This window comes from Rhodopseudomonas sp. P1 (assembly GCF_039642825.1).
Taxonomy (GTDB): domain Bacteria; phylum Pseudomonadota; class Alphaproteobacteria; order Rhizobiales; family Xanthobacteraceae; genus Rhodopseudomonas; species Rhodopseudomonas palustris_H.
In genome coordinates this window covers 2,274,778-2,386,823 of record NZ_CP088006.1, presented here as the reverse complement: position 1 = coordinate 2,386,823, position 112,046 = coordinate 2,274,778, and the positions used below count along the sequence as shown (strand labels likewise).

The window sequence follows — 112,046 nt, the reverse complement described above, 5'->3', positions numbered from 1 at the left end:
CGCGACCTCCTCGCCCGTTTCATCGACCAGTTTAACCTCGCAATCGATCGACGGCCGGCCGCAGGAGGCGAGCCGCTGCTCGGCTTTTGGCCCGACATGATCCTGCTGGGTCAGATGGGTGATGAAGATTGGTGCTTCGGACTGGCCGTAATACTGCGCGAACCGCGGGCCCCACAGCTTGAGTGCCCGCTGCATCACCGGCCGCGGCATCGGCGAGGCGCCGTAGATGATGCGTTTGACGCTCGAAAAGTCGGCCTGCTCGATGCCCGGATGATCGAGCAGCATGCCAATCATTGTCGGTACCAGATTGAGCGCAGTCGGCTTCCAGCGCTCGACCGCGTCGAGATAGCTTGCGGGCGTGAAGCCCGGCAGCACCGCGGCGACGCCGCCGCGCAGCCAATACGGCACGATGAAACAGCCCGAGGCGTGGATCATCGAGGCGGCGTGCAGCATCACGTCGCCCTCGCCGACCTCCATATTGATCAGCACATTGGTGGCCATCGCCGCCCAGCTCGCCTGGGTGTGCTCCACCGCCTTGAGCTTGCCGGTGGTGCCGGAGGTGAAGATGGTGATGACGATGTCGTCCGGCTCGCTGCGCCGCGCCGGCGGCGCTTCGGACTGCGCCTTGGCGAGCTGCAGCAGATCGTCCGCATCCGCGCTGCCGATGCTGATCAGCTTCAGGCCCTGCATCGCCTGCGCCAGCTCGCGGGCGCGATCTGTCAGGTCGGTGCCGTGAATCAGGATATCGACGCCGGCGCCTTCCAGCATCTGTTGCTGTTCGACCAGTGACAGGCGGGAATTCAGCGGCACCCGCGACAGCCGCGATTTGACGAAGCCGAAATCGATCGGCAGCGTGTAGATCGAATTGTTCAGCAGCATCCCGACCCGGCTGCCGACATCGAGCTTGAAGGTGTCGATGAAGACATTGGCGATACGATTCGACAGCAGATCGACCTCGGTGAAGGTCATGCGCTGATCGCCGAACATCACCGCCGTCTTCGGCCCGTGATACACCGCGCCGCGCCGGATCATCTCGGATGCGAGCATCGTGGTCCCTCCCTGTCTGTGCCCGCCGCTTGCTGCGGCGTGGCTGTTAGGTCTTCGTCCTCTCAACGAGTCATTCCGGGGCGCTCACGAAGTGAGCGAGCCCGGAATCTCGCCGCCACAACCTCGGGATTCCGGGTTCGCGCTCCGCGCGCCCCGGAATGACCGCCTGCGGCGGTCACTTCCCCGGCCACACCGGCTTGCGCTTCTCGGCGAAGGCTTTCAGGCCTTCCTTGGCGTCTTCGGTCATCGCCAGCAGCGCGATCTGGCTTTCGGTGTAGGCGATGCTCTCGTCGAACGACATCGAGGCGATCGCGCGCATCGCGTATTTGCCGCGGCGGATTGCGGTCGGCGATTTGTCGGTCAGCCGCTTCGCCAGCCACTCGACCTTGGCGTCGAGCTCGGCGGCCGGCACGGCGTAGTTGAGGAGGCCAGCCGCCAGGGCGGCTTGCGCATCGAACGGCTCGCCGGTCAGCGACCATTCGGCGATTAGGCGCCGCGGCGCGATGTCCTGCAACAGGCTCATGACCTGCATCGGGAACACGCCGACCTTGACCTCGGGAAGTCCGAACACGACGTTGTCGGCCGCCACCGCCATATCGGTCATGCACAACAGCCCCATGCCGCCGGCCATGCAGGTGCCGTTGACGCGGGCGATCGACGGCTTGGTCGCGTTCTGCGCCAATCGCAACAGATCGGCGTAGTCGACATTCGGCTTGGAAAAATCGAACGAGAACGCCGCCCCGGTCGATTGCAGATCTGCGCCGGCGCAGAACGCCTTGTCACCGGCGCCGGTGAGCACGATCACCCGCACCTCGGCGTCGTCATGCGCCTGCTTCCAGCCGCTTGTGATGCCCTCGACCACGCCGGCGTTGATGGCGTTGCGCTTGTCGGGACGGTTGATGGTGATCCACAGCGCGCTTTCGCGCTTCTCGATGATCACGGCGTCGTTGCTCATGTCAAATGCCCTTCGTCTTCGTCATTGCGAGGAGCGGAGCGACGAAACAATCCAGCTCCGTGCACTGCGCTCTGGATTGCTTCGCTTCGCTCGCAATGACGGGGATAGTTAGTGCTCCAGAACTCTACGTCGCCGCTTCGATCTCGGCGACGATGCGGCCGGCGGTGACCTGCTCGCCTTCAGCGACATCGATGGTGATGATGCCAGAGCCAGGCGCCGTGTGCACGTGCTCCATCTTCATCGCTTCCAGCGTCAGCACCGGTTGGCCGGCCTCGACACGGTCGCCGGCTTTGACCAGCACCGCGACGACGCGGCCGTTGAGCGCCGCGCGCAACTTGCCGTCGCCGCCGCCACGCGCGGCACTTTGCGGCGCCGCGCGGGTCAGGTCGACGATGCTGTTCTGAACGCCGAGTCGCTGCACGAACAGCCGGTCGCCATCGCGGTGGAACACCGCAGACTCGCCGAGGCCCTTGGCCTGGAAGCGGATGCCGCCAACAGACAGCTCCTCGATCACAAAGCTGATCGATTGCCCCTCCTGGCTCACGACGTAGCTGCCGTCGCGCTCGCGCACTACCTCGCAGGCCTGCTCCGCGCCGTCGAGTTCGAACTTGAGCCGGGTCGGAAACACCGCCGCGAGCGAACGGCCCGGCCGATGCGGCGGCGCGTGGCGGTCGGTGACGTAGAGCAGCAGCGCCGCGACCGCGGGTGCCGGCACCGCATCGTCCGGCAGCGACCGCACTAACTCGTCGCGATGCTGCGCGATGAAGGCTGTGGTCGCCTCGCCGGCCGCGAACACCTGGTGGCCCAGACAGGCAGCGAGGAAGCCGCGATTGGTGGTGACGCCGAAGGCAATGGTGCCGTCGAGGCCATGGATCAGCTTGCGCCGCGCCTCATCCCGGCTGGCACCGACCGCGATCACCTTGGCGATCATGGAGTCGTAATACGGCGGGATCTCCGCACCCGATTGCAGCGCGTGCTCGACCCGCAGCTCGCCCGGCATCCGCCACAGCGCCATCCGGCCCGATTGCGGCATGAAGTCGTGGTCGGCATCCTCCGAGCACAGCCGCACTTCAATGGCGTGGCCCTTGAAGGTCACGTCATCCTGGCGCAGCGGCAGCGGTTCGCCGGCGGCGATCCGCAGCTGCAGCTCGACCAGATCGAGCCCGGTGATCGCTTCGGTCACCGGATGCTCGACCTGCAGCCGGGTGTTCATCTCCATGAAGTAGAAGTTGCCTTCGGTGTCGAGCAGGAACTCCAGCGTGCCGGCGCCTTCGTAGCCGATCGCCTTGACGGCATTCACGGCAACCGTGCCCATCTGCTCGCGCAAAGCTTCCGACACCGCCGGAGACGGTGCCTCCTCGATCAGCTTCTGGTGCCGGCGCTGCACCGAGCAGTCGCGCTCACCGAGATGGATCGCGCCGCCATAGCGATCACCGAACACCTGGATCTCGATGTGGCGCGGCTGCAGGATCGCGCGCTCCAGGATCACGGTCGGATCGCCGAACGCGCTTTGCGCTTCCGAGCGCGCACTGCGCAGCGCGTCGGGCAGCGCCGGGGCGTCCGTCACCAGCCGCATGCCGCGGCCACCGCCGCCCGCCACCGCCTTGATCATGATCGGAAAGCCGATCCGCTCGGCTTCGCGGATCATCGCAGCGTCGCTTTGATCTTCGCCCTGATAGCCCGGCACGCATGGCACACCGGCCTTCAGCATGATCTCCTTGGCACCGGCCTTGTTGCCCATCGCGGCAATCGACTCTGCCGATGGTCCGATAAAGACCAGCCCCGCATCGCGGCAGGCAGCGGCGAAGTCTTCGTTCTCGGCGAGGAATCCGTAGCCGGGATGCACCGCGTCGGCGCCGGCGGTCTTCGCTGCCTGGATGATCGCCGGGATGTTGAGATACGACTGCGACGGCTGCGCACCGCCGATCGCCACCGCCTCATCGGCGGCGCGAACGTGGGCGGCGTCGCGATCCGCGTCGGAATACACGGCGACCACACCATAACCGAGCCGGCGCGCGCTGCGCATCACCCGCAGCGCGATCTCGCCGCGGTTGGCGATCAGGATCTTGGAAAACGGCGTCAGCTTCAACATACGGGTCACACTCATGGCCGGGACACCGCGAACTGCATGCGCTGCGGCTCGCGCGCTTCGCTCTCGCGACAGATCGCCAGCACTTCGGCGAGCACCGCGCGAGTGTCGCGGGGGTCGATCACACCGTCGTCGAGCATCCGCGCCGAGGTCGCGAACACGTCCATCTGGCCGTTGAACACCGCGGTGATGCCTGCCTTCATCTGATCGAGCTTGTCGCGATCGACCGGCACGCCCTTCCGCGCCGCGCCGGCTTCGGCGACGATCGCCATGGTCTCGGCGGCCTGCTCGCCGCCCATCACGGCGGTCTTGGCGTTGGGCCATGAGAAGCAGAACCGCGGATGGAAGCCGCGGCCACACATGCCGTAATTGCCGGCGCCGAACGAAGCGCCGCAATAGATCGTGATCTGCGGCACGGTGGCCGAGGTCACCGCCTGGATCATCTTGGAGCCGTGCTTGATCATGCCGGCTTCTTCGTAGGCGCGGCCGACGATGTAGCCGGTGGTGTTGTTGAGATACAGGATCGGGGTGCGCGACTGGCAGCAGGCCTGGATGAAGTGCGTCGCCTTGTTGGCGCCGGCCGGATCGAGCGGGCCGTTATTGGTGATGATGCCGATCGCCATGCCGGCGATCCGCGCCTGGCCGACCACCGTGGCGGGGCCGTAGTTCGGCGACATCTCGGTGAAGTCGGAGTCGTCGACGATCCGGGCGATCACCTGGCGCATGTCGACCGGACGCTTGTGATCCATCGGCATGATCCCGAGCAGTTCCTCGGGATCATACAGCGGCGGGTGATAGGTCGCAGGATCCGGCCCAGGACCAGAGCGATCCCACGGCAACCCGGCCATGATGTCGCGCGCGATCCGCAGCGCGTCGCGGTCGTCTTCGGCGAGGTAATCGCCGAGACCGGAAATCGAGGTGTGCATCTCGGCGCCGCCGAGTTCTTCCTCGGTGGCGATCTCACCTGTCGCAGCCTTGAGCAACGGCGGCCCTGCGAGAAACGCCCGGGTCCGGCCGCGCACCATCACGATGTAGTCGGACAGGCCGGTCTGATACGCGCCGCCCGCGGTGGATGAGCCATGCGTCACCGTCACCACCGGCAGTCCGGCGGCGGACATTCGCGCCAAATTGCGGAAGATGTTGCCGCCGCGGACGAAGTCCTCGACGCGGTAGCGCAGCAGATTGGCGCCGGCGCTCTCTACCAGTTGCACGAACGGCAGCCTGTTCTCCAGCGCCAGTTCCTGAATCCGCAGCGTCTTGTCGAGGCCGAACGGCTGCAGCGCACCGGCGTCGATGCCGGAATCGTTGGCGCTGATCATGCAGCGGATGCCGGCCACATAGCCGATGCCGCCGATCACACCGCCGCCCGGCACGCTCTTGTCGGCGTTGGCGGTGTCGAACATGTAACCGGCCAGCGTCGACAGTTCGAGGAACGGTGTGCCGGGATCGAGCACCAGCGCGACGCGCTCGCGCGGCAACAGCTGCCCGCGCTTGTGGAAGCGCTCGGCGGAGCCTGCCGACAGCGTCCGCGCCCTCGCCTCCAGCATCCGCATCCGCTCGATCAGCGCCAGCATGCCGTCGCGATTGGCCCTGAAGCCCTCACTCCCCGGCGCTACGGTGGATTCGATGATTGCCATTCAGCTTGTCCTTGTGCTCCCGGAAGCGCCTCGACACGTCGGCTGGTCCGGAATCTCTCCGCTCTCTTTCGTCATTCCGGGGCGCGCGAAGCGCGAGCCCGGAATCCATAACCACTGCAGGGAGTATGGATTCCGGGCCTGCGCCGCTGACGCGGCGCATCCCGGAATGACGAACTCCAATGTTATGATCACCCCGTCTGCCCGAGCATGAAGTGATCGGTGAAGGCGTTGCGCAGTTCGACCTTGCGCAGTTTGCCGGTCGCGGTCATCGGCATGTCGTCGACGATGCGCAGCAGCTTCGGCACCTGGAAGCCGCCGAGATGCTTCTTGCAGTGCTCGATAATCTCGGCCTCGGTTGCGGCCGCGCCGGGCTTGAGCTTGACGAAGCCGGACACCGCCTCGCCCCATTGCGGATGCGGCAGGCCGACAACCGCGGCATTCATCACCGCCGGATGCGCCAGCAGCGTCTCCTCGATCTTGACCGAGGCGACGTTCTCACCGCCGGACTTGATCATGTCCTTCTTGCGGTCGAGGAACAGCACCTCGCCGTGCTCGTCGATCAGCGCCAGGTCACCGGTGTGGTGCCAGCCGAATTTTCGCGCGGCCTCCGTGGCTTCGGGATCCTTGTAATAACCGAGCATCACGTTGGGGCCGCGATGCACGATCTCGCCCACCTGACCGACGCCGAGAAGGTTGCCGGCGTCGTCCATGATCGCGGTCTCGTTGACCAGCGTCGACTCGCCCCAGTAATTGCCGAAGCGAGCGAGCTGGCGGTCCGGCTGCGACATCGTCGTCGCCGGATACATCTCGGTCTGCCCCGACGGCTGGACAAAGGTCGGGCACAGCTCGGCGATCGCGCGCTCGAGCAGCGGCCGCGGCATCGGCGCCATGGTGTAGATGCAGCAGCGCAGGGTCGAGAGATCGAACTCCTTGCGCCGCGGATGGTCGAGGATCACCTGATACATCAGCGGCAGGCCGATGAAGACGGTGAGCTTGTCGCGCTGGATCGCCTCCATGCAGGCGACCGGATCGAAGCCGCGCATCAGCGCCATCTTGCCGCCGACGATCAGATAGCTCAGCAGCACGACGTGAGCGGCACAGTGGAACAGCGGAAATTGTCCGGTGATGCCGTCGGTGCGCGACAGCTGCATCTCGATCGCATTGCTCATCGCCGCCATCGTCACCGCAAGGTGGCCGTGCATCGCCCCCTTCGGCCGCGAGGTGGTGCCCGAGGTGTAGATGATCATCGCCAGATCGCGATCGTCGAACGTCACTTCAGGTTCGATCTCGGACTGGCCGTCGAGCAATTGATCGAAGGTCGGCAGTCCGGTTTCGGCGGCCTTGCCGGCCAGATTGACAGCGATCAGATCGATGCCGCGCGCTTCCAGCGCGGCGCGGCGTTCCGGCTGGCCGAACAGATTGTCGTCGATCACCGCGACCTTCACGCCGGCGTGGTCGAGGATGTAGCTCATGTCGTCCGGACCGAGCATGGTGTTGATCGGCACCCAGACGAGGCCAGCACGATGAATGCCGAACAGCGCTTTGACGAACTCGACCGAGTTGTTGCAGATCGTCGAGATCTTGGCGCCCGGCTGCAGCCCGCGCGCGACCAGAGCATTGGCGAAGCGGTTGGCGTCGCGTTCGAGTTCGCCATAGCTGACCTGACGGGCGCCGTCGGTCAGTGCGATGCGGTTCGGAAACCGCTTCGCCGATTTACGCAAGATGTCGCCGATCGCCACGCGGCCGATCCGCCCCGGTCCCGGCACGCCGCCGGTCGCTTCAAGACTGGTCATGGTTCACTCCCTCGAGGTGAGGCAGCTCTTCCGGCTGCTTGATGATAGAGCCTGTCCACCTGGTCATTCCGGGGCGCGCGCAGCGGCGAACCCGGAATCTCGACACGCGCAGAACATCTCGGGATTCCGGGTTCGCCGCTGCGCGGCGCCCCGGAATGACACTCACTAATTCAGCACGCCGAAAATCTTGCGCGCCTCTTCGGGCGAAGCGATCTCACGCCCGGCCCGCCGCGCGCAGCCGGCGATCTCTTCGATCAGCTGGCCGTTCGACGTCACCTTCTCGCCATTGGCCAGATAGAACGTGTCCTCGAGTCCGGTGCGCAAATGGCCGCCGAGATCGGCGCAGGCCTGGTGCAGCGGCCAGATTTCGGCACGGCCGATCGCTGTGACCTGCCAATGCGCCTCGGGCCGCTTCAGCTTGAGCAGGATCGGCAGCAGTTCGGGATCGGCCGGCATGCCCGAGGCGACGCCCATCACGAAGTTGTATTCGAGCGGGCCGGAATACATCCCCGTCTGCACGTACATGCCGACGCAGCGCACGATGCCGACGTCGAAGCACTCGAATTCCGGGATGGTGCCGGCGTCCTTCATCGCATCGAGAAAGTCCTGTACCTTCTCGACCGCGTTATCGAACATCATCGGCGGCCAAGCCCAGCTGTTGTCGGCCTTGACCTTGAGATAGTTCAGCGAACCGGCGTTGCAGGCAGCGATCTCCGGCTTGGTCTCGCGGATACAGACGAGCGGCCCCTGGTAGTTCGGGCCCGAGGTGCCGGAGGTGTGGTTGATGATGATGCCCGGGCAGGCTTCGCGGATCGCCTGTTGGATCTCGCGCGAGACGTTGACGTCCCAGCTCGGCAGATGCCCCTTATCGGGACGCTGATCGCGCAGATGGATGTGAACGATTGCGGCGCCGGCGTCGTAAGCCGCCTTGGCCTCGCGGGCCATCTGTTCCGGCGTCACCGGCACATGGTGCTGCTTCGGATCTGTCAGCACGCCGTTCAGCGAGCAGGTGATCACCGCCTTGTCGCTCATTCGTTTCCAGCCCTTTCAGGTTGCTGTAGCGCCGCCTGCGATTGCGACGCGAACCATGTTGGGCAGAATGATGCTGAGCGCGCGTCGGCGTATCTTGCGCCGACGCGCTGAGTGCGGTGATCAGGTGCGGCCGTGCCGCAGTTCGGCGACGCGCATGCTCTGCGGATCGCTGCGCCAGATCGCCAGATCGCGCGAGCCGGAGAAGATCGCGCGCGGCTGCAAACCGTAGAACCGCCGGATCGAATGGCTGAAGTGCGTCGAGTCCGGATAGCCGATATCTTGCGCCAGATGCGCCAGGTTGATGTCGGAGTTGACGAAGTGCAGCAGATGCCGCGCCCGCTTCCAGGCGCGGAAGGCGCGGAACGACACCCCGGTCTCGTCCTTGAACAGATGCAGGAAGCGCGACTGCGACAGGTTGGCGGCGCTGGCGCAATCCTCGGCCGTGACGGTGTCGGTGCCGACGTCGTTGAGGCGGGCGATCGCACGAGCAACGCGGCGATCGATCGCACGGGCAGCCAGCGGCTCGCCGAAGAACAGATTATCGAATTCGGTGGTGGTGAAGCCGTCGCGGCGGCCGACCGCAACCAGCGCCCCATAGGCCTGTCGGATCCGGCTCGCCAGTGCCATCGCGCCCGCTCCGCCGATCCGCACGCCGAGCGCCGCCATCGGCCCCGGCAGCACCGTCTCGGGCTCGATGATCAGGCTGATGATGCAGCGCGAATCCGATTCGACATTATGCGGCAGATAAGGCGGCACGAACGCCACCGCGCCGACCTGTTCGGGGCGGCCTTCGATCGTCACCCGCAAACTGCCCTGCATCGAAACATAGATCGCGTAACCGCCACTGGTGCGGCGTCGCGGACGGCCCAACAGGCCGGCATAAAACACCCGTTCCGGGCTGATCAGCATCAGATGCCCGGATTCCGGACAGGCGTCGTTCGTCATCGTTCCTCCCGGGGCGGGTTGTCGCCCGTTGCCGCATGGTTCTGCGGGTGCCCTCTTTGCGGAGCACCCAGACAATACAGCAACCCGGGACGTTGTCACCGGGCGAGATGACGCGGAGTTCCCGCTCCGGCGAGCAAACTGCGCCGGAGCTTAAGTGAATGATTTCAGGCCCGTTTCGGCACCTGCTGGGCCTCGCCGGCGCGGGTTTCGGCCTCCAGCGCCCGCTGATAGCCGTCACGCTGCTGCAACCGGGCCCAATAGGCGGTGACGTTCGGGCCGAAATCCTTGGCCAGGCCGAGATTGCTGGCGAGCCGCAGGGCATAGCCGTTGACCACGTCGGCGGCGGTAAACCTGCCGGCACAGAGGTAGTCGCCCTGCCCCGCCGCGGCCTCGACCGCGCGCAGTCGGCCCAGGAACCATTTGGCGTAATCCTCGACCACCTGCGGCTGACGCCGCTCGTTCGGCTCCAGCGTGCCGTAGCGCAGCACCAGCGTCTGCGGGAAGGTCAGCGTCGCGTCGGAGAAGAACATCCAGTTGAGGTACGCGCCGTAGGCCGGATCATCGACACCGACCACCAGCGGCGTCGGGCCGTGGCGCGTGCCGAGATACTGACAGATCCCGGACGACTCCGTCATCTTGGTGTCGCCGTCGATCATGAACGGGATGGTGCCGAGCGGATTGATCGCCAGATACTCCTTGGCGAACACCCGCGGCGGAAACGGCAGCATCTTCAGCTCGTATGCGAGCCCCATCTCCTCCAGCATCCACAACGGCCGAAACGACCGCGCGCCATGGCAGTGATACAGCGTGATCATGGGTATGCGTTCTCCCTGTCATTGTTTGTTAGCATCGCCACAGCCAATCGCACAGCGCGCTCCCTCGCCCCGCCCTTGCGGGGAGAGGGCTGGGGTGAGGGGCGACACAAGCACCGACTCTCGGCCTCGCGGATACGCCCCCTCACCCGGATTGCTGCGCAATCCGACCTCTCCCCGCGCGCGGGGAGAGGTGAACCGCGGCTGCGGTCACGTGCTTACGCCTTCCCAGGCAGCGTGCCGTTCATCTTGCACAGAATGCCGAGCATCACCTCGTCGGCGCCTCCGCCGATCGCGGTCAGGCGGCTGTCGCGATATGAGCGGCTTACCAGGGTTTCGTTCATGAAGCCCATGCCGCCCCAGAACTGCAGGCAGGCGTCGGGGACTTCGCGGCCCAAACGGCCAGCCTTCAACTTCGCCATCGTGGCGAGCTGGGTGACGTCTTCGCCGGCGACCAGCGCTTCGGCGGCGCGATACACCAGCGAGCGCAGTAGTTCGACCTCGGTCTGCAGCTCGGCGAGACGGAAGTGGATCACCTGGTTGTCCAGCAGCGGCTTGCCGAATGCCTTGCGGCCGCGGGTGTATTCGATGGTGTTCTGGATCGTCTTCTCGTGCGCCTTGAGGCACGCCGCCGCGCCCCACAGCCGCTCCTCCTGGAACTGCACCATCTGATAGGTGAAGCCCTTGCCCTCTTCGCCGATCCGGTTGCGTTTCGGCACCCGCACCTCGTCGAAGTAAATCTGCGCGGTGTCGGACGACCGCATGCCGAGCTTGTCGAGCTTGCGCGCGATCGTGACGCCCTTGGTCTTCATCGGCACGCAGATCAGCGATTTGTTGCGATGCACCGGGCCCTCGCCGGTGTTGCACAGCAAGCAAATCCAGTCGGCCTGGGTGCCGTTGGTGATCCACATCTTGCCGCCGGAAATCACGTAGTCGTCGCCGTCGGATTTCGCCGTGGTCTTGATCGAGGCGACGTCCGAGCCCGCACCAGGCTCCGACACGCCGATGCAGGCGACGTAGTCACCGGCGATCGACGGGGCCAGAAACTCCTTGCGCAGCTCGTCAGAGCCGAACCGCGCCAGCGCCGGCGTCGCCATGTCGGTCTGCACGCCGATCGCCATCGGCACGCCGCCGCAATTGATTGCGCCGAGCTCCTCCGCCATCATCAGCGCGTAAGAGTAATCGAGCCCCTGCCCGCCATATTCGACCGGCTTGTTGAGCCCGAGGAAGCCGAGATCGCCGAGCCTCTTGAACAGTTCGTGCGCCGGGAAGATGCCGGCGTTCTCCCACTCGTCGACGTGGGGATTGATATCGCTCTGAATAAACTTCTGCAGAATGCGGCGCGGTTCGTCGTGGTCGGCAGTGAACAGCATCTGGTTTCTTCCCTGGTCATTCCGGGGCGCACGCCGCAGGCGGGCGAACCCGGAATCTCGCTCGTTATTTTCGTTTATCGTTGTCACCTCGGGACTCCGGGGTCGCGCTCCGCGCGCCCCGGAACGACGATGTGAGGCTAAAGCCCCATCTGGCGGCTGGCGAGGTCCTTCATGATTTCCTCGGTGCCGCCGCCGATGGCGTTGACTTTGACGTCGCGATAGATCCGCTCGACCTTGACGCCGCGCATGTAGCCGGCGCCGCCGAAGATCTGCACCGCTTCCGAGGCGCAGAACGCCATCGTCTGCGTCGCCTGGTTCTTCAGCATGCAGATTTCGGCGATCGGGCTCTCGCCCTGATCGACGCGCCAGGCGAGCAGTTCGAGCATCGCCTGCGAGGCGGCGATCTTCTGGGCCATATCGACCAGCTTGTGGCGGATCACCTGATGCTTCACCAGCGGCTTGCCGAAGGTGACGCGCTGCTTGGCGTATTCTGTCGCCTCGTCGAGACACACCCGCGAGGCGGCGATGCAGCCCGCCGCCATCGTCAGCCGCTCGCTGTTGAAGTTCATCATGATGATCATGAAGCCGGCGCCCTCGGTGCCGAGCAGATTGGCGGCCGGCACGCGGCAATTGTCGAAGTGCAGCGTCGCGGTGTCGGACGCCCACCACCCCATCTTCTTCAGCGGCGTCCGCGTCAGCCCGGGCGTATCGCCGGGGATCAGCAGCAGACTGACTCCGCCCGGCCCGTCGCCGCCGGTGCGCACCGCGGTGGTGATGTAGTCGGCACGCATGCCGGAGGTGATGAAGGTCTTCTCACCGTTGACGACGTAATGGTCGCCGTCGCGCACCGCACGGGTGCGCAAATTCGCGACGTCGGAGCCCCCCGAGGGTTCGGTGATCGCCAGCGCCGAGATCTTCTTGCCGGAGAGAATTTCGGGCAGCACCCGCGCCTTCAATTCAGGAGAACCTGCGCGTGCGATCGGCGGCGCGCCGATCGAATGGCTGTTGAGGCTGGCGCTGACACCACCGGCCGCCGCCCGCGCCAGTTCCTGGGTGGCAACGATCCACATGAACTGGTCGCACGGGGTGCCGCCGTATTCTTCCGGAAAGCCGAGGCCGAGCAGCCCAATCGCCGCGGCCTTCTCGTACAGTTCGCGGGGGAAACCGCCGGCCTCGTCCCACTCGGTGGCGAACGGTTCGATTTCATTCTGGACGAAACGCCGGATCACGTCGCGAAACGCGATGTGGTCGGCATTGTAGAATGGTGAGTTGGTCAATCCTCGCACCCGCGGTCAGCCCATGCTGACGGCGAGGATGCCGGGAAAGCCCGGAACCGCCTTGCGTCGAGACGCTGACCGCTGCGCGCGGCGAACGGCGGATCAGTGGTGGTGCTTTTGCTGCGCGATATAGGCCGCCAGATCCTTGGTCTCGTCGCGGCTCAGCGCCATGTTGGACATCTTCGGATGCGGTTCGAGCAGGAAGAACGCCAGCTTCTCTTCGTTGAAGTTGGCCTGCGAGGCGATCGCCGCAAACGACGGCGCCATGTCGGTGCCCTTGCGCTGCTGGTCGGAAACGACGTGGCAGCTGGTGCACCAGCGCTTGGCCAGTGTCTCACCATTTTCGGCATCGGCCGCAAGCGCGCGTCCGGCGCCGGCGATCAGCAGCAACGACAGGCCCAGAGTGACAGCGCGCATCGGCAATCCCTTGTGTTCTGCCAGGCGGCGCCGCCGCCGAGGCAAATCAGAAAGTTCCGCTGTTTACTTCAAGCGGCGGTGGGGCGATAGATGGCCGATCGGCGGGTATCCTGAGAGTTCCCGCATCGCCCGTCATTGCGGCAGTTTCCCTTGGTTCCGAAAGGTGCATAATCCAGCGCTCATGGCCCTGCTTCGGACCTCCTCTGCCCATGCTGACCGCACAACGTGATTCGCTGCGGTTGCTCCGCGCGATCCTGGTCGCATCCGTTGTGCTGCCGATCGCGCTGTTCAGCTACGCCTCCTGGCTGTCGTATCGCACCAACGAAGCCAATGCCGATCGCCAGATCGACAAGACGCGCGACATCATCACCGAACATGCGCTGAAGATCTTCGAGTCGGTGCAGCGTTCGATCGCCGAGACGTCGGAGATCGTGCGCGGCATGTCGGACGATGAGATCCGTGCGAACGAAGCCAATCTGCACGCCCGCTTGAATCGTCTGATCGGCGGCTCCGAGCAGATCAAGTCGATGTGGATCTTCGACAAGACCGGACGGCCGCTGATCAACACCATGCAGTTCCCGTCGCCGAGGTCGGACCTGTCCGACCGCGATTATTTCCGGGTGCATGTCGACAAAGACATCGGCCTTTATGTCGGACGCGTGCTGCAGCCGCGGCCTCCTTTCGACGGCGCACCGTTCTTCAGCGTCAGCCGGCGCCGCAACGCGCCGGATGGCAGCTTCGCCGGCGTAATTCAGACCTCGGTGCTGCCGGATTATTTCGAAGGCTTTTATGCCAAGGTCGGCCGCGACGAAGGCAGCTTCGCGTCGCTGGTGCGCGACGATGGCGCGATCCTCGCCCGGATGCCCGAAATCGACGGCACCGACACCGCCGTGAAACCGGACGGCATCGTCGGCCAGGCGATCCGCGAAGGCCACAGCGAGGGCCGGATGACCACGGTGTCGTCGCTCGACGGCGTCGAGCGACGCGTCGCATTCCGCAAGCTGCCCAATCTGCCGGTCTATGTGTTCGCCGGCCTGGAGACGAGCGCGATCCGCGCGGCGTGGCAGGCACAGATGGGCGCCTATCTGCTGGTCGGCCTGCCGGCCACCGCAGCCCTGATCGCGATCGTGCTGCTGGCAATGCGGCGGACGCAGAAGCTGTACGAAGAAGCCGACCGTCGCCATATCGCCGAGAATGCACTGAAGCAGTCGCAGCGGCTGGAGTCGCTCGGCCGCCTCACCGGCGGCGTCGCGCACGACTTCAACAACCTGCTGATGGTGGTCGGCGGCTCGGTGCAGAAGCTGCGGCGGCGGCACAGCGATCTGCAGGACATCCGCAGCTTCGACATGATCGACTCTGCCGTCGCCAAGGGGACCGCCCTGACCCGGCAATTGCTGTCGTTCTCGCGGCGCCACAACGTCGCCGCCAAAGCGGTCGACCTCGGCGACGCGGTGACCAAGTTCGCCGATGTGCTGCGGCAATCGGTGCGCAGCGACATCGGCATCGTGATCGATCCTCCGCACGAGCCGGTGGTGGTGATGATCGACCCCAACGAGTTCGAGATCGCGCTGCTCAACCTCGCCCTGAACGCGCGCGACGCGATGCCCGACGGCGGCCGGATTACCATCTCAATCCGTACCGAGACGCTAAAGAACTTCGGTCCACGCCGGCTCAGCGGAAACTACGCCATTCTTTCGTTTGCCGACACCGGCGTCGGCATCCCGGACGACATCCGCGAGCGGATCTTCGAGCCATTCTTCACTACCAAGCCGGTCGACCGCGGCACCGGGCTCGGCCTCAGCCAGATCTACGGCTTCGTGCAGCAATCGAGCGGCGCGATCACGGTCGACAGCGAACTCGGTCGCGGCACGCGGTTCGATCTATTCCTGCCGCTCTCGACAGAGGCCGTCGGCAGCGACGAGCCGCTGCCGACCCTGGCCGTGCCGCGATCTGGCAAGCCTAAGACTTTATTGCTGGTGGAAGATCACCCCGACGTAGCGTCGGTGGCGGCTGACTACGCCGCGCAATGCGGCTTTACGGTGGTGCCGGCGAACTGTGCCGAGGCCGCGATCGAGGTGCTCAATCGCCGACGCGACATCGATCTGGTGTTCAGCGATATCGTGATGCCCGGCATGAGCGGGCTCGAGCTGGCGCGGCTGATCCGGGAGCATCACCCCGAGACGCCGGTCGTGCTTGCGTCAGGCTACAGCGACCGTTCGGCATCGGCTCTGAGCGAAGGTTTCGCCCTGCTGCAAAAGCCTTACACGCTAAAGGACATGCGAGCGGCGCTGGCCCAGGCGCTGCAAGGCATCCCGGGCACGGCACCTGTGTGAACCCGCCGCTGCGCGGAGCCAATCACCCCGCGCAGCTCAAAACGCACGCTCACCAATGACGGTGGTGATGCCAGTGGCGATGGCCGCCCCAGCCGGGACCGAAACCGGCGCGGATCACGGGCCCGCCGTAGGCGCCATAGGCGCGATATGGCCGGTAGTAAGAGCGGTAGCCGTAATACACCGGACGCGGCCGGTAATAGTAGCGTGGGCCGCCCCAACCCCAGCCGCCGCCGTAATAGGCCGGACCGCCGTAGTAGCCGACGTAACGCGGGCCGTAGCCATAGCCGCCGTAGTACGGACCGCCGCCATAATAGCCGTAGCCCGGACCATAGGCGTAGGCATTGGTCGCCACGCCTGCGATCAGCGCGCCGGCGGCGAGACCGCCGATGAACGGACCGATGCCGCCACGCGCTTCAGCCGGAGCCGGCGCCGCGACGGTCGCGGCGGCAAGGGTGGCGACGGTACCTAGAACCAACGCAGTCTTTGTCATGGAGCACATCCTCTGAGCCGTTGATGTGGCGGATAACCGCAGCGTTTTGCAAAAGTTGCGGGAACCCTGCCCTCCGAAGCCCCAGCACACGCAGAATCTATGTACGCCAGGAAGCGGAGACCGGAACCCGACGAAAAGTCGCAGTGGCTAAGGTCCGAGGCTATGACTTGGCCGGCGCTGCGGCGACCGTGACGATGCCGTATTTGGTTAGCTCGTCCGGCTTGAACACGAACAACCGATCCTTCGGCGTTTCCATCGCACGGGTCCAGACTTCGAGGTCGATGCCCATGTCGCGCAGATAGCGCAGGCAGCGCGCCGAGATGCGCTGGGCATCACTCATCTGGTCGCGCGGCGCAGCAACCTCGGTGCTTTTCACCGCGAACACCTGATGAACGCCGACCGCCGCCTTGGCGCCGACGCGGCGCTCGATGCCGCCGAACAACACCAGCGGACAGGAGGACGCACACGTCTTACCGGCTTCGACCTCAGTGGCGAGCTTGCGGTCGCGGATCAGACGGCCCATCGCCAGCGCATCGGACACCGAGCCGCCGGGCGAATTCAGCACCACGGTCTTGATGTACTCGCCGTAGCGGGCGATCTCCCTGCCGAACGCCTCGGCGCTGCCCGGCGTGATCGTGCCGCTGGCCTGGAGGCGGCCACCACTGCCGAGTTCGAACGTCATCGGCCGGCTGAGCACGCCGCCAGGTTGCGGCAACGGCGTCAGCCGGTCGCCGTCGGGCAGCCATGGCGACAGCACCGCAGGCAGTGACGGCAGGCTGAACGGCGCGGTCTCCTGGCTTGTGTCGCCGTCTCGGCCGGCTTGCGTGCCGGCGAGATCGTAGACGAGCGCCGCAATGGTGGTAACGATCAGTAGCCGAAAGATCAGGCGCAGCACCGCATCTTCCGGATTGCCGGACAGCCAGAGGTGAACGCGCTGCGACAGCGTGGCCATGCGGCTACTTGACGTGACGCGCCGAGGCCAGCGCGGTGACATTCTCGTCGGTCGCAGCCGCAGGTTCGACGACTGGCGCAGGCTGATCCGTCACGATCAGCGTTGCCGGATCAGCAGCCGCACGGCTCGCCTGCTCCACTTCGCGCACCATCCTCAGTGCCGCCATCAGTTCGGCCGCTGTCATGGTGGATGCGTGCGAGGCGGGCAGCCCGTCCCGGCGGATTGCGCTGTGCACGACGCAGAGGATCAACACCAGCACGGCCGGCATCAGGTCGATCGAGATCGCGCCGGCCCAGCTCGGGATGAAGTCACCGGCATAGCGCAACACCGCCTCGGCCGGAGACATCGCCTGGAATCGTGCCGGCTCGATCTTCGGTCGGTCGAGAATCGCATCGGCCGCCGCGGCGAGTGACGTGGCCTGCGCCGCCACGGCGCCTTCCACCTTGCCGACCACCGCCGTCTGCCGGTCGGCAAGATCGAGGCTACGGCCGCTCGCGGCCGGGGCGATGAACGATGACGACAGCGAGGTCGCGGCACGCTTCACCGCCGGCGCCACCGAGGTCTGCTGAAGATTGGCGATCACGCCCATCAAAGCCAGGGACTCGGTCGCGAAGCCATCGCTGCGCTCGCCGATCGGGCCGCGGTCGGACACCAGCTCTCGCATCTTGGCGAGGTGCTTGCCGCCCTCTTCGAACAGCGTCGAGACGCGCTTGCCGGAGGCTTCAACCTCCTTGCCGAGACTGTCGAGCTGGCTCGACATCTGGGTCATTAACTGCACCACAGTGCCGGAACCAGAGGTCCCGGTGAGCGATCCGGTGCGCTCGGCTTCCGCCAGCTTGGCAAAGCGCGACGCGGCGATCTGGATATCGGGCAGCAGCCCTTGCGCAGCGATGGCGTTGGTGTTGGCGGCATCGAGATCGCGGGTGTAGTCCTGCACGGTGATCGCCAGATGCTGCCGGATCGCCGCAGCGCCGGCCAGCGCCGACGCATTCAGCCAAGACGACATCGCCACGATCATCAGCGAGCCGAGCAGCATGCAGCCGAACATCAGCCAGCGACCGGCGCGATCGACCACGTGCGGCATGAACTGCATCAGGAACACCCAGAAGGCGTAGATGCCGACCGACACTGCAACCGAATAGATCAGCGCGGCGAAGAACACCGTGGTGGCACTGCCGTTCAACAGGTCGCGCACCCCGAGATAGGTGTAGACGCCGGCGGCCAGAGCCAGGATCGCAGTGGTCAGCTTCAGCATCACTTCGAGCCGGACCACGCCCCGCGACAGCAGCAGCGATGCGGGGACGAGAGATGATGCAGGTGAAGAGGACGAGAGCGAGGGGGAACTTGCGGCCGGAGGAGCGGCTTCGGGCATCTGGACATCCACAATGTGCGCATGCTGCGCACGGCCAACGCCCCCGCGTTTCACTAGCGACTGTTAGTTATGGAGTTGGACCAGATTATGGTGACCCGCTGCCTGCGCCTGTGCCACAAGCAAGCTAAGTGTTCAGAAGTGCGCGTTCAGCCGCAGCATCGCCTGGTGACGTTCGAAGTGATCGAGGTTCAAAGGCCGCGCGTCGCCGAGCGATTGGCCTGAGACCTGCACCTGCCAGGTTCCAGAGACACCTAGCGTCGGCGTGATCGCATAGGAAAAGGTCGGGCCGAGGAAGACAGCGTCGCCGGCGAAGCGATCGAGCCCGCCGCCATCATAGGCGCGCAGATAACGCAGCCCGACACCGGCGACGAAGCCAGGAGCGAAGGCATAAGACAGCGCGCCGTGAAGCTGCAGTTCGGAATCATGGCCCCACACGCCGGTCGAAAGCTGACGTGTGGCGCCAGTGCCGTACCAGACGTTGAAAGCGGCAAACAGCCGGTCCTTGATCAGTTCGCGGTCGAACAGCGCGGCAAATTCCGCGCCGTATTGCTCGATCCGCATGCCGCTCGCTTCATCGACGCGGCTCCAGCCGGGCTGCGCGTGCAGCGTCAAGCCGAACGGCGCGACCTCACGGTCGATCAGCTTATAGCGGACTTCGAAACCGGCGCCGTTGAACGACAGATGGCGGCGATCGTCATAGCCGGGAACCGCATCGATGCGCTGGGCACCGAGCGCCAAGCCGGGCGCGATGCGGAGACGATCGTTCACTGTGTATTTGACCTGGGTGAGCGTCGCCAAGGTGGCGTAGCTGCCGCCGCGCTTGCCGAAGCCAGCGACATTCTCGAGCTCGACCTCGATTTCGCCGGGCTGGCCGATATCCGAGCCCATGGTGAAACCGAAGATGTGTTCGGTGTCGACACCCTCGGCATGATGACTGCCCGGCACGGTTTCCGGCTTGTCGGTGACTGCGTGAGAGAGCGATGGCAACCACGAGGGTGCGTGGCCCCGCCAGCCTTGCGCCTCCTCGGCGGCGGCCGGCATGGTCCCGGCTAGCAGTGCTGCGAATGAGCGCGCGGCATGTCTGCGGCCTCGGCGTGACGCAAAGCTGTCAGCCTTCCGCCCGCGGCTCACCGCTGCCCGCCCGCTCGCCATCGCCGTTTCTCCCTGGTGCCCGAATCCATTCGCCCAGTGATCCCGCCCCGCAGCCTGCGTCATTGATGTGTCTCGGCGAAAGCGGGTCGAGGCTGCGGCAAGGCCCAATGCCTGATGAAACTTCCCCAGCATGAGCAGGTTGACTTATTTGCAATTGCAAATCAATTGCAAATAATGGGCGAGCAGCTCCAGGCGGGGTGGTTTTGCACAGACAGGTCGGCCCCGGGGCTGGCGGGGGAGCCCCGGGGCCAGTCATCGCCAACCGGGGAGGTCTCGGCGGTGACGGCAGGATCCGCGGGCCGATGGCTGGCCGACGTGGTGGGTCCTGTCTGACAAATCCCTTGCATGCCCAGGTCGGCGAGCGAAAGCGCCATCGCTTCAAGTGGTTCCAAGCTTACTAACCGATCGTGCGCGATCGCACCGAGCAAATTAGGCCGAAATCAACACCCAGGTATAAATACCGACGCTCCCTGCCCCGCCATCTTTGGATGGCCATCATGTACTTCGACGTACAGACGAAACCGGGATCGCGCGTTGCCGCTGCACAGGCGCACCGCGTAGAACTGAGACCACGCGATTCACCGGCGTAGGAGGCGTAGAACTGACGAGTTTTGAGGGGATCGCGATCGATCCGAACTACGCACTTGCGGGTGCGGTGACCGGTTTCGTTGTCGGCCTCACCGGGGTTGGGGGCGGCGCGCTGATGACGCCGCTGTTGCTGCTGATCTTCGGAATCGCCCCGCATGTCGCAATCGCCACCGATCTGTGGTTCGCGGCGATCACCAAGCTGATCGGTGCGGCCGTACATAATCGCCGGGGCCACATCGACTGGGGCATCGTCACCCGGCTATGGGCCGGCAGCCTGCCTGCGGCCGGCCTCGTCGTTGCGATCGTCGCGCTGTCCGATCCAGTCGGACGCACGCAGTGGCTCACCAAGACCATCGGCGTGGTCGTGATCCTCACTGCACTCGGCATCGTATTCGCACCTCGGCTGATCGCAGCTTTGAATCCGGCGGTGCCCAACGACGAGCAGCCGGGCCCGGATCGGACGTCGCTCACGATCTTGGCCGGCGCAGTGCTCGGCGCGCTGGTAGCGCTGACCTCGATCGGTGCCGGCGCGCTTGGCACCGTGCTGCTGCTGTATCTCTACCCGCGACGGCTGCTGCCGCATCGGCTGGTGGCGACCGACCTCGCCCACGCCATCCCGCTCGCGATGGTCGCAGGCGCGGGTTACTTGGTCGCCGGCATGGTGGATTGGCACATTCTCGTCAGCCTGCTGGCCGGTTCCATTCCCGCGGTGATCGCCGGCGGATTGTCCGCCGGCAAGCTGTCGGGACGAAAACTGCAGATCGCGTTGGCGGCCGTTCTGTTCGCTGCGGGACTGAAAAGCCTGCTGTTCTGAGCCCAATGCGTTGAAGCGCCGCATCGCCGCGCAAATTGCGGAACATTTGGGCAGGCATCGCGTTGCGAAGCGTCACGATTGAACAGCCACGCGTTCGATCGCGCCGCATTCCACCGCCGCGCGATCGAGACTACAGGAAGGCACCGGAAACTCCGGTGATATGCAATGTCCGACGCCTGCGTCATCGAAGTCCGCGCCCGCACCGCCGGGATCCTGGTCCGCGAAGGAGACAGCTACTGCTTCTTCGCAGCACACCGCGACTTCCACGCGCTGGAGCGTCAATCGTTCGATTCGCTGATCGCCGCGCAGACCGCCGCGAGCCGCTGCGCCAATGGCGCTTCAGAGATTCGCGTCGATCCAACACGGACCGCGTCGCAGCGGGGTTAGTTCGCGCGGCGTTCAGCCACGACGGCGTGCACGCTCCGAACCCATGCCGAGGCGGCCGCTTTCCGCCAGTTCACGCAGGCGATGTCGGGCCCACACCCGCATTGCCACGCCTGACGGTTCGGACTGTGCGCCTGCCGCTTCGGACGTTTCCATCTGTTTGGATTCGTGCTCCGGATCGAAATTCATCATCATCAGCTCCGCATGACTTCGTAACATGTTCGGCAGCCCGACTCCGCCGAGCCCCGTGCGCGCAACTACATGCATAGTTCGCGCAATCCGCGGCGGTAGTTTTGTCATCAAGGCAGCCTGAATAGTTCCAATCTGCAAGCACCCGGCGCAAACTCCGACAACCGTCATCCGCCGCGTGTAGCAGCGTGACCATTGATTAGAATTGCTCTGTTATTGATCGAAATCAGCACGGCGACTTCCTCGCTTACAGCAGAAACGCCTCATAATGACGAGGCGCGAAGAACCGTCCCGGACCATGTGCTGCAGGAAGCAGAGGCTTCTCATCCTTCGAGACGCCCCCGGCTCTTATCGGGCTCCTCTAGATGAGGGGCAGTACCTTTGCAAAAGGAGGCGCCATTCACTCAACCTGTGAAGGGCCATCGAGCGGTGAACGCTCCCGCAACAAACTACCTGACGGAGAAATTCACGGGCACGCTGAAATTCAGCGAAGCCTGGGTGATCTCCGGAGGGAATGGCGGCAGCGGCTGGGCACGGCTGACCATCGCCAGCGTTTCGGCATCGAGCGCAGGGTGGCCGGAGGAACGCGCGAGCCTTGCACTCAGCACCTGCCCGCCGCGGCCGACCGTAAAGCTCAAAGTCGCGGTGCCCTGCACGCCGCTGGCGCGGGCCTCGGTCGGATAGCGCTTGAAGCGCTGCAGATGCGCCGCGAGGCGCTGACGATAGCTCGGCAGCATCGCGGCTGCCGCCTGGGCGCCGGCGAGCGCCGCCATCGCGTCGGCGGCGCGGCGTTCGGCACGTTGCGGCGCGCTGGTTCGCGGCGCCGGCGGACGGTCGGACGGATTCTGTTTGGCGACGCGCTCACGCTTGATCGGCTTCGGTCGCTCCGGTTTCGGCCTCGCCTGCTCGGGCTTTTCGAGCTTCACCGCTTCGGGCTTGGCCGGGGGCGACGGCTCAGCGTCCGGCGGCAGCGGCACCTCGGCCTTCTGTTGGATCGGCGTTGACGCGATCTCGGGCACTGCGGCGGTGTGCTGCACCGGTTCGGGTTCCGACTGCGGCGCCTCGGCCTCCTGCATCTCCGGGCCCGGCGGCAGATCGAGTGGGCTCGGCTGCGGCGATGCCGTCATCGGCGCAAGATCAATCATAATCGCAGCCAGCGGTTCACCCGGCGGCGGGACCTGCGTGTAGTAAGCCAGCGCGGCTGCCACCGCCACGGCGTGCACGCCGACGATCACCGCCGCCGACAGCAGCCACCGCGACGCGCCCTGCGCCGCCGCGCTGTCGTGCAGCGCGCGGGCGTTCACGGCTGAACGGCGCGGCCGTCGAGTCCGACCAGCGCCACCTTCAGATAGCCCGCATCGCGCAGCAAATTCATCGCCGCCATCAGATCGCCGTAGCTCACCGCCTTGTCGGCGCGCAGGAAGATCCGTTCGTCCTTGTTACCGCCGGTCGCTGTGTCGAGCGCCGAGGTCAGTCCCTCACGCGGCACCATCTCCTCACCCAGCGCCAGCGACAGATCGGGCCTCAGCGACACGAAGACCGGTTTCTCCGGCCGCGGCTGCGGCGCGGCGGTGCTGGCCGGCAGATCGACGCCGACATCGACAGTCGCCAGCGGCGCCGCCACCATGAACACGATCAGCAGCACCAGCATCACGTCGATGAACGGCGTAACGTTGATCTCGTGCGCCTCGACCATGTCGTCTTCGCCGCCGCGGCGGCTCGCAAGCTTGACGACCATCGGGTTCACCTCACCACGCGAGCGCGCTGCGGCGGACGCGCCGCCTCGCGGCTGATCATCAGCAGCAATTGGGTCGACGCGTCGCCGAGCAGCGCGCGATATGCCGTCACCCGCCGCGTCAGATGATTGTAGATCACCACGGCCGGGATCGCGGCGACGAGCCCGAGCGCGGTGGCAAGCAGCGCCTCGGCGATGCCCGGCGCCACCACTGCAAGATTGGTGGTGTTGGCCTTCGAAATGCCGATGAACGCGTTCATGATCCCCCACACCGTGCCGAACAGCCCGACGAACGGCGCCACCGCGCCGATGCTGGCGAGCAGGCCCGTGCCGATCGCGGAGCGGCGCGCCTCCGCAGCCTCGACCCGCTCGAGCCGCAGCGCCACGCGCTCGCGAAAACCTTCGTCATGGGTACCGCCCGACAGGCTGGCCTCGCGATCGACGGTCTGGATCATCTGCGCTACTGCGTCATGCTGGTCGGCGGTCTCCACCGCGGCCTGCTGCAGCGTGATCTCGCTCTCGAGCCGGTCGAGACCACGCTGCGCCACCGCAACGCTGCGGCGCAGTTCGATCGACTTGGCGAGCCACACCGTCCAGGCAGCCAGCGACGCCAGCGCCAACCCGACCATCACGGTCTTCACCACCGCGTCGGCGCCGAGGAACATCCCCCACGGCGACAGGTCGCGCGGCAACGTCGCCAGATCGGCCGCCGCCCACGCATCCCCCGGCAGCGCCGCGGCAATGACGGCAAGTGCCGCGATCGCAGCGCCACCGTGCCCTGCCGCGACGCCTTGGAGTTTACGCACTTTGCTCCTCGCTGAACTGCTTGGCGAGCGCATGGAACCGGGCGAGCTGATCGGCGCGCAGCTCGCGATTGGCGTCACGGCCGACGAACACCTTGAACATGATGCCGCCGTCTTGGTTGAGGAACGCCACGAAGGCACTTGCTTTGCCCATGAACGGGCGCTCGACGAACGCCAGCGCGCCGCAACGATCATGACGCAAGTGGCCGTGAAGGCCCTTCGGCTGCATCAGGTTGAAATAGCCGCGGCTGATCTCGCCGCGCGGCACCTCGCCGGTGAATTCGAAGATCGCGTCCTCGGTGTGCACGATCAGCGTCACCTCGCCCCAGGTCGCGATGTCGTTCATCGCGGCAACGAAGCCGTCACCGGGACCGAGCCGCGCCATGCCGTCCGGCAGTGCCGCGATCACCGCATGCGGCGACACGTTCCACTGCTTGGCGACCTCCTCGATCACGGCAGCCGGGTTGGCCGCCATGTAGGCACGAAGATCGCCGGTCTCGGAGGACACCACCGATGCCGCTGCAGTCGCCATCACTTCTCTCCTTGTCTCAGGCCGCAGCGGCGTTGCGCTCGCTGCGGATCACTTCAAACCCTTCGAACCGCGGATGCCCGAGATACAGGCTCTGCCCGGTGTCGTTACCGGCCCGCGCATGCGAACGGCGGAACTGCTCGGACGTGGTCCATGCCTCGAACGCCGCCTTGTTGGCCCACATGGTGTGGGTCGCATACAGCGTGTGGTCGTCGGCGACCGGCCCCTTGAGCAGATGAAACTCGACGAAACCGTCCATCTCGCTGAGATAGGATTCCCGCGTCGCCCAGATCTCCTCGAAGGTCTGCTCGGCGCCGCGTTTCACTTGAAACCGATTCATCGCGATGAACATCTTCTCTCCTTGCTGGCTTGTTGTTCGCTGGCTTGTTGTTCTGGCGCGGTTCAGGCTCCGATCGGAGCCCGCCCGTCACGCTCCTCCGAAGTGCACCTTGATCCCGCCCTTGTAGACGATGCCCGGGCCAGGGCTGCTGAACAGAATGTCGTTCTGCGACGAGCCGTCGGCCGACGAGCCTGGGATCGCATACGGACGATAGTAGTTGTTGAGCAGGTTATCGATCGAGAAGTTCAGCGTCACGTCCGCGGTCGGCCGATAGGCGATGTTGAGATTGACGAGATCGTATGAGGTTCCCGGCAGATAGCCGGTCGGCAGATTGGTGTTGGCGGCGTAGGATGCCCATTGCGCCGCGATCGTCAGCTGCCGGTCGAGCAGCCGCAGACCGCCGGTGGTGACCACCTTGCGGGCCGGTACCGAGACCAGGCCGAGGCCGGTGTCCGGATTGGTACCGCGGATCACCGCAGCATTGACGCCGACGAACCACATGCCGGCATCGTAATTGGTCTCGACCTCGACGCCCTCGATCCGGGCGCGCGGGATGTTCTGGTACTGATAGTATTTGCTGTACAGCCCGTACGCCGGGCCGAGCTGAGACACTTGTGGGGTCGAGCCGACCAGCTCGATATAGTTGTCGACGTCGTTGCGGAAAGCGTTGACCTTGCCGCGGAAGCTGTCGCTGGCGCTGAAGATGCCATCGTACTTCAAGTTGAGGCCGACTTCCTTGTTCTTGCCGACCTCCGGCCGCAGCGCGGTATTGGGGATCAGGCAGAACAGGCCGGTAGTGCCGTCGCCGCAGGTGAACAGCGCCGGACCGCCGCCGGTGACGTGGGCGCCGGCAATTAGGGTTTCGGTGATCGACGGCGCGCGATAGCCTTCAGCATAGGCGACATAGGGTGTGAAGCCGGCGATCGGCGTCAGGCCAAGGGTCACCTTCGGCGACAGTCGGCTGCCACTGGCGGTCGACGAGTTCGAATTCAGCTCATAATGGTCGTAGCGCGCCGCGCCGATGACCTCGAGCCAGTGCGCGTAATTGTTCTTCACCTGAATGAAGCCACCCGACACCGTGCGCTCGCCACCCGGGGTGGTGATGTTGGAATTGCCGCGCGAATCCCAGGTCGTCACCTTGTCGTTGAAGGCGTCAACGCCGTAGGTCACCGCGGTTCGCCAGTTGCCGTATTCGAACCGCGAAGTGTTGTTGGCATCGATGCCGATGGTGTCGAGGTTATAGCCGCGCTTGTCGCCGATGCAGCCGGAGATGTTGTTGCCGTAATTGCCGGCGCCGCAATAGCCCGAACCGCTCGTCGAATAGTGATAGGTCTTGGTCTGGTCGCTGTTGGTGCGATTGCCGTACAGGTTCACGCTCCAATCGAACCAGGTGTCGTCCGGCTGCGAATATTTCCAGCTCAGGGTTCCGGTGTAGTTCTGCAGGCTCGTGCCGTACACCGACGAGCCCTGATACAGCGCGCGCTGCGCTGCGGTCAGCACAGGGCCGCGGTTGAACTGGCCGACGTCGTAACTGAAGTCCTGGAAGATGCCGCCGATCTTGACTTCGTGGCCATCGGCAGGGCGCACCGTGAACTTCATCAAACCGGCGGCGAGATCGTTGCCGGTGTTGCCGATTTCGGTGCCGGCGCCGTCCTTGTAATTGCCCTGAGTGCGGTACACCGCGCCGCCGAACACGTCGACGCTGGGATCGACACGCACGCCGCCGAACACCGAACCGAGCCCGCGCGCGTTGTTGCTGCCGTAAGAGCCACTGAGGTCGACGCCCCAACGCTCGCCGGCGCGCACCACGTCGTCGATATCCTTGGTACGGAACGACACCACGCCGCCGATCGCGCCGGAGCCGTAGATATTGGCGCTCGGCCCGCGCACCACGTCGATGCCACCGATCAGTTCCGGATCGAGGAAGAACGAGCCCTGCGCGCCGTGGCCGGAACGCTGATAATTCTGCCGCGCGCCGTCGACCACCACGGCGACGCGGCCGAAGTCCTGCAGACCGCGAATGTTGATTGAGGTCGACGGCTCGTCGCCGCGATCCTGGAACGACACGCCGGGTGTGGCGACGAACACATCCTGCAGCCGGCTCGGCGGAAACTGCTGAATCTGCTGCAGCGTGATCGCGCTGGCCGGCGCCAGCGCGTCGATCGCCTTCTCCTCGTTCTTGGTCGCCACCACGGTGATGGCGTCGAGCGATTGGGTCGAGGCAGCCGCCTGTGCGTTGGCGTTGCGCAGATCGGCAGCGGGCGCCGCCGGCTGCGCCGTACGTGCCGCACGGTCGCGCTTCACCTGAGTCTGGGCCGAGGATGATGAGCTACTGGTCGCGGTTTGCGCCGAAGCCGGCGCGTTCGTCAGCGCGACGACGGATACGGAAAGCAGTAGCGCGTAGGCGCGCGAGTTTAGCCCCACCATGACAGCCCCAAGTGTTGTGAGTTGACGCAGGCTGGCGGGCTCGCACGAGGCGGCTGGCTGGCAATCCGCCGTCAGCACAACTGCTAACGGCTTGCAATTTTGGTAACCGAGCCAAAGTTCCGGGTCAACCGGACTTGGCCATTGATTAAAGCAATTATAACTTGACCGTGCGCGCAGCTAATTCAAACGTCATTTGCGTGTAGTAATGCTGCGCGCGCTCACACCGCCGCGGCGAGCTCGAATTCGGCGATATCGGCCGGCTCAGCCGGCAGCGTGGTACGATCGACTGCCGATAGCACGCGGCCGATACTGGCAGGCGTCGCCAGCGCGTCGAGCAGAAGCGTGGCAAGGTCCGCCCGCGCGATCCGGCCGTGGACCCGTGGATCGTCGTACAGCGCCCCCTGCCCGGTTGGCTCGCCGTCGGTCAGTCCGCCCGGCCGCACGATCGTCCAGTCGAGCGCGGCGTTGCGCAGATGGTCTTCCGCACGAGTCTTGGCGTCGAGCACCGGCCCGATCGCGGCGATGATTCGCTCCGACGCATAGGCGCGGCTGTCGCCGCAGGCGAGCGATGAGACCTGCAACACGCGCCGCACGCTGCAAGCCACCGCAGCATCGGTGATGGCGTTGTTGCCGACTTCGTCGATCAGCAGTGCGTCAGGTCCGGCGCCGCCAATTGCCGAGACGATCGCCTGCGGCCTCAATCCGTTCAGCGCACCCGCAACCGACGTGGTGTCCGCCACGTCGACGCTCGCGACGCCGGCGATACCGGCCAGTCCGTTCAGTCGCGCAGGATTGCGGCCGGCGACGAACACCGTCCAGCCGCGCGCGACGCCTTGCGTCACCAAATGGCGCCCGGTACGGCCGGTAGCGCCGAAAATCAGAACCCGCATCCTGCCTCTCCCGCTGTCGCTGCGGCCGTCAGTCCCGCCGTCAGACCGCTGGTCAGATTGCTGATCCAGAACGATCCAGCAAGGCTCGGCGAAAATCCGTCGCCGCGCAGTTCTCCCAATCCCGCAGCAGTCCAGTTGGCGAGCAGCGGCGTGACCGCAACGCGAAAGCCCGGCCGCAGCGCTTCGACCGCGGCCAGATCGAGCCGCCCGGTCTCAAGCCCCGACGCGATCATCGCATGCGCGGCGTGATCGGATGGCACCAGCGCCAGCCCTTCGATCGGCGCCAGATCCTGCGCTACCATCTCGCGGCGGCGCGCGATGTCGATGACGTTGCGCCAGCGGTGGCCATGCGCCTGCCCCCCAGCCCCGGCGCCAAACGGCAGGCAGGCCACGCCGCGCTTGATCGACGCATTGTAGCGGTTGCGTTCACGCAGCGACCGGACCAGATGCGACTGCGACACCTGCAGCCAGCCGTTCTCCGTCAGCCGCTCCACCCCTTCGGCATAGAGGCGCGCCTGCGCGGCCGGAGTCGCTGGCTGCGGCAATTTGCCGTTCTCTACCGCGCGGGCCATCGGCCCGCCGGGAAACATGTTGAGTGCATACAGCGTGACGCCATCGAGACCGATGCGCCCGACCGTGTCGATATCACGCCGCCAATCGGCGTCGCTCTGCCCCGGCAGCCCATAAATAAGGTCGCACACCACCGAGGTACGGCCCTGCGCCATCAGTTCGGAGAGAAATTCCGCAACCTCTTCACCGGTGCGCTTGCGACCGAGCCGCCGCCGCACTTCGGTGGAAAAGCTCTGCACGCCGATCGACAGCCGATTGACTCCGGCATCGGCCAGCCTCTTGGCCTTGGCGATATCGAAGCCGTAGGACCGCCCCTCCAGGGTGATCTCACAGTCGGCGCTGAGCGGGAGATAGCGGTGCAGCGCCGCGATCAGCCGCGCCAGATCTTCCGCATCGAGCGCCGACGGCGTGCCGCCGCCAATATAGATTGCGTCGATCGGCGCACTCGCGATCAGCGGCGTATGCGACTTGGCGGCGAGTTCCGCGATCAGGTCGTCGACATAGGCCGGGCCGGCTTCCGGCCGCCATACGTTCTCAAAGAAGCCGCAAAACAGGCAATGGTTTTGGCAATACGGCACATGCAAGTAAGCCACCGCCGTCTCGCTGCGCGGCGTGGCGAACACCCGCTCCATTACTGCCTGAGCATTGTCTTCATCCACCGGCCGGCTGCCGCGCCACGGCGGCGAAAACGCGCGCTTGCCGAACGCCTCGGTGAGCGGATCGCAGCCGACGCGCACCAGGTAATCGCCGGTCGATGCCGGCTTGACCGACATCGGATGACCGGCGCCATGCCCCCGATGACCACCGTGCCCGTGAATAGTCCCGTGCCCGGCATGCACTGGTGCGGCGCCCCGATCGCCCTGCTTCACCTCAGCCATTCTCACCGCCCGCGCTCCATCATCAAACGGGCAGCAATGCCAACCGCGCGCGACGCACGGTCAGCCGACACATGCGCGTGCGAATAGCTGGCCAGCCCGACCATCCGATCACACTCGTTATTTGCAAACAGGGGCTGGCGGGCGCTGCAAAACGCAGGGAGCTGGCTGGCACAGCGCAAGGCACAATTCGACCTCGCGTATCGTGAAGTTACGACGCACCGCGGCGCAAGCTCAAGCGCCGATCGCGCCGTTTATAGTAATTATAAGACACATTTTCGGATCACCGCTTATAACCAAGCGCTCACGTCGATGTCAGCAACAACACCAGAAGCGGAATGATGACAGCATCCGATCGATTGGGCGCAGATCCTACGCAAGCCGGGGCGAGCCCGAGTGGCGTGCGCGCCGTCAGCATCGTCGGCAATCAGATCGACAGCCGCGAATTGTTCACGATGGATCGGGAAATCGTGATCGCGCATGGCGACGATCGCTATCGCCTCCGCCTCACCTCGCAGAACAAGCTGATCCTGACCAAATGATCGCGAACGCTCACATCAAACGCCATCGCGCCGCTGTGTTCGCCGCGACGTTGCTCGCAGGCTCCTTGTCTCTGCAGGCGACCGCAGCCGAGATCAAGGTGCGCGATGCGCACGGCCGTGACGTCACTGTTGCTGATTCCTCGCGCACGCTGTCGATCGGCGGCGCGATCACCGAGGTATTGGCCGATCTCGGCCTGGCGCAGCGGATTGCCGGCGTCGATTCCACCAGCGTGTATCCGCCCGAAGCGGTCGCCGGAAAACCTAACGTCGGCTACTTGCGCCAATTGTCCTCGGAAGGTGTGATCGGACTGAACCCGACCCTGATCCTGGCGATGGATTCGGCCGGTCCGAAGCAGACGATCGATGCGATCACTTCGGCCGGCATTCCGCTGGTTTCGGTGCCGGAGGCGTATTCCGAACAGGGCTTGCTCGACAAGATCGCGCTGATCGGCCACGCCATGGGCGCCGACAAGGCCGCGACCTGCCTTGCCTCCGCGGTCGGCGACGACTTCACTACGCTGCGCAAACTGCGCGCCGCGATCACCAAGCCGGTTCGCGTGATGTTCGTGATGTCGCTGGTCAACGGCCAAGCGATGGCGGCCGGACGGAACACCGCGGCGGATTCGATCATCGCACTCGCCGGCGGCGTCAACGCGATCGACGGTTACGACGGTTACAAGGCGATCAACGATGAGGCGATCGTCGCGGCGCGTCCCGATGTCGTGTTGACGATCAAGCGCAGCCGTGATTCCTTCGAGGCCGACGCCTTCTATGCCCATCCGGCGTTTGCGCTGACGCCGGCCGGCCAGCACCGCGCTTTCCTGGCGATGGACGGACTGTATCTGCTCGGCTTCGGGCCGCGCACGCCGGCGGCGGCAGTCGAGGTCGCATCGAAGCTGTATCCGCAGCTCGCAGCCGAGGCCGCCGGCTTCAAACCGAAGGCCACCACGGTCGATTGCCGCTCATGAGCGTGTTGGCGCTTCCCCATCGCAGCCGCACCGGCGCGCCGCGCCCCGGCGCCGCGATCACGCTCGCCGTGCTCGGCGGGTTGCTGATCGCCGCAATGGCACTGGCGATGACGGTGGGCGCCGCCGGCATCCCGCTCTCCCGCCTGCCCGCAGCGCTCGGACTGACCGGCACCGCGGGCGATTCAGCGACGACGCGTGATCAGCTGGTGCTGTGGTCGATCCGGATGCCGCGGATTCTCACCGCGGCGATCGTCGGCAGCCTGCTCGCGGCAGCGGGCGCGCTGATGCAGGGCCTGTTCCGCAATCCGCTCGCCGACCCGGCGCTGGTCGGCGTCGCGAGCGGTGGCGCCTTTGGTGCGGCGGCCTCGATCGTCCTGGTCGAGCATCTGCTCGGCCCGCATCTGCGCGGCCTGCAGGAGTATCTGCTGGCGTTCGCCGCCTTCGGCGGCTCGCTGATCACCACCATCGTGCTGTACCGGATTGCGAGCCGATCGGGCCGCACCTCGATCGCGCTGTTTTTGCTCGCCGGTCTCGCGATCGCAGCAATCGCCAACGCCGGCCTCGGCGTTCTGGTGTTCGTGGCCGACGATCGCCAGCTCCGCGATATCACTTTCTGGATGCTCGGCTCGCTCAGCGGCGCCAACTGGGCCAAGGCCGCCTCCACCGGTTCTGTCCTGCTGATCGCGCTGTTGGTGCTGCTGCGGATCGCGGGGCGCCTGGATCTCCTGGTCCTCGGCGAGACCGAAGCGTTTCACAGCGGTGTGGACGTCGAGCGGCTGAAGCGGATCTCGATCCTGCTGGTGTCGGCAATGGCCGGGGTTGCTGTCGCGGTCACCGGCGTGGTCGGCTTCGTCGGGATCGTCGTGCCGCATCTGTTGCGGCTGGTGATCGGCCCGTCGCATCGGCTGCTGCTGCCCGCCTCCGCCGTTCTCGGCGCGGTGATGCTGGTCGTCGCCGACACCGTGGCGCGGACCGTCGTCGCGCCGGCCGAGATGCCGATCGGCATTCTCACCGCAGCGATCGGCGCGCCGTTCTTCCTGGCCATCCTGCTACGGCAGCGCAAGTTGGTGGGGCCATGACCGGCGTGCTGAAAGCCGAAGCGGCATCGTTCGCGCTCCCCGGCGCGACGCTGGTCGATCGCGTCGATCTCACCATCAGCCAGGGTGAACTGGTGGCAATCGTCGGCCCCAACGGCGCTGGCAAGTCCACCCTGCTGCGGATGCTGTCCGGCGATCTACGGCCGACCTCCGGCACCGTCTCGCTCGACGGCCGCGCGCTCTCCGACTATCCGCCCCGCGCGCTCGCCGCCCGGCGCGCGATGCTGGCGCAGCACACTACGGTGTCGTTCCCGTTCTCGGTCGAGGAGATCGTGGCGATGGGCGCGGACATCGATCCCCGCAAGGCTGCGCCGCTGTTCGACGCCGCACTTCGTGACGTCGGCCTCGACCATTTCCGCCACCGCGATATCACCACGCTGTCGGGCGGCGAGCAGCAGCGCGCCCATTTCGCCCGGATCCTGGTGCAATTGTGGAGCGGCGAAGCGGACGCCGGCCCCGGGCTGCTGCTGCTCGATGAACCGACCTCCAGCCTCGACATCCGCCACCAGCTCGATCTCGCCGAGACCGCGCGGCGCTGCGCCCGGCGTGGCACCACCGTGATCGCGATCCTGCACGATCTCAACCTCGCCGCCCGGTTCGCCGACCGTATCATCGTGCTGAGCGGCGGCCGGATCGCCGCCGACGGAGCGCCTGCCGCCGTCTTGCGGCACGAGCTGATCGCCGACGTGTTCGATGTCGCACTCACCGTCAACACCGACCTCGCCGGCCAGCCATTCGTGCTACCGGAGTTGGCCGACGATCGCCGCGCCGCCGCCCACGCTTGAGCGCGCGCCGCCTCTGCGTACCACATCACAGACATTCTAAGTAATAGCCGCCTCGACGCGGACGGTTTTGGACCGGTTCAATTTGTTGGTCGGCAACCGAGCGCTTAGTCTCGCCCGGTGATGCGAACGCATCTGCGTCGCACGGCCGACACCTAACAATTATCAGTTTCATCGTTTGCAGCGAAAGACCCATCGCCAATGAGCGTCAATGTGATTTTCGGCTCCGATGCCGGCGCGACCCGCGCCGTTGCTTCGCGGATCGCCAAGCGGCTGCAGGGCCGCGCCGTCGATATCAAGTCCGCGTCAGCCGCAGATTTCGAGGGCTGCAGCCTGCTGATTCTCGGCGCGCCGACTTACGGCTTCGGCGATCTGCAAACCGACTGGGAAGCCAACATCGACAAGCTCACCTCCGCCAATCTGGCAGGCAAGAAGGTGGCGCTGTTCGGCACCGGAGACCAGACCAACTATCCTGACAGCTTCGTCGACGCGATGGGGCTGCTGTACGACCACGTCGTCGAGCGCGGCGCCAATGTGGTCGGCTTCACCGAAACTGCAGGCTACGACTACACCGCCTCCAAAGCCGAACGCGACGGCCGCTTCGTCGGGCTCGCGCTCGACGAGGACGGCCAATCATCCAAGACCGAAAAGAGGATCACCGAATGGATCAGTCGTCTCACATGAGCGCAGCGACCTTGCAGATCTTCCAGCACCACCTCTACGAGCTGTCGAAGGGGCTCCGCCCGCTCGCGATGATGACGCTTCCGTCGGTCGAGGCCACCTCGATCGTGGCGCGGCTGCGCACCGCCGGTATCGCCCACCACGTCCACGAAGCGTGCCAGCATCGCATCAACGTGGTGTTCGGCGTCGCCTCCGCGGTCCGCACGGTGCAAGGCTTCATGACCGGCCCGCTGTGCAACCTGTCAGCCGAGCACGACTTCATGCTCGGCATCCTGCTCGGCTACGACCGCGAAATGCAGTGCCATCGTTTTCTGTCGCGTGCCGGCGGCAACACGGTCGAGGCGGTCGCCGAACCGACCCACACCGTGGCGCCGAGCGAACCGGTGCTGATCCACTGACGTCGGCGGCGCAGGATCGCCGCTCGACCATTCCTGCACGGACATGGTCCGCAAGCGCTATCCGTGAGGGGAAGGGTCACCCCACCCTTCACGTCATCGCCCGCGAAGGCGGGCGATCCAGTATCCCAGAGCGCTGGTTGATCCGTCCTGCGCTCACGAACAACTCTCTGCAATACTGGGTCCCCCGCCTGCGCGGGGGACGACGATGATGTTCGGGGCCATTCATTTTCCGGCAGCGACGTCGCTGCCGATTGCGCAGCGGCCGCGCTTCACTCCTCCTTGAAGCCGTATTCGGCGTTGTTGCCGGTGGCGCCGTAGTATTTGTAGGGCAGGAATTTGCCCGACATCGTGATCTTGACGCGGTCGCCCTTCGGGTTCGGCAGCCGTTCCATCACCATGTCGAAGTCGATCGCCGACATGATGCCGTCGCCGAATTCTTCTTCGATCAGCGCCTTCCAGGCCGGGCCGTTGATCATCACCAGCTCGTAGAACCGGTAGATCAACGGGTCACGCGGGGGCATGGTGATGCCCTCGCCGCGCATCGGCACCTCGTTGAGCATCGCGGTCTCGACCGCCGACAGCCCGAACAGCTCGGCCGCCTTCGCCGCCAGCGGCTTGGTCAGCTTCATCTGGCCGAGGATCGCACCGACCACCAGCACCTCGGAATGGCCGCCGATGGTTTCGCAGATGTACTTCCAGGTCCAGCCCTTCTCGCGTTTGATATCGAGCAGCTTCTCGGTCAGTTCGGCTCGCTTCATGGTCGGTCTCCTTGAGTGAGGTGGGGAATCGGTGGGTGATCGGGATCAGCGGGCGTTCGCCTGCAGCGGCACGTGCGCAGCGTCCTCGACGCCCGGCCGTACGACTGGCACGTGCAGCGGATCGTGGTGAGGATTGGTGCTGGTGAAGGTCTTGCTGCGCGTCACCAGGAAGTCGACGATGTGGTTGCGCAGCCCGTAGTAATAAGGATGCCGGTGCAGATCGATCCGGGCGCGATCCTTCGGCAACGGGTTCTCGACGATCTCGGCGATCACTGCGCCGGGGCCATTGGTCATGAGATAGATCTTGTCGGCGAGATACATCGCCTCGTCGACATCGTGGGTGATCATGAAGGTGGTCTGCCCGGTCTCCAGGCAGATGCGGCGTACCTCGTCCTGCAGCGAGCCGCGGGTCAGCGCATCGAGCGCCGAGAACGGCTCGTCCATCAGCATGATCTTCGGTGTGATCGACAGCGCCCGGGCAATGCCGACGCGCTGCTTCATGCCGCCGGACAGTTCGGACGGACGCTTGTGCTCGGAACCGGTGAGACCTACGAGATCGATGAAGCGCTGCGCATGGGCACGGACCTTGGCCTTGTCCCAGTCCCGCCACTTCGACGACACCGCATAGGCGACGTTGCCCATCACGGTGCGCCACGGCAGCAGCGCGTGGCTCTGGAAGATCACCGCGCGGTCGAGGCTGGTGCCTTCGATCGCCTGGCCGTCGACGATCACCGCGCCTTCGGTCGGCTGGTCGAGGCCGGCGAGGATGTTGAGCACGGTGGTCTTGCCGCAGCCGGAGTGCCCAATTACGCAGCCGAATTCGCCGCGCGGCAGCGACAGCCAAAGGTTCTCGAAGATCGTGGTCTGTCCCCCGCCCGCGGCCGGATAGCGTTTGGCAATCGCTTCGACGGAAATGAACTTGTCGGTCATGGGGCTCACTCCGGAAACGTGACCATGCGGGTGAACCGCGCCAGCACCTGGTCGAGTAGCATCCCGACCACGCCGATCAGCAGGATCGCAATGATGACGTTGACGATCGACAGGTTATTCCATTCGTTCCAGACGAAGTAACCGATGCCGGTGCCGCCGACGAGCATCTCGGCGGCGACGATCACCAGCCAGGCGATGCCGATCGAAATCCGCATGCCGGTGAGAATGGTCGGCGCCGCGGCCGGTAGGATCACCGTGAAAGCCCGGCGAACGGTGCCGACTTCGAGGGTGCGGGCGACGTTGATCCACTCCTTGCGGACTGAGGCGACACCGAACGCCGTGTTCAGCAGCATCGGCCACACCGAGCAGATGAAGATCACGAAAATCGCCGACAGGCTGGAGTCCTTAATGGTGTAGAGCGCCAGCGGCATCCAGGCGAGCGGCGAAATCGGCTTCAGCACCTGGATGAACGGATCGAGCGCCTTGTTCATCAGCGGTGACATGCCGATCAGAAAGCCGAGCGGGATTGCGACAGCCACGGCCAGCAGATAGCCGGTCATCACCCGCGCGATCGAATAGCCGAGCTGAATGCCGAGCCCCTTGTCGTTCGGGCCGTTGTCGTAGAACGGACGCTTGATGTGCTCCCACAGCTTGGCGCCGACCTCGAACGGCCCTGGCATCGCCGATTTGCCCTGCGTCGCGGTGGCGCCCATCAGCGCCGCATATTCCGGGCTCATCTTGGCAACTTCACCGCTGCCGCGCGTCGCCAGATGCCAGGCGGCGATGAAGCCGCCAAACAGCAGCAGCGAAACCACCGCGGCGCGGAGGCGTAGTGATTTGGTCATGACGTCACCCGTCGTGTCAGTGCGGGACCGAGAGGCCGGTGGCTGCGGCTTGGGGAGCCACCGGCGGCGCTGTTGCGACGCTCGTCGTTTGGGAGCCGCAGGCCGGCAGCGGTGGTGATCCAAACACGCCGCCGCCAGCTCGCGTCCCTTACGAGGCCTTCTTGATCTTGAAGCTGGCGAGATACTGATCCGGGTTGGAGCCGTCGAACGGCTTGCCCATCACCGAGAACGACCGCGAGGTGGCGTCGGGCGCCGCGAGACCGGCCTCCTTCATCAGCTTCGCCGTGTCGGTCGCGAGATAGACCTGCTCGGCGATCGTCTTGTAGTCGACGTCGCCCTTGATCTGCCCCCAGCGCTTCATCTGGGTCATGATCCAGATCGCAAACGACTGCCACGGGAACGGATCGAAATCGATCCGGTTCGGCTGCTTGACGACGTTGCCGAGGCCATCCGCATAAGTGCCGGTGAGGATCTGCTCAAGCACGATCGCCGGCTGGTTCAGATAGTTGGCCGGCGAGATCGCCTGCGCGATTTCCTTGCGGTTCTCCGGCTTGTGGGCGTAGGCGGTCGCCTCGATGATCGACTTGAGGAGCGCGCCGTAGGTATTCGGCATCGTGGTGACGAATTCCTTCGATGCGGCGAAGGCGCAGCACGGGTGGCCATCCCAAATTTCCTTGGTCAGGATTTGGATGAAGCCGACGCCGTCATAGACCGCGCGCTGGTTCATCGGATCGGGGGCGAGATAGCCGTCGATATTGTCGGCGCGCAGGTTGGCGACCATCTCCGGCGGCGGCACGGCGCGGATCTGGACGTCGACGTCGGGATCGAGACCATGTTCGGCCAGATAGTAGCGCAGCAGGTAGTTGTGCATCGAATAGTCGAACGGAACGGCGAATTTGAAGCCCTTCCAATCCTTCGGATTGCGGCGATCCTTGTGCTTCATCGCCAGGGTGATCGCCTGGCCGTTGATGTTCTCGACCGCCGGCATGGTGTACGGGATTGGATTGGAGCCGACGCCCATCGTGATCGCCAGCGGCATCGGCGACAGCATGTGCGCCGCGTCGTATTCTTTGTTCAGAGTCTTGTCGCGGATCACCGCCCAGCCGGCGGTCTTGATGACTTCGACGTTGAGGCCGTACTTCGCATAGAAACCCATCGGATGCGCCATGATGATCGGCGTGGCGCAGGTGATCGGGATGAATCCGACCTTGAGGTCGGTCTTTTCCAAGGGACCGCCCGAGGCGAACACGTCGGTTGCGGTCTGCAGCGGGAAGAACTGAGACACCGCGGCGAGCGCGGTAGCGGCACCGACCGACTTCAGAAAGGCTCGCCGCGAGGCATCCTGCGGAAACATTGCGCGCATCACCGCGGACGCGACAACGCCTTCGAACCGTTTCTCCTCGCCCTGCGTCACGGCGCTCTGCAGCGCAGCGGCCTGCTCGGCAGCATGCTCGGCTTCGGTAGCATGACGACCACAACTACAACCCGTGGTGTGCAGCCGGCGATTGGGATCGAACGGATTGTCGAACGTAGACATGGGACCTCCTGCGTGACGTCGAGGTCCTGATCGCAAGGAGCATGCCAAACACCGGAAGGCAGGCAGATGCGACGATTTGGGCGGTTTCGGCGGATTGCTGCATACGAAATCTCGTAATATACGGGATTTCGTAGTCGAATTACGAAAATTCGGAGTGTCCAATGGACCTCTCGTCGCCCTCTTCGCTCGCCGCCACGATCGATGCGCCGCTGCGCGCCGCCGTGTTCGACAGCGCCGTCGAAGCCGTGCTGCTGGTCGACCCGACGCTCGACCAGATCGTCGATGCCAACAGCGCCGCCAGCGTCCTGCTCGGCCACGGCCGTGACGCTCTGCTGCAGACCCGGTTCAGCGCGCTGCACGGCGCGCAGCTTCCTGCGCTCGTGGTGTTTACCCAGGCGGTGTTCGCCAAAGGCACCTATTGGACTCACGCGCTGACGCCGGTGCATGCTGACGGCACGCAGCTTCGATTGGAATACGCCGGCAAGCTGTTGCCGCATCGCGGCCGCTCGCTGCTACTCTTGACGATGAGCGATCTGGAGCAGCGCCGGCGGCGCTATGTCGACGCCGTCGCCGACGACTACATGCGCGACGGACTGCCGGCGTGGCAGCGCGTCGAGCGGGTGTTTCAGGACATCGAGCGCGAGAACCAACTCATTCTGCGGGCGGCCGGCGAAGGCATCTACGGCGTCAACGCCGAGGGAAAGACCACCTTCGTCAATCCGGCCGCGGAGCGGATGCTCGGCTGGTCGGCCGAAGAGCTGGTCGGCAAAGAGATGCACGCCATGGTGCATCACAGCCATCATGACGGAAGGCACTATCCCGGCCAGCAATGCCCGATCTACGCGGCATTTCGCGATGGCGCGGTGCATACCGTCGACGGCGAAGTGTTCTGGCACAAGGACGGAACGCCGGTCTGGGTGGAGTACACTTCGACGCCGATCCACGACCGCAGCGGCGGCGTGGTCGGCGCGGTGGTGGTGTTTCGCGACGTCAGCCAGCGCCACGAGGCCGACGAAAAGCTGCACGCCGCGCTGGCCGAAGTCGACCGCCTGCGCGAGCGGCTGCAGCTCGAAAATGATTATCTGCAAGAAGAAATCCGGATCGAGACCAATCCGCGCGGCATCATCGGACAAAGCGAGGCGATTCAGACCACGCTGCGCCAGGTCAAGCTGGTCGCACCCACTGCCGCCACCGTGCTGATCACCGGCGAATCCGGCACCGGCAAAGAACTGATCGCGCGCGCGATCCACGAAGCCAGCACGCGCCGTGACCGGCCGCTGATCAGGGTCAACTGCGCCGCAATCCCGCGTGAACTCTTCGAGAGCGAGTTCTTCGGGCACGCCCGCGGCGCCTTCACCGGCGCTGTGCGCGATCGCATCGGCCGGTTTGAGCTCGCCGACGGCGGCACCCTGTTCCTCGACGAGGTCGGCGAGATCCCGCTGGAGCTGCAGAGCAAACTGCTGCGCGTGCTGCAGGAAGGCAATTTCGAGCGCGTCGGCGAGGAGCGTACCCGCAATGTCGACGTCCGCCTGATCGCCGCGACTAATCGCGACCTGAAGCGGGAGGTGCAGCGCGGCCACTTCCGCGAGGACCTGTATTTCCGGCTCAGCGTGTTTCCGATCGAGTCGGTGCCGCTGCGCGATCGCCGCGAGGACATTCCATTGCTGGCGCAGCACTTCCTCGCAAATGAGGCCCGCGAACTGAAAACCGAGCTGCGGCTGTCGCAGGGCGACGTCCGCCGCCTGATGCGCTACGACTGGCCCGGCAACGTCCGCGAACTGCAAAACGTGATCGAACGAGCTACCATTCTGGCGCAGAACGGCAGGCTGCGGCTCGACCTGCCGGAAACGGCCGGCGGCCACGCTTCGGCTGCCAGCGGCCGTCAGAAGCTGGACGCCCGCCCCGCGGTGATGACCGCGGCCGATCTCCGCAGTTTGGAGCGCGACAACATCATCGCGGCGTTGCGCGCCTGCAACGGCAAGGTATTCGGCGACGACGGCGCGGCGGCGATGCTCGACATGAAGCCAACCACGCTGGCGTCGCGGATCAAAGCGCTGGGCATCGCCTCGCCGCGCGCCCAGGCGTGACAGCATCGACTGTGCGAGCTTACAGCGACGCCACCCGAGGCTCGTTGTCGCGCCGCCCGGCGGAGCTGGGCCGGTCGTGCCATTCGCGGCGCCAAGCGTTCGGCGTATTCCCGGTGTAGCGGCGGAAGATGCGCGAAAGATGCGCCTGATCGCTCAATCCGCAGGCAAGCGCGATCTCGGAAAGCGGCAGATCCGTCGACCGCATCAGTTGCTTGGCGCGGGCGACCCGGCGCTCGAGCACGAAACCGCGCGGCGCCACACCGGTGCTGCGGCGAAACGCGCGGGCAAAATGGCCGGGGCTGAGACCGATCAGTTGCGCCAGATCGCGGATCAGCAGACTCTCTCCAAGATGCTGATCGACATGCAGCAGCACCCGATTGAGCTGCCAACGCGCCAGCCCCAGTGCCTGCGCCTGATCAGGACGATCGGCGGACGCCTCGGGCGCATGACGGGCCTGGACCTCGCGCACCAACATCGTCGCTCGGGCCAGGCATGCCCGAGCGGCGAACGGATCGTCCTCGACAGCGTCGGATGCCTCCTGCAGCATCTCCGCCAGACGCGCAAAGGCCTCGCTTGGGCTGGCTAACCGGGACATGGCTTCGGCTCTGGGTGCGGTGCTCGCTGTCATTGCCGCTGATTGAAGGACAATTCGGCGACACGCTGAAGTCGGACCAAGGTGCGCTGCGGTGCTGCATTGGTTTCGCCAAGAATAAACCAAGGTTTACATTGCGCTTTCGGCACGAAACCGAGTAGCCGGCCGCCTTCCGCCGCCGTCCAAGCCGTCGTCGACGCTGAAAACTGGATTGTCCGCCGAAGCTTGATTAGATTTCGGCGGTGCGGAATCGCAGAGGACGCAGACCCCTTTCATGGCTTCCCTCCCCAGTCCCCTGATCGTGGTCGTCGATGACGACGCCGGCATCAGAGAAGCGCTGGAAGGCCTGTTCAGGTCTGTGGGGCATCGGGTGGCGCTGTTCGGATCGGCGCAGGATCTGCTGACGACCGGTGTTCCGCCCGATGCCAACTGCCTGATCCTCGATGTCCGCCTGCCCGGCACCAGCGGGCTGGACCTGCAGGACATGCTGTCCCGTCTGGAAGTCCGGATCCCAATCATCTTCATGACCGGCTACGGCGATGTGCCGATGACGGTGCGCGGGATGAAGGCCGGGGCCGTTGACTTCCTAACCAAGCCGTTCCGCGATCAGGAGATGTTGGACGCAGTATCCGCCGCTATCGAGCTCGATCGGCGTCGCCGCGAATCCGAACGCAAGCGCAACGAGATCGCCCAACGCTTCGACGCTCTTACCCCCCGCGAGAAACAGATCTTCGAAATGGTTTCCGCAGGATCGATGAACAAAAACGTCGCCGCCGATCTCGGACTGAGCGAAATCACCGTGAAGATTCATCGCGGCCGCGTGATGAAGAAAATGGGCGCCCGATCCCTCGCCGATCTGGTGCGAATGGCCGAAGTTCTCGCGCCGCGCGCCGGGGAAGCAACGTAAAACCATCGTATGACTTATATTGCAGGAACGGGTGCCCCAGAGTCCCCCGACGTCGGCTCGTGCTGCATCACTCTTGAGGATGGCAGAAATGACCATCGGCAAGATCGTTACGGTGATAGACGACGACGAAAACGTCCGGATCGCCATCGAAGGATTGATCCGCTCGCTCGGACACACGGCGCGCGGTTTTGCATCGGCACAGCAATTCCTGGCCTCGGACGCCCGCTCAACGACCTCTTGCCTGATCACCGACGTACAGATGGCCGAAGTCAGCGGCGTTGACCTCCATGCCCGTCTGACCGCGGAAGGTGGCGCGCCGCCGGTGATCTACATCACCGCGTTCCCGGACGAGCGGATCGAGGCCAGAGCCCGCGCCCTCGGCGCGATCGGATTCCTGAGCAAGCCTTTCGACGCGGAAACTCTGGTACACTGCATTCAGCGCGCGCTGGCATTCGGCCCTGATGGCCGGGCCTGATTGGCAGGCCGAGCGCCACAACTGGATCGGTGCCGTGAAACAGATCGACGCCCCGATGGAGTTGATGCGGCGCGAGTGCGGCTTGAGCGTCTTTCGGCGCCAAGCCGACAGCATGGCTCCACCAAGCCTGGTGGTGATGGCCGATCTCGACGATCCGCCAGCGGCGCAGCAGCTCGCCCGTGAATTCGCCCTCACCCGCGACCTCGATCCTGACTACGTCCTCCGCCCGCGCGAACTGGTGACGATCGACGGCCGCGCCGCGCTGATCATCGATGACCACGATGCCGAGCCTCTGTCCGAGAAGCTTGGGCAGCCGCGGCCGGTGGCGCGGTTGTTACGTTGGGGCATCGGCATCGCGCAGGCGCTCGGACACATTCACGGCCAAGGCCTGATCCACCGCAATCTGAGCCCGGCCGCGGTCTGGATCGACCCGTCCGATCGGGTTTGGTTGACATGTCTCGCCCGCGCCTCGCGGCTCAACCGCGAACGTCCCGATATCCCTGGGAGTGAGATCGGATCGCCGACCTACATGTCGCCGGAACAGACCGGGCGGCTCAATCGCTCGATCGATGCGCGGAGCGATCTCTATGTCCTCGGCATTCTGCTCTACCAGATGCTGGCCTCGGGCAGCCTGCCGTTCTTCGCCTCCAGCCCGGGCCAGTGGATCCACTATCACATCGCCCGCAGACCAAACCCGCTGCCGAACGCTTCCCCGGCCGCCATCGCGATCGAACGGATTGCATTTCGGCTGCTCGAAAAGTCAGCCGATGACCGCTATCAGACCGCGCTCGCCGTCGAGCGCGATCTGCGGGCCTGCCTCGCGGCGTGGGAGACCTACGGCACAACGGCCGGCGTCCGTCTGACCGAGCACGACGCCGCCGGCATCGTCCGGATGCCGGAGAAGCTGTACGGCCGCGAGGCCGAGATCAACGCGATCCTGTCCGCTTATCATCGCGCCGCCTCGACCGGCACCACCGAATGGGTCCTGATCTCGGGATATTCGGGCGCCGGCAAATCATCGGTGGTCAACGAACTGCGCAAGAGCCTTGCGCCGACCAATGGCTGGTTCATCGCCGGCAAATTTGATCAGTACAAGCGCGACATCCCGTTCGCCACCCTGGCCCAAGCCTTTCGCTCCCTGGTGCGCCAGATCCTCGGCCTCGACTGCGCGACGCTCGACCATTGGCGCATCACACTGCAAGACGCAGTCGGCGAGCACGGCGAGCTGATGGTCAATCTGGTCCCGGACCTCGCCTTGGTGATCGGCGATCAGCCGCCGCTGCCGGAGCTGCCGCCGCAGGAGAGCAAGAGCCTGTTCGAAGCTGTGCTGGCCCGCTTCCTCGCCGCGATCGCACGTGCCGAGCATCCGCTGGTGCTGTTCCTCGACGACCTGCAATGGCTGGACAAGGCGACCTCCGAATTTCTGGTGAGGCTCGCGCAAAACATCGACACCCGTCATCTTCTGGTCGTCGGTGCCTACCGCGATAATGAAGTGGACGACAGCCATGCACTCTCATGCGCGCTGGCGGAGATCCGGCGCAGCGTGTCGCATATCGAGGAGATCCGCCTCGCGTCGCTCAGCGCAGACGACATCTGCGCGCTGGTCGCCGACGTGCTGCGCGCCGAGCCTGACCATGTCGTCCCGCTGGCGGAACTGATCCATCGCAAGACGGGCGGCAATCCATTCTTCGCAATTCAGTTCTTTTCGTCCCTGGTCGACGAGCAGCTCGTGAGTTTCCATCTGCTGCATCACGAGTGGATCTGGAACATCGATCTGATCGACCAGAAGGGCTTCACCGACAACGTCGTCGATCTGATGAGCCGCAAGCTCCACCGGCTCCCGCCCCGCACCCGAGAGGTGCTGCAGACGCTCTCCGCCCTCGGTATGAACGCTGAAGCCTGCCTGCTCGCGCAGCTCCGCGACATCACCGTGGAGGAAGTCCACGGCGCGCTGCAGGACCTCGTCGCCAACGAACTGCTGCTGCGCACCGAAAACGATTACCGGTTCGTGCATGACCGCGTGCGCGAAGCCGCCTATCGGCTGATCGATCCTTCGGATTTGCCGGCCGAGCATCTGGCGATCGCCAGACACCTTACCAATTCCGTTCCGAGCTCGTCCGACGCCTTGTTCAGCATCGCCAATCACTACAATCTCGGGGCGTCGCTGCTGTCGTCCCGCTCGGAGATGGTGCTGGCCGCCGGCTACAATCTGAAAGCAGGCCGCGCCGCCAAGAAGGCGATCGCATACAGTTCGGCGCGGGTATATCTCGCGGCAGCGCTCACCCTGCTCGGCGAGAATCGATGGGCCGAGCAACCCGATCTGGCCTACGACGTCGAATATCAGCTCGCCGAATGCGAGTTTCTGACCGGCGCCCTGACCGAAGCAGAACAGCGGCTACGCGATCTCGTCACCAAGGCACGTGGCGAAATCACAATTGCTGCCGTGGTCGCGCTGCAGATCACGCTCTACACCGCGATGGATCGCAGCGACCTCGCAATCGAGGCGTGTCTCGCTTATTTGCGCGACGTCGGCATCGTCTGGTCGCGGCATCCGGACCGCCAGGAGGCGAGCGCCGAATATCAACTGCTGACCCAGCGCCTCGGCGGCCGCAGTATCGACTCCCTGCTCGATCTTCCGATTTCGAGCGACCGTCCTAGCTCGGCAGCGCTGTCGGTCATGACGGCGGCGTTGGCGCCCGCGTTCTTCACCGATCTCAATCTGGTATGCCTGCTGCTGTGCCGGATGGCCAATCTCAGCATTCAGCACGGCAACACGGATGCCTCCGCCCTCGCCTATGCTTATCTCGGCATGGTCGTCGGCCCCTGCTTCGGCGACTACGCCGCCGCTCTCCAATTTGGCGACCTCGGGCTACGCCTGGTCGAAACCCGCGGCTTCGGCCAATACAAGGCGCGCGTCCACCTGACCTACGGCGCCCATGTGTTGCCTTGGGCTCGCCCGCTGCACGAGGCGCAGCCCTATCTGCGGCGCGCTTTCGAGGAGGCCAACGAGACCGGCGATCTGACCTATGCGGGTTTTTCGTCGTGCACCCTGATCACCAACCGGCTGTCGGCCGGCGATCCGCTCGACGAAGTCGAAGTCGAGGCCTCCGCCCGGCTTGCGCTGATGAAGCGGGCGAAGTTCGGCCTGATCGTCCACATCATCACGACGCAGCTGCAGTTCCTGCGATCGCTGCGCGGCGAGACCGTAGTCTTGGGCTCGCTCAGCAGCGAGGGCTTCGACGAAGAGCAATTCGCCCGCGAGCTGGCGGCGAACCGTAGCCTGGACATCGCGTTGTGCTGGTTCTGGATCCGCAAGATGCAGGCGCTGTATTTCGCCGGTGATTACGTTGCGGCATTCGCAGCGCTCCGCAAGGCTCAACCGCTGCTGTGGAGCACCGTCGGCCACCATGAATATTCGATCTACTATTTCTATGTCGGCGTGATCAGCGCCGCCAACATGGACTCGCCTACGCCGCCGGCGCCGTATGCCGAACTCGCCGAACTGCTGGCGGACGCACATCGGCAAATGGCCACCTGGGAAATCCATAATCCCGAGAACTACAAAGGAGCGCGGGCGCTGCTGGAAGCCGAAATCGCGCGGCTGCAGCACCGCCCGTTCGAAGCGCTGCGGCTATATCAGCAGGCGATCTCGTCGTCGCACCGCGGCCGGGTCTCGCAGGTCGAAGCCATCGCCCACGAACTGGCCGCATGCTTCTGCCGGCAGCAGGGCCTCGACACCGCCTACCACGCCCATCTCGCCAAGGCGCGCGACGGCTATCAGCAATGGGGGGCGTTCGCCAAGGCCGCCCAGATCGATCGCCTGTATCCGGACATCGTGGCCGCGCTTTCCGCATCGGCTCAGGTCCCTTCAAGCATCGCCGAGAGCTTCGATCTCGCCGCCGTGCTGCGCACCTCCGAGGCGGTCTCCAACGAATCCGGCGTACCGAGGCTGATGGAAACCCTGATGACCTTGGTGCTCGAACACGCGGGCGCGCAGCGAGGCCTGCTGATCCTGCCACAGGACGACGATCTGTCGATCCGGGCCGAAGCCAGGACCGCAGAGGCCGGAATCGAGGTCGTCCTGCGCGACGACATCGCATCGACAGACGAACTGCCTCGATCGATCGTCAACTTCGTCGCCCGCACCGGCGAGGCGATCACGATCGACGACGCTCTTGTCAGCCGGTTTGCTGATGACCCTTATGTGGCCCGGCTGAAGGCGCGATCAGTCCTGTGCCTCCCGCTGATGAAGCGCAGCAAGCTGATTGGAATCATCTTTCTGGAGAACAATCTCGCCGCCGGCGTATTCACGCCCGGCAAATTGTCGGTGCTCAAGCTGCTGTCCTCACAGGCGGCAATGTCGCTGAAGAATGCTTTCCTGGAAGAGAAGGATGCGCTGGTCGACGCACTGCAAAAATCGCAGTCCGAATTGATGCGGATGTCGCGCCTGACTGCCATCGGCGAACTGGTGATCTCGATCGCTCATGAGATCAACCAGCCCCTCACCGCGATCATCACAAATGCCGACGTCTGCCTGCGCTGGCTCAACAACGAACAGCCGTCGATCGCCGAGGCCAAGAACGCGGCGAGCCGTGTGATCGAAAACGGCCGTCGTGCCGCCAACGTGGTTCAGACCATCCGCGGACTGGCGGTGAAAGCGTCGCCGCAGATGGCTCCGCTCGACATCAACGACGTGGCCCGGGAGATTCTGTCGATCATCCAGAGCGAGCTGCGCCATCACAGCATTCATCTCGAGTTCCGGCTCGGTGGTGGAGACGCGGTCGTGCTCGGCAACAGGGTTCAGCTCCAGCAGGTGCTGCTCAACCTCGCGATGAATGCAATCGAGTCGATGGCGACGATCGAAGGCCGCCGAGTGCTGACGGTCGCCAGCGACACCAGCGATCCGGGCAGCGTCACCGTCAGCGTCACGGATAACGGTCTCGGCTTCGATGAAGACCGGATTGATCAGCTGTTCGACGCGCTAGTGACGACCAAGCCGCAAGGCATGGGCATGGGCCTTTCGATCAGCAAATCGATCGTCGAAGCCCATGGCGGGCGGCTGCTCGCTACTTCACTGAAGCCGCACGGTGCGCGTTTTCAGTTCACGCTCCCCCGATCAGCTTAAGTCCGGTTGGCACGGCTTGCTCTCGCCGCAGCAAATGGCTGCCGGACGACGCCGCGCGTCTATCATCCGAACATCCAAGTTCTCGTGCGAACCGACAAGAGCCGCCGGCACATAGGCCTTAGATCAAGGTCGCCGAGATACGGTCTCAATGAGGAGTCACGCAATGCCCGATTCGTCCTCTCCCACAGTGGTGCTGGTGCATGGCGCCTGGGCCGATGGTTCGAGCTGGCGGCTCGTGATCCCTTATCTCCTCAGCCAGGGCATCCCGGTGGTCGCGGTGCAAAATCCGACCACATCCCTCGCCGCGGACGTCGAAGCCACCAGGATCGTGCTCGACAGCATTCAGGGCGACGTCGTGCTGGTGGGCCATAGCTGGGGCGGCGCTGTGATTACCCAGGCCGGCAACGACCCGAAGGTCAAAGCCCTCGTCTTCGTTGCGGCGCTGCCGCCGAAGGTCGGCGAGTCGGTCGGTGATCTGGTCGGCTCGCACCCGCCTCCGCCGGGCCTGAGCCAGATCGTCGATGACGGCCAAGGCCATCTCAAGCTCAGCGAAGCGGGCTGGGTCGACGACGTTGCGCAGGACCTTCCGGAGGATGAGGCGCGCGTGCTGGCGGTGCTGCAGCCGCCGCTGCCGACCACCACCTTCGCCGACAAGATCAGCAAGGCGGCGTGGGAGACCCGGCCGAACTGGTACATCGTCTCGACCGACGACCGCATCGTCAGCGTCGAGCTCGAACGCGAACTCGCCGTCCGCCTGAAGGCCAAGACCACTGAGCTGAAGGCGAGCCATCTGTCCATTTTGTCGCAGCCGCAGGCCGTCGCTGACGTGATCCTCGACGCCGTCCGCACAGTGGCGGGCTAAGTCCATACGCTGCCACGCCCCTCAACCTGGAGACCTCCGATGAGCACTCCTGATCACGACAATGTGCCGGGATCGTCACGAGCGCTGCACCCCCGCGCTCTCCACATCACCCGGCGTGACGCAATCGTGGGTGCCGCCTGCGTCGCTCTTCTTCCCAGCACCGTCATCGCACAGCCGGCCCACCCTCAGCGACCTTCACAAGGAGACCACGGAATGAGCAGCGGATTCGTCAAGACCAAGGACGGCGTCGATATCTTCTACAAGGATTGGGGCCCGAAGCAGGCCCAGCCAATCGTGTTTCATCACGGCTGGCCGCTGTCGTCCGACGATTGGGACGCACAGATGCTGTTCTTCCTGGCCAACGGTTATCGCGCCGTCGCTCATGATCGCCGCGGTCATGGCCGCTCGTCTCAAGTCGACAGCGGCCACGACATGGACCACTACGCGGCGGATGCCTCCGCCGTCGCCGAGCATCTCGATCTGAAGAAGGCGGTGCACATCGGTCACTCGACCGGCGGCGGTGAAGTCGCGCGTTACGTCGCCAAGTTCGGTGAGCCGCAGGGCCGCGTCGCCAAGGCCGTGCTGGTCTCTGCCGTGCCGCCGCTGATGCTGAAAACAGAGAAAAACCCCGGCGGCCTGCCGATCGAAGTGTTCGACGGCTTCCGCAAGGCGCTCGCCGGCAACCGCGCGCAATTCTTCCTCGACGTCCCGGCCGGGCCGTTCTACGGCTTCAACCGACCTGATGCGAAGACGATGCCGGGCGTGGTCAACAACTGGTGGCGCCAGGGCATGATGGGTAGCGCCAAGGCCCACTATGACGGCATCAAGGCGTTCTCCGAGACCGACCAGACCGACGATCTGAAGGCCATCACCGTCCCGACACTGGTGCTGCACGGCGAGGACGATCAGATCGTGCCGATCGAGGATTCCGCCAAGCTCTCGGTCAAGCTGCTGAAGAACGGCAAGCTGAAGACCTATCCGGGCTATCCGCACGGCATGCTCACCACCCATGCCGACGTGCTCAACGCCGACCTGCTGGCGTTCGTGAAGGAATAAGGCCCCGCGGCAACCAAGCAGCGGTCCGGCCCGACCCATCGTCGCGCCGGGCCGTTGCGTTTTACCTGGCTCCTACCAACCGTATTGCAACTGCGCGCCGAGATAATCGCAGCTGCGGCCACCGGCGGTGCGGATGGTGTCGCCGACCTCGAAATGCACTGCTTCGATCGCGCCGATGAGATGCGCGTTGAAGGCGTAGTCGAGGCGGAGCTGGCCGTAGGCGCCGGTCCAGGCGCTGCCAACGCCGGCGGTGCCGGCCACCGGCACACTCGGCTGCACGTAGATCGCGTCCGCCGTCGTGGCGCGCCATTGCAGGCCGACCGCCGCCATCAGCTTCAGCCGGCTCGCCGGCGAGACGGTGATCGACGGCTTGAGGTGAACAAGGTTCGAATATCCGGTGAAGCCAGCCAGCGTGAAGTAATAGCCGTTCGGGAACAAGGGATTGAAGGTGCCGAGCACGCCGTCTTTCGGGTGATCGTCGCCAGACGCCGCATCGAACTGCAGCCCGAGCCGCGGCTGCCAGGCGGCAGGCAGCGTGTAGCCGGCGCGGGCACCCACCGCCCAGGCCCGTGCAGCGGCGGCCCCCACCTGCCCGGTCTGCCCCATCGCCTCGAGGTCCCAATCGAGCGGCCCCTGCTTGCCGGCGAAGCGAAGGTCGAAGATATGCCGACGCTCATTACCGAAGGCATCGAGATAGCGCGCGCCGGCGCGCTCATACAACGAATAGTACGCCGACAGCTCGTTATTGCCGAGCACCTTGCGTTCGATGCGGAGGGTGCTGAAGCGGAACTGATCGGACGAGCGGTCGTCGAACGGGGTCTCGTCGAAATACTGCACCGGCCGGCTAACGAAGCCGATGAACCGCCAAGTGCCGGTCTCCCAATCGGCCCACACAGCGTCGAACGATTGCCGCACGTTGGGGCCGTCGCGCGACGACACGAAACGCTGCAGGTCGAAGGCGAAGTCCTGCCGGCCGACCCGGGCTTTGAGCAGCCCGCCGGAGAACTGCTTGGTGTATTCGAGAAACGCCAGCCGCAGGTCGACCCGATCCTGATCGACCGAGGCCACGTTCAGCTTGTCGAACGCCCGATCGTCCTCGAGCTGGACGAACGCCCGCCAATTGGCATCGAAATGCACATCGGCGTGGAGCTGCAGCCGCTGGATGACGTAACTGTCGCGGGCATTGCCGCCTGTGCCGAACGCCGGGGCGTTGTTGAACTCGAACCGCTCGCGCAGATTGGCACCGAACGACACATAGCTATTCGGATCGGACACCCACAGCGGCACGTATTTGAGGGAATCGAACGGCTCGGTCCGCAGTTTCGGATCGGCCAGCACCGACCAATCCTCTGCCCACCGATTGGACTGGATCGACGGCCGCGCCGGGGCATCATCAGCCGCGCGGGCAACACGGCCGACGGCGATGAGCGCGACGGAGGCCAGCAGCACGAAGCGCAAGCGCGCCGCGCGCCGAACTTCCCCGCGCCCTCCGCCGGCCGCCTTCACTCGGCCGCCGCCGCGTGCCGCTGCGCCGCGGCGTGGATCTCCGCCACGTAGCCACCGGGGAATTGCAGCATCGCGGCTTTGCGGTCCTCGAACGAATAAGGCGGCACCAGAACTGTCACGCCCGCTTCCTTCGCCTTGGCCATCGTCGCCTCCAGATCGGCGACTTCATAGCCGGTGGTCTCGTGGCCGTAAGGATACGGCAAATGTCCGTCGGTGACGAACACGGTCATCTTGCCGAATGTAGATTCGATCCGGATTCGCTTGATCTTGGCGTCGGGCTTGCCCACCTCGGCGCCGGATGCGACGCTGCTGTCCGACACGACCCGGCCGTGCGAGAACTTGACGAAGCTGCGCACGAACGCCTCGGCCCGATCGGCCGCGACATACACCCGGTTCTCCGGGACCGAAGTGAACGCGGCATAGTCCGGCTTGGTCGTGTGCCAGTACAGCTGCATGTTGACTCCGCCGGGCCACTGCACAACCGCGTCGCGTCCGATCGGATCCGGGAAGGTCGACACGATCACGGACGCGCCCGCGGCGCGCGCCTGCCTGATCGCCACATCGATATCGCTGACCAGATAGCCGTTGCGCTCAGCGCCGAACGGGTACGGGATCGGTGTCTTGAACCCGAACAACGACACCGTGCCCACCGGGGTCTGCAGCAACTGCGAGGTGGTGCTGCTCGGCGTCGGCGTCACGGTCGCGACCACCTGCTTGGTGCTCTTGCCGCCGAAGGTGGCGAGAAAGCTCGCCACGAATTTCTCAACGTCCTCGGGCGCCACATAGACATGCGTGGTGTCGTATTGCGGCGCGACCGCAACCGATGGGTTGGCGTGGCGCGCTTCCTTCGCTGCCACCGGCGAACTCAGCGCGGCGGCGATCGCCAGCAACAGAAGGGGTTTCGAGATCTGTTTCACGGAAGTCTCCTCGCCAATATCAGGACGTCGATCGCCGTTGGTCGGACAGCATCGCCACCAGCACGAAGCCGGCGATCAGTCCGAGATGTTCAAAGAAGGCGTTTGCCTGCATCCCACGATCCGCTGCAGGCGCGGACCAGAACGCATTCGCCGTCAGCATCGCCACGAAGGTCAGGGCGCCAAGCGCGCCGGCACCAAACCAGACCAGCCGATCGACGAGCACCAGGAGCGAGCCACCCAGTTCAACGATGATGGCGAGCGATGCCCACAGCCAGCCGGGATGCAGGCCGAACCTCTCCTGCTCGGCCACAGCCCCGGCAAAGTCGAAAAGCTTCACCACGCCGCCGAGCAGATAGGCGGACACCAGCGCGAAGCGCGCGGCGTGCCACAGCAGCGGCGACGACAGGATCGTCGCCGCCCACCTCGGCTCGTCAGCCGGCCTCACCTCACACCGCCCAGCAAGCGCAGCCCAGCGCGCCCCAGAAACTCTTCAGATCGGAGACCGGCAGCTTGCTCGACCACGCGGTGGCGTGATCGTGACCATGCAGCGTGCAGCTGTTGGCGCAGCCGCACAACGTCATCGCCTGTACCGCGACCTTGCCGGCCGCACTTTCATCGTCCGCCCAGGCGGCGTAGCCGCCGAACCGGCGCACCGGCGACCAGTCCGGCATCGCCGGCGGCGGCGCGCTGTCGTCGAGACCGGCGAACTCGGCGGCGCCATACACCACCTTGCCGCCGACCATCGTCAGCAGTGCGGTCGTATCGGCAATTTCGGCTTCGCTGCAGGAGAAATAGTCGCGGTCGGGCACCACCACGTCGGCGAGCTGGCCGACGGCGATGCGCCCCTTGTTGCCTTCCTCGTTGGAGAACCAGGTGACATTCTCGGTCCACATCCGCAGCGCGGTCTCGCGGTCGAGGCAGTTTCGCTGCGGCGTGATCCGAAGGCCGCCGACGGTGCGGCCGGTCACCAGCCAGGACAGCGACACCCACGGATTGTATGACGCGACCCGGGTCGCATCGGTGCCGGCGGAGACCTTGACGCCGCTGTCGAGAATGCGCTTCACCGGCGGGGTCGCCTCCGCGGCGCCGAAGCCGTAGCGCTCGACGAAGTACTCGCCCTGATACGCCATCCTGTGCTGCACGGCGATGCCGCCGCCGAGCGCCGCGATCCGGTCGATCGAGCGGTCCGAAATCGTTTCGGCATGATCGAAGAACCAGTGTAGACCGTCGAGCGGCGTGTCCTGATTCACCTTCTCGAACACGTCGAGCGCGCGGGAGATCGTCTCGTCGTAGGTCGCGTGCAGACGCCACGGCCATTTGTTCTGCACCAGGATGCGCACCACCTCCTCGAGCTCGCCTTCCATCTCCGGCGGCATGTCGGGGCGTGGTACGCGGAAATCCTCGAAGTCGGCGGCCGAGAACACCAGCATCTCGCCGGCGCCGTTGTGCCGAAAGTAGTCGTTGCCCTGCTTGTATTTGGAGGTCTTGGTCCAGTTGAGGAAGTCGTCCTTCTCGCCCTTCGGCTTCTGCGTGAACAGATTGTAGGCGAGCCGGATCGTCAGCAACCCCTCCTCGTCGAGCTTCTGGATCACCGCGTAATCGTCGGGATAATTCTGGAAACCGCCGCCGGCGTCGATCGCACCGGTGACGCCAAGCCGATTCAATTCCCGCATGAAGTGGCGGGTGGAGTTGACCTGATAGTCGAACGGCAGCTTCGGGCCCTTTGCCAGTGTCGCGTAAAGGATGTTGGCGTTCGGCTTGGCGAGCAGCAGGCCGGTGGGATTGCCGTTGGCATCGCGGGTGATCTCGCCGCCGGGCGGTTCCGGCGTGTCCCTGGTGTAGCCGACCGCGCGCAGCGCCGCGCCGTTGAGGATGGCGCGGTCATACAGATGCAACAGAAACACCGGCGTATCCGGCGCCACGGCGTTGAGTTCGTCGATGGTCGGCAGCCGCTTCTCGGCGAACTGGTGCTCGGTAAAGCCGCCGACCAGGCGCACCCATTGCGGCGGCGGCGTGATCGCGACCTGGCGCTTCAGCATGTTCATCGCATCGGCGAGCGAACGGACACCGTCCCAGCGCAGCTCCATGTTGAAGTTCAGGCCGCCGCGGATGATGTGCAGATGGTTGTCGATCAGACCAGGCAGCACCCGCCGGCCCTTCAGATCGATCACGCGGGTCGAGGGACCAGCGAGCGGCAAGACATCGCGGTCGTGCCCGACCGCCGTGAACCGCCCGTCCGAGATCGCCACCGCACTGGCGGTCGGGTTGCTCCGATCCAGCGTCGTGAACAGGCCGCGATGCAGGATGACGTCGGGCGCGGTGCTCATGAGTGCTTCTCCATCTGCTGCGGTTCAGAAGTCGTGGACGCGTCGGCGGCGCGGCGCCCCGGCAGCATGCCGAAGATGTGCGGCGTGCACCTGGCGTCGCGCCACGCGGCCGCAAGGCTGTGGCCGGAGATGATCTGGCGCGCCACCGGCACGATCTGCTCGCCGGCCAGAATGCCGAGTAGTCCGATCAGCGCCACCAGCGGCGGCGCGGGGGAGCGCACGTTGAGCAAGCTGTAGATGATGCCGACCAACAGGCCGGCACCGAGCGACAGCAGATATACTTTCATCGTGCTCTCCCCGCGCCGATCGCGTCAGGCGGCCTTGGTGCCGCCCTCGGAGGCGTGTTCGCCGAGCGCCCACTTGGAGAAACGGATCTGGATGCCATAGGGCGAGTGCGCCCGCAGGATGTCCATCATGCCCTCATAGGTCTCCGAGCGCGCCCAGTCCTGCTGCAGTTCGAATGCGTACTGGCAGGAAGTGATCGGCACCGCGCCGGCTTGGATCGCGCGCTCCATCGAGCGGTTGTGCGCTTCCATCGACAGATCACCGCAGGCATCGGCCGGAATGTAGATCTCGTAGCCTTCCTTCAGCATGTCGAGCGTCGGGAACATGACGCAGGCTTCGGTCCACAGCCCGGCGATCACGAACTTCTTGCGGCCGGTGGCGGCGACGGCTTTGCGGAAGTTCGGATCGAGCCACGAGTTCATCGAGGTGCGGTCGATGATGTCGAGGTTCGGAAACAGCTCGGTGACTTCCGGCATGAACGGGCCGGAGAACGAATCCTTGGCCACCGTGGTCAGCACCGTCGGAATCTTGAACAGCTTGGCCGCCTTGGCGAGGATCTGGATGTTGTTGAACACCACAAGGCGGTCGTGCGACTGCACCCCCTGATACATCGCCGGCTGATAATCGATCAGCGCGATCGCGCAGTTCTCGGGCGTAAGCATATCCAGTTTCGACATCGGAACTCTCCAAAGTTCGGGGCTGAGCTGAAGCAACTGGACGCGATCATGCCCTGCCCGGCGTCCGGATCGCTTGGACGAACCCGTCACCGCTTGCACGAACGCGCGGCGCCCTGCTCACGCCGATGACGACATCTCACCGCAGGTGCACTCATGTGGGCAGGGCGGCTCGCGCTGCTTCGGATCTGATGACGAGCGATCCTCTCGCGCCCGACGCGGCGCTCAAACATTCAAACCGCAGCAAGGTCCTGCAATCTCGCTTGGCGCCGCCGCGATAGATTTCCGCTTTGGCAACCAGCGCCGGACGGATCACGAGCGCCTTCAACCCAGCGAGGACCGATGAGCAGTGTTGAAGGCGGCCAGCAGACAGCGGCTCCGCCACGCCCTTCATCCTGGGCAGCCTTTCACCACATCGCCTTCACGGTGGTATGGACGGCAACGGTGGTGTCCAACGTCGGCACCTGGATGTTCAATGCCGCCTCCGGCTGGCTGATGACCAGCCTGGAGGCAGACCCGCTGCAGGTCGCGCTCGTGCAAGTCGCGTCCAACCTGCCGATCTTCCTGCTTGCCATTCCGGCGGGTGCGCTCGCCGATATCGTCGACAAGCGCAAGTTTCTGATCGTGGTGCAGATCGTCCTGACCTTGTTTGCCGGTGCCAGCGCGGCGCTGGTGTGGCTTGGCCTGATGACGCCGCCGCAGCTGTTGCTGTTCACGTTCCTGCTCGGCGCCGGCGCGGCCTTTGCCGCACCGGCGTTTCAATCGATCGTGCCGGATCTGGTGCCGAAGCAGGACCTCGCTTCCGCGGTCGCCAGCAACGGCGTCGGGATCAATATCAGCCGGGCGATCGGCCCGGCGCTGGGCGGCATCGCAATCGGCAGCCTCGGCATCGCCGCGCCGTTCTGGATCAATGCGGTCAGCAACCTTGCGGTGATCGCCGCGCTGATCTGGTGGCGCCCCGCTCATCCGCGCAGCGGCACGCTGCCCCCGGAACGACTGATCGAAGCACTGATCACCGGCATCCGTCACGCTCGCCACAACACCGAGCTGCGCGCGACGCTGGTGCGCGCGGTGGCGTTCTTTTTCTTTGCCAGCGCGTATTGGGCGCTGCTGCCGCTGGTGGCCCGGTCGCGGATCGCCGGCGGGCCGGAGCTGTACGGCATCCTGCTCGGTGCCGTCGGCGCTGGCGCGATCGGCGGCGCGCTCATCCTGCCGAAGCTGAAGGCCGCGCTCGGCCCCGACCGGTTGGTCGCCGCCGGCACGCTCGGCACCGCGCTGTGCCTGGTGATGCTCGGCCTTGCCCGGCAGGTCGAACTCGCTGTCGCCGCGTGCCTGCTCGCCGGCGTCTCGTGGATCGCCGTGCTGGCCAGCCTCAACGTCTCGGTGCAGGTCGTGCTGCCGGATTGGGTCCGCGGACGCGGCCTGGCGATGTTCGTCACCGTGTTCTTCGGCGCAATGACCGCAGGCAGTGCACTGTGGGGCCAGATCGCCTCATCGTTCGGCCTGCCGATCGCGCATTTCGCGGCGGCGGCGGGCGCGGTGCTCGGCATTGTGGTGACCTGGCGATGGAAACTGAAGGCCGGCGCGGACGTCGATCTGTCGCCGTCGATGCACTGGCCGACGCCGATCGTCAGCATCGACGCCGAACCGGATCAGGGCCCGGTGCTGATCACGGTCGAGTACCGAATTGCGCCGAGCCATCGCGAGGCGTTTCTCAGCGCGGTGCGGCATCTCAGCCGGCAGCGGCGGCGCGACGGCGCCTATCAATGGGGCGTGTTCGAGGATGCGGCCGATCCCGGCCGCTTTGTCGAAACCTTCAAGGTCGCTTCATGGCTGGAGCATCTCCGCCAGCACGAGCGCGTCACCAATGCCGATCGGGTGCTGCAGGAGCAGATCCGCTTGTTTGATGCCGAACCAAAAGTGACGCATCTGATCGCCGCGCCGCATGGGCACATCAAACGGCAGCCAGGGCATCCGCCGCAAACGCCTTGATGACTTAGCGCGCCGCAGCGCGCGCCACGATCTGCAGGAAGTTGTCGTTGAGCCGGCGCGCCGCCTGCGCAAAACCGGGCAAGAGCCCGGTGGTCTCGTCGGCGAGCTTCGCGGCGCGCTCGCGCCCGAGCGCCGTCTCGAGCGAAGCCGCGTACGCGGGAATCTGCTGCCATTCGGGCACGGTGCGGTCGGTGATCTCGACGTGATACTGTAGCCCGTAAGCCGCAGGGCCAAACCGGAACGCCTGTACCGCGCAAGCATCATTGCGCGCCAGCACTTCTCCCCCGGCGGGCAGCGTCGCGACTTCGGCCCCGTGCCATTGGAAGGTCTGCAACGGGCTGGAAAGACCGGCGAACAACGGATCGGTTGCGCCGGCCGCCGTCAGCTCGACTTCGCCCGGACCAACCTCAGGAGTCTGGCCGAGACGGACTTCGCCGCCGAGTGCAGCCGCAAGCAACTGATGCCCGAGGCAGATGCCAAGATACGGCCGGCCAAGCTCCTGCACGAAACGCCGGATCGCGGCCTTCTCCGGCACCAGCCAGGGATGCTCGTCTTCCTGCCAAACGTCTTGCGGGCCGCCCATCACGATCAGAGCGTCGTACGGCTCGAGCGCTGGGATCGGTTCACCTGCATCGAGTTCGACTGCATCCCACACGATCCCCGCTTCGCGCCAGAACTCGCGGAAGATGCCGGGATGCTCGACATCGACGTGTTGAAACACCAGGAAGCGCAGTCCGCTTCTGTTCGGGCTGGTCGCGATACTGTTCATGTCGGCCCCGCTCAGATCGGCGCGTGATGCGCGCCACCGATGGCGCGGTTTTGGCCGATACGCTGGCATCGAGCAAGCGCGATAAATGAGCAGCGCCCGTCGAAGCGCGACGGTACCAATCTACGATTCCCCTGCTTTACGGAGCAGATAGATGTCCATCACCCAGCCCTTGGCGGCACGCACCTGGCGGCGAACGCGCTGAATCTCGGGCGCAATCTCCGGGAGCTTGCCGGCTACCAGGACTTCGTCATCCATGCCGAGGTTCGCACCCCAGAAGATTTCGGCCCCCTCGGCGTCGATCTTGGCGAAAGTCTCCTCGCCGTCGAGCATCACTACCGTTGTCTCGCCCGACCATCGCCCCGCGGCGGCGAGCTTGCGCCCTGTCGTCACCGTGACGGGTTCGCCGATGCCGTTGAGCGCGATGCCATGACGCGCCGTCAGCGCCTGCACTGCGGTGATGCCGGGAATGATCTCGTAGTCGATCGCCATCCCGCGCCCGCGCAGCCGGTCGAGAATGCGGATCGTGCTGTCGTAAAGCGACGGATCGCCCCACACCAGAAATGCGCCGCAACCATCCTCCGGCAGTTGCTCGGTCATCGCGTGCTGAAACCGGTCGGCGATCTGGGCGTGCCAATCGTCCACCGTGGCTCGATAATCCTGCGGCTGCGGCTCACGCTTGGGGATGTCGATGGTGACGAAGCGGTAACCCGGCGTCTTGATGAAGCGCTCGCAGATCTGCTCCCGCGCCAGGCGCAGCTCGGCCTTTTCTTCTCCCTTGTCGGGAATGAAGAACACGGTGGCGCGGTTCAGCGCCTCGACAGCCTGAAGGGTCAGATAGTTCGGACCGCCCGGCCCGATTCCGATCAACAAGATCTTCCGCATCGTCGTCCTATTCCGCCCGCGAACGCCGCTTCACCGCGCCAGCGCCAGCAAGGCATCGAGATCGAGATTGCTTTCGCAATGATCGGCGAGCGCGTCCAGCGTCTCCTCGACCCGCCGCTCGAAATCGAGCCCGGAGGACGCGGCACCGATCTGTGCCAGCCAGGCAGAGCGGAACGCATCGCCGCCGAAGATGCCGTGCAGATAGCCGCCGCTGACGCGGCCGTCCGCCGAGACTGCGCCTTCGGCGCGCTCGGTGCCGCCCTCCTCAAGCTTCAGCCAGGGCCGCGCCAAACCTGGGCCGGTGGTCCGCCCCATATGCATCTCGTAGCCGACGACACGGCACCCGCTGACCCGATCGACCGCATCGATCTCGATCAGGCGCTTGTCGCCAGAAATCTCGGTCTCAATGTCGAGCAAACCAAGCCCTGCGGTCTCGCCCGCAGGTCCTTCAATGCCTTGCGGATCGCGCACCACGCGGCCGAGCATCTGGAAGCCGGCGCACAGCCCGACGACGCGGCCGCCGCGGCGGACGTGGGCGTGAATGTCGATATCCCAGCCCTCGCGCCGGATCAGATCGAGCTCGGTGCGGGTCGCTTTCGAGCCCGGCAGCACCACGACATCGACATCCGCCGGAATCGGCGAGCCCGGCTGAATCCACTGCAGGTCGATGTCGGGCTCGGCCACCAACGGATCGAGGTCATCGAAGTTGGCAACGCGCTGCAGCCGCGGCACCGCGATCTTGAGCTTGCCCCGGCTCGCCGCTGCGGCGCGCTCCAGCGCCAGCGAGTCCTCTGCCGGCAGTCGGTCGGCGCCGGGAAACCAGCGCAGCACGCCGAGGAACGGCCAGCCGGTCTCCGCCGTGATGGTCCGGCAGCCGGGTTCGAACAGCGAGAAGTCGCCGCGGAACTTGTTGATCAGATAGCCGACGACGCGGGCCCGATCGCCCTCGCTCAGCAGCACGTAGCTGCCGACCAATGCCGCCATGGTGCCGCCGCGATCGATGTCCGACAGAAACACGACCGGCAGATCGGCCGCCTCGGCGAACCGCATGTTGGTGATGTCGGAGGCGCGCAAGTAGACCTCGGCGCCGCTGCCGGCGCCTTCGACCAGTACCAGATCGGCCTCGGCAGCGAGCCGCTCGAAGCTGTCGACCACCGCCGGGATCAGCCGCTGCCGCATGTGGTGATAGATTCGCGCCGGGCAGTTGCCGAGCACGCGTCCGCGCAGCACCACCTGGGCGCCGATCTCCGACTGCGGTTTCAGCAGCACCGGGTTCATGTGAATCGACGGCGCCACGCCACACGCGCGCGCCTGCAGCGCCTGAGCGCGGCCGATCTCGCCTCGAACTTGTTCGCCGTTCGGACCGAGCGGCAGATCCGAGTCGGACGCGACCGCGGCGTTGTTGCTCATGTTCTGCGCCTTGAATGGACGCACCACCAGCCCACGCCGGGCGAAGGCACGGCACAGCCCGGCGACCACCATGCTCTTTCCGACGTCCGAACTGGTGCCCTGGATCATCAGCGAGCGGGCGCGCCGCGGACCGGTGGTCGCGCGCGGCGTGAATTGGATCCGGGAGATGAGCTCCTCGACATGGGCGTCGGTCATGAAACCACTCGATAGCATGGAGTTAAGGGGAAGCAGCGCAGCCGCCCGCGCCTGCGGTCGAACGTGATCGGCAGCCACGGCATCACTCAGCCATGGCCGGCCATCGCCACGACGCCGAGCAACAGGCCGATCTGGATCATCTGTTCGGTGGCGCCGAGCACATCGCCGCGATAGCCGCCGATCAGCCGGAGCGCGATCCACGGCGCCGCCAGACCGAACACGCCCGCGACCAGAAGCCCCACGATCGCCGCCGGCGGATTGAGCATGACCAGCCACAGCGCGCCGAGCACGCTGAACGCAGCCAGACCGACCCAGCCCGCGCTGCTGATCGCGCGCGTCGGATAGCTCAGCTTGCCGGTGGCTGCGTCACCGGCATAAGGCAGCGCCGACATCGCCGCGACGATACCGGTCCGCCCAAGACTATAGCCGGCCACCAGAGTCGCGACGCCGAGCCACGGCGGCAGGCTCGCCAGCGCTGCGACGCGGATCGCAAAACTGAGTACCAGCGCCACCGCGCCATAGAGGCCGAGGCGGCTGTCCTTGATCAGCGCCAGGCGCTGCTCGCGGCTGCGGCCACCAAACAGGCCGTCCGCTGTATCGGCGATGCCGTCTTCGTGCAGCGCGCCGGTGAGCGCCGCGCCAGCGGCGACGGCCATCATTGCCGGCACCACGCCGGACCAGATCAGCGAGCCTGCGAGCAGCACGCCACCGCACACAAGACCGATCCCGGCGCCGACCAGCGGAAAGTACTTCGATGCGCTCAGCAGCCAGTCGTCGTCGAACTGCGCGGTGCGCGGCGTCGGCACCAGCGTCATGAACTGCACGGCGTTGAGCAGCGATTGAATCTGCCGGCTCACGCGCGCGATCCGAACCGGCCCGCCAGCACGTCCGACAGTGCGGCGAGATCGTTGAGGATGCCGGCCGCGGCGCGCAGCAGCGGAACGGTCATCAGCGCACCGGTGCCCTCACCGAGCCGCAATCCGAGATCGAGATACGGCGTCGCCTGCATCGCTTCGAGCAGCACGCGATGGCCGCGCTCGGCCGAGCGATGCGAGAACACGCAGTAATCGCGCGCGGCGGGCTGCAGCCGCACCGCGAGCAGCGCAGCCGCGCTGGCGATGAAGCCGTCGATCACCACCGGCCGCCGCGAGGTCGCAGCGCCGAGCACTGCGCCGGCCATCATCGCGATGTCGAAGCCGCCGAACTCGGCAAGCACGTCGAGCGGTGCCGTCGGCTGTGCCCGCGCCGCGGCCTGTTCGACGATGGCGCGCTTGTGCGCGACACCGGCATCATCCATCCCGGCGCCGCGGCCGACGCAATCAAAGATCGGCTCGCCCGTGAGCGCGTGGGTGATCAACGCGGCAGACGTCGTGTTGCCGATTCCCATCTCGCCGATCGCGACGATGTCGAGCCCGCCCGCGATATCCTCGCGCACCAGATCGGCCGCCGCGGTGATCGCACGCGCGGCCTCCTGGTGAGTCATTGCCGGTTCGTGGCGCGCGTTGCGGGTGCCGCGGCGGATCTTGCGACCGATCAGCTTGGGATGTGGCGGCATATCGGCATCGATGCCGCCGTCGACGATCCGCACCTCGGTCGCGACCGCTTTCGCCAGAACGTTCACGCCGGCGCAGTCTGCCAGATATGCCTCGACCATCGATCGGGTCACGCTCGCTGGATACGGCGACACCCGATCGGCGGCGAGGCCATGATCGCCGGCAAAGATGAACACCGTCGCGCGCTCCGCCCGCGGCGGCGCCGGATGCCAGATCAGCCCGAGCTGCACGGCGAGTTCTTCGAGCCGGCCGAGCGAACCCGGCGGCTTCGCCTTGCCGTCGAGCCGAGCCCGCAGCTCGGATTCATGGGCGGGATCGATCGGCGGAACGGACAGAATACGTGGGTCGAGCAAGGGCGCGTGCATTCGGAAGCTCGGCAATAAGAAGGCTGCCGCCGCGACGGCGGGGAGTGAAGACAGTCGAACGCCCATCGTGGCGGCGACAGCAAAGCTGTGCGCGCTGGTTCGTTCGGGCGACGACGGGATTTATCCGCGGAAAGCGGAGGCGCGCGTCAGGTCGGTGGCCGGTGCAGCATGTCTGTGTCCTTCTTCGACCCACCGTCGAATGGCATGGTTTTCGGACTTCGGCCGGTCTCCTGGCTCGCGGACATTGTCCCGGTCGCCTTCCCGAGCGGCTGTTGCGCCGTGCTCAGTGGCGGTGTGACCGGAAGCGGTCCGCTTACAGTTGCGGGGGCAGCCGCGGACTTGGCGATTGCTCGCCGCACCGCATTCCCGTTTCACCCTTCGAACGAAGGGCACCGAAGCGGGCGGCACCACAGCACGACGACGCCACGGGCGCAAGATTGACAACAACCCGGAGCCGCCCTCTAAGACGAAGGTCCACCAAGCCGCGCTTTTCCTGGCCGCTCTCGAGCGGCCCTGGCGCATCATCTCGACCGGATTGACCGCATCTTGCTGTGGGATGTGACGGTGATAGGCGGCGGAATCGCCGGTCTTTGCGCGGCGATTGCCGCGCGCCGCAGCGGCGCTTCGGTCCGCCTGCTCGAAGCGGCGCCGCGGCCGTTACGCGGCGGCAACGCGCGCCACGGCCGCAATTTCCGGCTGACGCACGAGACGCCCCTCGACTACGTGCCCGACACCTACACGGCCGCCGAATTGCGCGCCGAGCTGCGCAGCATCACGGGCGACACCGATCGGGCGTTGACGGAGCTGCTGATCGAACGCGCAGACAGCATCGCCGGCTGGCTAATCGATCACGGCGTGCATCTGCAGCCACCGGGCACTGGAGTGATGCCGTATTCGCGCCGCACCGCGTTTCCGCTCGGCGGCGGCAAAGCGATGATCAATGCGCTGTACGTTGCCGCTGAGCGGCTCGGCATTGTCATCAGTTACGACAGCGAAGTCAGATCGCTGTGCCACGACGACGATGGCTGGACGATCAGTGTGCGAAGCGCTACGTCCGATCCCGCAATCAGCACGCGCAGCATCGTCGTCTGCGCTGGTGGCCCGGGTGCCGATCTGGCGTGGCTGCGCGAAAATTTCGGCAGCGCCGCCGACGGCTGGATGGTCCGCGGCACGCCATATTCGGACGGCCGAATGCTCGATCTGCTGATCGCGGCGGGGGGCCGCGCGATCGGCGATCCGACCATGTGCCACGTCGTTCCGGTCGATGCGCGCGGGCCGCAATTCGACGGCGGCATCGTCACCCGGATCACGTCGATTCCACTCGGCCTCGTCGTCGATCGATCCGGTGCTCCCATCGACGTCGCAGGGGCCGGCGCGCAACCCTCTCACTACGCCAAATGGGGACCAAGGATCGCCGCCTGCCCCGGCCAACTCGCTTATCTGGTGCTCGATACCCAAGGGCTCGCGCGTGCCGCGCCATCCGCACTGGCGCCGGTCACTGCGCCGAACCTCGGCGAACTAGCTGCCGCGCTGCAGATCGATCCCACCGCTCTGTTGCCAAGCATTGAGGGCTTCAATGCCGCCCCGGCCAACGCCGCGCGTAGCATCGCGGAGCCACCATTTGCCGCCTATCCGATGCGGCCGGGGCTGACGTTCGTGCACTACGGCATCAAGGTGGATGCAACGATGCGGGTGGTCCAGGCCGACGGTCGCCGCCACGACGATCTGTTCGCGGCCGGCATGATCATGGCTGCGAATGTGCTGCGCCGCGGCTATCTCGCCGGGCTCGGCATCACCCTATCGGCAGTATTCGGCCAGATCGCCGGCGAGGAGGCGGCACGCCATGTCCGCGGCTGATCCGATGCTCGAAGCCGAGCGCGTGCTGCGGATCTGCAGCGCCTGCATGTATTGCGATGGGCTCTGCCCGGTGTTTCCAGCGATCGACGGCAAGCACAGCTTCAGCCTGAGCGACGTCAGCTACCTGTCGAACCTGTGCCACAACTGCCAGGGCTGCTGGCACGATTGCCAGTACGCACCACCGCATCCGTTCGCCGTCAATCTGCCGGCGACGTTCGCCGAACTGCGGCAGCGCTCCTATGCAGACCATTTGTGGCCGCCCGCGCTAGGACGCATCTTTCGCGCCTCATCGCTCGCATTACCCGCCACCGTCGCGCTCGCGCTGCTGATCACCTTCGGCCTCGTACTGGGCGCGGACTCCCCCGCAACATTGCTGGCGGCCCACGCGGGCGAAGGCGCGTTCTATCGCGTGCTGCCGTGGCCGGCGATGGCCGGGCTCGCGGGCGCCACCTTCGCGTGGGCAGTTATCGTGGTCACGCTGGCGACGCTGCGATACTGGCGCGCGATCGCGCCAAAGACGACGATCAGCGAGATCGTGCGCGCGCTGCCGGTTGCCCTCTCCGACATCATCACGCTGCGTCACCTCGGCGGCGGCGGACCCGGCTGCCATGACCAGGATGAGCGTACCTCGCAGCGGCGACGGATCTTGCACCATCTGACCGCCGGCGGCTTCGTGCTCAGCGGCCTGTCGACGATCGCGGCGTCCGCTTATCATCATCTGCTCGGCGTCGCGGCGCCCTACCCGGTCGCCAGCCTGCCGGTGATGCTCGGGCTCGGCGGCGGCGTGACGATGACCATCGGCGCTGTCGGGCTGCTGGGACTGGAAGCGTGGGCCGATCCCGCGCCGAGTGATCGCGGCGAAACCAGACTGAACGTTGCGTTTCTGATTCTGCTCGCCCTGGTCGGCGCCAGTGGGCTTGCGGTGCTCGGCTTCCGCAGCACGCCGGCGATGGGCCTGCTGCTCACCATCCATCTCGCGCTGGTGTTCGGCCTGTTCGCCGCCCTGCCGTTCAGCAAGGCGCTGCACGCTCCGTTCCGGGCGGCGGCGCTGCTGCGTGCGGCGATCGACAGCCGCCGCAGCACATTGGCGCGAACCCCGGAGGCCTCCGGCGATACGCCTTGATCCCGATCAAGCTGGCGCGAATTTGATGAGGGCTCTCGGCGGCCAGTTGCCAATGATGGTCGATTGACAGTTCGCCGTTTCCGTCCCAAACATCCCGCGCCGACGGTGTCCTGTCCTCGGACAGGACGAAGAGGGAATATCGGAAGAACGCTGCCTTGCAGCGGTCGAGCCGAAGCTGCCCCCGCAACTGTAAACGGTGAGCCGACGCAACACGCCACTGGAGATATTCCGGGAAGGCTGCATCGGCGACGACCCGTGAGCCAGGAGACCTGCCGTCGCCTGCTATGATGACGTCGTTTCGGGCGGGGTGCCCCGGGATGTCTTTCGGCGGTCCGGAGTGCAGGTCCGTTCGCCGGTTTTGAGCCATCGCCCGCGATGGCCAACCGACGAGATTCGGCGCGATGCCGCCCACTGCGCTCCATCCCGGTGTCTCCGCCGGTTCTCAGCAGTCGCTTCGGCCAGATGCCGCCGAGATCGCGGTACTGTCGCCCTGCGCCGAGACGCTGGCCGCCTTCGCTCAGGCATGGCCCGGCAATGCCAACCGATTGCGTGTGAGCGATCTCGGAAGCTTCGCTGCGCAGGCATGTGATCGCTCACTCGACGCGTCGCCGCTACGTGCGCTTCTGATCGCGCTGCCGGATCAGGCGCATCCTTGCCGTGAAGCCATCGAAGCAATCGCCGCATTCGCCGGCAGCCGACGCATTGCCTTCGCGGTCCTCTCTACCCGCGGGCAGCCCGACGTTCCGAGCGAACTGATCACCAACCTGCCCCCCACGACGCTCCGTCGCCTGAACAGGCTGTACATTCAACGAGCTGGCGATGCCGCACGCGCCATCCTGATGCAACTCGCCCTGGCCGCGGGCCTCAGCATCTCTGCCATGGACGCGCCGAGCGAGAGCGCGACCGCCGAAGCCAACCAGCATCCATCCATTCTCCCCGAGCTGATCGAGGACGCCGTCCGATGACCTACGCTTACGAACGAGACGGCGACGCGATCTATCGTCAGTCGTTTTCGATCATCCGCGCCGAAGCCGCGCTCGATCGGTTCACCGCCGACGAGGAGAAGATCGCGGTGCGTATCATCCACGCCAGCGGCATGGTCGAAGTCGCCGGCGACATCGCGTTCACGCCCGGCTTTGTATCGGTCGGACGCGCCGCGCTGCAGGCCGGCGCGCCGATCCTGTGCGACGCCCAGATGGTCGCCAATGGCGTCACCCGCAAGCGGCTGCCGGCCGACAACGAGGTGATCTGCACGCTGAACCATCCCGATGTCCCGACCCTCGCCGCAAAGCTCAGTACTACCCGTTCGGCCGCCGCGATCGATCTGTGGCGCGACCGTATGCAGGGCGCGGTGGTGGCGATCGGCAATGCGCCGACCGCGTTGTTCCGCCTGCTCGAAATTCTGGCCGAGCCCGGCGCACCGCGCCCCGCGGCGATTATCGGCATCCCGGTCGGCTTCGTCGGCGCCGCCGAATCCAAGGAAGCGCTGCTGGCGGACTCGCCGTCGCCTTGCGTGATCGTGCGTGGCCGCCGCGGTGGCAGCGCGATGACCGCAGCCGCAATCAACGCCCTGGCGAGCGAACGCGAATGAGCGCACCGACCGTTTATGGCGTCGGTGTCGGCCCCGGCGCACCCGACCTGATGAGCGTCCGCGCCGCGCGGCTGGTCGGTGCCGCCAAGGTGGTGGCGTATTTCCGCAAAGCCGGACGTCCCGGCCACGCGCGCCGCATCGCCGACGGTCTGTTGGCGGACGGCGTGATCGAAGAGCCGATGGACTATCCGGTGACGACCGAGATCGCCCTCGACGATCCGGCCTATGCGGCGACGCTGCGCAGCTTCTACGAACAATGCGTCGCGCGGCTTTCCGAGCACATCGCTCAAGGCCGCGACGTCGTCGTGCTGTGTGAAGGCGACCCGTTCCTGTACGGCTCGTTCATGCATCTGCACAGCCGGCTGGCGCCGCGCGTCCGTGTCGAAGTCGTACCCGGCATCTCCGGCATGGCGGCGTGCTGGACCGCGAGCGGCACGCCGATCACTTATGGTGATGATGTGCTCTGCGTGGTACCAGCGACCCTCGGGCCGGACCGGCTGAAGGCGGCGTTCGCCACCGGCGATGCGATCGTGATCATGAAGCTCGGCCGCAATCTGCCGAAGGTGCGCCGCGCGCTCGACGACGCCGGCCTGCTCGACCGCGCGATCTATGTCGAGCGCGGCGCGATGGCCGATCAGGTGGTGATGCCGCTCGCCGACAAGACCACCGACGACGCGCCCTACTTCTCGATCGTGCTGGTCCACGGACAGGGGCGACGGCCATGACCGGATCTGTCGTTGTCGCGGGCCTCGGGCCCGGCGCGCAGGACCTGATCACACCGGAAGTCAGCGCCGCGCTGGCGCATGCCACCGATATCGTCGGCTACGCGCCTTATGTGGCGCGCGTCGCCGAACGCGACGGCCTGCTGCGGCACGCTTCCGATAATCGCGAAGAGCTTGATCGCGCCGGCTTCGCGCTACGGCTGGCGACCGAGGGTCGGCATGTCGTGATCGTCTCCTCCGGCGATCCGGGCGTGTTCGCGATGGCGGCGGCGCTGTTCGAGGCGATCGAGGCCGGCGATCCGTCGTGGCGCGAGCTCGACATTCGCGTGCTCCCCGGCATCAGCGCGATGTTCGCCGCCGCGGCGCGGATCGGCGCGCCGCTCGGCCATGATTTCTGCGCGATCAACCTCTCGGACAATCTCAAGCCGTGGGAGACCGTCGAGAAGCGACTGCGCGCCGCAGCGGAGGCCGATTTCGTGATCGCGCTGTACAACCCGATCTCGAAGGCCAGGCCGTGGCAGCTCGGCCGCGCCTTCGAGCTGCTGCGCAGCATCCACCCCGCGTCCGTGCCGGTGATCTTTGCGACCGCTATCAGCGATCCACGCGAACGCATCGACGTGGCGCCGCTCGGCGAGGCGGTGCCGCAACGCGCCGACATGCGCACGCTGGTGATGATCGGCTCGTCTCAGACCCGGATCATTCCGCGTCGCAGCGGCGCCGCTTTCGTCTACACCCCGCGGTTCTCTGGAGCGGTGTCGTGACCAAGCCAGGCCATCACCTCGGAGACCGTCGCGACGCAGTGCCGATCCGGCACCGCGGGCCGCTTCACCATGATCACCGGCAGCCCGAGTTCGCGCGCCGCGGTGATCTTGGCAACGGCCGCGTCGCCGCCGGCGTTCTTGGCGACGACGATCTCAGTGCGGTGCGCCTGCAGCATCGCACGGTCGCCAGCGAGATCGAACGGTCCGCGCGCCACCACGATATCGACGTTCGGCAACGGCAGCGGCCCACGCGGCGGATCGACCAGCCGCACCAGATAAGCGTGCTGCGGCTGCGCCGCGAACAGCTCGAGGTTCTGCCGGCCGATGCCGAGAAACACCCGTCGCGGCGCTGCGCCGAGCGCGCTCACCGCCTGATCGAGATCTTCGACGTCGACCCAGCGATCACCGGCGACCGCCTGCCACGCCGGCCGCTCCAGCGCCAGCAGCGGCACACCGGCTTCGGCGCAGGCGATCACCGCATGGCGGCTCATCTGCGCCGCGAATGGATGCGTCGCGTCGACGACGCGCTCGATCCGCTCCGCACGCAAGTAATCGGCCAGACCGCCGACGCCGCCGAAACCACCAACCCGAAACGGGATCGGCGGCGGCTTCGGGTGATCGGTACGGCCGGCGAACGACAGCACCGCGTCAATGTTGAGCTCTGCGGCGATCGTCCTGGCGAGCGCCGAGGCGTCGGCCGTGCCGCCGAGGATCAATACGCGCGAGCGGTGCGATGAAGGGAGCGTCATGATCACCAGCGATGACACGACGCAGCCCTGGCTGTCCATCGTCGGAATCGGTGAGGACGGCCTCGACGGGTTGTCGGCGCACGCACGGGCGCTGCTCGAAGCGGCCGAACTGATCGTCGGCGGTGATCGCCACCTCTCCCTCGTCGCCGCATTGAACAAGCCAACAATGCCGTGGCGCGTGCCGTTCGCGGCCTCGCTCCCCGACGTGCTGGCGCAGCGCGGCCGCCGCGTCGCCGTGCTGTGCTCCGGCGATCCGTTCTGGCACGGCGCGGGATCAGTGCTGGCCGATCATCTCACGGCAAAGGAATGGACCGCCGTCCCGGCGCCATCGACCTTTGCCTGGGCTGCGGCGCGGCTCGGCTGGCGCCTGGAAGACACCGTGACGCTCGGCCTGCACGCGCGGCCGGTCGCGACGCTGCGTCCGCATCTCCGCCCGCAGGCGCGGCTGATCGTATTGGTGCGCGACGGCGCCGCGGTCGGCGAGATCGCCGCGTATCTCGCGGCGAACGGTTTCGGCGCGTCCGAACTGACCGTGCTCGAAGCACTCGGCGGCCCGCGCGAGCGCGTGCGGCGAACCACCGCCTCGATCTTCGCTTTCCCCGACGTCACCGCTCCGGTCGCACTCGGCATCGCCGTCGTTGCCGAGCCGAATGCCGTGATCATTCCGTGCGCCAGCGGCCTGCCGGACGAGCTGTTTCAACACGACGGCCAGCTCACCAAGCGCGAGATCCGCGCCGTGACGCTGTCGACGCTGGCGCCACGCGGCCATGAGCTGCTGTGGGACATCGGCGCCGGTGCCGGCTCGATCGGGATCGAATGGCTTCTGGCAGCACGCAGCAATCGCGCGATCGGGATCGAAACGCGCGCCGATCGGCTCGCCACCGCGCGCGCCAATGCCGAGGCGCTCGGCGTGCCGCAGTTCGATCTGCGGCTCGGCGCAGCACCCGAGGCGCTCGCCGGACTCCCCACGCCCGGCGCGGTGTTCATCGGCGGCGGCGCCAGCCGTCCGGGCGTGATGGACACGGTGTGGCACGCGCTGCCTGCCGGCGGCCGGCTGGTGGTCAATGCGGTGACGTTGGAGACCGAGGCGCTGCTGATCGACTGGCATCATCGCCTCGGCGGCGAGTTGCTGCGGCTCGGCGTCGAGCGCGCCTCCCCGGTCGGCGGCCTCACCGGATGGCGCGCGGCAATGCCGGTGGTGCAATGGAGCGTCCGCAAATGACCGCGGTCGTGATCGGCATCGGCTTTCGTTCCGCCGCATCCGCGTCGTCGATCATCGACGTGATCGAGACCGCGCGCCGCACCGCCGCACCGCACCTGCCATCCGCGCTGGCGACCGCCGCGGACAAAGCCGATCACAGCAGCCTGCGCAAGGCCGCAACCACCACCGCTCTCCCCATCTTGCCGATCGAGACGGCGGCGCTCGAACAAGCTGCAGAACGTATCACGACGTCGTCTGCCGTGGTCGCGCATCACCGCGGCGTCGGCAGCGTTTGCGAGGCCGCGGCGCTGGCTGCCGCCGGACCGACCGCGCGGCTGATCGTGTCCCGTTTGATCTCACACGATCGCCTCGCGACGGCCGCGGTGGCGATCGAGGAGCCGCTGCCATGACCGTCCACTTCATCGGCGCCGGCCCGGGTGCGCCCGACCTGATCACCGTGCGCGGCCGCGACCTGGTGATGCGCTGCCCGGTGTGTCTCTATGCCGGCTCATTAGTCCCGCGCGAGATCGTCGCGCTGTGCCCGAAGGACGCGCGCGTCGTCGACACCGCCCCGCTCGACCTCGACGCCATCACCGCGGAGTTCGTCGCCGCTGCCGAAGCTGGCCACGACGTCGCCCGGCTGCATTCCGGCGACCTGTCGGTGTGGAGCGCGATGGGCGAACAAATCCGCCGCCTGGAGCAGCACGGCATCCCCTACACCGTCACGCCCGGGGTGCCGTCGTTCGCGGCGGCCGCCGCCGTGCTCGGCCGCGAACTCACCTTGCCGGAAGTCGCCCAGACCGTGGTGCTGACGCGTACCTCCGGCCGCGCCTCGGCAATGCCGCCGCGCGAGACTCTGGAAGCCTTCGCCGCCACCGGCGCGACGCTGGCGATCCATCTGTCGATCCACGTCCTTCCTGACGTCGTCGAGCGGCTGCGCCCGCATTATGGCGACGACGGCCCGGTCGCGGTCGTGGTGCGCGCGAGCTGGCCGGAGCAGCAGGTGATCCGCGGCACGCTCAGTTCGATCGCCGCGCAGGTCGCCGCCGAAGGCATCGACCGCACCGCATTGATCCTGATCGGGCCATCGCTCGCAGCCACCGATTTCCGCGAGAGCTCGCTGTACGCCCCCGACTACGATCGCCGCTATCGCCGCTCGGCGGAGGACGGCCGTGACCGCGACTGATGACGTCGTAACAACCGCGACGAACGGCCGTCCGCCAGGGCTGATCATCGCGGCGCCGTCGACCAATAGCGGCAAGACCACGGTGACGCTGGCGCTGCATGCAGCACTGCGCCGCCGCGGCCTCACCGTGCAGCCCTATAAATGCGGGCCCGATTACATCGATCCGGCGTTCCACGAGATCGCCGCCGGTCGGCCCTGCTACAATCTGGACTCGTGGTCGTTCGGACGAGACCGCATCACGTCCCTCCTTGATGCTGCGGCGGGCGCCGATCTCTGCCTCGCCGAAGGCGTGATGGGGCTGTTCGACGGCGGCAGCGCGGTCGGCGCGTGGGGCAACGGCGCAACCGCCGATATCGCTGCGTTCACCGGCTGGCCGGTGGTGCTGGTGATCGACGTCGCCGGTCAGGCGCAGTCGGCCGCCGCGCTGGCGCTCGGGTTTGCCCGCTATCGCAGCGATGTGCGCATCGCCGGCGTTATCCTCAACAACGTCGCCAGCCCGCGTCATGAAGCACTTGTCCGCGATGGCTTCGACGCGCACGACATTCCAGTACTCGGGAGTTTCGAGCGGCAACGCGATCTCACGCTGAAGAACCGTCATCTCGGCCTGGTGCAGGCGCGCGAGACCGCGAAGCTTGACACCCGCTTGCAGCAACTCGCCGACAGCGCCATGCGCGGTATCGACCTCGACGCGCTGATCCGCGCTGCGCAGCCGGCGCGTCCGATCGCATCGACGATCCGGCCGCTGACGCCGCCGGGTCAGCGCATCGCGCTGGCGCACGACGACGCGTTCTCCTTCATCTACCCGCACCTCACCGCAGGCTGGCGCGCGGCCGGCGCCGAGATCGTGCCGTTCTCGCCGTTGAGCGACGAAGGCCCAGATCCGTCCTGCGACGCCGGGTGGCTGCCGGGCGGCTATCCCGAGCTACACGCAGGACGCCTCGCGGCAGCGACGCGATTCAAGACAGCGCTCCGCGCGTTCGCGGAGACTCGCCCGGTCCATGGCGAGTGCGGCGGCTACATGACGCTCGGTACAGGCCTGATCGATGCCGACGGCACGCGCCACGCGATGGCCGGACTGCTCGGCCTCGAAACCGACTTCGCCAATCGCAAGCTGCATCTCGGCTACCGGCTCGCGACCTTGCAGGCCGCAGCCGCCGGCCACGCCGCAGGCAGCGTGCTGCGCGGCCACGAATATCACTACGCGCGCGTCGTCACCGTGGCGGACGAGCCGCTCGCCGAGATCCGCGATCCCGCCGGACAGCTCACCGATGAGACCGGCAGCCGCCGCGGACACGTCACTGGCACCTTCTTCCATCTGATCGATGTCGCCGAGGAGGCGATCGCCTGATGTCCAAGTCAATCGAAAGCGCCGCCGCCAACGGCCGCATCACGCTGGTCGGCGCCGGCCCGGGCGATGCCGACCTGCTGACGCTGCGGGCGATCAAGCGGCTGCAGGCCGCCGACGTCGTGCTGTATGACGACCTCGCCGGCGAAGACTTCATGGCCTATCTCGATCCCAATGCCGAGATGGTCGCGGTCGGCAAGCGCGCCGGCCATCCCTCGCCGCGCCAGGACGAAGTCAGCCGCCTCGCAATCAACTACGCGCTCCGCGGCAAGCACGTGGTGCGGCTGAAGGCCGGCGATCCGACGCTGTTTGCCCGCGCCGACGAAGAGCTGCGCGCCGCGCGCGAGGCCGGCATCGCGGTCGAGATCGTACCCGGCATCACCACGGCGACCGCCGCAGCAGCTGCGATCGGTGCATCGCTGACCAAGCGCGGCGTCGCGCGCCGGGTCCAGTTCGTCACCGGCCATGATGTCGACGGGCGCCTGCCGCGCGATCTCGACCTCGCAGCGCTGGCGGATGCGACCGCAACGACCTGCGTCTATATGGGCAAGGCCACCTTCCCGGCCCTCGCGGCCCAACTGATCGCCCGCGGCCTGAGCGCTACGACGCCGGCCGTGATGGTCGAAAGCCTCGGCTCCGATGCGACCAACGTGCAGCGGGGCAGCGTCAGCGAGATCGCCGCCCGCCTCACCGCCGATCGGCCGTCCGGCCCCTGCATGATTTTGTACGGCGCAGCGCTGGAGGAGAGCTGATCGCCAGCACGCGACCGGCGACGACGACGCGTTCTCTACCGCGGCGCGGCAGCCGCAACGCCTCGTCTCTGGCTGATCTGCACGATCGCGTCGGATAGTCGATCGAGCGCAACCGGCAGCATCGCGCCGCCGCAGACCGTGAGCTGATCGGGAACAACGATCCGTCGGCTCGCCGGATAGGCCTGCTGGATCGCGGGATGCAGCAGCAGAGCCTTGCCCTGATCTTCAGCCACCGGCTGCTCTTCGGATACGAGTAAAAGGTCCGGCCGCGATGCGACGATCGCTTCAAGCGAGGCGAAGCCGCCATAGGCGAAACCAAGGTCGGACGCCGCATTCGACAGGCCAGCGGTCTGCAGCAGCGAGCTGAGCAGACTATCGCCGCCGGTCACCCAGCCGCGCCGCGATAGCGCCAGCACCCGGCCCTGCCACCGCGAGGCGGTGCGCCGTGCCCGCTCCGCGGCCTGATCGACCGACGCGATCATCGCGTCCGAGCGTTCAGGATGGCCGACCAGCGCGCCAACCCGCCGGATCTGCAGTTTCACCTCGTCGATCGTCCGCGGCACGTCGAACTCTTCGACCGGAATGTTCTGCGCGCGCAGCAGCTCGCGCGTGGCACGCTTGCCGTAGCGGCCGGCCAGCACCACGTCGGGTGCGAGCATCAACAGATCCTCAGCTTCACCGGACAGCCTCGGAAATCGCTCAGCCTCCTTGGCGAGCCACGACAGCCTCGGATCACGCGCATACGGTCCGAGGCCAGCGATCTGGTCGGCATCAGCCAGGGCGATCAGCAACTGATCGGTGCACATGTTGATCGAGGCGATCCGCTTGGAGGCGGCGAACGCCGGCGAGGCCAGCAAACCAACCGCGGCGACCATCAGCAACAAGCGGGAACGCCAGCGAGGCGCACGCCGGTCACGCAACGCGACGGGCGGCCGGACGCCGCAATGCGGCGCAATTGTTCTGTTCAAGACGACATCCTCCGCCGGCCCATCGCCGAACGAGTTGCACACCATGCACCGGCCGGTCTCCTGGCTCGCGGATATCCGTCGCGTCCGCCTTCCCGGCCGGTTCGGCCAGTGGCATTCAAGGACGCTCCGATCCGCCCACAGTTGCGAGGGCAGCTGCGGCATTGGGGCATCGCCCCGCACCGCATTCCCGTTTCACCTCTCTCAGCGAGAGGCACCGGTACACGTCTGGGTTAAGCACGTCGCCCAGCCCCCGGCAAGACGACCATCTTCCGCAGTCTTGCTGGCAAGCAAAAAGCCGGGAGGTGCAGTCAGGCACCACCCGGCTTGAACTTCACGGCTTCTCGCCGCCGGTTCGCTTACTTTCGCATCGGCGTGGTTGCGCCCGACTGGCCGTCCGAGCTCGGCGTCGTCGAATTGGTCGCGCCGTGGGCGCTGCCCGAGCCCTGACCACCACGATCGGAGTTCGACGGGCCGCCACCGCCCGCGCCGCCGCCAGCCGCGCCACCGGCACCCGCGCCTGCTCCACCGGCTCCTGCGCCGGCACCGCCGGCCCCGGCACCACCACCCGCGCCGCCGCCGGCCCCACCGCCGCCACCACCGCCTTGCGCCATCACTTGGCTTGCGCCAAGCGCCAGCACTGCGAGCACGGCCATCACTGTCGTCGTCTTCCGCACCATCATCGTCGCTCCTGTCATTGTTCTGATTGCTGAGTTGCGCAGAGGCCAACGGAGCTTCGGAGACGCCGTTCCTAACTAACCAGTCACGTCTTCAGGTCGCGGCGTTCCAGCCGAGCAACAGGAACAACCGACCCTGTTCGGCTTTTCCCCTCGCCATCAAACGACGAGGACCTGCAGATGAAAGCTCTGACCTGGCACGGCAAGAACGACATCCGCTGCGAGAGCGTGCCGGATCCGAAAATCGAACACGGCCGCGATGCGATCATCAAAGTGACGGCCTGCGCGATCTGCGGTTCGGACCTGCACCTGATGGACGGAATCATGCCGTCGATGCAAAGCGGTGACGTGCTCGGCCACGAGACCATGGGTGAAGTCGTCGAGGTCGGTTCCGAGAATACCAAGCTCAAGGTCGGCGATCGGGTGGTGGTCCCATTCACCATCTCCTGCGGCGAATGCTTCTTCTGCCAGCGCGGCTTCTATTCAGGCTGCGAGCGATCGAATCCCAACGCCAAGGCGGCTGAGAAGATGTGGGGCCATTCGCCCGCTGGCCTGTTCGGCTACTCGCATATGCTCGGCGGCTATGCCGGTGGTCAGGCCGAGTATCTGCGGGTGCCGTATGCCGACGTCGGTCCGATCAAAGTGCCCGATGGACTGACCGACGAGCAGGTCCTGTTCCTGTCCGATATCTTCCCGACCGGTTTCATGGCAGCGGACTTCTGCGATCTCAAAGGCGGCGAAACCGTCGCGGTGTGGGGCTGCGGCCCGGTCGGCCAGATGGCAATCAAGAGCGCCTTCCTGCTCGGCGCCGAACGCGTGATCGCGATCGACACGGTACCGGAGCGCATGGAGATGGCGCGGCAATCCGGCGCGATCGTGATCAATTTCATGGACGACGACGTCTACGACAAGATCCAGGATCTCACCAACGGCCGCGGTGCCGATGCGTGCATCGACGCTGTCGGCACCGAAGCCGCCGCAATGGCGAGCTTCGACTCGATGGTCGACCGCGTGAAGATGGCCACCTTCATGGGCACCGACCGGCCGCACGTGTTGCGTCAAGCGATCCATTGCTGCCGAAACTTCGGCACAGTGTCGATCGTCGGCGTCTATGGTGGGCTACTCGACAAGATCCCGATGGGCTCGGCGATCAACCGCGGCCTGACGATGCGGATGGCGCAGACTCCGGTGCAGCATTATCTGCCGCAACTGCTCGGCCGAATCCAAAAAGGCGAGATTGATCCTTCGTTCGTGATCACCCACCGCGCCACGCTGGAAGACGGCCCGGAACTCTACAAGACCTTCCGCGACAAGAAGGACGGCTGCATCAAGGTGGTGATGAAACCAAGCTGAGCGCGCTCAGCTCATAGAGCGACATGCAACGACTTCATCATGGCCGGGATCGCCCGGCCATCGTCGTTCTAGGAGGGACCGAGTCCGGCGGTTCAAGGCATCAACGCAAATGGCCGGGCTGAGCCCGGCCACAATCTTCCGATCCATCAGGATTACAAACTCAGGCCGCCTAGGCCTGAACGTAGGATCGTGTGACACTGTCGATGTTCTGGTCGATCCACGCCGCCATAGCTTCTTCTTCCTTCAGCGACGCCTGCAGCAGCGGCTTAGCCGAACCGAAGCCGGCGATGTCGGCGAGCGCCAATAGCGACTTGTAGGCGGCGATTTCGAAGTGCTCGAAAGCGTTGTTGGCGAAGGTGTTCTTCAGGATCTCATCGGGCATCACGGTGTGAGCCAGCGCGGCCATATTGCCCATGAACGACTGCGTGGTGTCCTTCAGCATCGAGGCGCTTTCGCCGCAGGCGGACAAGCACTCGTCGAGCCGCTTGAGCTGACCTTCGGTTTCCCGCAAATGCTGCTGCACCCGGGCCTTGACTTCCGGATAGTCGTCGAGCCGTTCGGACTGCCGCTCCATCATCTCCCGCGCCTGGGTCTCCATGGCGTGAGCGTTGCGCAGCCCGGTAACAAAGATCTCACGTGCGTCCTGAGCCATTCTTCAGTCTCCAGTTGAAATGATCGCGCGTTCAACGTGGCCGGATGTACACCGTTCCTATCGGAACCCGGCCTTCGTCTGCGTCATAGCTTCCAGAGATCGAACAGCATCTCCCGACTGACGAGATCGATCTGCTGACCGTATCGGGTGCGGTACATCGTCATCAGTGCGTCATGACCAGGGTCGGACGAGCTACACAGCGCATCCTCGACAAGCACGACGCGAAAGCCGAGATCGACGGCATCAAGCACCGTCGCGAGTACGCAGACGTCGGTTTCGGCCCCCGTGATCACAACGGTGCCGATGCCACGTTCGACCAGAAGCGATGCCAGAGGCGAATGCTTGAAGGCGGAGTACACCGGCTTGTCGATCACCTGCGCAGGCGGCACCAAGCGTTGCAACTCCGGTACCAGATAGAGCTGTTCCGGCTCCAGATTGGGCCGCAACGCAGCCTCCCAGCGCTGGTAGTAACGCTGCCACCGCCCCGGCCGCTGCTCCGGATGCTCGGGCGTGATGAACCGGGTGAAGATCGTTGATCTCGCATAATGGTCCGAGACATCCGCGACCACCGGCAGGACGCGCTCCATCCACGGCGTCTCCCACACACCGCCACGGGCGAAAATCCGCTGCATATCGACGCAAAGGTGGACAGCAGCCTCGATCGGCTCGGCCGGTGGCGGCTTGATCATGACGCAATCGGGCGCGCTGTGCGCGGACGCAGCTCGGTGATGGCCGCCAGGATCAGCGCGGCGATGCCGATCACGGCGCTGATCACCCCGACGAGGGATAGCCAGAGGAGGATGCCAAGGGCGAGCATTGCAACGCCAAACACCACGTCGAGCGCCAGATGCCACGGCATCGGCAGTAGCCGCACGACGCCCCACTCGTAATCGGTGATCAGGCTGTAGAGGATTCCCGCGCAGCCCACCGCCGCGAACACCCAGCGCAGGCCGCCCTGCTCACCGGCCATGAACGGCAACGCCAGCACCAGCACCGACACCAGATAATCGATCGCGCCGTGAAGGCGGGTCGGGATCACACGCAAGTCGCTCTCCATCGTGGATACGCAAAGAACCGTCGGCCTCCGACCACGTTCCAATCCGGCGCTTAGGCTGAGTTGGAACGCTGCACCATCGGCATCGTTGGCGGGTGAGCCCGATGGAGACCACACCGATGACTTCTGCCTCCTTGCAAATGACGCCAAGCGAATCCCGCCGGCTCGCCCGGTTCCTCGGATGGGTGTCGCTCGGCCTCGGCACCGCAGAGGTGCTGGCGCCGCATCGTCTCGCCCGCGCGCTCGGCATGGAAGGCAACGAGCATCTGCTGCAGCTCTATGGCGCACGAGAGATCGCCTCGGGCGTCGCCATCCTCACCACCGAGTCGCCCGCATCGGTTTGGAGCCGGGTCGGCGGCGACGCGCTCGATGTCGGCACGCTGGCGCTGCAGCTCCGCCGCGACAATGCCAAACGCGGCAACGTTGCGCTTGCCCTCGCGGCGGTTGGGGGCATCACCATGCTGGACTGGGCCTGCGCGCAGGCGCTGACCGACGATGCCCGGCGCCGCAACGGCCACGCCTCGGAGGCCGCTTAGCTTGGACGCGCGCCCCGACCACAACAACGGCACCGTCACCGCTCTGGTGTTCGCCGGCGGCCTCAGCCTCGCGGCCTATCACGGCGGCGCATTCGAGGCTTTCGCACAGCGAGCTCAGCCGTTGCACTGGCTCGCAGGCTCCTCAGCCGGCGCAATCACCGCCGCGCTGATCGCGGGCAATCCGCCGTCTCGTCGCGTCGCTGCCTTGCGCGAGTTCTGGGGCCTGGCCCGCGCTGAACCTACTTGGTCGCCACTCCCGCATCTGGAAGGCTGGATCAGCGCTGTCACGGCACATCTGATCGGCGACCCGAACCACTTCCATCCGAGGTTGCCGGCACTATTTGGCTTCCGCAGTCTTTACGATCTCGGACCGATGCGGCGCCGGCTCGCGCGGCTAATCGATTTTGAGCGCATCAATGGAGGCGAGCTGCGGCTCTCGATCGCCGCCACCGACGTCTGCAGCGGAGACCCGGTGATTTTCGACTCCCACCGCGAGCCGATCGCGCTTGACCACCTGCTGGCCAGTTGCGGCTTTCTGCCGGAGTTCGCGCCGGTGACGATCGGCGCTCGGACGCTGGTCGACGGCGGGCTGTCGCTGAATGCACCGTTCGATCCGATCCTGACCGAGTCCGAGGCGCCTCTGCGGCTATTTGTGCTGGATCTGTATGCACGCGACGACCAGCCGCCTGCCTCGCTGGAAGCGGCACTCGAACGTAAGAACGACCTGCTGTTCGGCAACCAGACCTACCTGCGTTTGAAGGACAAGATCCGGATCAGGGCGCTCGAGCGCAGCGCCGCGGGAGCAGCGGCGTTCCAGGACGAGATTACCCTGTTGAGCTATCGCGCCGGCCCGAACGAACCGGGTCCGGAGAAGAGCTTCAACTTCTCCCGGCGCGCTTTGGCGCAGCGGTGGCAGACCGGGTTCGACGACATGATGGCGGCCCTTGCGCCCAGCGCCCCAGCGATCGACGGACTCCGCGTGATCCGGCGTTTCACCGCACCTCCTCAGGCAGCGGCACTGCAGCGGGCCGCGCAATTCCGTTGAAGTTGTCTGCTATTCCGCCACCCCGAGCAACAGCTCAATCTCGCCTTGCTGCTCATGCCGGAAGCGTGCGCCGTCACGGTCAGGCGGTTATCTCCGCCCGCACCTTGTTGATCGCCGCCACAGCCGCCCGGACATCCGCGGGATGCCCGTTTCAATCGCTGCGTCACGTACGCCTCAGCGCTTGGCGCTGCCGGGCTCCGCCATCTTGCGATGCTGGCTCGCCAGCACGCCGGACGGGATCACGTTGGCCGCCGCGGTCTGCAGCTTGTTCTTCCATCCGCTGACGACATCGCCCTCACCACTCATCATCGCGTCGAACCCGATCCGGGCGACCTCGCCGGCATTGTCCTTGTCGGCAGTACCAACCGCCGTATCCAGCATGTCGGCACGGCGGAAGAACTCGGTGTCGGTGGCACCGGGCATCAGGCAGGTGACGGTCACCTTGGTGTCTTTCAGCTCGTCACGTAGCGCGAAGGAGAACGAGTTCAGGAACGACTTGGTGGCGTTGTAGATCGCCTGAAAGCTGCCCGGCGTGAAACCGGCGATTGAGCCGGTGATCAGGATCCGCCCGGCGTTCCGTCGGCGCATCTCATTGCCGATACGGTGGACCAGCAGCACCGTGCCGGTGACGTTGGTGTCGATCACCTTGCGGGCTTGCTCGATGTCCTGATCGAGATAGGCGTGTCCGAGCCCGCGGCCGGCATTGGCGATCAATGCATCGACCGGCCGTCCTTTGGTCGCCTCCGCCAGCCGGTCGACGCCCTGCTGGGTCGACAGATCCACCTGTACCGGCTCGACCGAGACGCCGCCAGCGCGCAGCTCGGCGGCAGCCTTTTCGATCTCTGGCTCATCCGCAGCGATCAGCAGATCGAAGCCTGCTTGGGCGCAGCATTTGGCGAGCTCGAAGCCGATGCCGGTGGAAGCTCCGGTGACGACGGCGAAGGGACGTTGTTCGGTCATGACATGCTCCGATGGTTTCGCGGTCAACCGGCGCCACCATCGGCCGTTCCTCGCCGCCAGCTCGGAACCAGCACAGCGGACGCCGCTTGTCGCGACGGCAACCTGGAGCACATCGTCTTGGCGCGGATCTTGATCGGCACATCGGGATGGCACTATCAGTCGTGGCGCGGGCCGTTCTTCCCCGACGGCTTTCCGATCAAGCACCAGTTGCAGTTCTACGCCAGCCAGCTCGCCACTACCGAGCTCAACGGAGTATTCTATCGCACCCCGACGCCGGCCGCCGTGCGATCATGGCACGACCAGACCGGCAAGAACTTCGTGTTCGCCTGGAAGGCCTCGAAGTTCATCACGCATTGGAAACGGCTGTCGGAGAAATCCGCCAACAGCCTCGCGCTGATGGAAGACCGGCTGGCGCTGCTAGGCGATAAAGTCGGTCCGATCCTGTTTCAATTGCCACCGCAGTTCGAAGTCGACACTGGCCGCCTACGCGACTTCCTGCCGATGCTGTCCGCGCGCCGACGTTACTCCTTCGAATTCCGCCATCCGAGCTGGTACACAGCGGAGGTGTTCAGACTGCTGCGCGGTGCCAACATCGCGCTGTGTCTTTCGGATCACCACGACGCGCCGGCGCCGTGGCAGCGCACCGCAGATTTCGTCTACATCCGTGGACATGGTCCGGGCGGCCGTTACAAGGGCCGCTATTCTGTCGCGACCCTGGAACACTGGACCAAGCGCGCCACAGGCTGGAAGCGCGCGGGCCACGACGTGTATGTCTATTTCGACAATGACCAGAAAAGCGCAGCGCCGGGCGACGCGCTGCGGCTTCAGGCGATGGTGAAGGCACATCGGCGCTGAGTTTTCAGCCGAATACGCCCAGCAGCCAAGCCACGATGGCGATCACCGGAACCACGGCAACCGCGATCATCAGCAGCGGCGCAGGTTCATTACCGGTGCGTTTGGCGTCGAGCTTGTCGTCTTCCATGGTGTCCCTAAGTGCCGAAACGGGCAGTTGTTCCTGTGGCGAAGCGAGTTCAGCAACCTCCAGGAACGCCCCCGATCGCCTCGCGTTCACGGCACAGGAGGATCAACCATGACCAAGCGACCACCAATTCCGCCGGACAATCGCAGCCCTAAGGGCCCGGGCACCGATCCCATTTCGGCGCCACACGATGATCGCGGCGTCCGCGACGTCGATGCCGAGCGCGGCCAGCGCGACAACATCGAACAGAACACCCACAACCAAGGCTATCGGCAAGATCGCTGATCGGCCTCACACATTGAGGAAGCCCACATGGCGAACCGTGCTCGCCTGACGCATCCGACCGACACGCCGATCAACGGCCGCGAACCGTCGTTCAGTGAGGACGATATCGCTCGCGAAGAACTCGGCTCGACCACCGACGGCAGTCAGCAGGAGCGCGATCGCATGACGCCACAGCGTGCGAAGAAGACGCCGCGGAACGACGACCCCGGCCATACGGCTTGAGTCGTTTTGTCTCTTCGCACGGCCCGCCTCGCGTCGGCCAGGTCAATATCGCTCTATATCCTATGATAAAGACTACGGGGTCACGGCTCGCTACTCTGCGCTGCCGTGATCGTCAGTGAGAGTGAACCGCCGATGCGAACTGGCTTCGCATTCACCAATTTGGCCAATCGTCTCACCAGTCTTGCGGAGCTGTCCGACCAGGACCTCGAACTGCTTGCTGGCATGCCTGCCACCATTCGGCATCTCAAGCCGCACGAACGCCTCCGCCAAGGTGAACGCTCCGACGACTGTTGCGTCGTGCTGCAAGGCTATCTGTGCTGGCGCGAAGGCGACCGCGGAGATGCGTTGATCACGTCGATCCACGTTCCCGGCGACGTGCCGGATTTACACACGATCCTGGCACCGAGCCGGCAGGCGACGCTGAACGCACTCGGCCCCGCCGTGGTGGCGCTGGTGCCGCACGCCTTCTTCCGGTCGATCGCGGCGCAGAGCCGCCAGATGGCGCATGCGCTGGCGATGCTGGCGCTGGCGGACGTCTCAGCGTTGCGGAACTGGGTGGTCAATCTCGGCGCCCGCGACTCGCTCACCCGCGTGACACATCTGCTGTGCGAAATCGCCACGCGGCTGCAGGCGGTCGGCCAGGCGCGCGACTACTGCTTCCCCTCGCCGTTCACACAATCGGATCTCGCCGCGGCTTGCGGCATTTCGGCGGTTCACGCCAACCGCATCATCCAGGATCTGCGCCACAGCGCGTGGCTGCACTGGCGATCGAAGACGATCACCATCACCAATTGGGATGCGCTGGTGCAAGTCTCCGGGTTCACCCCGGACTATCTGCATCTGCGCCGCGTCCCGCACATCGAACGGTCCTGCGAAACGATCCCTCATCGCATCGCCGATCGCGGCAATCAGATCGCGACTCTTTAGCCCGCTCCATCGATGGGGGGCGCATTTTCTTCGGGCCGGTTTGCGGCCCAAGCTCTGATACGTGACGCCCAATCAAGCCAGCGCCCTACCCGTCTCTCCTGTGTCCTACGACTGCGGCGATGGCTCGGTGCGCGGATGGCGGTCGTGCAGCAGCTTGGCGAGCTCATTCCGCTGCTCCGGCGCATTTCGCATCGCGATTTCGAAAATCGCTTCCTGCAGATCGCGCGGCAAATCGCCCCAGACTTCCAGCACCGCGCCGCCGAGCTGATCGCGGAATTGCGCCTCGCCGTTCTGTTGCTCCCGCTGATCATGCTGCGCGAGCTGCCGGTCGATCGTCTCGCGCGATCCTTCGGCCGGCTGTTTGTCGAACGGGCTCTTGATGGTGTCTTCCACCGCAATCCTCCCTGGTGATGATCACCACCAATCAATGGCTGCATCCAACGTTCCAGATCAGCGGACGATCAGCAGGTGTTCAATTAGGAACGATGGTCCGGACGATCGGTTGGCCGACCAGCTGACGACGAGCCTCGATGCGGCTCGCGCCGGACTTCCCAGAGCTCGAAAGGACAACTCGATGTACTACCATGACAAGCGGCTGCAATATCCTGTCCGTGTCGAGAAGCCAGATCCTCTTTTCGCCCGACAGCTTCAGCAGGCGATTGGCGGCATCGAAGGCGAGATCCGGGTCTGCTTGCAGTACTTCTTCCAAGCCTGGGGCGCACGCGCGCCGAACAACAAGTATCGCGACCTGCTGCTCAATACCGCGACCGAGGAGATGGGGCACGTCGAGATGCTGGCGACTGCGGTCGCGCTGAACCTCGAAGATGCGCCGCTGAGCGCACAGGAAGAAGGTGCCGCCGACAAGGTGGTCGGCGCGGTGATGGGCGGCGAGAGCACGCGGCAAGTGCTCGAAGGCATGATGCAGCGCCATCTGCTCTCGACCGGCCTTGCAGCCTTCCCGGCAAATTCCGACGGCGTGCCGTTCGACTGCTCGCACATCTATGCCAGCGGCAATATCGCCGCCGATATGTATTGCAACGTCGCTGCCGAGGCCACCGGGCGGACGCTGGCGGTTCGGCTGTTTAACTCTACGTCCGACCCCGGCATGCGGGATATGCTGCACTTCATGATCGCGCGCGACACCATGCATCAGCAACAATGGCTTGCGGTGATCGAGGAGCTCGGCGGCACCGCGGCGCTGCCGATCCCGAACAGCTTCGATCAACGCCAGGAGCATCAGCGGTTCAGCTACTTCATGATGGGCACCTCGCGCGACGGCACGCCGCCGCCGGAGGGACGGTTCTCCACCGGCCCGTCGATGGACGGCCGCGGCGAGTTCTACGCCGGTCATTTCGAACCGCTGGGAGAAGAACCAGTGCTCGGCCCTGCCCGTCCCCTCTCCGGCGCTCAGAGCGAACAGATCGACTCCAAGGCGATTGCCGCCGAATGACACCGATGCCGGTGAGCGTGGTGCCCCGCGCTCACCGGGGCGTCCTCGTGAGCTCTATTGGATAGATCACATGAACGATCGAAGGAAGCGATCCGGCAACCGCGACCTCGGTGGCAACCAGCGCATGATGCTGGTCGCAGTCGTCGTCGCTGCAGTGCTGTTTCTCGGTGTGCTCGGCTGGTCGTTTCTCGATAATCCGCTCGGCCGCGCGCCCGGCAGTGCGGGCGGCTCGGCGGGCGGTGACGTCACCACGCTTCCCAGTAAGCAAGCGCAGCGCTCAGGCGAAAGCACGGTCGGCAAAAACGACCCCGGCGGCCAGCCTGGCCCGGCTGGCGAGCGCCAGCACGCGATCAAAGGTTCAGCCCAGCCGCTGTCGCTGTCGGACGATCAACGCCGCCAAGTCAGCGGCATCATCGCCGGCCAATCGGATCTGCAGCGCGCCGACCAGGCAAGGTTTGAATTGATGATCGGCGTCCTCGTCCCAGACCAGATCGCGCTGAGCGCTCTGCCGCCGGAAGTCACAGAGATCATGAACGGCTATTGGGGCGACCAGTGCCTCGTAGTAGCTGATCGGCTGGTGATCGTCGACCGGCACACCCGCCGCATCGTAGCGCTGGTGCCGCTGGCTGCTTGATGGCCGGCAGCGCTTTACCAAACCGCTGCATGTTCCGTCAGTCGGCGCCGGGGGCCTCTTCGGGCGGCCGCCGCAACACACGACGCCCTGCCGTTTCAAAGTCGCCGAGGGTGCGGCGGCCCTCGCGTGCGCAGGTCAGGATCGCCTCCGCCACCCGCGCCCGGACGGCGTGATCCTCGCCATCGGGTAACGTCCCGCAAATCCGCTCGAGAGCGACCGTCATGTTGGCCACGGTGCGGCTATCGAAGTCGTCCTCGATCATCACTGTCTCGGCCAGGTGCCACTCGCGGCTGGTGGATCGGATGCGGAGGAAGTCCACAGGATTGATCCGAAGGATAGTATCGCTCCCCGACCACCGTCTCTAACCTAGGTAAAACTGGCCGATCGCCAGACCGGCGAAATGGCACGATCGTGGAGAGCCAAACCCGCGAGGGAACCAATTCAGCAACGACGTGTTGCGTTGCAGTCGCCCCGTGGTGTGAGCCTACCGATAAAATCGGTACGATACCGCGCAATTACACATTTCACGGGCGAAATGCACCTGTGTCCGCTTTTCGCGAGTGTAGAATTGATTGATCCGGATATCAGGGCGTAATCAAGGTTGCCCGACGGAGCCATTCGTAAAGGCCTGCCGATGGTTCACCCGTTTCTTCGGAAGCTCCGACATGGAGCGCGACTGACCAAAGAGCACGAGGAGACGCTTCTCCGCCTCACTCAGTCGACCCGGACCATCGGCGCCCGCGAGGACGTCGTGCCGCTCGGCGGACAGCCGCGCTACCTGCCGCTGGTGGTCGACGGCTGGGCCTGCCGCTACACCACATTGGAGAACGGCCGCCGCCAGATCATCTCGCTGTTCCTCCCCGGCGACCTTTGTGAGCCGTTCGGCGTGCTTCCCCGTTTCATGGACCACGCCATCGGCGCACTGACGCCTTGCGTGATCGCACAGGTCCGCACGGATGCGATCCGCAGCGTGGCGCAGCTCAGCCCCCGGATCGAAGAAGCGCTATGGTGGGACCTGCTGGTCGCCTCCGCGATCGAGCGCGAACACTTGGTCAGCCTCGGGCGCCGCAGCGCGACCGAGCGGCTCGGTCACCTGTTCTGCGAGCTGCATCTACGGCTGGGGATGATCGGCCTCGTAGATGGCGACGAGCTCTCCTATGACATGCCGATCACCCAGGCGGACCTCGGCGACCTGCTCGGCTTGTCGATGGTGCATATCAACCGCTCGCTGCAGGAGCTGAGAAAGACCGGCATGATTTCACTGCGGGGTCGCCGTTTGACGATTCACAACCTCGAAGGCCTGCGCGAATTGGCGTTCTTCGACGATGGTTATTTGCACCGGTTCGGCCCGCTCTCGCTGCTGAACGCCGACGGCTCAGACGTCAACCAGACTTCGCTGTGAGCGTGCGCATGCCGATGGACGACACCAACAACCGGATCGCCGAACTCGAAGCGGACAACCGCCGTCTGCGCCGGCTACTCGACCAACGTGATGCTCCGGGCGAGCTGCGGCACCGCCTCCGCAGCACCATGGCCATGCTGCGCACGATCATCCGAAAATCGGCGGGCGCCCGGCGCGATCTCGATTCCTACGTCGGTCATCTCGAGGACCGCCTCGACGCCTTGATGCGCGCCCAGGCAGCAGCGGACGAACAGGGAGCGATCGACTTCCACAAGCTGCTGGCCGACGAATTGCTGCACTATCAGGTCCGCGACGGCGAGCGCGCCACCCTCGCCGGACCCGACCTGCATCTGCAGGCCCGCGCCGGCCAGGTGCTCGCACTCGCCGTGCACGAACTGGCGGTGAATGCCGTCGAGCACGGCGCCCTCGGCGGTAACGGCAGCATCGCGATCTCCTGGAGCATCGATGGCGACGGCCCAGCTCCCTTGCTGACCTTCGTCTGGAAAGAAACTGATACCACGGCTGTTGCCGAGCCATCCCACAACGGCTTCGGCACAGAGGTGCTGACCCGCACACTCGAATATGAACTCAAGGCTAATACCGCCCTCGCATTCGAGCCTGACGGGTTTCGCTGCACCATCCAGTTTCCCTTGTTGGAACGGGTCGGTCGAGGCGGCGCTGGCTGAGAATTGTCAAGTAGTCTTGACAATTCCCGCCCGGTTGGCGCCGTTGTGCGCCCTCTTTTGCCGTTCAATTAGCATAGGTGAATGCATCCAGGATGCTCCGCTCCTAGCCTGATCCCAACGACGAAAGGGATCTGCGTGAAGAAGCGTCGCAACCGAACCAAGCAGCATCTGTCGCTCGAGCAACGGCTGTCGGTGTTTTCCGACCGCTGGAAGCAGGAAGCCGAAGAGAGCGGCGATCGCGAAGCTCACGAGAACTGGGAACGCCGGGCACGGTCGATGGAAGCCGCGCTTGGAATCATCGCTTGGCTTGAATCCCGCGAAGCGCGCCGCTGACCGCACGGTGAATCGGCACAGGAACGCCTTCTCCCTCCCGGGGTTGAAGGCGCCGATTCTCACCGGAGTCCGGCGATGGACGATCACCAACAATGGCGAAAGCGGCAGCAGCTCCTGGCCGACTTCGGTGAGTTTGCGCTTCGCAATGAAAATCTCACCGACATTCTGACCGAGGCTTGCCGCCTCGTCGGCGACGCCCTCGGCACTCATCGGGCGAAAGTTCTGGAAATCGAAAAACGTACCCAGAGCCTGTTCGTGCGCGCCGGCGTCGGCTGGGACGCTGGCATCGTTGGCAACCTTCGCCTGCCGATGTGCGAACTCACGTCCGAGACGTTCTCGATCGAGGCCGGCATGCCCGTCACAAGCCGCGATGTCCGGATCGAGGCGAGGTTCGAACTGCCGGCCTTCCTGAAGGCCGCGGGCGTCGTCGCGCTCGCCAATGTGCCGATCTTTCTGCCGGGCGGCCGCCCTTACGGCCTGCTCCAGGTCGACAGCAGCAACCCGCGCGACTTTTCACAGGATGACGTGGAGTTCCTTCGCACTTACTCCACCATCCTCGGCCCGGTGATCGATCGTCTCAACAAGATGCGCGCGCTGCGTGAAGCCGAAGAACGGTTCCGGGTGATCGTCGAAGCCGCCCACGATTATGCGATCTTCACCACCGATGCGGTCGATCGGATCATCGACTGGCTACCTGGTGCAGAGGCGGTGTTCGGATGGACGGCCGAAGAAGCCAAGGGCCGATCAGCCAACATGTTGTTCACGCCGGAGGACCGGGCCCGCGGCGAGGATGTCAAGGAGATCGAGACAGCCCGGCGTGAAGGCGCGGCGCCGAACGTCCGCTGGCACCTCCACAAGGACGGCTCACGTGTGTTCATCGAGGGCAGCGTCACAAGCGTTCAGGGGCCGGACGGACAAGTTCACGGCTTCCTCAAGATCGGCCAGGACGTCACCGAACGACGCCGCAATGAAGAACGGATTCGCGAGAGCGAGACACGGCTGCGCGCCGTGATCGAAGGCATTCCGCAACTGGTCTGGCAGGCAGCGCTGGATGGCAGCTGGATCTGGTCGAGTCCGCAATGGAGCGACTTCACCGGCCTGCCAACCGAGCAGAGTTTGGGCTTCGGCTGGCAGGAGGCCGTGCATCCGGACGATCGTCCCCTGGCGCTGAAGGCGTGGTCGGAGGCCCACGACGCCGGCGCGTTCAAGACCGAGTACCGGATTCGGCATGGCCACACCGACAACTATCGCTGGTTCGCGATCAGGGCTGCGCCGGTGCGAGACAGCGCCGGCGAAATCCTGAGCTGGCTCGGAACGTCCACCGACATCGACACCCTGCGCCGGATGCAGCAGCGGCAGGAAGTGATGGTGACCGAGCTTCAGCACCGCACCCGAAATCTGATCGCCGTGGTGCAGTCGATCGCCGGGCAGACAATGTCGACCAGCCGGACGATGGAACAGTTTCGATCGCAGTTCAACGACCGGCTGGCGGCGCTCGCCCGCGTCCAGGGGCTGCTGTCACGCTCTGCCCAGGAACCAATTACCATCGCTACACTTGTGCGGGTGGCGCTGGATGCCTTGGGTGCGATTGACCGAACCCGCGTCACGATCAGCGGGCCCAATGTGCCGCTGCGGAATTCGAGCGTTCAGACCCTGGCACTGGCGCTGCACGAACTGGCGACTAATGCCCGCAAATACGGGGCTCTGGCGATCCTGACCGGACGACTGGACGTCAACTGGCAGGTTCGCATGCTACAATCTGACCGCCAGCTCGAACTCGTCTGGATCGAACACGGCCGCAGCCCGGAACAACCCGATACCCAGGGCGAGCAGACCGGCGGTTATGGACGCAGACTGATCGAACGCGCACTGCCCTACGCGCTGAGCGCGACCACAACATTCGAGTTGAGGGACACCGGCGTGCGATGCACGATCAGCCTTCCTCTCGATACGACCGAAGCGGAGCAGGCGCCATGAGCAGTCCATCCTCAGCCCTGTCCGGCCGGCGTATTCTCCTGGTCGAGGATGAGTACTTCATTGCCGACGACATGGTGCGCAAGTTCGAGGAAAGCGGCGCCGAGGTGGTGGGCCCGTTTTCGCGGGTCGAGGACGCGATGGCTGCTCTGTCGTCGAACCCGCATCTCGATGGCGCGGTGCTCGACATCAATCTGCAAGGCAGGATGGTCTTCCCGCTCGCCGATGAACTCACCGCGCGCGGCGTGCGGTTCGTGTTCGCGACCGGCTATGACCACCACACCATTCCGCCGCGGTTCGATCACATCGTCCGATGCGAGAAGCCGGCCGATCCTGAAACGGTGATCAGCGCGCTGTTCGATACCTGAGCGACCAGCTCCGCCAAGGAACAGCCACGCTCCCCCGCGGTTAGCGCTGCAACATGAGGAGCAGCCGATGACGCAGACTTATCCGGAGCCGCCCTACCCGAGCCAGCGCCAATCAATGCCGGGCTCGACCGACAAGATGACGCCGCGTCCCGATCATGGCGAACACAGTTACAAGGGCTCCGGCAAGCTGACCGGAAAGGTCGCGATCATCACCGGCGGCGACAGCGGCATCGGACGTGCGGTCGCGATCGCCTACGCTCGCGAGGGTGCCGACCTGCTGATCGCCTATCTGAACGAGGACGACGACGCGCAGCAGGTCAAGACGCTGGTCGAGGCCGAGGGTCGCAAGGCCGTGCTCGTGGCCGGCGATATCAGCCAGCCGGATCATTGCCGCAAACTGGTCGACCGCGCCGTCAAGGAACTCGGCGGCATCGACATCCTGGTCAACAATGCCGCGCATCAGGCAACCTTCAACGATATCGGCGACATCAGCGACGAGGAGTGGCAGACCACATTTGCGGTCAACATCCACGCGATGTTCTATCTGACCAAGGCCGCGGTGCCGCACATGAAGCCGGGCAGCGCGATCATCAACACCGCGTCGGTCAATTCCGATATGCCGAACCCGATCCTGCTCGCCTACGCCACGACCAAGGGCGCGATCCAGAGCTTCACCGGCGGCCTGGCGCAGATGCTCGCCAACAAAGGCATCCGCGCCAATGCGGTTGCCCCCGGCCCGATCTGGACGCCGCTCATTCCATCGACGATGCCCGAGGACTCGGTGAAGAACTTCGGCAAGCAGGTCCCGCTCGGCCGCGCCGGCCAGCCCGCCGAACTCGCCACCGCCTATGTGATGCTGGCCGATCCGCTGTCCAGCTACACATCCGGAACGACAGTAGCGGTGACCGGCGGCAAGCCCTTCATCTAGACGGCACCCCTGCGGTTCGGCGTCATCGCCCTCCGCGCCAACCTAAGGCATCCCAAGGGCTTTCGTCATTGCATACTAAGCGATGTCGACCCCCGCCTCGACAGAGCCCGACGTTCCTAATAAGGCATGCACAGCGCGGCGCTTCGCTTTAGGAACGCGCCTCTCTCCGCACTGTTGGATCACCAACATCAACGGAGAAAACCATGCGCATCATCAACGCCCTGACGCTTCTGCTGATCATCATCGGCGGCTTGAACTGGGGCCTCGTCGGCCTGTTCGATTTCGATCTCGTCACCGCCATTCTCGGTAACGGCGCGAACGAGACAGCGACCTCCTCAGCCGCCGCGCGGATCCTATACATCCTGGTGGCGCTGTCGGCGCTGTACCAGATCGTGGCGCTGTCCCGCCTGCTGTCGTCGCGCGGCGCGAGCTACGGCACCAGCACCTACTGACGGACGACTGCCATGGCGCGCGCAGATCTGTTTCGCCGTATCGTCGGCACCGACCCGAACGGGGCGATCTACTTCTTGCCATGGCGGACCAGCTTCAAGACTGCGCTCGACTTCGGTCTGGTCGGACTGCGGCAATGGCGGCTCTGCTACGAGCTGCCTGCCGCAGTGGTCGCCGCCGACCCGGACGTCTGCGCGCGCGCCAATCGCGCAGTGATCGAGGATGCCGCCGACCAGATCGAGCGTCGGCGCCCGCCGGTGCTGGTCGGCCTCAGCATGGGATCGGTGCCGGCGACGCTGCTCGCCGGCCGCTACCGCACGCCACTATGGAGCTTCGCTTCGGCCGATCGCGGCGACCTGATGATCTGGCAAAGTCCCGCGGCGCGACCGGTGCGCCGCGAGGCCGAAGCGGCCGGCGTCACGCTCGGTGATTTTACCCGCGCACTACGCGGCCTCCACCCGATCGAATGGCTCGATCGGATCGATCCGGCCAGCCGGTTCTCGGTCGGCAGCTTCGATCGCTACGTTCCCAGGGCCCGCAGGCGGGCGCTGGTGAAGCGCGCCGCGGCGACGGTGCCGATCGACAACGTAGTGTTCGAGCCGCTCGGGCATTTCGGCGTCATGGCACTCAGCCGGTGGCGGCAGAACCAATGGCTCCGTCAGGCGTAGGTTTGTTGCGGGCGGGGAACGCCCAGCAACAGCGGAGACGATGATCATGGATCCGACACCCTCTGCCGAACCGCGCCGCCCCCCGCGCCGAAAGACCTCGATCGGCGTATGGGCAACGGTGGCGGCGCTACTCGTGCTGCTCGGCCTCGCGGTGTTCTTCGCCTATGAGGGGCTCCTGGTCGGCGACGTCGAGGTGCCGGCGCATGGCTACATCGCCATGACGATCGGCATCGCGTTCTCGCTGGTGATCGGCATCGGTCTGATGGTGCTGGTGTTCTACAGCAGCCGCCGAGGCTACGACGAGCAGGTGACGATCCTCGGCCGGCGCCCGAACGACGACGATCTTCCGCCGTCCTCAGACAGCCGGCCGCAATAGAGCGTCGCGTCACTACGCCGCGCCCTGCTCGGCCATCGCCAGTTCCTCGCGGAGCAGCGGCAAGGTGAAGCTGAACACCATGCCGCCTGTGGGATTGGTATCCGCCCAGATCTTGCCGCCATGAGCTTCGACGATCTCGCGGCACACCGACAAGCCGATCCCCATGCCGCCCGGCTTAGTCGTCGAAAACGGACTGAACAGCCGCTCGCGCACGTTGGGCGCGATGCCAGCGCCAGTATCACTCACGCTGAATTCCAGATGGCCTCCTTGCTGCTGTAGGCCCAGCGTCAATTGTTTGGGCGACGCGCCCGCCATCGCTTCGATGGCGTTGCGGACCAGATTGAGCACCACCTGCTGGATCTGGATCTTGTCGACCAGCACCTCACCAGAGTCAGCGAAAGTGGTTCGGACTGTGATGCCATCGTGCTCCGCCGCGATGGTGGCGAGCAGCGCGGCGTCCTGCAGCACGGAGCGCGCGTCCTCGATAGTCCTTTCCGAGTCGCCCACCCCGACGAATTCGCGCAGGCGCCGGATGATCTCACCAGCACGCAGCGCCTGACCGTTCGCCTTCTCGACTGCGTCCTTGACCTTGCGCATCAGTAGGCTCGGCTCGCCGTCCTGATCGATCATCCGCCGCGCGCCGGCCATGTAGTTGGCCACCGCCGCGAGCGGCTGGTTGACTTCGTGCGCCAAAGCCGCAGCCATCCGGCCGATCTCCGACAGCCGGGCGGCGTGCAGCAGTCGCACCTCGCCTTCCCGGACCGCCTCCTCCATGTGCTTGCGCTCGGTGATGTCGATGACGATGCCGACGTAGCGCTCGACCTCACCGTCCGGCCCGCGCAACGGCCGGCCGCGCGACAGCAGCCAGCGCGGCTCAGCGCCCGCGCCAGATTCCACGCGCCACTGAACTTCGAATTCGCGACCGGCGGCGACCGCCTGCTCGACGGCTTCGAACGCCCGCGTGCGATCGGCCGGGTCGATCACCGAGATCCAGGTATCGAACGACGGACGGCGGGCCTTCGGCCGCAGCCCGTACAGCCTGAACAGCGGATCGGTCCAGATCTGACGGTTGTCCTCCATGCGCCATTCCCAGATCCCCGCATGGGCGGCGTCCTGGGCGACGCTGATCCGCTCCTCGCTGTCGTGCAGCGCGCGCTGATGCGCGATCACCAGCCGCGCCGCCTCGTCGAACGCGCGGAAGGCGCGGTCGAACTCAGGGATGCCGGATCGGCGCATCGTTATCCGCTCGGCGCATTCGAGCGCGGTCGCGCTGGCGGCCAGCGAGCGGATCGGCGACGTCACGCTGCGGGCGATCCAGGCCGCCAATCCGCAGGAGATCACGATCACGATCAAGCCCGCGGCGAGCGCGAGCTGAAACGTCTGCAGGATCGGCGCTTCGAAGATCTCCTTGGGCTGCCCCACCGCGATGGTCCAGCCGGTGAGCTGCGAGCGGAATGCCGACGAGACTTTCAGCACGCCCTCGGGCGTCGAGAATTCCTGCAGCCCCTCGCGCCCCAACAGGCCGCGCCAACTCGGTGAAATCGCCCGCCCGGCCCATTCGCCCGGCAATGAGCGCGCCACCAGGTGGCCGTTGCGATCTGCGATCGCGGCTTCCCAACCTTCCGGCAGATGCTGGGCATCGAGCAGCGCACGGATCTGCCGGGGCTCGATCTCGATGATGAGTTGACGAACGACCATCTTATCGCGTCGCACCGGCATGGTGATCCCGATCACCGTCTCGCCGTCGAGGGTCCGGGCCAGATACCCGATCTGCGGCGTCGCCGTCGCTACCGCGCGCTGCCCAGCCGCAAGAACATCGGCATCGGCCAATGGCTGCGGATCGCTGTCCGCCGTCGTGCTGTCGAGCAGGATACGGCCGTTGCGATCGGCGACTTGGATCTTGGCCAACGGCAATGCCGCCAGCGTGCGGGCCGCCTCACTGCGAAAACCGGATAAATCATCCGCGAGTAGCCCCGGCGAGGCCGTCAGCGTTTCCGCCGCATAGACGTAGCGGCTGATCTCCTTGTCGACGCTTTCCAGCAACAGCCGCCCCGAATACAGCAGCGCCTCGTTCTTAACCTGTCGCTTGCTGTCGGTGAGCTGGGCCACGATCACCAACGCCAGGATCAGCATCGGCACCGCCGCGACCAGCGCGATCAGCACCAGCCGGCCGCGAATGCCGATCAAGCGGCGGAAGCCGCCGGGCGCGGCGGGCGATGCGGTCATGTCGCTTCCGCTCCTTGCGAGGCGCGGACATAAGCATCGTAGAGACGAGCTTCGGTGGCGTCGTCCATGGTCTGATCGAGCAGCGGCAGCAGCGCCATCTCTTCCTTCTGGACATGCACCACCATGCGCTGCACCAGCTCGGCGCCGGAACGGCTGAACTCGCGCCAGCTGTCGGCGTCGAAGCCGCCAGTCTGAGCGGCCCGCGCCAGTGCGATCAGCTTCTCGCCGAGCGGCCGCATGAAGCTATGCTCCTCGGTCAGGTGATCGCCGATCAGCTGGTCGCCGACCGAGTCGAACATCGTGAACAGCTGGGTTTCTTCGAAGTCGAAATGGCGCAGCGTGTCGGCTTCGATCGCGGCAGCGAGATCGGCGAGCAGCCGCGCGCCCGCGGACTCGGCGATGCTGATCGGCTGCCGACGCGAAATCGCTGTCTCCAGTCGTTCCATCAGCGCGATGGTGGCGCGATGTTCGTCGTGCAGGGTCTGGCTGATGCGGTTGGCGAACATGGCAGTCTCCTTAATGACCTCAGTTGCGGGTGCGGCCGGACATCAGCGACGGCAGGACGCTGCCGATGTAAGCAGCGAAGGCCAGCGCTCCGGCGGCGCCGACTATCGCAGCGCCGGCAGCGAGCTGCGGAATGTCGAACACGATCGCCAACGCCAACGCGGCGATCGCAATCAGATGGCAGACGGCGTGCATCTTGAGCGGAGCGGCAACACCGAGATCCGTCAGCAGCGGCGGCCCGCCGCTGGCGCGGCTGACATGCATTGAGGCCAGAAACGGCACGATCCGCTGCAGCACACCGAGCAGGAACGTCATCAGCCAGCCGCCGAGCGCCACCAGGCCGAACAACGTCGGCCCGCCGACACCAGCCCAGCCCTGTAACGCAGCGAGCGCAGCGAGCGGCGTCAGCGCCAACATCACCCAGGAGAAACGGATCAGTACGAACGACAGGCCGAGACGCTTGCGCATGCCGCCGGCGAGCGCGGCACGCATCAGGCCGAGATGCAAGCCGACCGCAACCGCACCGACCACGCAGGCCGCGGTCTGCAGTGCAAGGACATCGCGGAGCGCCCCGATCGTGCCGAGCGCCACTGCGGCAGCGGTGGCGCCGAAACCGAGCCACGCCGTCCGCTGATCCGGTGCATTCGACAGCGCGAACATCGGGATCAGCACATGGCTGAAGCCGAGCGCCAGCATGCCCATGAAACCGAAACCGCCGAGGATCATGTGAGCGCGGGCTGCGGCGGCGTGATCGATCAGAAATCCAAACCGGTCATCGAGCGACAGCGCAAGCCCAAGCGCCACGAGCACGATCAACGACCCAAACGCCGCCCAGCCATAGGCGCGCACCACCGGCATGCTGCCGGCGCGGCGCAGATTGTCGGCGAGCAGCATGGCGAACAGCAACAGCCCGAACGTCGACGCCGCAGCCCCGCCGATCATCCAGGCGCTGTCGACAATCGCCATGCCGGCAATCAGCACCATGGCGCCGGGGATCAGCAACCAGGATGCCAGCCGGATCGGCCAGACCGCCGCCAGCGGCTTGGTGGTCGCCACGGGAAGGAGCTGCACGGCGGCGCCGACCGCGGTGAATGTCAGCACGCCGAGCGTCAGCAGATGCACCGCGGACAGCGACGGGCCGGCGCCGCCGCGAAACCGCGGGAAGTCATTCGCCGCGAACAGGACGGCACCCCACAGCAGAACGTGGCACACCGCCGCGGCGACGAAGAACCGGAACGGCACCGAAGCCGGCAGCAGCCGGCTCTTGGCCGTGCCGAGAAATCCGCTGGCGCCGATCATGCCGAGCCTCGCTGGATCTCGAGCACCACCTCGCCGTCACGCAGCAGCGTGTCGCCGGCCGGCGTCACCAGGCGATGAGACCAGCCGCGCGCGTCCAGCTCAGGATACAGCAGCAGCGGCTCCTGGCTGACCAGCGCCGTGAGGCCGTCACCGGCGTCCCCGCCATCGATCAGGCGCAGCACGGCGACCAGCGGTTCGGGACACGGCAATCCGCGGACGTCGAGGTGCACCCGGTCGCCGACATACCAGCGGCGTCCACGTTCGGCTTGGTCTTTGCTGCGGCTCATCGCGGCTCACTCCATGGCTCAGCCGACGCTAACCGAGCGGCCCCGGCCATCGTTGTTCTGTCGCAAGCTCAATCGCGAATGGCGGGTCAGAACAGCCCGTGCGCACCGCCGACCGCGCCGAGCACGGTGATCAGCGAAATCGTGCTCAGCACCCGATGGCCGCGGAGCGCCACCCGGAATGCGCGGTCCGGATCACGGCGCGCGCGCGCGTCGAACCACGCGTGCAGAAACAGCGGCTCGGCGATAAACAGCATCACGATGAAGATCGCCCACAGCCCGAGCATCGCGCCGAGCCACCAGAATTGCGGATCGGCGAGCTGGGCCCAGCGATCATAGGCGTACACCATGTAGAAACCGGAGATCCCGACCAGCAGCGTCGAGATTCGCGCCTGGGCGGCAAAGCGCCGCTCCAGCGCATCGAACAACGGCAGCCGCTTTGTCGCTTCCATGTCCAGAAGGCTCGGCAGGATCACGAAGGTGACGAACAGCAGTCCGCCGATCCAATGCACCACTCCGAGCACATGGATGATACGAAACACGGTCGGCCAATCCAGCATCACGACATCACCGCAGCGTCAGAGCAGCACGAACTTCCTTAGGCGCGGAGCCACTGCACGCTCCCCTTTGCATCCGCCAGCAACACCTCGACGCCCGCCCGCGCGCGAAGGATCGCGGCGATACGGCTGCGGTCGAGCATGCTGAAGGCGGTCGACAGCGCATCGGCCTCCGTCGCGGTTGGCGCGACCACGCTGACAGAACGGTACATCGACGGACTGCGTCCCGTCGATGGATCGAACAGATGGGTGAACTGCCCCGCCGGATCGAAGCGGAAGCCTGCGCCGGACGACGTTGCCACGGCCCGGTCCTCCAACTCGACGGCGCCAAGCTCGACGCCGGTCTTCTCCGGATCGGCCAAGCCGACCCGCCACGGCGCCCCGTCCGGCTTTGCGCCGATCGCCCGAATCTCGCCGATGTCTACCAGCGTGGTAGTCATGCCGCCGTTGCGCAGCAGATCGACCACGCGATCGGTGGCGAAGCCCTGGACGATACCATTCAGCGTGATGGCGGCGCCCGGTCGTTTCAGCGCAATGCGGTCGGCCGAAACCAGGACGTCGCGATAACCGACCTTGGCCAGCGCGCCTGCGACATCAGCCGTGGCCGGGCCGGCCGGATCGGCCCCTGCCCGCTCGAAGTGACGTTGATACAGCTCCCACAATGGCTGCACCGTGGGATCGAAAGCGCCGCCGGTCTGTTCGGACAGACGGAGTGTCGTCCGCAGCAGCGCCACCATGTCCGGGTCCGGCGCGATCAGTACCCCGGATCGATTCAGCGCGCAGATCGCCGAGTCCGGGCGATATAGGCTGAACACCTGTTCGAGCCGGCGCACTTCACGCGCGCTCGCCTCCACCAGCTTCGCCGCGGCGGCGCGATCCGGGTGATGGATTTCGATCGACACCTGGGCGCCAAGCGCGGAACCCCGCCAGCGCACCGGCTCGCTGGTATGCGACGGCACCGCCCGTCCCAGCATCACCATTCCGAAGGCGCTGGCCGCGATGGTGACGAAACGCCGCCGAGTGAGTGCTGACTGCGACATGGTGATTCTCGCTAGTTCATCCGCGTTTCGGCGGCGCCATGATGATCGCTCGCCGACGGCGTATCGCTGCCGAGCACGTAGTTGCTGGGAATGGCATCGAACGTCACGACGCGCCCGCCATTCGCCGCAACGAACGCGTCGGCGGCCGCGCGATCGCCGAACGGCACGGTCTCGGCCGCCCCCATCCCGCCACGCTTGCGACTCTCGATCACGAAGAATGCCTTCTTGGCATCGACCCAGTTCGTTTCACCGGGCTGATCCCAGTTCGGCGCCCGGCCCATATCCGAGACGTAGATCGCGCGGATGTCGCGAGGCTGATCCGGCATCAACGTGAAGGCGACCGCATCCCGCGCCGAGGAGAACCAGTACGGGTCGATCCGGCCTGCAGTGAGAATCTGTCCCTTGGGACCCGGATGCTCGACGAGGTTCATGCCGCAGAACACGCCCATCGCGTCGGCGTTCAGCGCCACCGGCGGCGGCATCACGGCGGAGCCCGACTTGTCGTTGCAGCCAGCGAGTAGCAGCGCGGCCGCGAGCACGACGATATGACCTGAAATCCTCATAGCTCCCTCCGAGCAAACACGGCGATCGCAAGGCCGAGCGGCAGCGCGATCCACGCCGCCATTCCGGCCAGCAAGCCGCCGAAACTGGGTTGAACCGTGCCGGCAAGCCCCGCCATGCCGGCGAACTGGCTGACATTGGTGCCGGTCAGATTGCTCAGCCGGTACAGATCGGTCGGATTGAAGAACAGCAGCACGTTGAGCACGCCTGCCGAGATCAGCCGGCCCTGATCGACCACCAGCAGGCCGAGCAGCGCCATGTCGAACACCAGCACGAGTAACAGCCAGATGCCCACCGCAATGCCGGCTGCCGTGCCGCGCTGCCGCACCAGGCTCGAGGCCGCGTAGCCGAGCGCGACAAATACCGCGCCGAGCAGCACCGAAGTTCCGAGCATCGCTGCAAAAGAAGCCCAGCTCTGCGGCGACACCGGGGTCCCGCTGATCACCAGCGCGAGCGCCGAGACACCGTAGCCGACCAGCGTCGCGAAGCTCAGGATGGTGACGTGGCCGAGAAACTTACCGAGAATGACGTGGGTCCGAGCGATCGGATAGCTCAGCAGCAAGATCATGGTGCCGCGCTCCATCTCGCCGACGATGGCATCGTGCGAGATCAACAGCGCGATCAGCGGCAACAGAAAGATCGTCAGGCTCGACAGGCTGACGATCACCACATCGAGCGCCGCGGCGCCGACATGGCCGGTCGGAGCGCTGCCGAGCAGCGTCAGCGACAGCGATAGCCCGGCGAGCAGCAGCGTCGCCGCGAATACCCAGCGATTGCGCAGGCCTTCCTGAATTTCCTTCAGGGCTATGACACCAATAGCCTTCATGCCGCCCGCTCCTGCTGCCGAAGGAAATGGGCGTATAGTTCATCGAGCGTAGGCTCGGCGACACCGATGTCAGCGACGGCTGGATCGCGTGCCGCCTGGCGCAGCAGTCTCATTTTGCCGGCGTGATCGGCTACGCCGATCTCACAGCGGTCATGCGCGACGACAGCATCGTTCGGCAGCCATGCCGGACGCGCAGCCGGATCAGCCAGCTTCAGCGTCAGTCGGATCGGCAGCCCCGCGAGCGCTCGCAGCTCGGCGAGCGTGCCGTCGGCGACCAGGATGCCGCGATTCATGATCAGAACCTGCTCGGCGCGGCCTTCGAGTTCGTCGAGCGCATGCGAGGAGATCAGCACGGTGGCGCCATCGCGCCGCAACTCGTCGAGGATTTCGTAGAATGTCAGCCGCAGCGCCGGATCGAGACCCGTGGTCGGCTCGTCGAGCAGCAACACGCGCGGCCGGCCGAGCAGTGCCTGCGCCAGCCCGAGCCGTTGTCGCATGCCCTTCGAATACGTCCCACCAGGCGCCGTGATGCCTCGCCGAGGCCGACCCGCTCCAGCAGCGCGGCGCCTTGCTTGGCGTCGCTCCCCTTCAGCCGCGCGTAGAACGCCAGGGTTTCCCGCCCTGTCAGCGCGGCATTGAAGGCGACGTTTTCCGGCAGGAAACCAAGGCTGCGACGACCGGCGAACTCGCCGGCCGCCGGGTTCTCACCGAGCACGCGGATCGATCCGCCGTCGGGGCGGATCAAGCCGAGCATCAGCTTGATCAGCGTGGTCTTGCCGGCGCCGTTATGGCCAACCAACGCGCTGAGCCGCCCGGGCTCGAGCGCGAACGACACGTCGCGCAGCGCCCTCACCGCGCGATAACGCTTCTCGACGTGCTCGATGGCGACGGTCGCAGTCATGGCCCCACTCCCGGCGTCGGCCGCGCCGGCGGCGCGATCAGCGGATGGGTATCGACCACCCCGCCGGGATACAGCGCCGGAAACTGGCTCTGCGCCCAACGCAGCACCTGCACCGCCGGGCTGTTGATCAGCACCTTGGCTGCCGGCGCGGTCCATAGCACGCGGTCGACCAGATCGTTCGGCCGATATGCGGCGTCGGCAATGCCATCGTTGTTGAGGTCGAACGCCGGATTGTCGCTCCAATAATTGCCGCGGCCATCCTTCGACCAGTCGAGGTCGCGGGTTCCGACGTACTTGACTTGATTGCGGTTGCCGATGAACGCATTACCCACGATCTCATTGCCTTCCGAACCGGCGGTGAAGTGCACGCCGATGTCACAACTCTCGAACCAGTTGTCGCGAAACCGGTTCTTGTTGGCGTTGTAGATGAACACGCATTTGGTCGGGCCGAACTGCGTATTCGCGGCGCCGTGCTCGGCCGGCATCATGCCCTTGTCGGCATCTGCGCCTTCGAAATCAGCACTGATCCCGGACAACGGCCCGCCGACCACGCGATTGCGCTCGATCCGCGAGAAATTAGCGTAGTTGAGCAGCAGGCCGAAATCGCGATCTCGCTCCGAGACGTTGCCGAGGATCGTCAGCCGGTTGGAATACATGATGGCATAGCCGCCATGATTGCCGACCGAGACGTTGCCGCTGATTTCGCTGTCGTTGGTGTACATGTAGTGCACCGCGAACCGCACCTTCTCGAACCGATTGTTGATGAAGCGGTCCTTGGTGCTCGTCACCGAAAAGATGCCGTCGCGACCGTAGCGGATGGTGTTGCCGTCGACGACGACATCCGGCGCATTCCATACCCGCACGCCGTTGCCGGCATCGTTGAGGCGGAGGCCGCGCAGGCCGTCGATGGTGTTATGGGCGACCCGTGATCCTCGGGCGCCATGGACGTTGATGCCGAACAGATTATCCTCGAGGCGGTTGCCTTCGATGAGTGCCCGCTCGGCAGTCTGCGTCAGAAAAATCCCCGAATCCATCGCCTGCGGGTCGCGGCCGGAGCCGCGCACCGACAGGCCCCGCACCGTGACGTCTGGAGCCAACACGGTGATCACGCTGCCCTGCCCATGCCCGAGCACGGCAGCGCCGGGCTGACCGATCAGTTCGAGCTTGCGCTCGATCCTGATCGGTCCGCGATAGTCCCCCGGCGCCAGCGCGACGGTGTCGCCGTCGCTGGCGCCGTTCAGCACCGCCTGCAGGTCCGACGACGGCACGACCTCGATCCGCGCGGCCGAAGCCGCGCCGGTTGCAGCCACGCTGAACAGCGCCGCCACAACCATGATCATCGATCGCACCGTCATTGCCATTCTCAGACGTTCCTCGGCTCGACCAGCATCCGCCCCTTCATCTCCATGTGCATGGCGTGACAGAACCAGGAGCAATAGTACCAGTACACGCCGGGACGATCGGCGGTGAAGGATACCGACGCGGTGGCATGCGGCGCGACTTCCATCTGGATGCCGTAGTTGACGATCGAGAAGCCGTGGGTGAGGTCTTCGATCGTGTCGATGTTGGTGACATAGACGGTGACGTGATCGCCCTGCTTCACGTCGAACTCGGTGAGGCCGAAATTCGGCGCGGTGGCGACGATGTAGACCCGCACCTTGTCGCCGTCGCGGACCACCTTGGAGTCTTCCTCCAGCTTCACGCCGTCGGCCTTGGCCTGCTTAACGGCGTCGGCGAACATCGGATCCGCCCGATCCCAGACCGAGATCGGATTGATCTTTGAGCGATGCACGATCGTCGCATCATGCGGCTCGGCGAAGCTCGGGCCGTCGTGCACCAGCTTCATCTTCTCCCCGGAAATGTCGATCAGCTGATCGTTCTCCGGCTTCAGCGGGCCGACATTGAGGAACCGGTCCTTGGAGAACTTATTCAGCGAGATCAGCCACTTTCCGTCGGCTTCCTTGGTCTGGCCCATCGACGAGTGGTTGTGGCCCGGCTGATAGTGCACATCGAGCTTGTCGATGATCGGATTGACCTTCTCGCCCTTGTAGGCGCGCTTGGCCAAATCGATGTTCCACTTACAGATCTGACTGTCGATGAACAGCGTGGTGTAGCCGTTGCCCTTGCCGTCATAGGCGGTGTGCAGCGGGCCGAGGCCGAGTTCCGGCTCGGCGACGACGACGTCGCGCGGCTTGATCTTGTCGTCGAACAGCTGGTCGAACAGCCGCACGTCCATCACCGTCACGGTCGGCGACAGCTTGCCGTTGGCGACGATGTGGATGCCGTCCGGCGCAGTGTTCATGCCGTGCGGGCCGTTCGGCACCGGGACGTAGCGGGTGTAGGGCGAGCCATGGCGGCCGTCGATCACAGGCACGCCGCCCATTTCCTTGAAGTCGCCCTTCTTCACCGCCTCTTCGATCCGCTTCAGATTGAAGATTACCACCCAATCCTGGTCGTTGGCGGTCATCTCTGCGGCGGTGACGCCCTCCTCCGAGTTGTAGCAGGTGGCGAAGGCATACTTGCCCTGGTAGTCGGCATCGACGTTGTCGAGGTTGCCGTCGACCATCACCTGCCAGGCCACCTTCATGGTGTCGCCGTCGACCGCGGTGAAGATCGCGTGATAGTCCTTGGTCTTCGTCAGGTTGTGACCGTCGTTCGGCAACGGCACGCGGTCCTCGCCGTTGCAGAATACGTAGCCGGTGCGCGGATATTTCTGCACGCGCAGGCCGTGCACGGTGTGCTGGTTCGGCAGCTGGATGATCTTGTCGCACTTCATCACGTCGAGACGGACACGCGCGACGCGGGTGTTGGCCTTGTCATTCATGAAGGCGTAGCGGCCGTCATAGGTGCCTTCGGTGAACGATAAATGCGGGTGATGCAGGTCGCCGTTGACATAAGTGCCGCCGCGGCTCTTCAGGAATTCGCGGCTCTCGGGCAGCAGGCCCTCGGTCAGCACCTTGAGGCTTTCGTTGGTCTGGCCCCAGCCGGTGGCGCTGCAGCGATTGAACACCGGCACGCGCATCAGCTCGCGCATCGACGGCAAGCCCACGATCCGCAGTTCGCCCGACTGGCCGCTGGAGAAGAACACGTAGTACTCGTCGAGCTCGCCCGGATGGACTTCGCTCTTCTGAATTGCAGGACGCGCCGGGCTGCTCGGCTTGGTCTGCGCTTCCGCGGTCGCGATCAGCGTGCCGCCGGTGCCGAGCGTCGCACCGCCGACGATGCCGACGCCGGCCGCGACGGCACTGCTTCCGAGTAGCGTTCGTCGGCTAAGGCCGTGTCCGTGATCCTGGTCGCCCATAGTGCTCTCCTTGGGGTTTTACTGTGCTGGAGGTGGTTGAGTGGCGCCCGCCGGCTGGGCGGCAAGCGGCTTGCCCCCGGCGAGGATCACGGTCGCGGGGCCTTTGCCGCCGCGCATCGATGTCGACGATAGCGCCTCACGCTTCTCCCGCTTCAGCCGCAGCTGAATCATGTGCGGGCAGCGGTGGTCGTCGAAGTACAGTTCCTGGCAGTGCATGCAGTAAATGCACTCGTTGACGTTGATGTGCCCTTCCGGGTGGATCGCCTGCACCGGGCATTCCTTGGCGCAGCGCTGGCACGGCGAGCCGCATTCCGGCCAGCGGCGCAGCCATTCAAACATCCGGATACGGCCCGGGATCGCCAGCGCCGCGCCAAGCGGGCACAGATAGCGGCAGAAGAACCGTTCGACGAACAGGCCGGCTGCGAGCAGCGTCGCCGCGTAAGCCACGAACGGCCATTCCCGCGCGAACTTGAGAATGATCGAGGTCTTGAACGGCTCGATTTCGGCGAAGTGCTCGGCGGCCGCGGTGGAATAGATCGACAGGCCGAACAGCCCGAGGAACACGATGTACTTGATCGGCCACAGCCGCTCGTGCAGCCCCCACGGCACGTTGAACTGCGGGACCTTCAGCGCCTTGGCGATATTGTTGAGCAGCTCCTGCAGCGCTCCGAAGGGGCACAGCCAGCCGCAGAACGGCCCCCGCCCCCAGAACAGCAGGGCTGCAGCCACCGACGCCCACAACACAAAGATCAACGGCGCCGACAGGAAGTAATCCCAGCTGAACCCGGTGATCAGCGAATTCGTGAAGGTCAGGACGTTGACGACCGAGAGCTGCGCGTTGGCGTACCAGCCGAGCCAGACCAGGATGAAGGTGAGATACGCGCGGCGCACCCAGACATAGACCGTCGGCCGCCGGACCAACTGGTTCTGGAAGAAGAAGATCAGCGTCAGCGTGCCCAGCGCGACGGCAAGAATGCCGATCCGAACCAGATCGCCCCGCCAGATCCGCATCCACAACGGCTCGTCCTGCGCCTCATCTGCGGCGGCCGCCGACGGCGAAGCGGGCGTGGCTGCAGCACTCCGCGCAGAAGCTGCCGGCGCCGGCGTGTCGCTCACCGTCACGGCGCGCTGCTCGCGCTTGATATAGATTTCGGGAAGCGTGTAGCCGAGGTCGAAGGTCAGGAACGCCTTGTCGCGCGCGCCGATCACGCGCTGCACCAGAAGCTGCAGCGACCACGGCTCGGTCGGATCGAAGCCGAACTCGGTCGGCACCAGGAACAGCCCGATCTCCGGGAAATCCGGCGCGCCCTCGGCCGCAAGGTCTCCAAGCCGGGTGTGGTCGCGGTCGCGGAAACGGATGCTGTTGCCGTCCTGGATCAGCTCGATGCGATCGAAGATGCCGCCACGCACGTAGCCGGAGCCCTTGAACGAATAGGTTCCGTGGCCGGCGATCACCAGAGCCTGCTGCCCCGGCTGCAACCGCGCTTTCAGCCGCTGATAGCCCTCATCGCCGAGCAAGCTGCGTCCGATCGTCGGCACGCCGACATCGGCGACGTAAAGCTCGATGAACATGTCGGTCGGCTCGCCGGGCTCGGGACGAGCCGCCGCTTCGCGGTTGCCGGACTTCTCGAACGCCTGATCGACGTCCGCATTGGTCAGCAGCAGCCGGCGCACCGAACCGTCGCCGACCAGGCTCTCCCAATCGCGTACCTCGCTCTTGGTGAGATCGACCGTCTTGTTGACCGGAGGCGCCTGCGCGACGTCGCCCTGCCCGCCGCCGATCCGGCCGCTCTTAATCAACTTGGTCGCCGAGCGTACGATACTGTCGCCGATCACCAGCACGGTGACGGTGGCGCCACTGACGATATCGACTTGCGGCGCCGCAGCCTTGCCGCGCGCCACCGTCGCCAGATCGGCACCGATCAGCTTGTTGACGGCGGCGAGGATCTTGGCTTCCGGAATGCCGACCAAAACGATCGGCTCTTTGTGATCGACCAGCTTCAGGCCTGTGATCACGCCGTTCGGATCGATGCCGATCAGCATCTGGATCGGCTTGCCGGAATAGCCGGTGGCGTTAACAAAGTCCGAATTCAGATAGGCGAACCCCAGCAATCGATCGCCTTGATACGCCGGTGCGAGCGCAGGATCGCCCTGCATCGGACCGAAGCGGTCTGCGCCCGGCACGAGTTCGGAAGGTGTCGCACGGCTGAGATAATCGCCCAGATGGCTCGCGGCATCAGCAGCCGTCACGCTGCTCGCCAAAGCGAGCACAAACAAAAACAGGGCAAGGATTGGGCGCAATCTTCTCAACGGTCCGGTTCCAAGTAGTGAACAGAACGCCGTTGTTCTGGATCGCGTGGTCGACTTTCGATAGCAGCCGACAAAGACACCGATTTGCGCCAGCGCAAATTCGGCACATAATGCCTAAACTGCTCAACCAGAGACGACCATGCGTAACACTCCGCTCTTGACATCAACACCGACGCACGCGGTGAAGACTCTCGCCGAGCTCTACGCCATCGCTCTGGCGCAGGCCGAACGCGCCGCCTCGACTTATGATCAGATGGCGGCGTCGCTGACAGATGACAGCGATCACAGTGTCGAACCTGTGCGCTGTGTGTTCGAGACACTGCGCGAGCGCGAACAGGATCGGATCGCCGAGATCAAGCTACGTCGCTCGACTCTTCCCCGCAAGGAAGCCGATGCCGCACCCGCGATCGGCCCCGTTGATGACCTGGTTCCAAAATCGGAACTCGTTGAACTGGCCGACTCGTCACTGTCCACGCCGTACCAAGCGTGGGCGATCGCCGTTCGGCACCGGCAGCGAGCTTTCGTGTTCTGGACCTACGTTGCCGCGCATGCCGCAGCGCCCGAGCTTCGAATCGCAGCGGAGACAATGGCGCGAGAAGCGTTGGTCGACTCCGACCTGCTGCGGCGCGAGCGCCGGTTGGCGTGGCGAGCCGAACAATCGCGCAAAGGCGAGGACGCAGGAGAGCTGATGACGGGGGAAATGTCCTCGGCCGCACTGATGGAAAGCCTGCTGCTGAAAGAGATCGTGCGCTGGTCGCAAACTCTTCCGCCAACGGACCAAGAGCGGCTGTTGTCATCGAATGGCCTTGCTTCAGCCGACCTTGCGGCTCTCAGCGCCGAGCTGCCGGGGAAATCCGACAGTGAGACAACGGCAGACGTGCCGCGACGCGTAGTGCGCTATGCTGAGCAACTGACCTCGATTTATCTGGACGAATCCGACCGCGCCACCGACCAGGCGGGCTTGGAACTGGCGCAGAGCCTCGCCGCTTCGTCGATCGCCCGGCTCGCGCGGCTACGGGCGTTCGCCAACTCGCAGCGATCTTGAGAGCACGTCACATCGCCGCTTTTGTTTGCGCCCCAACAACGATCGCGGTCGGCGTCGCGGCGATGCTGTATGCATGACAGATCAAATCACCACCGTCATCGACGTCCGGCTGTTTCCCCGGCCGCTACGCCACCCGATCGTGTTCAGCCTGTTCGACCAGCTCACGCCCGAGCGAGGGCTGGAGCTGGTCAGCGATCACGACCCGCGGCCGCTCCGCTATCTGTTTGACGTGAAGCGGCCCGGGAGTTTCTGTTGGGACTATCTCGAGAGCGGGCCGGCAACTTGGCGCGTCAGCATTCGCAAGGCGCTCCAGGTCCCCGATTGTGAAGCCGCGCTGGGATAGTTGGCGCGCCACAGCGCGGCCCGCATTCCGACCAACGCGCTGACGCACACCCGCATTGCCTCAAGGCTTGAACTTCGCCTGCCCGGTCTTGCCGTCCGCGGTCTTCAACGTGAGGCTGACCGAGGCGCCTTTGGCGATCTCCGATTTGGACTCGGCCTTCAGAGCCGTGCCGGCTGCAGTGAGCGACAGCGTCTCGCGCTCGCTTCCGGAGATCAGCAAGGCGGCGCCGGAGAAGCCATCGGTCGGCAGCGGCTTATTCGTCTCGTCGAAGACGTTGAACGTCACGGTCTTGCCCGAGGCGACCATCTCGACATGCACCCCGGCAACATCTTCGACCGGCCCGCCGTTCGGCCCTTTGTGGTGGTCGTGTTGCGCCCACGCCGGCGCGGCGAACAACAACGCGGCTGCGACGATCAGCATCTTCTTCATCGATGAGCTCCTCAAGCGTTAGGGACAGGATCCGCATCGGCACTCGCAGTTACCGTTTCGCGGCGGAACAGGATGTAGAGCGCAGGCAGCACCAGCAGCGTCAGGATGGTCGACGATACGATGCCGCCGATCACCACGGTCGCCAGTGGCCGCTGCACCTCGGCGCCGGCACCGGTGGCAAGCGCCATCGGCACGAAGCCGAGCGAAGCGACCAGCGCGGTCATCAGCACCGGACGTAGCCGCGTCAGCGCGCCCTCGCGCACCGCCTCGACGATCCGGCGGCCTTCGCCACGCAGTCGCTCAATGAAGGTGATGATGACGAGGCCGTTCAGCACCGCGACTCCGGACAGCGCGATGAAGCCGATGCCGGCGCTGATCGACAGTGGAATGTCTCGCAGCAGCAGCGCGAAGATCCCTCCGGTCAATGCCAGCGGCACGCCGCTGAACACCAGCAGTGCGTCGGCCGCCGAGCCGAGGCTGATGAACAGCAACAGGAAGATCAGTAGAAGCGCGATCGGCACCACGATGGTCAGGCGCTGGGTCGCCGACACGAGTTGCTCGAACTGCCCGCCCCAGCCGATCCAGTACCCCGCCGGCAGCTTGACCTTGTCGGCGATCAGCTGCTGCGCCTCGCCGACGAACGAGCCGAGGTCGCGGCCGCGGACGTTGGCCGAGACCACGATGCGGCGCTTGCCGTCTTCACGGCTGATCTGGTTCGGCCCCGGTGCCACCACGATCTCGGCAAGCTCGGACAGCGGTGCGTAACGCATCTGGGACAGCGGCGAGACGGCGAACGCAGCCGGCGTGACTTTCGCCTGCCCGTCGGCTGGCGGCAGCGGGATCGGCAGCGCCTTGATCGCCTCGATATCGGTACGGATCTGATCCGGCAGCCGGACGACGAGGTCGAAGCGGCGATCGCCTTCAAACACCAACCCGGCCGATTTGCCGCCGACGGCGATCTCAACCAAATTCTGCACCTCGGCCACACTGATGCCGAACCGCGCCAGCGCCTTGCGGTCGAGCTTCACCGTCAGCACCGGCAGCCCGGCAACCTGCTCGCTCTTCACGTCGGCCGCCCCCTTGATGGTCTGCAGCACCGACTGCACTTGCCCGGCGACCTGAGTGAGCACATCAAGGTCGTCGCCGAAGATCTTGACGCCGACATCGCTGCGCACCCCCGAGATCAGTTCGTTGAAGCGCAACTGGATCGGCTGCGACAGCTCGTACAGGCTGCCCGCCACCTGCTCAGCCGCCAGTTCGATCTGCTCGACGACCTCAGCCTTGGGCTTCTTGGGATCCGGCCATTGCTCGCGCGGCTTCAGCATCACATAGCCGTCGGAAATCGACGGCGGCATCGGATCGGTTGCCACCTCCGCCGTGCCGGTGCGGGCGAACACGTCCTTCACCTCAGGAATTGCCAGGATGCGCTTCTCCAGCGCGATCTGCATCTCGAGCGATTGGGTCAGGCTGGTCCCAGGAATTCGCATCGCCTGGATCGCGACGTCGCCTTCGTCGAGGCTCGGGATGAACTCGCCGCCCATCCGTGTTGCCACGTAGCCGCTCACGACCACGAGCATCACGGCCGCTACGACGATCAGCTGCCGAAACCGGATCGCCAGATCGAGCAGCGGCAGATACGCCCGGTGCGCCAACCGCATGAACCAGTTCTCTCTCTCGGACACTTTACCTGTGACCAGCAGCGCCACCGCGGCGGGCACGAACGTCATCGACAGCAGGCTGGCACCGAGCAGCGCCATCAGCACAGTCAGCGCCATCGGCGTGAACATCTTGCCTTCGACGCCGGTCAGCGTCAGCACCGGCAGATACACCACCGCGATGATCAGCGTGCCGAACAGACTCGGTTTGATCACTTCGCGCGAGCCGGCGATGATGGTCTCGAACCGTTCCTGACGGGTCAGCAGCCTGCCTTGCCGCTGCTGCTCGTGGGCCAGCAGCCGCAGGCAATTCTCGACGATGATCACGGCGCCGTCGATGATGATCCCGAAGTCGATTGCGCCGAGACTCATCAAATTGGCGCTGACCTTGTTCTCGAACATCCCGGTGATGGTGAACAGCATCGCCAGCGGGATCACCAACGCAGTGGCAAACGCCGCTTTGAAGTTGCCGAGGATCAGGAACAGGATCGCGATCACCAGCAGCGCGCCCTCGACGAGGTTCTTCTCCACCGTCGCGATGGTGGCGTCGATCAGATGGGTGCGGTCGTACACCGCGCGCAGCGACATGCCTTCCGGCAGCGACTTCTCGATCTGCTGCAGCTTCGCGGCGACCCGCTGTGCCACGGTGCGGCCGTTGTCGCCGATCAACAGCATCGCGGTGCCGAGCACGACCTCCTGTCCGTTCAGCGTCGCGGCACCGGTGCGCAGGTCGGTGCCTTCCTTCACCTCCGCGACATCCATGATCCGCACCGGCACTCCGCTGCGCGAGCCGATCACGATCTGCCGGATTTCCTCGACATCACTGACCTGCCCCGGCGTACGCACCAGATACTGTTCGCCGTTCTTCTCGATATAGCCGGCGCCGACATTGGCGTTGTTGCTGGCGAGCGACGTCATCACGTCGCGGAAACTGAGGCGATAGGCCATCAGCTTCGCCGGATCGGGCAGCACGTGGAACTGCTTGGCGAAGCCACCGATGGTGTTGACCTCGTTGACGCCGGGGACGTTGCGCAGTTGCGGCTTGATGATCCAGTCCTGTGCGGTGCGCAGGTCGCTGGGTGTAAATGGCTTGCCGTCGGCGCGCGTCGCCCCCTGCTTCGCCTCGACGGTGTACATGTAGATTTCGCCGAGGCCGGTGGAGACCGGTCCCATCGCCATTTCGATTCCGGTCGGAAGCACGTCCTTGGCGCGCTGCACGCGCTCGTTGACGAGTTGCCGGGCGAAGTAGATGTCGGTGCCGTCCTTGAACACCACCGTGACCTGGCTCAGCCCGTAGCGTGACAGCGACCGCGTATTGACGAGGTTCGGCAGCCCGCCCATCGCGGTTTCGATCGGAAAGGTGATTCGCTGCTCGACCTCGAGCGGCGAATAGCCGGGCGCGTTGGTGTTGATCTGAACCTGGACGTTGGTGATCTCAGGCACCGCATCGATCGGCAGCCGCGTGAAGTTCCAGGCGCCGAAAGCGCCCATTATCAGCACGCCGATCATCACCAGCCAGCGCTGGCGAACGGAGAATGCAAGAACCCGGTCGATCATGCGCGACCTCCGCAACCCGAGGCGATCACATCAGTGCTCATGGGAGGCCGATCCCTTGCCGAGCTCTGCCTTGACCACGAAGCTGTTGGCGGCGGCGTAGCGGTCACCATCGAGCAAGCCGAACACGACCTCGACATTCTCGGCATCGCGGTCGCCGAGCTCGACGTCGCGCACCTCGAATTTGTCGCCGTTACGGACAAACACCACGCTGCGATTTTCGACGGTCTGGATCGCCGCGGCTCGCACCGCGAGGGGCACCGGCTTGGCCGAGAGGATCAGCCGCGCGGAGACGAACAGGCCGGTCCGCAGGCGCAACGCGTCGTTCGGCACCACGGCACGGGCGAGCGCGCTCTGCGTATCGCTGCTGCCGACCGGCGAGATGTACGACAGGCTGGCCTCGATCGGCTTGCCGCCGTCCGCGACGTCGATCAGGATCTTGTCGCCGATCCGTACCCGCGGCAGATCGCGCCGATACACCGACAGGTCGACCCACACCGTAGAGACATCGGCGACGACGAAGGCCGGCTTCTGCTCGGAGGCGTATTCGCCGAGCGAAATCTGGCGATCGATCACGGTGCCGGAGATCGGCGCGCGCATCTCGTAGACGCTGAGGCTCTGATTACTTTCGATCTTGGCGAGCAGCTCACCCTTCTCGACCGT

Annotated in this window: 112 protein-coding genes, 1 pseudogene and 3 riboswitches (2 of these 116 only partly in view); of the genes and pseudogenes, 47 read left to right on the top strand and 66 right to left on the bottom strand. The window is 65.5% G+C overall.

Annotated elements, in window-relative coordinates:
- The 11 genes from LRC39_RS11075 to LRC39_RS11025 form a co-directional block, all read right to left on the bottom strand.
- A protein-coding gene (locus LRC39_RS11075; RefSeq protein WP_346297284.1) for an AMP-binding protein crosses the window boundary here: on the bottom strand, positions 1-1,047 show its 5' portion. The gene continues 492 nt to the left of window position 1, outside the view; the window shows 1,047 of its 1,539 coding nt (coding positions 1-1,047); the start codon lies at positions 1,045-1,047; its stop codon lies beyond the left edge, outside the window.
- Positions 1,048-1,222: 175 nt separating this feature from the next.
- Positions 1,223-2,002: an enoyl-CoA hydratase/isomerase family protein gene (locus LRC39_RS11070; RefSeq protein ID WP_346297283.1), complete on the bottom strand. Its 780-nt coding sequence runs from the start codon at positions 2,000-2,002 to the stop codon at positions 1,223-1,225.
- Between the two features lie 124 nt (positions 2,003-2,126).
- Positions 2,127-4,109, bottom strand: coding sequence for an acetyl-CoA carboxylase biotin carboxylase subunit (locus tag LRC39_RS11065; protein WP_346297282.1), 1,983 nt, complete (start codon positions 4,107-4,109; stop codon positions 2,127-2,129).
- The gene (locus tag LRC39_RS11060) at positions 4,106-5,728 is read right to left on the bottom strand and encodes an acyl-CoA carboxylase subunit beta (RefSeq protein WP_346297281.1); all 1,623 of its coding nucleotides are present in this window, start codon (positions 5,726-5,728) and stop codon (positions 4,106-4,108) included. The genes LRC39_RS11065 and LRC39_RS11060 overlap by 4 nt, the downstream gene beginning before the upstream one ends.
- Positions 5,729-5,916: 188 nt before the next feature.
- A complete protein-coding gene (locus LRC39_RS11055; protein ID WP_346297280.1) occupies positions 5,917-7,521 on the bottom strand; it encodes an AMP-binding protein in 1,605 nt (534 codons plus the stop codon).
- A 165-nt stretch (positions 7,522-7,686) separates the two neighbouring features.
- A complete protein-coding gene (locus tag LRC39_RS11050; RefSeq protein ID WP_346297279.1) occupies positions 7,687-8,553 on the bottom strand; it encodes a 3-keto-5-aminohexanoate cleavage protein in 867 nt (288 codons plus the stop codon).
- A gap of 120 nt (positions 8,554-8,673) precedes the next feature.
- Positions 8,674-9,498 carry a helix-turn-helix transcriptional regulator gene (locus tag LRC39_RS11045; protein ID WP_346297278.1) on the bottom strand — a complete coding sequence of 275 codons (825 nt, stop codon included), beginning with the start codon at positions 9,496-9,498 and terminating at the stop codon, positions 8,674-8,676.
- 164 nt (positions 9,499-9,662) lie between these two features.
- Positions 9,663-10,313: a glutathione S-transferase family protein gene (locus tag LRC39_RS11040; RefSeq protein ID WP_107355302.1), complete on the bottom strand. Its 651-nt coding sequence runs from the start codon at positions 10,311-10,313 to the stop codon at positions 9,663-9,665.
- A 215-nt stretch (positions 10,314-10,528) separates the two neighbouring features.
- A complete protein-coding gene (locus LRC39_RS11035) occupies positions 10,529-11,683 on the bottom strand; it encodes an acyl-CoA dehydrogenase family protein (protein ID WP_346297277.1) in 1,155 nt (384 codons plus the stop codon).
- Between the two features lie 137 nt (positions 11,684-11,820).
- Entirely contained in the window at positions 11,821-12,960 is a 1,140-nt protein-coding gene (locus tag LRC39_RS11030; RefSeq protein ID WP_164636215.1) for an acyl-CoA dehydrogenase family protein, read from the bottom strand.
- Between the two features lie 102 nt (positions 12,961-13,062).
- A complete protein-coding gene (locus LRC39_RS11025) occupies positions 13,063-13,377 on the bottom strand; it encodes a c-type cytochrome (RefSeq protein ID WP_107344103.1) in 315 nt (104 codons plus the stop codon).
- Positions 13,378-13,586: 209 nt separating this feature from the next.
- On the opposite strand from LRC39_RS11025, the gene LRC39_RS11020 reads away from it, so the two are divergent.
- Positions 13,587-15,710 (top strand): ATP-binding protein, encoded by a 2,124-nt coding sequence (locus tag LRC39_RS11020; protein WP_346297276.1) that lies wholly within the window; start codon positions 13,587-13,589, stop codon positions 15,708-15,710.
- 49 nt (positions 15,711-15,759) lie between these two features.
- Here the strand turns inward: LRC39_RS11020 and LRC39_RS11015 are convergent, their stop codons facing one another.
- The 4 genes from LRC39_RS11015 to LRC39_RS11000 form a co-directional block, all read right to left on the bottom strand.
- Positions 15,760-16,200: a hypothetical protein gene (locus LRC39_RS11015; RefSeq protein ID WP_107344101.1), complete on the bottom strand. Its 441-nt coding sequence runs from the start codon at positions 16,198-16,200 to the stop codon at positions 15,760-15,762.
- Between the two features lie 160 nt (positions 16,201-16,360).
- Entirely contained in the window at positions 16,361-17,152 is a 792-nt protein-coding gene (locus LRC39_RS11010) for a hypothetical protein (protein ID WP_346297275.1), read from the bottom strand.
- 4 nt (positions 17,153-17,156) lie between these two features.
- Positions 17,157-18,524: a hypothetical protein gene (locus tag LRC39_RS11005; protein WP_346297274.1), complete on the bottom strand. Its 1,368-nt coding sequence runs from the start codon at positions 18,522-18,524 to the stop codon at positions 17,157-17,159.
- Positions 18,525-18,656: 132 nt separating this feature from the next.
- Positions 18,657-19,676, bottom strand: coding sequence for a transporter (locus LRC39_RS11000; protein WP_430624933.1), 1,020 nt, complete (start codon positions 19,674-19,676; stop codon positions 18,657-18,659).
- A 601-nt stretch (positions 19,677-20,277) separates the two neighbouring features.
- Between LRC39_RS11000 and LRC39_RS10995 the strand changes: the two genes are divergently transcribed.
- On the top strand, positions 20,278-21,078 hold the full coding sequence (locus LRC39_RS10995) for a sulfite exporter TauE/SafE family protein (RefSeq protein WP_346297502.1): 801 nt from the start codon (positions 20,278-20,280) through the stop codon (positions 21,076-21,078).
- 165 nt (positions 21,079-21,243) lie between these two features.
- Positions 21,244-21,465: a hypothetical protein gene (locus LRC39_RS10990; protein WP_346297272.1), complete on the top strand. Its 222-nt coding sequence runs from the start codon at positions 21,244-21,246 to the stop codon at positions 21,463-21,465.
- 12 nt (positions 21,466-21,477) lie between these two features.
- Here LRC39_RS10990 and LRC39_RS10985 read toward each other — a convergent pair whose 3' ends face one another.
- The 9 genes from LRC39_RS10985 to hutW all read right to left on the bottom strand — a co-directional run bounded on the left by LRC39_RS10985 (position 21,478) and on the right by hutW (position 29,823).
- Complete coding sequence (locus LRC39_RS10985; RefSeq protein WP_164636227.1) at positions 21,478-21,654, bottom strand: hypothetical protein; 177 nt, start codon at positions 21,652-21,654, stop codon at positions 21,478-21,480.
- A 446-nt stretch (positions 21,655-22,100) separates the two neighbouring features.
- Positions 22,101-22,955, bottom strand: a complete 855-nt coding sequence (locus LRC39_RS10980; protein WP_346297271.1) for an energy transducer TonB family protein — start codon at positions 22,953-22,955, stop codon at positions 22,101-22,103.
- Positions 22,952-23,389, bottom strand: a complete 438-nt coding sequence (gene exbD, locus LRC39_RS10975; protein WP_346297270.1) for a TonB system transport protein ExbD — start codon at positions 23,387-23,389, stop codon at positions 22,952-22,954. The genes LRC39_RS10980 and exbD overlap by 4 nt, the downstream gene beginning before the upstream one ends.
- Positions 23,390-23,394: 5 nt before the next feature.
- Complete coding sequence (gene exbB, locus LRC39_RS10970; RefSeq protein WP_346297269.1) at positions 23,395-24,192, bottom strand: tonB-system energizer ExbB; 798 nt, start codon at positions 24,190-24,192, stop codon at positions 23,395-23,397.
- Positions 24,185-24,721 (bottom strand): heme utilization cystosolic carrier protein HutX, encoded by a 537-nt coding sequence (gene hutX, locus LRC39_RS10965; protein ID WP_107355289.1) that lies wholly within the window; start codon positions 24,719-24,721, stop codon positions 24,185-24,187. Before hutX ends, exbB begins: the two co-directional genes overlap by 8 nt.
- A gap of 16 nt (positions 24,722-24,737) precedes the next feature.
- Positions 24,738-25,070, bottom strand: coding sequence for an antibiotic biosynthesis monooxygenase family protein (locus LRC39_RS10960; RefSeq protein ID WP_346297268.1), 333 nt, complete (start codon positions 25,068-25,070; stop codon positions 24,738-24,740).
- 75 nt (positions 25,071-25,145) lie between these two features.
- Entirely contained in the window at positions 25,146-27,485 is a 2,340-nt protein-coding gene (locus tag LRC39_RS10955; protein ID WP_346297267.1) for a TonB-dependent hemoglobin/transferrin/lactoferrin family receptor, read from the bottom strand.
- A 218-nt stretch (positions 27,486-27,703) separates the two neighbouring features.
- Positions 27,704-28,375 carry an SDR family oxidoreductase gene (locus LRC39_RS10950; RefSeq protein WP_346297266.1) on the bottom strand — a complete coding sequence of 224 codons (672 nt, stop codon included), beginning with the start codon at positions 28,373-28,375 and terminating at the stop codon, positions 27,704-27,706.
- Positions 28,363-29,823 (bottom strand): heme anaerobic degradation radical SAM methyltransferase ChuW/HutW, encoded by a 1,461-nt coding sequence (gene hutW / locus LRC39_RS10945; protein ID WP_346297265.1) that lies wholly within the window; start codon positions 29,821-29,823, stop codon positions 28,363-28,365. The genes LRC39_RS10950 and hutW overlap by 13 nt, the downstream gene beginning before the upstream one ends.
- Before the next feature lie 335 nt (positions 29,824-30,158).
- Here hutW and hemP point away from each other — a divergent pair, with 335 nt between their 5' ends.
- The 6 genes from hemP to LRC39_RS10915 all read left to right on the top strand — a co-directional run bounded on the left by hemP (position 30,159) and on the right by LRC39_RS10915 (position 34,288).
- The gene (hemP, locus tag LRC39_RS10940) at positions 30,159-30,362 is read left to right on the top strand and encodes a hemin uptake protein HemP (RefSeq protein WP_164572461.1); all 204 of its coding nucleotides are present in this window, start codon (positions 30,159-30,161) and stop codon (positions 30,360-30,362) included.
- A complete protein-coding gene (locus LRC39_RS10935) occupies positions 30,359-31,330 on the top strand; it encodes a heme/hemin ABC transporter substrate-binding protein (RefSeq protein ID WP_346297264.1) in 972 nt (323 codons plus the stop codon). Before hemP ends, LRC39_RS10935 begins: the two co-directional genes overlap by 4 nt.
- Positions 31,327-32,409: a FecCD family ABC transporter permease gene (locus LRC39_RS10930; RefSeq protein WP_346297263.1), complete on the top strand. Its 1,083-nt coding sequence runs from the start codon at positions 31,327-31,329 to the stop codon at positions 32,407-32,409. Before LRC39_RS10935 ends, LRC39_RS10930 begins: the two co-directional genes overlap by 4 nt.
- Positions 32,406-33,212: a heme ABC transporter ATP-binding protein gene (locus LRC39_RS10925; protein ID WP_107355283.1), complete on the top strand. Its 807-nt coding sequence runs from the start codon at positions 32,406-32,408 to the stop codon at positions 33,210-33,212. The genes LRC39_RS10930 and LRC39_RS10925 overlap by 4 nt, the downstream gene beginning before the upstream one ends.
- Before the next feature lie 198 nt (positions 33,213-33,410).
- Positions 33,411-33,893, top strand: coding sequence for a flavodoxin FldA (gene fldA / locus LRC39_RS10920; RefSeq protein ID WP_346297262.1), 483 nt, complete (start codon positions 33,411-33,413; stop codon positions 33,891-33,893).
- Entirely contained in the window at positions 33,872-34,288 is a 417-nt protein-coding gene (locus tag LRC39_RS10915) for a DUF2023 family protein (RefSeq protein WP_011157671.1), read from the top strand. Before fldA ends, LRC39_RS10915 begins: the two co-directional genes overlap by 22 nt.
- Before the next feature lie 269 nt (positions 34,289-34,557).
- Here LRC39_RS10915 and cynS read toward each other — a convergent pair whose 3' ends face one another.
- From cynS to LRC39_RS10895, 4 genes are all read right to left on the bottom strand, one after another.
- The gene (cynS, locus tag LRC39_RS10910; protein ID WP_107344081.1) at positions 34,558-35,046 is read right to left on the bottom strand and encodes a cyanase; all 489 of its coding nucleotides are present in this window, start codon (positions 35,044-35,046) and stop codon (positions 34,558-34,560) included.
- Between the two features lie 45 nt (positions 35,047-35,091).
- Positions 35,092-35,976: an ABC transporter ATP-binding protein gene (locus tag LRC39_RS10905; protein ID WP_346297261.1), complete on the bottom strand. Its 885-nt coding sequence runs from the start codon at positions 35,974-35,976 to the stop codon at positions 35,092-35,094.
- A gap of 5 nt (positions 35,977-35,981) precedes the next feature.
- Positions 35,982-36,821 (bottom strand): nitrate ABC transporter permease, encoded by an 840-nt coding sequence (ntrB, locus tag LRC39_RS10900; protein WP_107355279.1) that lies wholly within the window; start codon positions 36,819-36,821, stop codon positions 35,982-35,984.
- A gap of 148 nt (positions 36,822-36,969) precedes the next feature.
- Complete coding sequence (locus LRC39_RS10895; protein ID WP_346297260.1) at positions 36,970-38,358, bottom strand: CmpA/NrtA family ABC transporter substrate-binding protein; 1,389 nt, start codon at positions 38,356-38,358, stop codon at positions 36,970-36,972.
- A 161-nt stretch (positions 38,359-38,519) separates the two neighbouring features.
- Between LRC39_RS10895 and LRC39_RS10890 the strand changes: the two genes are divergently transcribed.
- On the top strand, positions 38,520-40,445 hold the full coding sequence (locus tag LRC39_RS10890) for a sigma 54-interacting transcriptional regulator (RefSeq protein WP_346297259.1): 1,926 nt from the start codon (positions 38,520-38,522) through the stop codon (positions 40,443-40,445).
- Between the two features lie 19 nt (positions 40,446-40,464).
- On the opposite strand, the gene LRC39_RS10885 is transcribed toward LRC39_RS10890, so the two are convergent.
- The gene (locus LRC39_RS10885) at positions 40,465-41,073 is read right to left on the bottom strand and encodes a helix-turn-helix domain-containing protein (RefSeq protein ID WP_264055228.1); all 609 of its coding nucleotides are present in this window, start codon (positions 41,071-41,073) and stop codon (positions 40,465-40,467) included.
- A 238-nt stretch (positions 41,074-41,311) separates the two neighbouring features.
- Between LRC39_RS10885 and LRC39_RS10880 the strand changes: the two genes are divergently transcribed.
- The 5 genes from LRC39_RS10880 to LRC39_RS10860 all read left to right on the top strand — a co-directional run bounded on the left by LRC39_RS10880 (position 41,312) and on the right by LRC39_RS10860 (position 49,462).
- Positions 41,312-41,944 carry a response regulator transcription factor gene (locus LRC39_RS10880; RefSeq protein WP_107355276.1) on the top strand — a complete coding sequence of 211 codons (633 nt, stop codon included), beginning with the start codon at positions 41,312-41,314 and terminating at the stop codon, positions 41,942-41,944.
- 88 nt (positions 41,945-42,032) lie between these two features.
- Positions 42,033-42,419 carry a response regulator transcription factor gene (locus tag LRC39_RS10875; protein ID WP_346297258.1) on the top strand — a complete coding sequence of 129 codons (387 nt, stop codon included), beginning with the start codon at positions 42,033-42,035 and terminating at the stop codon, positions 42,417-42,419.
- Positions 42,406-47,544 carry a trifunctional serine/threonine-protein kinase/ATP-binding protein/sensor histidine kinase gene (locus LRC39_RS10870; protein ID WP_346297257.1) on the top strand — a complete coding sequence of 1,713 codons (5,139 nt, stop codon included), beginning with the start codon at positions 42,406-42,408 and terminating at the stop codon, positions 47,542-47,544. Before LRC39_RS10875 ends, LRC39_RS10870 begins: the two co-directional genes overlap by 14 nt.
- 163 nt (positions 47,545-47,707) lie before the next feature.
- A complete protein-coding gene (locus LRC39_RS10865; RefSeq protein WP_346297256.1) occupies positions 47,708-48,406 on the top strand; it encodes an alpha/beta fold hydrolase in 699 nt (232 codons plus the stop codon).
- 213 nt (positions 48,407-48,619) lie between these two features.
- Positions 48,620-49,462 (top strand): alpha/beta fold hydrolase, encoded by an 843-nt coding sequence (locus LRC39_RS10860; RefSeq protein ID WP_346297255.1) that lies wholly within the window; start codon positions 48,620-48,622, stop codon positions 49,460-49,462.
- A 72-nt stretch (positions 49,463-49,534) separates the two neighbouring features.
- Here the strand turns inward: LRC39_RS10860 and LRC39_RS10855 are convergent, their stop codons facing one another.
- The 6 genes from LRC39_RS10855 to LRC39_RS10830 are packed head-to-tail and all read right to left on the bottom strand — an operon-like array spanning position 49,535 to position 55,174.
- The gene (locus LRC39_RS10855) at positions 49,535-50,968 is read right to left on the bottom strand and encodes an alginate export family protein (protein ID WP_346297254.1); all 1,434 of its coding nucleotides are present in this window, start codon (positions 50,966-50,968) and stop codon (positions 49,535-49,537) included.
- Positions 50,965-51,885, bottom strand: coding sequence for a glyoxalase (locus LRC39_RS10850; RefSeq protein WP_346297253.1), 921 nt, complete (start codon positions 51,883-51,885; stop codon positions 50,965-50,967). Before LRC39_RS10850 ends, LRC39_RS10855 begins: the two co-directional genes overlap by 4 nt.
- Positions 51,886-51,904: 19 nt before the next feature.
- On the bottom strand, positions 51,905-52,330 hold the full coding sequence (locus LRC39_RS10845) for a DoxX family protein (protein ID WP_346297252.1): 426 nt from the start codon (positions 52,328-52,330) through the stop codon (positions 51,905-51,907).
- A gap of 1 nt (position 52,331) precedes the next feature.
- Positions 52,332-54,212 (bottom strand): amidohydrolase, encoded by a 1,881-nt coding sequence (locus tag LRC39_RS10840; RefSeq protein ID WP_346297251.1) that lies wholly within the window; start codon positions 54,210-54,212, stop codon positions 52,332-52,334.
- Positions 54,209-54,499: a XapX domain-containing protein gene (locus LRC39_RS10835; protein ID WP_346297250.1), complete on the bottom strand. Its 291-nt coding sequence runs from the start codon at positions 54,497-54,499 to the stop codon at positions 54,209-54,211. The genes LRC39_RS10840 and LRC39_RS10835 overlap by 4 nt, the downstream gene beginning before the upstream one ends.
- A 24-nt stretch (positions 54,500-54,523) precedes the next feature.
- On the bottom strand, positions 54,524-55,174 hold the full coding sequence (locus LRC39_RS10830) for a hydrolase (RefSeq protein ID WP_107355266.1): 651 nt from the start codon (positions 55,172-55,174) through the stop codon (positions 54,524-54,526).
- Positions 55,175-55,513: 339 nt separating this feature from the next.
- Here LRC39_RS10830 and LRC39_RS10825 point away from each other — a divergent pair, with 339 nt between their 5' ends.
- On the top strand, positions 55,514-57,163 hold the full coding sequence (locus LRC39_RS10825) for an MFS transporter (RefSeq protein WP_346297249.1): 1,650 nt from the start codon (positions 55,514-55,516) through the stop codon (positions 57,161-57,163).
- Positions 57,164-57,167: 4 nt separating this feature from the next.
- Here LRC39_RS10825 and LRC39_RS10820 read toward each other — a convergent pair whose 3' ends face one another.
- From LRC39_RS10820 to cobT, 5 genes are all read right to left on the bottom strand, one after another.
- Positions 57,168-57,932 carry a type 1 glutamine amidotransferase gene (locus LRC39_RS10820; RefSeq protein ID WP_346297248.1) on the bottom strand — a complete coding sequence of 255 codons (765 nt, stop codon included), beginning with the start codon at positions 57,930-57,932 and terminating at the stop codon, positions 57,168-57,170.
- A gap of 120 nt (positions 57,933-58,052) precedes the next feature.
- Positions 58,053-58,814, bottom strand: a complete 762-nt coding sequence (gene cobF, locus LRC39_RS10815; protein ID WP_346297247.1) for a precorrin-6A synthase (deacetylating) — start codon at positions 58,812-58,814, stop codon at positions 58,053-58,055.
- 30 nt (positions 58,815-58,844) lie between these two features.
- Positions 58,845-60,419, bottom strand: coding sequence for a cobyric acid synthase (locus tag LRC39_RS10810; RefSeq protein ID WP_346297246.1), 1,575 nt, complete (start codon positions 60,417-60,419; stop codon positions 58,845-58,847).
- An 86-nt stretch (positions 60,420-60,505) separates the two neighbouring features.
- On the bottom strand, positions 60,506-61,276 hold the full coding sequence (locus tag LRC39_RS10805) for an adenosylcobinamide-GDP ribazoletransferase (RefSeq protein WP_346297245.1): 771 nt from the start codon (positions 61,274-61,276) through the stop codon (positions 60,506-60,508).
- The gene (cobT, locus tag LRC39_RS10800) at positions 61,273-62,337 is read right to left on the bottom strand and encodes a nicotinate-nucleotide--dimethylbenzimidazole phosphoribosyltransferase (RefSeq protein WP_346297244.1); all 1,065 of its coding nucleotides are present in this window, start codon (positions 62,335-62,337) and stop codon (positions 61,273-61,275) included. The genes LRC39_RS10805 and cobT overlap by 4 nt, the downstream gene beginning before the upstream one ends.
- Before the next feature lie 203 nt (positions 62,338-62,540).
- A riboswitch (cobalamin riboswitch) is annotated at positions 62,541-62,749 on the bottom strand.
- 146 nt (positions 62,750-62,895) lie between these two features.
- Here cobT and tcuA point away from each other — a divergent pair.
- The 6 genes from tcuA to cobJ all read left to right on the top strand — a co-directional run bounded on the left by tcuA (position 62,896) and on the right by cobJ (position 68,391).
- Complete coding sequence (gene tcuA, locus LRC39_RS10795; RefSeq protein ID WP_346297501.1) at positions 62,896-64,194, top strand: FAD-dependent tricarballylate dehydrogenase TcuA; 1,299 nt, start codon at positions 62,896-62,898, stop codon at positions 64,192-64,194.
- Positions 64,181-65,317 (top strand): tricarballylate utilization 4Fe-4S protein TcuB, encoded by a 1,137-nt coding sequence (tcuB, locus tag LRC39_RS10790; RefSeq protein WP_346297243.1) that lies wholly within the window; start codon positions 64,181-64,183, stop codon positions 65,315-65,317. The genes tcuA and tcuB overlap by 14 nt, the downstream gene beginning before the upstream one ends.
- Positions 65,318-65,404: 87 nt before the next feature.
- Positions 65,405-65,608, top strand: a riboswitch (cobalamin riboswitch).
- A gap of 110 nt (positions 65,609-65,718) precedes the next feature.
- Positions 65,719-66,282, top strand: a complete 564-nt coding sequence (locus LRC39_RS10785) for a hypothetical protein (protein WP_346297242.1) — start codon at positions 65,719-65,721, stop codon at positions 66,280-66,282.
- The gene (locus LRC39_RS10780) at positions 66,279-66,908 is read left to right on the top strand and encodes a precorrin-8X methylmutase (RefSeq protein WP_346297241.1); all 630 of its coding nucleotides are present in this window, start codon (positions 66,279-66,281) and stop codon (positions 66,906-66,908) included. Before LRC39_RS10785 ends, LRC39_RS10780 begins: the two co-directional genes overlap by 4 nt.
- Positions 66,905-67,633 (top strand): precorrin-2 C(20)-methyltransferase, encoded by a 729-nt coding sequence (locus tag LRC39_RS10775; RefSeq protein ID WP_264076368.1) that lies wholly within the window; start codon positions 66,905-66,907, stop codon positions 67,631-67,633. The genes LRC39_RS10780 and LRC39_RS10775 overlap by 4 nt, the downstream gene beginning before the upstream one ends.
- Positions 67,630-68,391 carry a precorrin-3B C(17)-methyltransferase gene (gene cobJ / locus LRC39_RS10770; protein ID WP_346297240.1) on the top strand — a complete coding sequence of 254 codons (762 nt, stop codon included), beginning with the start codon at positions 67,630-67,632 and terminating at the stop codon, positions 68,389-68,391. Before LRC39_RS10775 ends, cobJ begins: the two co-directional genes overlap by 4 nt.
- On the opposite strand, the gene LRC39_RS10765 is transcribed toward cobJ, so the two are convergent.
- Positions 68,358-69,140, bottom strand: a complete 783-nt coding sequence (locus LRC39_RS10765; protein WP_346297500.1) for a cobalt-precorrin-6A reductase — start codon at positions 69,138-69,140, stop codon at positions 68,358-68,360. The genes cobJ and LRC39_RS10765 overlap by 34 nt on opposite strands.
- Here LRC39_RS10765 and cbiE point away from each other — a divergent pair.
- Genes cbiE through cobA form a run of 5 tightly spaced genes read left to right on the top strand, consistent with a single transcriptional unit; the run spans position 69,139 to position 73,624 of the window.
- On the top strand, positions 69,139-70,362 hold the full coding sequence (gene cbiE / locus LRC39_RS10760) for a precorrin-6y C5,15-methyltransferase (decarboxylating) subunit CbiE (protein WP_346297239.1): 1,224 nt from the start codon (positions 69,139-69,141) through the stop codon (positions 70,360-70,362). The two genes, LRC39_RS10765 and cbiE, sit on opposite strands and share 2 nt — an antisense overlap.
- On the top strand, positions 70,359-70,751 hold the full coding sequence (locus LRC39_RS10755) for a cobalamin biosynthesis protein (protein ID WP_346297238.1): 393 nt from the start codon (positions 70,359-70,361) through the stop codon (positions 70,749-70,751). Before cbiE ends, LRC39_RS10755 begins: the two co-directional genes overlap by 4 nt.
- Complete coding sequence (gene cobM, locus LRC39_RS10750) at positions 70,748-71,527, top strand: precorrin-4 C(11)-methyltransferase (RefSeq protein WP_107355252.1); 780 nt, start codon at positions 70,748-70,750, stop codon at positions 71,525-71,527. Before LRC39_RS10755 ends, cobM begins: the two co-directional genes overlap by 4 nt.
- Complete coding sequence (locus LRC39_RS10745) at positions 71,514-72,875, top strand: cobyrinate a,c-diamide synthase (RefSeq protein ID WP_346297237.1); 1,362 nt, start codon at positions 71,514-71,516, stop codon at positions 72,873-72,875. The genes cobM and LRC39_RS10745 overlap by 14 nt, the downstream gene beginning before the upstream one ends.
- Positions 72,875-73,624 (top strand): uroporphyrinogen-III C-methyltransferase, encoded by a 750-nt coding sequence (gene cobA / locus LRC39_RS10740; RefSeq protein ID WP_346297236.1) that lies wholly within the window; start codon positions 72,875-72,877, stop codon positions 73,622-73,624. Before LRC39_RS10745 ends, cobA begins: the two co-directional genes overlap by 1 nt.
- Before the next feature lie 35 nt (positions 73,625-73,659).
- Here the strand turns inward: cobA and LRC39_RS10735 are convergent, their stop codons facing one another.
- Positions 73,660-74,499, bottom strand: coding sequence for an ABC transporter substrate-binding protein (locus tag LRC39_RS10735; protein ID WP_430624943.1), 840 nt, complete (start codon positions 74,497-74,499; stop codon positions 73,660-73,662).
- Between the two features lie 126 nt (positions 74,500-74,625).
- A riboswitch (cobalamin riboswitch) is annotated at positions 74,626-74,826 on the bottom strand.
- A gap of 122 nt (positions 74,827-74,948) precedes the next feature.
- Entirely contained in the window at positions 74,949-75,272 is a 324-nt protein-coding gene (locus tag LRC39_RS10730; RefSeq protein WP_346297234.1) for a hypothetical protein, read from the bottom strand.
- Between the two features lie 174 nt (positions 75,273-75,446).
- Between LRC39_RS10730 and LRC39_RS10725 the strand changes: the two genes are divergently transcribed.
- The gene (locus LRC39_RS10725) at positions 75,447-76,619 is read left to right on the top strand and encodes a zinc-dependent alcohol dehydrogenase (RefSeq protein ID WP_346297233.1); all 1,173 of its coding nucleotides are present in this window, start codon (positions 75,447-75,449) and stop codon (positions 76,617-76,619) included.
- Positions 76,620-76,788: 169 nt separating this feature from the next.
- Here the strand turns inward: LRC39_RS10725 and LRC39_RS10720 are convergent, their stop codons facing one another.
- From LRC39_RS10720 to LRC39_RS10710, 3 genes are all read right to left on the bottom strand, one after another.
- Positions 76,789-77,271: a ferritin-like domain-containing protein gene (locus LRC39_RS10720; protein WP_346297232.1), complete on the bottom strand. Its 483-nt coding sequence runs from the start codon at positions 77,269-77,271 to the stop codon at positions 76,789-76,791.
- Positions 77,272-77,354: 83 nt separating this feature from the next.
- On the bottom strand, positions 77,355-77,960 hold the full coding sequence (locus tag LRC39_RS10715) for a cysteine hydrolase family protein (RefSeq protein ID WP_346297231.1): 606 nt from the start codon (positions 77,958-77,960) through the stop codon (positions 77,355-77,357).
- Positions 77,957-78,316: a hypothetical protein gene (locus LRC39_RS10710; RefSeq protein WP_346297230.1), complete on the bottom strand. Its 360-nt coding sequence runs from the start codon at positions 78,314-78,316 to the stop codon at positions 77,957-77,959. The genes LRC39_RS10715 and LRC39_RS10710 overlap by 4 nt, the downstream gene beginning before the upstream one ends.
- A gap of 128 nt (positions 78,317-78,444) precedes the next feature.
- Here LRC39_RS10710 and LRC39_RS10705 point away from each other — a divergent pair, with 128 nt between their 5' ends.
- A complete protein-coding gene (locus LRC39_RS10705) occupies positions 78,445-78,861 on the top strand; it encodes a hypothetical protein (RefSeq protein ID WP_346297229.1) in 417 nt (138 codons plus the stop codon).
- Position 78,862: 1 nt separating this feature from the next.
- On the top strand, positions 78,863-79,906 hold the full coding sequence (locus LRC39_RS10700; protein WP_346297228.1) for a patatin-like phospholipase family protein: 1,044 nt from the start codon (positions 78,863-78,865) through the stop codon (positions 79,904-79,906).
- A gap of 174 nt (positions 79,907-80,080) precedes the next feature.
- Here LRC39_RS10700 and LRC39_RS10695 read toward each other — a convergent pair whose 3' ends face one another.
- On the bottom strand, positions 80,081-80,866 hold the full coding sequence (locus LRC39_RS10695) for an SDR family NAD(P)-dependent oxidoreductase (protein ID WP_346297227.1): 786 nt from the start codon (positions 80,864-80,866) through the stop codon (positions 80,081-80,083).
- Between the two features lie 117 nt (positions 80,867-80,983).
- On the opposite strand from LRC39_RS10695, the gene LRC39_RS10690 reads away from it, so the two are divergent.
- Positions 80,984-81,721 (top strand): DUF72 domain-containing protein, encoded by a 738-nt coding sequence (locus LRC39_RS10690; RefSeq protein WP_346297226.1) that lies wholly within the window; start codon positions 80,984-80,986, stop codon positions 81,719-81,721.
- A gap of 4 nt (positions 81,722-81,725) precedes the next feature.
- On the opposite strand, the gene LRC39_RS10685 is transcribed toward LRC39_RS10690, so the two are convergent.
- Entirely contained in the window at positions 81,726-81,848 is a 123-nt protein-coding gene (locus LRC39_RS10685; protein WP_346297225.1) for a hypothetical protein, read from the bottom strand.
- A gap of 108 nt (positions 81,849-81,956) precedes the next feature.
- Between LRC39_RS10685 and LRC39_RS10680 the strand changes: the two genes are divergently transcribed.
- The 3 genes from LRC39_RS10680 (at position 81,957) to LRC39_RS10670 (ending at position 83,279) form a co-directional block, all read left to right on the top strand.
- Positions 81,957-82,130: a hypothetical protein gene (locus LRC39_RS10680; RefSeq protein ID WP_346297224.1), complete on the top strand. Its 174-nt coding sequence runs from the start codon at positions 81,957-81,959 to the stop codon at positions 82,128-82,130.
- Positions 82,131-82,157: 27 nt separating this feature from the next.
- On the top strand, positions 82,158-82,352 hold the full coding sequence (locus LRC39_RS10675; RefSeq protein WP_346297223.1) for a hypothetical protein: 195 nt from the start codon (positions 82,158-82,160) through the stop codon (positions 82,350-82,352).
- Between the two features lie 132 nt (positions 82,353-82,484).
- The gene (locus LRC39_RS10670; protein ID WP_264055189.1) at positions 82,485-83,279 is read left to right on the top strand and encodes a Crp/Fnr family transcriptional regulator; all 795 of its coding nucleotides are present in this window, start codon (positions 82,485-82,487) and stop codon (positions 83,277-83,279) included.
- A gap of 105 nt (positions 83,280-83,384) precedes the next feature.
- On the opposite strand, the gene LRC39_RS10665 is transcribed toward LRC39_RS10670, so the two are convergent.
- The gene (locus LRC39_RS10665) at positions 83,385-83,672 is read right to left on the bottom strand and encodes a hypothetical protein (RefSeq protein ID WP_263991793.1); all 288 of its coding nucleotides are present in this window, start codon (positions 83,670-83,672) and stop codon (positions 83,385-83,387) included.
- 181 nt (positions 83,673-83,853) lie between these two features.
- Between LRC39_RS10665 and LRC39_RS10660 the strand changes: the two genes are divergently transcribed.
- Both LRC39_RS10660 and LRC39_RS10655 read left to right on the top strand, forming a co-directional pair.
- Positions 83,854-84,729: a manganese catalase family protein gene (locus LRC39_RS10660; RefSeq protein WP_346297499.1), complete on the top strand. Its 876-nt coding sequence runs from the start codon at positions 83,854-83,856 to the stop codon at positions 84,727-84,729.
- Between the two features lie 70 nt (positions 84,730-84,799).
- Positions 84,800-85,363, top strand: coding sequence for a DUF1236 domain-containing protein (locus LRC39_RS10655; RefSeq protein ID WP_346297222.1), 564 nt, complete (start codon positions 84,800-84,802; stop codon positions 85,361-85,363).
- 37 nt (positions 85,364-85,400) lie between these two features.
- On the opposite strand, the gene LRC39_RS10650 is transcribed toward LRC39_RS10655, so the two are convergent.
- A complete protein-coding gene (locus LRC39_RS10650) occupies positions 85,401-85,625 on the bottom strand; it encodes a hypothetical protein (RefSeq protein WP_346297221.1) in 225 nt (74 codons plus the stop codon).
- Between the two features lie 372 nt (positions 85,626-85,997).
- Here LRC39_RS10650 and LRC39_RS10645 point away from each other — a divergent pair, with 372 nt between their 5' ends.
- From LRC39_RS10645 to LRC39_RS10605, 9 genes are all read left to right on the top strand, one after another.
- On the top strand, positions 85,998-86,765 hold the full coding sequence (locus LRC39_RS10645) for a Crp/Fnr family transcriptional regulator (RefSeq protein ID WP_346297220.1): 768 nt from the start codon (positions 85,998-86,000) through the stop codon (positions 86,763-86,765).
- Positions 86,766-86,773: 8 nt separating this feature from the next.
- Positions 86,774-87,451, top strand: a complete 678-nt coding sequence (locus tag LRC39_RS10640; RefSeq protein ID WP_346297219.1) for an HWE histidine kinase domain-containing protein — start codon at positions 86,774-86,776, stop codon at positions 87,449-87,451.
- A gap of 135 nt (positions 87,452-87,586) precedes the next feature.
- A complete protein-coding gene (locus LRC39_RS10635; RefSeq protein ID WP_107355237.1) occupies positions 87,587-87,784 on the top strand; it encodes a hypothetical protein in 198 nt (65 codons plus the stop codon).
- A 75-nt stretch (positions 87,785-87,859) separates the two neighbouring features.
- On the top strand, positions 87,860-89,761 hold the full coding sequence (locus LRC39_RS10630) for a PAS domain S-box protein (RefSeq protein WP_346297218.1): 1,902 nt from the start codon (positions 87,860-87,862) through the stop codon (positions 89,759-89,761).
- Positions 89,758-90,126 carry a response regulator gene (locus LRC39_RS10625; protein ID WP_107344035.1) on the top strand — a complete coding sequence of 123 codons (369 nt, stop codon included), beginning with the start codon at positions 89,758-89,760 and terminating at the stop codon, positions 90,124-90,126. Before LRC39_RS10630 ends, LRC39_RS10625 begins: the two co-directional genes overlap by 4 nt.
- A gap of 67 nt (positions 90,127-90,193) precedes the next feature.
- Positions 90,194-91,054, top strand: coding sequence for an SDR family oxidoreductase (locus LRC39_RS10620; RefSeq protein WP_346297217.1), 861 nt, complete (start codon positions 90,194-90,196; stop codon positions 91,052-91,054).
- Positions 91,055-91,257: 203 nt separating this feature from the next.
- Entirely contained in the window at positions 91,258-91,506 is a 249-nt protein-coding gene (locus tag LRC39_RS10615) for a DUF378 domain-containing protein (RefSeq protein ID WP_346297216.1), read from the top strand.
- 12 nt (positions 91,507-91,518) lie between these two features.
- Positions 91,519-92,172, top strand: coding sequence for an alpha/beta fold hydrolase (locus tag LRC39_RS10610; protein ID WP_346297215.1), 654 nt, complete (start codon positions 91,519-91,521; stop codon positions 92,170-92,172).
- Positions 92,173-92,218: 46 nt separating this feature from the next.
- Positions 92,219-92,548, top strand: coding sequence for a hypothetical protein (locus LRC39_RS10605; protein ID WP_346297214.1), 330 nt, complete (start codon positions 92,219-92,221; stop codon positions 92,546-92,548).
- A gap of 12 nt (positions 92,549-92,560) precedes the next feature.
- Here the strand turns inward: LRC39_RS10605 and LRC39_RS10600 are convergent, their stop codons facing one another.
- From LRC39_RS10600 to LRC39_RS10545, 13 genes and pseudogenes are all read right to left on the bottom strand, one after another.
- Complete coding sequence (locus LRC39_RS10600) at positions 92,561-94,774, bottom strand: sensor histidine kinase (protein ID WP_346297213.1); 2,214 nt, start codon at positions 94,772-94,774, stop codon at positions 92,561-92,563.
- A complete protein-coding gene (locus tag LRC39_RS10595; RefSeq protein WP_346297212.1) occupies positions 94,771-95,280 on the bottom strand; it encodes a hemerythrin domain-containing protein in 510 nt (169 codons plus the stop codon). The genes LRC39_RS10600 and LRC39_RS10595 overlap by 4 nt, the downstream gene beginning before the upstream one ends.
- Before the next feature lie 19 nt (positions 95,281-95,299).
- A complete protein-coding gene (locus LRC39_RS10590; protein ID WP_346297211.1) occupies positions 95,300-96,577 on the bottom strand; it encodes a hypothetical protein in 1,278 nt (425 codons plus the stop codon).
- Positions 96,574-96,864, bottom strand: a complete 291-nt coding sequence (locus tag LRC39_RS10585; RefSeq protein ID WP_346297210.1) for a DUF2249 domain-containing protein — start codon at positions 96,862-96,864, stop codon at positions 96,574-96,576. The genes LRC39_RS10590 and LRC39_RS10585 overlap by 4 nt, the downstream gene beginning before the upstream one ends.
- A gap of 86 nt (positions 96,865-96,950) precedes the next feature.
- Positions 96,951-97,421, bottom strand: a complete 471-nt coding sequence (locus tag LRC39_RS10580) for a hypothetical protein (RefSeq protein ID WP_346297209.1) — start codon at positions 97,419-97,421, stop codon at positions 96,951-96,953.
- Between the two features lie 38 nt (positions 97,422-97,459).
- Positions 97,460-98,458: an FAD:protein FMN transferase gene (locus tag LRC39_RS10575; RefSeq protein WP_346297208.1), complete on the bottom strand. Its 999-nt coding sequence runs from the start codon at positions 98,456-98,458 to the stop codon at positions 97,460-97,462.
- A gap of 11 nt (positions 98,459-98,469) precedes the next feature.
- Positions 98,470-99,021, bottom strand: coding sequence for a nitrous oxide reductase accessory protein NosL (locus LRC39_RS10570; RefSeq protein ID WP_346297207.1), 552 nt, complete (start codon positions 99,019-99,021; stop codon positions 98,470-98,472).
- Positions 99,018-99,845: an ABC transporter permease gene (locus LRC39_RS10565; RefSeq protein ID WP_264076340.1), complete on the bottom strand. Its 828-nt coding sequence runs from the start codon at positions 99,843-99,845 to the stop codon at positions 99,018-99,020. Before LRC39_RS10565 ends, LRC39_RS10570 begins: the two co-directional genes overlap by 4 nt.
- A complete protein-coding gene (locus tag LRC39_RS24585) occupies positions 99,842-100,294 on the bottom strand; it encodes an AAA family ATPase (RefSeq protein WP_430624942.1) in 453 nt (150 codons plus the stop codon). The genes LRC39_RS10565 and LRC39_RS24585 overlap by 4 nt, the downstream gene beginning before the upstream one ends.
- A 33-nt stretch (positions 100,295-100,327) precedes the next feature.
- Positions 100,328-100,746, bottom strand: a pseudogene (locus tag LRC39_RS24580) (ATP-binding cassette domain-containing protein); the annotation flags it as partial.
- Positions 100,743-102,107: a nitrous oxide reductase family maturation protein NosD gene (locus LRC39_RS10555; protein ID WP_346297206.1), complete on the bottom strand. Its 1,365-nt coding sequence runs from the start codon at positions 102,105-102,107 to the stop codon at positions 100,743-100,745. The pseudogene LRC39_RS24580 and the gene LRC39_RS10555, both read right to left, overlap by 4 nt.
- Before the next feature lie 2 nt (positions 102,108-102,109).
- Positions 102,110-104,047, bottom strand: coding sequence for a TAT-dependent nitrous-oxide reductase (nosZ, locus tag LRC39_RS10550; RefSeq protein ID WP_346297205.1), 1,938 nt, complete (start codon positions 104,045-104,047; stop codon positions 102,110-102,112).
- Positions 104,048-104,065: 18 nt separating this feature from the next.
- Positions 104,066-106,297, bottom strand: a complete 2,232-nt coding sequence (locus LRC39_RS10545) for a 4Fe-4S binding protein (RefSeq protein ID WP_346297204.1) — start codon at positions 106,295-106,297, stop codon at positions 104,066-104,068.
- A 199-nt stretch (positions 106,298-106,496) separates the two neighbouring features.
- Here LRC39_RS10545 and LRC39_RS10540 point away from each other — a divergent pair, with 199 nt between their 5' ends.
- Both LRC39_RS10540 and LRC39_RS10535 read left to right on the top strand, forming a co-directional pair.
- Positions 106,497-107,402: a hypothetical protein gene (locus tag LRC39_RS10540; RefSeq protein WP_346297203.1), complete on the top strand. Its 906-nt coding sequence runs from the start codon at positions 106,497-106,499 to the stop codon at positions 107,400-107,402.
- Between the two features lie 73 nt (positions 107,403-107,475).
- Entirely contained in the window at positions 107,476-107,745 is a 270-nt protein-coding gene (locus tag LRC39_RS10535) for a DUF2249 domain-containing protein (protein WP_346297202.1), read from the top strand.
- Between the two features lie 60 nt (positions 107,746-107,805).
- Here LRC39_RS10535 and LRC39_RS10530 read toward each other — a convergent pair whose 3' ends face one another.
- The 3 genes in view from LRC39_RS10530 to ihpB are tightly spaced (at most 30 nt apart) and all read right to left on the bottom strand, a layout consistent with a single transcriptional unit that may run on beyond the window.
- The gene (locus tag LRC39_RS10530) at positions 107,806-108,174 is read right to left on the bottom strand and encodes a hypothetical protein (protein WP_346297201.1); all 369 of its coding nucleotides are present in this window, start codon (positions 108,172-108,174) and stop codon (positions 107,806-107,808) included.
- A gap of 11 nt (positions 108,175-108,185) precedes the next feature.
- Positions 108,186-111,386: an efflux RND transporter permease subunit gene (locus LRC39_RS10525; protein WP_346297200.1), complete on the bottom strand. Its 3,201-nt coding sequence runs from the start codon at positions 111,384-111,386 to the stop codon at positions 108,186-108,188.
- Between the two features lie 30 nt (positions 111,387-111,416).
- A protein-coding gene (gene ihpB / locus LRC39_RS10520) for a divalent metal ion exporter adaptor subunit IhpB (RefSeq protein ID WP_346297199.1) crosses the window boundary here: on the bottom strand, positions 111,417-112,046 show its 3' portion. 366 nt of this gene lie beyond the right edge of the window; the window shows 630 of its 996 coding nt (coding positions 367-996); its start codon lies off the right edge, out of view; it ends in the stop codon at positions 111,417-111,419.

Bases quoted from the DNA above. Each gene is read 5' to 3' on its own strand.
- LRC39_RS10670 (WP_264055189.1), top strand. From the start codon at position 82,485: ATGCGAACTGGCTTCGCATTCACCAATTTGGCCAATCGTCTCACCAGT.
- LRC39_RS11010 (WP_346297275.1), bottom strand. From the start codon at position 17,152: ATGGCCACGCTGTCGCAGCGCGTTCACCTCTGGCTGTCCGGCAATCCG.
- LRC39_RS10915 (WP_011157671.1), top strand. From the start codon at position 33,872: ATGGATCAGTCGTCTCACATGAGCGCAGCGACCTTGCAGATCTTCCAG.
- LRC39_RS10530 (WP_346297201.1), bottom strand. From the start codon at position 108,174: ATGAAGAAGATGCTGATCGTCGCAGCCGCGTTGTTGTTCGCCGCGCCG.
- LRC39_RS10585 (WP_346297210.1), bottom strand. From the start codon at position 96,864: ATGAGCCGCAGCAAAGACCAAGCCGAACGTGGACGCCGCTGGTATGTC.
- LRC39_RS11005 (WP_346297274.1), bottom strand. From the start codon at position 18,524: ATGCCCGAAGCCGCTCCTCCGGCCGCAAGTTCCCCCTCGCTCTCGTCC.
- LRC39_RS10595 (WP_346297212.1), bottom strand. From the start codon at position 95,280: ATGTTCGCCAACCGCATCAGCCAGACCCTGCACGACGAACATCGCGCC.
- LRC39_RS10685 (WP_346297225.1), bottom strand. From the start codon at position 81,848: ATGGAAGACGACAAGCTCGACGCCAAACGCACCGGTAATGAACCTGCG.
- LRC39_RS10580 (WP_346297209.1), bottom strand. From the start codon at position 97,421: ATGCTGGATTGGCCGACCGTGTTTCGTATCATCCATGTGCTCGGAGTG.
- LRC39_RS10925 (WP_107355283.1), top strand. From the start codon at position 32,406: ATGACCGGCGTGCTGAAAGCCGAAGCGGCATCGTTCGCGCTCCCCGGC.
- cobF (WP_346297247.1), bottom strand. From the start codon at position 58,814: ATGCGGAAGATCTTGTTGATCGGAATCGGGCCGGGCGGTCCGAACTAT.
- fldA (WP_346297262.1), top strand. From the start codon at position 33,411: ATGAGCGTCAATGTGATTTTCGGCTCCGATGCCGGCGCGACCCGCGCC.
- LRC39_RS10695 (WP_346297227.1), bottom strand. From the start codon at position 80,866: ATGACCGAACAACGTCCCTTCGCCGTCGTCACCGGAGCTTCCACCGGC.
- LRC39_RS10610 (WP_346297215.1), top strand. From the start codon at position 91,519: ATGGCGCGCGCAGATCTGTTTCGCCGTATCGTCGGCACCGACCCGAAC.
- LRC39_RS10895 (WP_346297260.1), bottom strand. From the start codon at position 38,358: ATGTCTACGTTCGACAATCCGTTCGATCCCAATCGCCGGCTGCACACC.
- LRC39_RS10950 (WP_346297266.1), bottom strand. From the start codon at position 28,375: ATGCGGGTTCTGATTTTCGGCGCTACCGGCCGTACCGGGCGCCATTTG.
- LRC39_RS11035 (WP_346297277.1), bottom strand. From the start codon at position 11,683: ATGCTGTTCACTGCCGACCACGACGAACCGCGCCGCATTCTGCAGAAG.
- LRC39_RS10785 (WP_346297242.1), top strand. From the start codon at position 65,719: ATGCCGCCCACTGCGCTCCATCCCGGTGTCTCCGCCGGTTCTCAGCAG.
- LRC39_RS10620 (WP_346297217.1), top strand. From the start codon at position 90,194: ATGACGCAGACTTATCCGGAGCCGCCCTACCCGAGCCAGCGCCAATCA.
- LRC39_RS10865 (WP_346297256.1), top strand. From the start codon at position 47,708: ATGCCCGATTCGTCCTCTCCCACAGTGGTGCTGGTGCATGGCGCCTGG.
- LRC39_RS10730 (WP_346297234.1), bottom strand. From the start codon at position 75,272: ATGATGGTGCGGAAGACGACGACAGTGATGGCCGTGCTCGCAGTGCTG.
- LRC39_RS10960 (WP_346297268.1), bottom strand. From the start codon at position 25,070: ATGTTCATCGCGATGAATCGGTTTCAAGTGAAACGCGGCGCCGAGCAG.
- cbiE (WP_346297239.1), top strand. From the start codon at position 69,139: ATGATCACCAGCGATGACACGACGCAGCCCTGGCTGTCCATCGTCGGA.
- LRC39_RS10705 (WP_346297229.1), top strand. From the start codon at position 78,445: ATGACTTCTGCCTCCTTGCAAATGACGCCAAGCGAATCCCGCCGGCTC.
- LRC39_RS10570 (WP_346297207.1), bottom strand. From the start codon at position 99,021: ATGAGGATTTCAGGTCATATCGTCGTGCTCGCGGCCGCGCTGCTACTC.
- LRC39_RS10775 (WP_264076368.1), top strand. From the start codon at position 66,905: ATGAGCGCACCGACCGTTTATGGCGTCGGTGTCGGCCCCGGCGCACCC.
- LRC39_RS10605 (WP_346297214.1), top strand. From the start codon at position 92,219: ATGGATCCGACACCCTCTGCCGAACCGCGCCGCCCCCCGCGCCGAAAG.
- LRC39_RS11070 (WP_346297283.1), bottom strand. From the start codon at position 2,002: ATGAGCAACGACGCCGTGATCATCGAGAAGCGCGAAAGCGCGCTGTGG.
- hutX (WP_107355289.1), bottom strand. From the start codon at position 24,721: ATGGCGACTGCAGCGGCATCGGTGGTGTCCTCCGAGACCGGCGATCTT.
- LRC39_RS10755 (WP_346297238.1), top strand. From the start codon at position 70,359: ATGACCGCGGTCGTGATCGGCATCGGCTTTCGTTCCGCCGCATCCGCG.
- LRC39_RS11050 (WP_346297279.1), bottom strand. From the start codon at position 8,553: ATGAGCGACAAGGCGGTGATCACCTGCTCGCTGAACGGCGTGCTGACA.
- hutW (WP_346297265.1), bottom strand. From the start codon at position 29,823: ATGGCTGAGGTGAAGCAGGGCGATCGGGGCGCCGCACCAGTGCATGCC.
- LRC39_RS10990 (WP_346297272.1), top strand. From the start codon at position 21,244: ATGTCCGACGCCTGCGTCATCGAAGTCCGCGCCCGCACCGCCGGGATC.
- LRC39_RS11055 (WP_346297280.1), bottom strand. From the start codon at position 7,521: ATGACCAGTCTTGAAGCGACCGGCGGCGTGCCGGGACCGGGGCGGATC.
- LRC39_RS10985 (WP_164636227.1), bottom strand. From the start codon at position 21,654: ATGATGAATTTCGATCCGGAGCACGAATCCAAACAGATGGAAACGTCC.
- LRC39_RS10820 (WP_346297248.1), bottom strand. From the start codon at position 57,932: ATGAACAGTATCGCGACCAGCCCGAACAGAAGCGGACTGCGCTTCCTG.
- LRC39_RS11020 (WP_346297276.1), top strand. From the start codon at position 13,587: ATGCTGACCGCACAACGTGATTCGCTGCGGTTGCTCCGCGCGATCCTG.
- tcuB (WP_346297243.1), top strand. From the start codon at position 64,181: ATGTCCGCGGCTGATCCGATGCTCGAAGCCGAGCGCGTGCTGCGGATC.
- LRC39_RS11015 (WP_107344101.1), bottom strand. From the start codon at position 16,200: ATGACAAAGACTGCGTTGGTTCTAGGTACCGTCGCCACCCTTGCCGCC.
- LRC39_RS10660 (WP_346297499.1), top strand. From the start codon at position 83,854: ATGTACTACCATGACAAGCGGCTGCAATATCCTGTCCGTGTCGAGAAG.
- LRC39_RS10840 (WP_346297251.1), bottom strand. From the start codon at position 54,212: ATGAGCACCGCGCCCGACGTCATCCTGCATCGCGGCCTGTTCACGACG.
- LRC39_RS10875 (WP_346297258.1), top strand. From the start codon at position 42,033: ATGACCATCGGCAAGATCGTTACGGTGATAGACGACGACGAAAACGTC.
- LRC39_RS10655 (WP_346297222.1), top strand. From the start codon at position 84,800: ATGAACGATCGAAGGAAGCGATCCGGCAACCGCGACCTCGGTGGCAAC.
- LRC39_RS10645 (WP_346297220.1), top strand. From the start codon at position 85,998: ATGGTTCACCCGTTTCTTCGGAAGCTCCGACATGGAGCGCGACTGACC.
- LRC39_RS10640 (WP_346297219.1), top strand. From the start codon at position 86,774: ATGCCGATGGACGACACCAACAACCGGATCGCCGAACTCGAAGCGGAC.
- cobJ (WP_346297240.1), top strand. From the start codon at position 67,630: ATGACCGGATCTGTCGTTGTCGCGGGCCTCGGGCCCGGCGCGCAGGAC.
- LRC39_RS10885 (WP_264055228.1), bottom strand. From the start codon at position 41,073: ATGACAGCGAGCACCGCACCCAGAGCCGAAGCCATGTCCCGGTTAGCC.
- LRC39_RS10735 (WP_430624943.1), bottom strand. From the start codon at position 74,499: ATGGTCGCCGCGGTTGGTTTGCTGGCCTCGCCGGCGTTCGCCGCCTCC.
- LRC39_RS10650 (WP_346297221.1), bottom strand. From the start codon at position 85,625: ATGATCGAGGACGACTTCGATAGCCGCACCGTGGCCAACATGACGGTC.
- LRC39_RS10535 (WP_346297202.1), top strand. From the start codon at position 107,476: ATGACAGATCAAATCACCACCGTCATCGACGTCCGGCTGTTTCCCCGG.
- LRC39_RS10935 (WP_346297264.1), top strand. From the start codon at position 30,359: ATGATCGCGAACGCTCACATCAAACGCCATCGCGCCGCTGTGTTCGCC.
- LRC39_RS10565 (WP_264076340.1), bottom strand. From the start codon at position 99,845: ATGAAGGCTATTGGTGTCATAGCCCTGAAGGAAATTCAGGAAGGCCTG.
- LRC39_RS10590 (WP_346297211.1), bottom strand. From the start codon at position 96,577: ATGATCGGCGCCAGCGGATTTCTCGGCACGGCCAAGAGCCGGCTGCTG.
- LRC39_RS10825 (WP_346297249.1), top strand. From the start codon at position 55,514: ATGAGCAGTGTTGAAGGCGGCCAGCAGACAGCGGCTCCGCCACGCCCT.
- LRC39_RS10625 (WP_107344035.1), top strand. From the start codon at position 89,758: ATGAGCAGTCCATCCTCAGCCCTGTCCGGCCGGCGTATTCTCCTGGTC.
- LRC39_RS10680 (WP_346297224.1), top strand. From the start codon at position 81,957: ATGACCAAGCGACCACCAATTCCGCCGGACAATCGCAGCCCTAAGGGC.
- cobM (WP_107355252.1), top strand. From the start codon at position 70,748: ATGACCGTCCACTTCATCGGCGCCGGCCCGGGTGCGCCCGACCTGATC.
- LRC39_RS10810 (WP_346297246.1), bottom strand. From the start codon at position 60,419: ATGACCGACGCCCATGTCGAGGAGCTCATCTCCCGGATCCAATTCACG.
- LRC39_RS10835 (WP_346297250.1), bottom strand. From the start codon at position 54,499: ATGAAAGTATATCTGCTGTCGCTCGGTGCCGGCCTGTTGGTCGGCATC.
- LRC39_RS11000 (WP_430624933.1), bottom strand. From the start codon at position 19,676: ATGGCGAGCGGGCGGGCAGCGGTGAGCCGCGGGCGGAAGGCTGACAGC.
- ntrB (WP_107355279.1), bottom strand. From the start codon at position 36,821: ATGACCAAATCACTACGCCTCCGCGCCGCGGTGGTTTCGCTGCTGCTG.
- LRC39_RS10555 (WP_346297206.1), bottom strand. From the start codon at position 102,107: ATGGCAATGACGGTGCGATCGATGATCATGGTTGTGGCGGCGCTGTTC.
- LRC39_RS10525 (WP_346297200.1), bottom strand. From the start codon at position 111,386: ATGATCGACCGGGTTCTTGCATTCTCCGTTCGCCAGCGCTGGCTGGTG.
- LRC39_RS11065 (WP_346297282.1), bottom strand. From the start codon at position 4,109: ATGAGTGTGACCCGTATGTTGAAGCTGACGCCGTTTTCCAAGATCCTG.
- LRC39_RS10870 (WP_346297257.1), top strand. From the start codon at position 42,406: ATGGCCGGGCCTGATTGGCAGGCCGAGCGCCACAACTGGATCGGTGCC.
- LRC39_RS10830 (WP_107355266.1), bottom strand. From the start codon at position 55,174: ATGTCGAAACTGGATATGCTTACGCCCGAGAACTGCGCGATCGCGCTG.
- cobT (WP_346297244.1), bottom strand. From the start codon at position 62,337: ATGCACGCGCCCTTGCTCGACCCACGTATTCTGTCCGTTCCGCCGATC.
- LRC39_RS10880 (WP_107355276.1), top strand. From the start codon at position 41,312: ATGGCTTCCCTCCCCAGTCCCCTGATCGTGGTCGTCGATGACGACGCC.
- LRC39_RS10720 (WP_346297232.1), bottom strand. From the start codon at position 77,271: ATGGCTCAGGACGCACGTGAGATCTTTGTTACCGGGCTGCGCAACGCT.
- LRC39_RS10890 (WP_346297259.1), top strand. From the start codon at position 38,520: ATGGACCTCTCGTCGCCCTCTTCGCTCGCCGCCACGATCGATGCGCCG.
- nosZ (WP_346297205.1), bottom strand. From the start codon at position 104,047: ATGGGCGACCAGGATCACGGACACGGCCTTAGCCGACGAACGCTACTC.
- LRC39_RS10675 (WP_346297223.1), top strand. From the start codon at position 82,158: ATGGCGAACCGTGCTCGCCTGACGCATCCGACCGACACGCCGATCAAC.
- hemP (WP_164572461.1), top strand. From the start codon at position 30,159: ATGATGACAGCATCCGATCGATTGGGCGCAGATCCTACGCAAGCCGGG.
- LRC39_RS10955 (WP_346297267.1), bottom strand. From the start codon at position 27,485: ATGGTGGGGCTAAACTCGCGCGCCTACGCGCTACTGCTTTCCGTATCC.
- LRC39_RS11040 (WP_107355302.1), bottom strand. From the start codon at position 10,313: ATGATCACGCTGTATCACTGCCATGGCGCGCGGTCGTTTCGGCCGTTG.
- LRC39_RS10600 (WP_346297213.1), bottom strand. From the start codon at position 94,774: ATGACCGCATCGCCCGCCGCGCCCGGCGGCTTCCGCCGCTTGATCGGC.
- LRC39_RS11060 (WP_346297281.1), bottom strand. From the start codon at position 5,728: ATGGCAATCATCGAATCCACCGTAGCGCCGGGGAGTGAGGGCTTCAGG.
- LRC39_RS10905 (WP_346297261.1), bottom strand. From the start codon at position 35,976: ATGACCGACAAGTTCATTTCCGTCGAAGCGATTGCCAAACGCTATCCG.
- LRC39_RS10615 (WP_346297216.1), top strand. From the start codon at position 91,258: ATGCGCATCATCAACGCCCTGACGCTTCTGCTGATCATCATCGGCGGC.
- LRC39_RS11025 (WP_107344103.1), bottom strand. From the start codon at position 13,377: ATGCGCGCTGTCACTCTGGGCCTGTCGTTGCTGCTGATCGCCGGCGCC.
- LRC39_RS10540 (WP_346297203.1), top strand. From the start codon at position 106,497: ATGCGTAACACTCCGCTCTTGACATCAACACCGACGCACGCGGTGAAG.
- LRC39_RS10575 (WP_346297208.1), bottom strand. From the start codon at position 98,458: ATGTCGCAGTCAGCACTCACTCGGCGGCGTTTCGTCACCATCGCGGCC.
- LRC39_RS10715 (WP_346297231.1), bottom strand. From the start codon at position 77,960: ATGATCAAGCCGCCACCGGCCGAGCCGATCGAGGCTGCTGTCCACCTT.
- LRC39_RS11045 (WP_346297278.1), bottom strand. From the start codon at position 9,498: ATGACGAACGACGCCTGTCCGGAATCCGGGCATCTGATGCTGATCAGC.
- cobA (WP_346297236.1), top strand. From the start codon at position 72,875: ATGTCCAAGTCAATCGAAAGCGCCGCCGCCAACGGCCGCATCACGCTG.
- LRC39_RS10860 (WP_346297255.1), top strand. From the start codon at position 48,620: ATGAGCAGCGGATTCGTCAAGACCAAGGACGGCGTCGATATCTTCTAC.
- LRC39_RS10725 (WP_346297233.1), top strand. From the start codon at position 75,447: ATGAAAGCTCTGACCTGGCACGGCAAGAACGACATCCGCTGCGAGAGC.
- LRC39_RS10780 (WP_346297241.1), top strand. From the start codon at position 66,279: ATGACCTACGCTTACGAACGAGACGGCGACGCGATCTATCGTCAGTCG.
- LRC39_RS10630 (WP_346297218.1), top strand. From the start codon at position 87,860: ATGGACGATCACCAACAATGGCGAAAGCGGCAGCAGCTCCTGGCCGAC.
- LRC39_RS10930 (WP_346297263.1), top strand. From the start codon at position 31,327: ATGAGCGTGTTGGCGCTTCCCCATCGCAGCCGCACCGGCGCGCCGCGC.
- LRC39_RS10765 (WP_346297500.1), bottom strand. From the start codon at position 69,140: ATGACGCTCCCTTCATCGCACCGCTCGCGCGTATTGATCCTCGGCGGC.
- cynS (WP_107344081.1), bottom strand. From the start codon at position 35,046: ATGAAGCGAGCCGAACTGACCGAGAAGCTGCTCGATATCAAACGCGAG.
- exbD (WP_346297270.1), bottom strand. From the start codon at position 23,389: ATGGTCGTCAAGCTTGCGAGCCGCCGCGGCGGCGAAGACGACATGGTC.